Origin of the sequence: Elioraea thermophila (ex Habib et al. 2022), assembly GCF_003336755.1 — a bacterium.
Classification (GTDB): Bacteria; Pseudomonadota; Alphaproteobacteria; order Acetobacterales; family Acetobacteraceae; genus Elioraea; species Elioraea thermophila.
This window is the reverse complement of record NZ_QMDI01000002.1, coordinates 393,207-504,253: the sequence shown is the minus strand read 5'-3', so window position 1 is coordinate 504,253 and position 111,047 is coordinate 393,207. Positions and strand designations below refer to the sequence as shown.

At 70.6% G+C, this 111,047-nt stretch carries 105 protein-coding genes, 3 tRNA genes and 1 pseudogene (2 of these 109 cut by a window edge); 56 read left to right on the top strand and 53 right to left on the bottom strand.

Features of this window, described 5'->3' with window-relative positions; all coding sequences use genetic code 11:
• Both DWB05_RS04250 and DWB05_RS04245 read right to left on the bottom strand, forming a co-directional pair.
• On the bottom strand, positions 1-304 hold the 5' portion of the coding sequence (locus DWB05_RS04250) for a DoxX family protein (RefSeq protein ID WP_114375345.1). Its footprint begins 95 nt before the window's first position; only the first 304 of its 399 coding nucleotides appear in the window; the start codon lies at positions 302-304; its stop codon lies off the left edge, out of view.
• 45 nt (positions 305-349) lie between these two features.
• Positions 350-973: a glutathione S-transferase family protein gene (locus DWB05_RS04245; protein WP_114375343.1), complete on the bottom strand. Its 624-nt coding sequence runs from the start codon at positions 971-973 to the stop codon at positions 350-352.
• A gap of 80 nt (positions 974-1,053) precedes the next feature.
• Here DWB05_RS04245 and DWB05_RS04240 point away from each other — a divergent pair, with 80 nt between their 5' ends.
• On the top strand, positions 1,054-1,539 hold the full coding sequence (locus tag DWB05_RS04240) for a disulfide bond formation protein B (RefSeq protein WP_114375341.1): 486 nt from the start codon (positions 1,054-1,056) through the stop codon (positions 1,537-1,539).
• Positions 1,536-2,114 carry a demethoxyubiquinone hydroxylase family protein gene (locus DWB05_RS04235; protein WP_114375339.1) on the top strand — a complete coding sequence of 193 codons (579 nt, stop codon included), beginning with the start codon at positions 1,536-1,538 and terminating at the stop codon, positions 2,112-2,114. Before DWB05_RS04240 ends, DWB05_RS04235 begins: the two co-directional genes overlap by 4 nt.
• Positions 2,115-2,141: 27 nt before the next feature.
• Here DWB05_RS04235 and DWB05_RS04230 read toward each other — a convergent pair whose 3' ends face one another.
• From DWB05_RS04230 to DWB05_RS04210, 5 genes are all read right to left on the bottom strand, one after another.
• The gene (locus DWB05_RS04230; RefSeq protein WP_114375337.1) at positions 2,142-2,552 is read right to left on the bottom strand and encodes a VOC family protein; all 411 of its coding nucleotides are present in this window, start codon (positions 2,550-2,552) and stop codon (positions 2,142-2,144) included.
• Between the two features lie 112 nt (positions 2,553-2,664).
• On the bottom strand, positions 2,665-3,147 hold the full coding sequence (gene cynS, locus DWB05_RS04225) for a cyanase (RefSeq protein WP_114375335.1): 483 nt from the start codon (positions 3,145-3,147) through the stop codon (positions 2,665-2,667).
• 44 nt (positions 3,148-3,191) lie between these two features.
• The gene (locus DWB05_RS04220) at positions 3,192-4,049 is read right to left on the bottom strand and encodes an ABC transporter ATP-binding protein (protein WP_114375333.1); all 858 of its coding nucleotides are present in this window, start codon (positions 4,047-4,049) and stop codon (positions 3,192-3,194) included.
• Positions 4,050-4,057: 8 nt separating this feature from the next.
• Positions 4,058-4,903 carry a nitrate ABC transporter permease gene (gene ntrB / locus DWB05_RS04215; RefSeq protein ID WP_114375331.1) on the bottom strand — a complete coding sequence of 282 codons (846 nt, stop codon included), beginning with the start codon at positions 4,901-4,903 and terminating at the stop codon, positions 4,058-4,060.
• Positions 4,904-4,918: 15 nt separating this feature from the next.
• Entirely contained in the window at positions 4,919-6,316 is a 1,398-nt protein-coding gene (locus tag DWB05_RS04210) for a CmpA/NrtA family ABC transporter substrate-binding protein (protein ID WP_114375329.1), read from the bottom strand.
• A gap of 270 nt (positions 6,317-6,586) precedes the next feature.
• Here DWB05_RS04210 and DWB05_RS04205 point away from each other — a divergent pair, with 270 nt between their 5' ends.
• From DWB05_RS04205 to DWB05_RS04185, 5 genes are all read left to right on the top strand, one after another.
• The gene (locus DWB05_RS04205; RefSeq protein WP_114375327.1) at positions 6,587-7,870 is read left to right on the top strand and encodes a TAXI family TRAP transporter solute-binding subunit; all 1,284 of its coding nucleotides are present in this window, start codon (positions 6,587-6,589) and stop codon (positions 7,868-7,870) included.
• Positions 7,871-8,009: 139 nt separating this feature from the next.
• Positions 8,010-13,142 carry an alpha-2-macroglobulin family protein gene (locus tag DWB05_RS04200; protein ID WP_114375325.1) on the top strand — a complete coding sequence of 1,711 codons (5,133 nt, stop codon included), beginning with the start codon at positions 8,010-8,012 and terminating at the stop codon, positions 13,140-13,142.
• A gap of 1 nt (position 13,143) precedes the next feature.
• The gene (pbpC, locus tag DWB05_RS04195; protein ID WP_114375323.1) at positions 13,144-15,117 is read left to right on the top strand and encodes a penicillin-binding protein 1C; all 1,974 of its coding nucleotides are present in this window, start codon (positions 13,144-13,146) and stop codon (positions 15,115-15,117) included.
• Positions 15,118-15,120: 3 nt separating this feature from the next.
• A complete protein-coding gene (locus DWB05_RS04190) occupies positions 15,121-16,575 on the top strand; it encodes a TrkH family potassium uptake protein (RefSeq protein ID WP_114375321.1) in 1,455 nt (484 codons plus the stop codon).
• A 2-nt stretch (positions 16,576-16,577) separates the two neighbouring features.
• Complete coding sequence (locus tag DWB05_RS04185) at positions 16,578-17,237, top strand: potassium channel family protein (protein ID WP_114375319.1); 660 nt, start codon at positions 16,578-16,580, stop codon at positions 17,235-17,237.
• 15 nt (positions 17,238-17,252) lie between these two features.
• Here DWB05_RS04185 and DWB05_RS04180 read toward each other — a convergent pair whose 3' ends face one another.
• On the bottom strand, positions 17,253-21,632 hold the full coding sequence (locus tag DWB05_RS04180) for a DUF4011 domain-containing protein (RefSeq protein WP_114375317.1): 4,380 nt from the start codon (positions 21,630-21,632) through the stop codon (positions 17,253-17,255).
• A gap of 132 nt (positions 21,633-21,764) precedes the next feature.
• Here DWB05_RS04180 and DWB05_RS04175 point away from each other — a divergent pair, with 132 nt between their 5' ends.
• From DWB05_RS04175 to DWB05_RS04165, 3 genes are read left to right on the top strand one after another with little or no spacing between them, the layout of a single operon-like run.
• Positions 21,765-22,742 carry a tripartite tricarboxylate transporter substrate binding protein gene (locus tag DWB05_RS04175; RefSeq protein ID WP_114375315.1) on the top strand — a complete coding sequence of 326 codons (978 nt, stop codon included), beginning with the start codon at positions 21,765-21,767 and terminating at the stop codon, positions 22,740-22,742.
• 4 nt (positions 22,743-22,746) lie between these two features.
• Positions 22,747-23,220 carry a tripartite tricarboxylate transporter TctB family protein gene (locus DWB05_RS04170; protein ID WP_157967071.1) on the top strand — a complete coding sequence of 158 codons (474 nt, stop codon included), beginning with the start codon at positions 22,747-22,749 and terminating at the stop codon, positions 23,218-23,220.
• A gap of 1 nt (position 23,221) precedes the next feature.
• Complete coding sequence (locus tag DWB05_RS04165) at positions 23,222-24,718, top strand: tripartite tricarboxylate transporter permease (RefSeq protein WP_114375311.1); 1,497 nt, start codon at positions 23,222-23,224, stop codon at positions 24,716-24,718.
• Here DWB05_RS04165 and hisD read toward each other — a convergent pair.
• From hisD to DWB05_RS04120, 9 genes are read right to left on the bottom strand one after another with little or no spacing between them, the layout of a single operon-like run.
• Complete coding sequence (hisD, locus tag DWB05_RS04160) at positions 24,715-26,010, bottom strand: histidinol dehydrogenase (RefSeq protein WP_114375309.1); 1,296 nt, start codon at positions 26,008-26,010, stop codon at positions 24,715-24,717. The two genes, DWB05_RS04165 and hisD, sit on opposite strands and share 4 nt — an antisense overlap.
• A complete protein-coding gene (gene hisG, locus DWB05_RS04155; RefSeq protein WP_456298226.1) occupies positions 26,007-26,699 on the bottom strand; it encodes an ATP phosphoribosyltransferase in 693 nt (230 codons plus the stop codon). The genes hisD and hisG overlap by 4 nt, the downstream gene beginning before the upstream one ends.
• 49 nt (positions 26,700-26,748) lie before the next feature.
• Positions 26,749-27,489, bottom strand: coding sequence for an SGNH/GDSL hydrolase family protein (locus tag DWB05_RS04150; RefSeq protein WP_114375304.1), 741 nt, complete (start codon positions 27,487-27,489; stop codon positions 26,749-26,751).
• A complete protein-coding gene (locus DWB05_RS04145) occupies positions 27,486-28,655 on the bottom strand; it encodes an OpgC family protein (RefSeq protein ID WP_114375302.1) in 1,170 nt (389 codons plus the stop codon). Before DWB05_RS04145 ends, DWB05_RS04150 begins: the two co-directional genes overlap by 4 nt.
• Before the next feature lie 40 nt (positions 28,656-28,695).
• Positions 28,696-29,958 carry a UDP-N-acetylglucosamine 1-carboxyvinyltransferase gene (murA, locus tag DWB05_RS04140; protein ID WP_114375300.1) on the bottom strand — a complete coding sequence of 421 codons (1,263 nt, stop codon included), beginning with the start codon at positions 29,956-29,958 and terminating at the stop codon, positions 28,696-28,698.
• Between the two features lie 50 nt (positions 29,959-30,008).
• The gene (gene dcd / locus DWB05_RS04135; RefSeq protein WP_114375298.1) at positions 30,009-30,563 is read right to left on the bottom strand and encodes a dCTP deaminase; all 555 of its coding nucleotides are present in this window, start codon (positions 30,561-30,563) and stop codon (positions 30,009-30,011) included.
• A gap of 55 nt (positions 30,564-30,618) precedes the next feature.
• The gene (locus tag DWB05_RS04130; protein WP_114375296.1) at positions 30,619-30,807 is read right to left on the bottom strand and encodes a hypothetical protein; all 189 of its coding nucleotides are present in this window, start codon (positions 30,805-30,807) and stop codon (positions 30,619-30,621) included.
• Complete coding sequence (locus DWB05_RS04125) at positions 30,804-31,391, bottom strand: NAD(P)H-dependent oxidoreductase (RefSeq protein ID WP_114375294.1); 588 nt, start codon at positions 31,389-31,391, stop codon at positions 30,804-30,806. Before DWB05_RS04125 ends, DWB05_RS04130 begins: the two co-directional genes overlap by 4 nt.
• Positions 31,391-31,831: a cupin domain-containing protein gene (locus DWB05_RS04120; protein WP_232818377.1), complete on the bottom strand. Its 441-nt coding sequence runs from the start codon at positions 31,829-31,831 to the stop codon at positions 31,391-31,393. Before DWB05_RS04120 ends, DWB05_RS04125 begins: the two co-directional genes overlap by 1 nt.
• A 41-nt stretch (positions 31,832-31,872) precedes the next feature.
• Between DWB05_RS04120 and DWB05_RS04115 the strand changes: the two genes are divergently transcribed.
• On the top strand, positions 31,873-32,454 hold the full coding sequence (locus tag DWB05_RS04115; protein WP_114375292.1) for an NAD(P)H-dependent oxidoreductase: 582 nt from the start codon (positions 31,873-31,875) through the stop codon (positions 32,452-32,454).
• Here DWB05_RS04115 and DWB05_RS04110 read toward each other — a convergent pair.
• The 4 genes from DWB05_RS04110 to DWB05_RS04095 all read right to left on the bottom strand — a co-directional run bounded on the left by DWB05_RS04110 (position 32,441) and on the right by DWB05_RS04095 (position 36,443).
• A complete protein-coding gene (locus tag DWB05_RS04110; protein ID WP_114375290.1) occupies positions 32,441-33,745 on the bottom strand; it encodes a cytosine deaminase in 1,305 nt (434 codons plus the stop codon). The genes DWB05_RS04115 and DWB05_RS04110 overlap by 14 nt on opposite strands.
• A 6-nt stretch (positions 33,746-33,751) precedes the next feature.
• Complete coding sequence (locus tag DWB05_RS04105; protein WP_408608475.1) at positions 33,752-34,510, bottom strand: ABC transporter permease; 759 nt, start codon at positions 34,508-34,510, stop codon at positions 33,752-33,754.
• 104 nt (positions 34,511-34,614) lie between these two features.
• Positions 34,615-35,355 (bottom strand): ABC transporter ATP-binding protein, encoded by a 741-nt coding sequence (locus DWB05_RS04100; protein ID WP_232818376.1) that lies wholly within the window; start codon positions 35,353-35,355, stop codon positions 34,615-34,617.
• Positions 35,356-35,426: 71 nt separating this feature from the next.
• Positions 35,427-36,443: an ABC transporter substrate-binding protein gene (locus DWB05_RS04095; protein WP_232818375.1), complete on the bottom strand. Its 1,017-nt coding sequence runs from the start codon at positions 36,441-36,443 to the stop codon at positions 35,427-35,429.
• Positions 36,444-36,655: 212 nt separating this feature from the next.
• Here DWB05_RS04095 and DWB05_RS04090 point away from each other — a divergent pair, with 212 nt between their 5' ends.
• Together DWB05_RS04090 and galE are read left to right on the top strand one after the other, a co-directional pair.
• Positions 36,656-37,198 (top strand): peptidoglycan L,D-endopeptidase MepK, encoded by a 543-nt coding sequence (locus tag DWB05_RS04090; RefSeq protein WP_157967070.1) that lies wholly within the window; start codon positions 36,656-36,658, stop codon positions 37,196-37,198.
• Between the two features lie 30 nt (positions 37,199-37,228).
• On the top strand, positions 37,229-38,257 hold the full coding sequence (gene galE / locus DWB05_RS04085) for a UDP-glucose 4-epimerase GalE (RefSeq protein WP_114375284.1): 1,029 nt from the start codon (positions 37,229-37,231) through the stop codon (positions 38,255-38,257).
• Here galE and DWB05_RS04080 read toward each other — a convergent pair.
• Genes DWB05_RS04080 through DWB05_RS04070 form a run of 3 tightly spaced genes read right to left on the bottom strand, consistent with a single transcriptional unit; the run spans position 38,206 to position 40,473 of the window.
• Positions 38,206-39,189 carry a glycosyltransferase family 2 protein gene (locus DWB05_RS04080; protein ID WP_114375282.1) on the bottom strand — a complete coding sequence of 328 codons (984 nt, stop codon included), beginning with the start codon at positions 39,187-39,189 and terminating at the stop codon, positions 38,206-38,208. The two genes, galE and DWB05_RS04080, sit on opposite strands and share 52 nt — an antisense overlap.
• Entirely contained in the window at positions 39,186-39,641 is a 456-nt protein-coding gene (locus DWB05_RS04075) for a GtrA family protein (RefSeq protein ID WP_232818374.1), read from the bottom strand. The genes DWB05_RS04080 and DWB05_RS04075 overlap by 4 nt, the downstream gene beginning before the upstream one ends.
• A 7-nt stretch (positions 39,642-39,648) precedes the next feature.
• Positions 39,649-40,473, bottom strand: a complete 825-nt coding sequence (locus DWB05_RS04070; RefSeq protein ID WP_114375278.1) for a metallophosphoesterase family protein — start codon at positions 40,471-40,473, stop codon at positions 39,649-39,651.
• A 124-nt stretch (positions 40,474-40,597) separates the two neighbouring features.
• Between DWB05_RS04070 and DWB05_RS04065 the strand changes: the two genes are divergently transcribed.
• The 13 genes from DWB05_RS04065 to DWB05_RS04005 all read left to right on the top strand — a co-directional run bounded on the left by DWB05_RS04065 (position 40,598) and on the right by DWB05_RS04005 (position 56,601).
• Complete coding sequence (locus tag DWB05_RS04065) at positions 40,598-41,338, top strand: SDR family NAD(P)-dependent oxidoreductase (RefSeq protein WP_114375276.1); 741 nt, start codon at positions 40,598-40,600, stop codon at positions 41,336-41,338.
• A 7-nt stretch (positions 41,339-41,345) separates the two neighbouring features.
• Positions 41,346-42,203: an NAD(P)-dependent oxidoreductase gene (locus tag DWB05_RS04060; protein ID WP_114375274.1), complete on the top strand. Its 858-nt coding sequence runs from the start codon at positions 41,346-41,348 to the stop codon at positions 42,201-42,203.
• Complete coding sequence (locus DWB05_RS04055) at positions 42,196-43,737, top strand: aldehyde dehydrogenase family protein (protein ID WP_114375272.1); 1,542 nt, start codon at positions 42,196-42,198, stop codon at positions 43,735-43,737. The genes DWB05_RS04060 and DWB05_RS04055 overlap by 8 nt, the downstream gene beginning before the upstream one ends.
• Before the next feature lie 66 nt (positions 43,738-43,803).
• On the top strand, positions 43,804-45,387 hold the full coding sequence (locus tag DWB05_RS04050) for an ABC transporter substrate-binding protein (protein WP_114375270.1): 1,584 nt from the start codon (positions 43,804-43,806) through the stop codon (positions 45,385-45,387).
• A 166-nt stretch (positions 45,388-45,553) separates the two neighbouring features.
• Positions 45,554-47,149 (top strand): ABC transporter substrate-binding protein, encoded by a 1,596-nt coding sequence (locus DWB05_RS04045; RefSeq protein ID WP_114375267.1) that lies wholly within the window; start codon positions 45,554-45,556, stop codon positions 47,147-47,149.
• A gap of 13 nt (positions 47,150-47,162) precedes the next feature.
• Positions 47,163-48,752: an ABC transporter substrate-binding protein gene (locus DWB05_RS04040; RefSeq protein WP_114375265.1), complete on the top strand. Its 1,590-nt coding sequence runs from the start codon at positions 47,163-47,165 to the stop codon at positions 48,750-48,752.
• Between the two features lie 115 nt (positions 48,753-48,867).
• The gene (locus tag DWB05_RS04035; RefSeq protein ID WP_114375263.1) at positions 48,868-49,809 is read left to right on the top strand and encodes an ABC transporter permease; all 942 of its coding nucleotides are present in this window, start codon (positions 48,868-48,870) and stop codon (positions 49,807-49,809) included.
• The gene (locus DWB05_RS04030; RefSeq protein ID WP_114375261.1) at positions 49,806-50,705 is read left to right on the top strand and encodes an ABC transporter permease; all 900 of its coding nucleotides are present in this window, start codon (positions 49,806-49,808) and stop codon (positions 50,703-50,705) included. The genes DWB05_RS04035 and DWB05_RS04030 overlap by 4 nt, the downstream gene beginning before the upstream one ends.
• On the top strand, positions 50,702-51,712 hold the full coding sequence (locus DWB05_RS04025) for an ABC transporter ATP-binding protein (protein ID WP_408608464.1): 1,011 nt from the start codon (positions 50,702-50,704) through the stop codon (positions 51,710-51,712). Before DWB05_RS04030 ends, DWB05_RS04025 begins: the two co-directional genes overlap by 4 nt.
• A complete protein-coding gene (locus DWB05_RS04020; RefSeq protein WP_114375259.1) occupies positions 51,709-52,719 on the top strand; it encodes an ABC transporter ATP-binding protein in 1,011 nt (336 codons plus the stop codon). The genes DWB05_RS04025 and DWB05_RS04020 overlap by 4 nt, the downstream gene beginning before the upstream one ends.
• Positions 52,720-52,806: 87 nt before the next feature.
• Positions 52,807-53,310 carry a (2Fe-2S)-binding protein gene (locus DWB05_RS04015; RefSeq protein ID WP_114375257.1) on the top strand — a complete coding sequence of 168 codons (504 nt, stop codon included), beginning with the start codon at positions 52,807-52,809 and terminating at the stop codon, positions 53,308-53,310.
• 92 nt (positions 53,311-53,402) lie between these two features.
• A complete protein-coding gene (locus tag DWB05_RS04010; protein WP_114375255.1) occupies positions 53,403-55,784 on the top strand; it encodes a xanthine dehydrogenase family protein molybdopterin-binding subunit in 2,382 nt (793 codons plus the stop codon).
• Positions 55,785-55,803: 19 nt separating this feature from the next.
• Positions 55,804-56,601: an FAD binding domain-containing protein gene (locus DWB05_RS04005; protein WP_114375253.1), complete on the top strand. Its 798-nt coding sequence runs from the start codon at positions 55,804-55,806 to the stop codon at positions 56,599-56,601.
• Positions 56,602-56,698: 97 nt separating this feature from the next.
• Here DWB05_RS04005 and DWB05_RS04000 read toward each other — a convergent pair whose 3' ends face one another.
• Positions 56,699-57,793 carry an ATP-dependent 6-phosphofructokinase gene (locus DWB05_RS04000; protein WP_114375251.1) on the bottom strand — a complete coding sequence of 365 codons (1,095 nt, stop codon included), beginning with the start codon at positions 57,791-57,793 and terminating at the stop codon, positions 56,699-56,701.
• Positions 57,794-57,960: 167 nt separating this feature from the next.
• Between DWB05_RS04000 and rpmE the strand changes: the two are divergent.
• Together rpmE and DWB05_RS03990 are read left to right on the top strand one after the other, a co-directional pair.
• Positions 57,961-58,167: pseudogene (gene rpmE, locus DWB05_RS14975) on the top strand (50S ribosomal protein L31); the annotation flags it as partial.
• 302 nt (positions 58,168-58,469) lie between these two features.
• Positions 58,470-58,925 carry an Hsp20 family protein gene (locus tag DWB05_RS03990; RefSeq protein WP_114375246.1) on the top strand — a complete coding sequence of 152 codons (456 nt, stop codon included), beginning with the start codon at positions 58,470-58,472 and terminating at the stop codon, positions 58,923-58,925.
• Positions 58,926-58,941: 16 nt separating this feature from the next.
• Here the strand turns inward: DWB05_RS03990 and DWB05_RS03985 are convergent, their stop codons facing one another.
• A complete protein-coding gene (locus tag DWB05_RS03985) occupies positions 58,942-60,207 on the bottom strand; it encodes a cation:proton antiporter domain-containing protein (protein ID WP_114375244.1) in 1,266 nt (421 codons plus the stop codon).
• Positions 60,208-60,319: 112 nt separating this feature from the next.
• Between DWB05_RS03985 and gpt the strand changes: the two genes are divergently transcribed.
• From gpt to DWB05_RS03970, 3 genes are read left to right on the top strand one after another with little or no spacing between them, the layout of a single operon-like run.
• On the top strand, positions 60,320-60,799 hold the full coding sequence (gene gpt / locus DWB05_RS03980) for a xanthine phosphoribosyltransferase (RefSeq protein WP_114375242.1): 480 nt from the start codon (positions 60,320-60,322) through the stop codon (positions 60,797-60,799).
• Positions 60,799-61,266 carry a MaoC family dehydratase gene (locus DWB05_RS03975; protein ID WP_114375240.1) on the top strand — a complete coding sequence of 156 codons (468 nt, stop codon included), beginning with the start codon at positions 60,799-60,801 and terminating at the stop codon, positions 61,264-61,266. Before gpt ends, DWB05_RS03975 begins: the two co-directional genes overlap by 1 nt.
• Complete coding sequence (locus DWB05_RS03970) at positions 61,263-62,117, top strand: HpcH/HpaI aldolase/citrate lyase family protein (protein ID WP_114375238.1); 855 nt, start codon at positions 61,263-61,265, stop codon at positions 62,115-62,117. The genes DWB05_RS03975 and DWB05_RS03970 overlap by 4 nt, the downstream gene beginning before the upstream one ends.
• A gap of 21 nt (positions 62,118-62,138) precedes the next feature.
• Here the strand turns inward: DWB05_RS03970 and DWB05_RS15280 are convergent, their stop codons facing one another.
• Together DWB05_RS15280 and DWB05_RS03960 are read right to left on the bottom strand one after the other, a co-directional pair.
• Complete coding sequence (locus DWB05_RS15280; protein WP_157967069.1) at positions 62,139-62,345, bottom strand: tripartite tricarboxylate transporter substrate-binding protein; 207 nt, start codon at positions 62,343-62,345, stop codon at positions 62,139-62,141.
• Between the two features lie 12 nt (positions 62,346-62,357).
• The gene (locus tag DWB05_RS03960) at positions 62,358-63,125 is read right to left on the bottom strand and encodes a Bug family tripartite tricarboxylate transporter substrate binding protein (protein WP_114375234.1); all 768 of its coding nucleotides are present in this window, start codon (positions 63,123-63,125) and stop codon (positions 62,358-62,360) included.
• 69 nt (positions 63,126-63,194) lie between these two features.
• Here DWB05_RS03960 and DWB05_RS03955 point away from each other — a divergent pair, with 69 nt between their 5' ends.
• Entirely contained in the window at positions 63,195-63,944 is a 750-nt protein-coding gene (locus DWB05_RS03955) for an aspartate/glutamate racemase family protein (RefSeq protein WP_114375231.1), read from the top strand.
• Positions 63,945-63,952: 8 nt separating this feature from the next.
• Here DWB05_RS03955 and DWB05_RS03950 read toward each other — a convergent pair whose 3' ends face one another.
• The 4 genes from DWB05_RS03950 to DWB05_RS03935 all read right to left on the bottom strand — a co-directional run bounded on the left by DWB05_RS03950 (position 63,953) and on the right by DWB05_RS03935 (position 67,872).
• Positions 63,953-64,921 (bottom strand): radical SAM protein, encoded by a 969-nt coding sequence (locus DWB05_RS03950; RefSeq protein ID WP_114375229.1) that lies wholly within the window; start codon positions 64,919-64,921, stop codon positions 63,953-63,955.
• Positions 64,922-64,981: 60 nt separating this feature from the next.
• Positions 64,982-66,244, bottom strand: a complete 1,263-nt coding sequence (locus DWB05_RS03945; RefSeq protein WP_114375226.1) for an NAD(P)/FAD-dependent oxidoreductase — start codon at positions 66,242-66,244, stop codon at positions 64,982-64,984.
• A 9-nt stretch (positions 66,245-66,253) separates the two neighbouring features.
• Complete coding sequence (gene hpxZ / locus DWB05_RS03940) at positions 66,254-66,655, bottom strand: oxalurate catabolism protein HpxZ (protein WP_114375224.1); 402 nt, start codon at positions 66,653-66,655, stop codon at positions 66,254-66,256.
• Between the two features lie 98 nt (positions 66,656-66,753).
• On the bottom strand, positions 66,754-67,872 hold the full coding sequence (locus tag DWB05_RS03935) for a glycerol dehydrogenase (RefSeq protein ID WP_114375222.1): 1,119 nt from the start codon (positions 67,870-67,872) through the stop codon (positions 66,754-66,756).
• 492 nt (positions 67,873-68,364) lie between these two features.
• Between DWB05_RS03935 and recA the strand changes: the two genes are divergently transcribed.
• The 5 genes from recA (at position 68,365) to DWB05_RS03910 (ending at position 73,992) form a co-directional block, all read left to right on the top strand.
• Positions 68,365-69,399: a recombinase RecA gene (gene recA, locus DWB05_RS03930; RefSeq protein ID WP_114375220.1), complete on the top strand. Its 1,035-nt coding sequence runs from the start codon at positions 68,365-68,367 to the stop codon at positions 69,397-69,399.
• A gap of 31 nt (positions 69,400-69,430) precedes the next feature.
• The gene (locus tag DWB05_RS03925) at positions 69,431-69,853 is read left to right on the top strand and encodes a cytidine deaminase (protein ID WP_114375217.1); all 423 of its coding nucleotides are present in this window, start codon (positions 69,431-69,433) and stop codon (positions 69,851-69,853) included.
• Between the two features lie 66 nt (positions 69,854-69,919).
• The gene (alaS, locus tag DWB05_RS03920; protein ID WP_114375215.1) at positions 69,920-72,589 is read left to right on the top strand and encodes an alanine--tRNA ligase; all 2,670 of its coding nucleotides are present in this window, start codon (positions 69,920-69,922) and stop codon (positions 72,587-72,589) included.
• A 15-nt stretch (positions 72,590-72,604) separates the two neighbouring features.
• A complete protein-coding gene (gene cutA / locus DWB05_RS03915) occupies positions 72,605-72,940 on the top strand; it encodes a divalent-cation tolerance protein CutA (protein ID WP_114375213.1) in 336 nt (111 codons plus the stop codon).
• A gap of 83 nt (positions 72,941-73,023) precedes the next feature.
• Positions 73,024-73,992: a Bug family tripartite tricarboxylate transporter substrate binding protein gene (locus DWB05_RS03910; RefSeq protein WP_114375211.1), complete on the top strand. Its 969-nt coding sequence runs from the start codon at positions 73,024-73,026 to the stop codon at positions 73,990-73,992.
• 7 nt (positions 73,993-73,999) lie between these two features.
• On the opposite strand, the gene DWB05_RS03905 is transcribed toward DWB05_RS03910, so the two are convergent.
• From DWB05_RS03905 to speB, 5 genes are all read right to left on the bottom strand, one after another.
• Positions 74,000-74,797, bottom strand: coding sequence for an ABC transporter ATP-binding protein (locus tag DWB05_RS03905; protein ID WP_114375209.1), 798 nt, complete (start codon positions 74,795-74,797; stop codon positions 74,000-74,002).
• Positions 74,794-75,516, bottom strand: a complete 723-nt coding sequence (locus DWB05_RS03900) for an ABC transporter permease (protein WP_269815553.1) — start codon at positions 75,514-75,516, stop codon at positions 74,794-74,796. Before DWB05_RS03900 ends, DWB05_RS03905 begins: the two co-directional genes overlap by 4 nt.
• The gene (locus DWB05_RS03895; RefSeq protein WP_198669040.1) at positions 75,513-76,241 is read right to left on the bottom strand and encodes an ABC transporter permease; all 729 of its coding nucleotides are present in this window, start codon (positions 76,239-76,241) and stop codon (positions 75,513-75,515) included. The genes DWB05_RS03900 and DWB05_RS03895 overlap by 4 nt, the downstream gene beginning before the upstream one ends.
• A gap of 45 nt (positions 76,242-76,286) precedes the next feature.
• Positions 76,287-77,147: a transporter substrate-binding domain-containing protein gene (locus DWB05_RS03890; RefSeq protein WP_114375207.1), complete on the bottom strand. Its 861-nt coding sequence runs from the start codon at positions 77,145-77,147 to the stop codon at positions 76,287-76,289.
• Positions 77,148-77,243: 96 nt separating this feature from the next.
• Positions 77,244-78,266, bottom strand: coding sequence for an agmatinase (speB, locus tag DWB05_RS03885; RefSeq protein WP_114375205.1), 1,023 nt, complete (start codon positions 78,264-78,266; stop codon positions 77,244-77,246).
• Between the two features lie 197 nt (positions 78,267-78,463).
• Here speB and DWB05_RS03880 point away from each other — a divergent pair, with 197 nt between their 5' ends.
• The gene (locus DWB05_RS03880) at positions 78,464-79,537 is read left to right on the top strand and encodes a glycosyltransferase family 4 protein (protein WP_198669039.1); all 1,074 of its coding nucleotides are present in this window, start codon (positions 78,464-78,466) and stop codon (positions 79,535-79,537) included.
• A gap of 12 nt (positions 79,538-79,549) precedes the next feature.
• Here the strand turns inward: DWB05_RS03880 and DWB05_RS03875 are convergent, their stop codons facing one another.
• Genes DWB05_RS03875 through DWB05_RS03865 form a run of 3 tightly spaced genes read right to left on the bottom strand, consistent with a single transcriptional unit; the run spans position 79,550 to position 83,155 of the window.
• A complete protein-coding gene (locus DWB05_RS03875) occupies positions 79,550-81,007 on the bottom strand; it encodes a GntP family permease (RefSeq protein ID WP_114375199.1) in 1,458 nt (485 codons plus the stop codon).
• Positions 81,004-82,134: a patatin-like phospholipase family protein gene (locus tag DWB05_RS03870; RefSeq protein ID WP_114375197.1), complete on the bottom strand. Its 1,131-nt coding sequence runs from the start codon at positions 82,132-82,134 to the stop codon at positions 81,004-81,006. Before DWB05_RS03870 ends, DWB05_RS03875 begins: the two co-directional genes overlap by 4 nt.
• Before the next feature lie 52 nt (positions 82,135-82,186).
• Positions 82,187-83,155 (bottom strand): hydroxyacid dehydrogenase, encoded by a 969-nt coding sequence (locus DWB05_RS03865; protein WP_114375195.1) that lies wholly within the window; start codon positions 83,153-83,155, stop codon positions 82,187-82,189.
• A 293-nt stretch (positions 83,156-83,448) separates the two neighbouring features.
• On the opposite strand from DWB05_RS03865, the gene DWB05_RS03860 reads away from it, so the two are divergent.
• Positions 83,449-85,053: a 2-isopropylmalate synthase gene (locus DWB05_RS03860; protein WP_114375193.1), complete on the top strand. Its 1,605-nt coding sequence runs from the start codon at positions 83,449-83,451 to the stop codon at positions 85,051-85,053.
• A 38-nt stretch (positions 85,054-85,091) separates the two neighbouring features.
• Here DWB05_RS03860 and DWB05_RS03855 read toward each other — a convergent pair whose 3' ends face one another.
• Positions 85,092-85,337: a YMGG-like glycine zipper-containing protein gene (locus tag DWB05_RS03855; protein ID WP_114375191.1), complete on the bottom strand. Its 246-nt coding sequence runs from the start codon at positions 85,335-85,337 to the stop codon at positions 85,092-85,094.
• A 247-nt stretch (positions 85,338-85,584) separates the two neighbouring features.
• Between DWB05_RS03855 and DWB05_RS03850 the strand changes: the two genes are divergently transcribed.
• The 6 genes from DWB05_RS03850 to DWB05_RS03825 all read left to right on the top strand — a co-directional run bounded on the left by DWB05_RS03850 (position 85,585) and on the right by DWB05_RS03825 (position 91,360).
• The gene (locus DWB05_RS03850; RefSeq protein ID WP_114375189.1) at positions 85,585-86,628 is read left to right on the top strand and encodes a rod shape-determining protein; all 1,044 of its coding nucleotides are present in this window, start codon (positions 85,585-85,587) and stop codon (positions 86,626-86,628) included.
• 79 nt (positions 86,629-86,707) lie between these two features.
• Positions 86,708-87,574, top strand: coding sequence for a rod shape-determining protein MreC (mreC, locus tag DWB05_RS03845; protein WP_114375187.1), 867 nt, complete (start codon positions 86,708-86,710; stop codon positions 87,572-87,574).
• Positions 87,567-88,106, top strand: a complete 540-nt coding sequence (locus tag DWB05_RS03840; RefSeq protein WP_114375185.1) for a rod shape-determining protein MreD — start codon at positions 87,567-87,569, stop codon at positions 88,104-88,106. The genes mreC and DWB05_RS03840 overlap by 8 nt, the downstream gene beginning before the upstream one ends.
• A 7-nt stretch (positions 88,107-88,113) precedes the next feature.
• Positions 88,114-90,015 (top strand): penicillin-binding protein 2, encoded by a 1,902-nt coding sequence (mrdA, locus tag DWB05_RS03835; protein ID WP_114375183.1) that lies wholly within the window; start codon positions 88,114-88,116, stop codon positions 90,013-90,015.
• Complete coding sequence (rodA, locus tag DWB05_RS03830; RefSeq protein ID WP_114375181.1) at positions 90,012-91,154, top strand: rod shape-determining protein RodA; 1,143 nt, start codon at positions 90,012-90,014, stop codon at positions 91,152-91,154. The genes mrdA and rodA overlap by 4 nt, the downstream gene beginning before the upstream one ends.
• Positions 91,155-91,284: 130 nt before the next feature.
• A tRNA-Lys gene (locus DWB05_RS03825) sits at positions 91,285-91,360 on the top strand.
• A gap of 620 nt (positions 91,361-91,980) precedes the next feature.
• Here DWB05_RS03825 and DWB05_RS03820 read toward each other — a convergent pair.
• The 6 genes from DWB05_RS03820 to DWB05_RS03795 form a co-directional block, all read right to left on the bottom strand.
• Positions 91,981-92,054, bottom strand: a tRNA-Gln gene (locus DWB05_RS03820).
• Positions 92,055-92,114: 60 nt separating this feature from the next.
• Positions 92,115-92,190 (bottom strand) — tRNA-Glu (locus DWB05_RS03815).
• 70 nt (positions 92,191-92,260) lie between these two features.
• Positions 92,261-93,313, bottom strand: coding sequence for a threonine aldolase family protein (locus tag DWB05_RS03810; protein ID WP_114375179.1), 1,053 nt, complete (start codon positions 93,311-93,313; stop codon positions 92,261-92,263).
• A complete protein-coding gene (locus tag DWB05_RS03805; protein WP_114375177.1) occupies positions 93,237-93,461 on the bottom strand; it encodes a DUF2256 domain-containing protein in 225 nt (74 codons plus the stop codon). Before DWB05_RS03805 ends, DWB05_RS03810 begins: the two co-directional genes overlap by 77 nt.
• A 9-nt stretch (positions 93,462-93,470) precedes the next feature.
• Positions 93,471-93,869 carry a M67 family metallopeptidase gene (locus DWB05_RS03800; RefSeq protein WP_114375175.1) on the bottom strand — a complete coding sequence of 133 codons (399 nt, stop codon included), beginning with the start codon at positions 93,867-93,869 and terminating at the stop codon, positions 93,471-93,473.
• On the bottom strand, positions 93,866-94,144 hold the full coding sequence (locus tag DWB05_RS03795) for a DUF6476 family protein (protein WP_114375173.1): 279 nt from the start codon (positions 94,142-94,144) through the stop codon (positions 93,866-93,868). Before DWB05_RS03795 ends, DWB05_RS03800 begins: the two co-directional genes overlap by 4 nt.
• Before the next feature lie 52 nt (positions 94,145-94,196).
• Between DWB05_RS03795 and DWB05_RS03790 the strand changes: the two genes are divergently transcribed.
• Together DWB05_RS03790 and rpoH are read left to right on the top strand one after the other, a co-directional pair.
• Positions 94,197-95,147 (top strand): RluA family pseudouridine synthase, encoded by a 951-nt coding sequence (locus tag DWB05_RS03790; protein ID WP_114376536.1) that lies wholly within the window; start codon positions 94,197-94,199, stop codon positions 95,145-95,147.
• 233 nt (positions 95,148-95,380) lie between these two features.
• The gene (rpoH, locus tag DWB05_RS03785; RefSeq protein ID WP_198669038.1) at positions 95,381-96,289 is read left to right on the top strand and encodes an RNA polymerase sigma factor RpoH; all 909 of its coding nucleotides are present in this window, start codon (positions 95,381-95,383) and stop codon (positions 96,287-96,289) included.
• Positions 96,290-96,541: 252 nt separating this feature from the next.
• On the opposite strand, the gene DWB05_RS03780 is transcribed toward rpoH, so the two are convergent.
• From DWB05_RS03780 to DWB05_RS03760, 5 genes are all read right to left on the bottom strand, one after another.
• Positions 96,542-97,075: a hypothetical protein gene (locus tag DWB05_RS03780; protein ID WP_157967068.1), complete on the bottom strand. Its 534-nt coding sequence runs from the start codon at positions 97,073-97,075 to the stop codon at positions 96,542-96,544.
• Positions 97,076-97,078: 3 nt separating this feature from the next.
• Positions 97,079-99,049 (bottom strand): serine/threonine-protein kinase, encoded by a 1,971-nt coding sequence (locus DWB05_RS03775; RefSeq protein ID WP_114375169.1) that lies wholly within the window; start codon positions 99,047-99,049, stop codon positions 97,079-97,081.
• Between the two features lie 76 nt (positions 99,050-99,125).
• On the bottom strand, positions 99,126-100,415 hold the full coding sequence (locus tag DWB05_RS03770; protein WP_114375167.1) for an adenylosuccinate synthase: 1,290 nt from the start codon (positions 100,413-100,415) through the stop codon (positions 99,126-99,128).
• Positions 100,416-100,419: 4 nt separating this feature from the next.
• On the bottom strand, positions 100,420-101,556 hold the full coding sequence (locus DWB05_RS03765; protein WP_114375165.1) for an ATP phosphoribosyltransferase regulatory subunit: 1,137 nt from the start codon (positions 101,554-101,556) through the stop codon (positions 100,420-100,422).
• Positions 101,557-101,684: 128 nt separating this feature from the next.
• The gene (locus tag DWB05_RS03760; protein ID WP_157967067.1) at positions 101,685-102,509 is read right to left on the bottom strand and encodes an AlbA family DNA-binding domain-containing protein; all 825 of its coding nucleotides are present in this window, start codon (positions 102,507-102,509) and stop codon (positions 101,685-101,687) included.
• 211 nt (positions 102,510-102,720) lie between these two features.
• Here DWB05_RS03760 and DWB05_RS03755 point away from each other — a divergent pair, with 211 nt between their 5' ends.
• The 8 genes from DWB05_RS03755 (at position 102,721) to DWB05_RS03720 (ending at position 109,504) form a co-directional block, all read left to right on the top strand.
• Positions 102,721-103,167, top strand: coding sequence for an SUF system Fe-S cluster assembly regulator (locus DWB05_RS03755; protein WP_114376534.1), 447 nt, complete (start codon positions 102,721-102,723; stop codon positions 103,165-103,167).
• A gap of 41 nt (positions 103,168-103,208) precedes the next feature.
• Positions 103,209-104,663, top strand: a complete 1,455-nt coding sequence (gene sufB / locus DWB05_RS03750) for a Fe-S cluster assembly protein SufB (protein ID WP_114375161.1) — start codon at positions 103,209-103,211, stop codon at positions 104,661-104,663.
• A 73-nt stretch (positions 104,664-104,736) separates the two neighbouring features.
• The gene (gene sufC, locus DWB05_RS03745) at positions 104,737-105,483 is read left to right on the top strand and encodes a Fe-S cluster assembly ATPase SufC (protein ID WP_114376533.1); all 747 of its coding nucleotides are present in this window, start codon (positions 104,737-104,739) and stop codon (positions 105,481-105,483) included.
• Positions 105,484-105,490: 7 nt separating this feature from the next.
• Positions 105,491-106,831: a Fe-S cluster assembly protein SufD gene (gene sufD / locus DWB05_RS03740; protein ID WP_232818373.1), complete on the top strand. Its 1,341-nt coding sequence runs from the start codon at positions 105,491-105,493 to the stop codon at positions 106,829-106,831.
• Positions 106,832-106,883: 52 nt separating this feature from the next.
• On the top strand, positions 106,884-108,137 hold the full coding sequence (locus tag DWB05_RS03735) for an aminotransferase class V-fold PLP-dependent enzyme (protein ID WP_114375157.1): 1,254 nt from the start codon (positions 106,884-106,886) through the stop codon (positions 108,135-108,137).
• Complete coding sequence (gene sufU, locus DWB05_RS03730; protein WP_114375155.1) at positions 108,134-108,616, top strand: Fe-S cluster assembly sulfur transfer protein SufU; 483 nt, start codon at positions 108,134-108,136, stop codon at positions 108,614-108,616. Before DWB05_RS03735 ends, sufU begins: the two co-directional genes overlap by 4 nt.
• A gap of 31 nt (positions 108,617-108,647) precedes the next feature.
• Positions 108,648-109,091: an SUF system Fe-S cluster assembly protein gene (locus tag DWB05_RS03725; protein WP_408608473.1), complete on the top strand. Its 444-nt coding sequence runs from the start codon at positions 108,648-108,650 to the stop codon at positions 109,089-109,091.
• Between the two features lie 50 nt (positions 109,092-109,141).
• Positions 109,142-109,504, top strand: coding sequence for a HesB/IscA family protein (locus DWB05_RS03720; RefSeq protein WP_114375151.1), 363 nt, complete (start codon positions 109,142-109,144; stop codon positions 109,502-109,504).
• Between the two features lie 88 nt (positions 109,505-109,592).
• Here DWB05_RS03720 and DWB05_RS03715 read toward each other — a convergent pair whose 3' ends face one another.
• Positions 109,593-110,447 (bottom strand): amidohydrolase family protein, encoded by an 855-nt coding sequence (locus DWB05_RS03715; RefSeq protein ID WP_114375149.1) that lies wholly within the window; start codon positions 110,445-110,447, stop codon positions 109,593-109,595.
• Positions 110,448-110,611: 164 nt separating this feature from the next.
• Here DWB05_RS03715 and DWB05_RS03710 point away from each other — a divergent pair, with 164 nt between their 5' ends.
• Positions 110,612-111,047, top strand: partial view of an extracellular solute-binding protein gene (locus DWB05_RS03710; RefSeq protein WP_114375147.1) — the 5' end (the start) only. The gene runs 599 nt beyond the window's last position; only the first 436 of its 1,035 coding nucleotides appear in the window; it begins with the start codon at positions 110,612-110,614; its stop codon lies off the right edge, out of view.

Genomic DNA, 111,047 nt, shown 5'->3' with positions numbered 1-111,047 from the left:
GCAGGACCTGCTCGGCGGGCGGGAACGTCCACCACCGGTGGGCGATCCAGGTTGCCCACACGGTGAAGATGGCGAGCGCGCCGGCGGCCCAGCGCGTCAGCACGCCAAGCACGAGCAGCGCGGGGGCGACGAGTTCGAGCGCGACCGTTCCGGCGGCGAGAAGGGTGGGGTAGGGCAACTCCTCGCGCTCGAGGAGCCTGATCACCTGCTGCGGCGGCCAGCCGATCAGCTTGCGCCAGCCGGCGACCACGAACATGGGAGCGACGGCGAGGCGGGCGACGAGCAGGCCGAGATCGAGCAGCATGGACGCCTTCCTTCCCGGGCTCTCCGATCGATGGGCGCGCTCTTGTCAGCTTACACCAACCGCGACATGGCGCACGTAGGCGGGGCGGTCGAGCAGGCGGGCGTGGTAGGCGGCGAGGCTCGGCAGCTCCGGGCGCGCGATCGGCATGTGCAGGTAGCGGTAGACCGCGCAGCCGACGGGAATGTCGCCAAGCGTGAAGGTGTCGCCGGCGACATAGGGATGGCGGCGAAGGTGGGCGTCCAATACCGGAAAAACCTCCGCTGCCCGCTCGACGCTGCGCCGGATCACCGCTTCGTCGCGGCGGTCGGGGGGCGTGCGGAACATCTGCACGAAGGCGGGGCCGATCGCCGCCTGCGCCGTGGTCTGCTGCCAGTCCATCCACTGGTCGGCCAGCGCCCGCACCCGCGCCTCCTTCGGCCAAAGCCCGCTCTCCCCGCCATGGGCCTCGCCGAGATAGCGGACGATCGCATTGCTCTCCCAGAGAACGAAGCCATCCTCCTCGAGCACGGGGATCAGCCCGTTGGGGTTCATGGCCAGGAACTCGGGCTCCTTCACCCGGCCGAAGGGGCCGCCCGCGTCGATCCGCTGGTAGGCGAGACCGAGTTCCTCGCAGGCCCAGAGCACTTTCATCACGTTGATGGAGTTCGTTCGTCCCCAGATCCGGCGCATCGCGTCGTCCTCCCTCTCCGTCGAGCATGGATGGCCGTCGGTGATCCGTCCAGGGTGGTGGGCGTGCTAGGGAGGACGGCATGATGATCCGTCCGCTGCTCGTGCTGGCCGCCTCCGCCGCCGCGTTGGCGCTCGCCTTGGCCCATGCGGCCGAACACCTCGCGGGGCTGCGGCCGTGTCCGCTCTGTCTGCTGCAGCGCTGGCCCTATTGGGCCGCGATCGGGGTCGCCGCCGTCGGTCTGCTCCTTCCCGCCCGTTTCGGCGCCATCGCGCTGTTCCTCGTCGCGGCCCTCTTCCTCGGCAATGCGGCGCTTGCCGCCTTCCATGCCGGGGTCGAGTGGCGGTTTTGGCCCTCTCCCGTCGCCGCCTGCGCGCCGCCGGGGCTCGGCACGGCACGCACGGTGGAGGATCTCCTCCAGTCGCTCCCTCCCGTCGCCGCCGTGCCATGCGACGAACCGGCCGTGCGCGTGCTGGGGCTCTCGATGGCGGGGTGGAACGCCCTCTACGCGCTGGCGGTGGCGGGGATCCTCACCATCTCGCTCGTGCGCAGACGGAGCACGCCATGAACGACGCGACCTTCCTGGGCAGCGACGAGGCCCGGCCAGCCGGGCGGCTTCCGGGCGACCCCACGCCCGAGGAGCTAGTGCATCGCATCATCCGGGTCGATCACGCCGGCGAATACGGCGCGGTGCGCATCTATGCCGGGCAACTCGCCGTGCTCGGGCACACGGACAAGGCGCCCCTCCTCGAGCATATGGCGGAGCAGGAGAAGGGGCATCTCGACACCTTCTCCCGCCTCGTCGTCGAGCGCGGCGTGCGGCCGACCGTGATGCTGCCGCTCTGGCATGTCGCCGGCTACGTGCTCGGCGCGACCACGGCGCTGCTCGGGCCCCGCGCCGCCATGGCCTGCACGGTGGCGGTGGAGGAGGCGATCGACGAGCATTATCGTGACCAGGCAGCGGCGCTGGGCGAGGACGAGCGCGAGCTGCGCGAGACGATCGAGCGGTTCCGTGCCGAGGAGCTGGAGCACCGCGACATCGGGCTTGCGCACGAGGCGGAACTCGCCCCCGCCTATCGCCTGCTCTCCGCTGTCATCAAGGCCGGCTGCCGGCTCGCGATCCGGATCAGCGAGCGGGTCTGACCCGCCGCTTCACCTCGCGAGGGTGCTTCAGGGGGCAGGCCAGTCTGGGCGTTCGAAACGCTGCACCTCGAGCAGATACCCTGCCGGGTCGCGAAAGAAGAAGTGATAGACGCGGTAGGTCTCCGACAAGGACGGCGGGTCGGGGATCTCGACGCCGCGCGCGCGAAGCCTGGCGTACCACCCATCCACGTCGTCGGTGACGAAGGTGAACACCACGCCACCGACAACGCGCGGGTTGTCGGTCGCGCGCGGCGCCCGCGCCCGGCAGACGCCGAGGAAGGCGCGGGCCCCGGCCGCGGCTTCGTAGATGCGGCAGGTGCCCTGGTCCTGCACCAGCGGCAGGCCGATCACCTCCTCGTAGAAGCTCCAGCTCGCTTCCGCCGGATCGGCATAGAGGAAGGTGATCGCCTGGGCGAAAGAAGAGGGGTTGGCGGTCATCGGCGCTCCCGCTTCCGCTGGGGGTCATCGGCGGGTTGGCGGCGGCTGTCATCGCACGAGGCGACGAGCGCCTCGCCGCGGGGCCGAGCCGCGCCCCGCCGTGCCTCCTCTCTCATTCCTCCTTGTAGCCGTAAGCCGGCAGTCCCTGCTCTGCACCATAATACTTGTAGGGGAGGAATTTGCCCGACATGGTGATCTTCACCCGATCACCCTTCTCGTGCGGCAGGCGCTCGATCTCCATGTCGAAGTCGATCGCGCTCATGATGCCGTCGCCGAATTCCTCCTCGATCAGCGCTTTCCACGCCGGCCCGTTCACCATCACGAGCTCGTAGAAGCGGTAGATCAGCGGGTCGGTCGGCGGCATCGGCGTGCCGCGCATCGGCACCTCGTTCAGCATCCGCTCCTCGACCTCGGAGAGACCGAACAGCGCGGCCGCCTTCTTCGCCAGGGGTTTGACGAGCTTCATCTGGCCGAGAAGAGCGCCGACGATCAGCACCGGCGACACCCCGCCGATCTGTTCACAAATGTACTTCCACGTCCAGCCCTTCTCGCGCTTGATGTCGAGGATCTTCTCGGTCAGTTGCGCGCGCGTCATCGCGTTCTGTCTCCTCTCTCCCGGGACGGTTGGCGAGTGAATGATCAGGCGGGGACGGCCGGGCGCACCTCGGGGATGCTCCGCGGGTCCCAGCCGGACGGCATGGTTTCGGCGAGCCGCTTCGAGCGGTCGACCAGGAAATCGAGGATGTGGTTGCGCAGTTCGGCGTAGCCCGGCAGATGGTGCACGTCGTGGCGCGTGCGCGGGCGGGGCAGGGTGTTGACCACCACCTCCGCGATCTTCGCGTTCGGCCCGTTCGTCATCAGCAGGATGCGATCGGCGAGCAGGATCGCCTCGTCCACGTCGTGGGTGATCATGAAGGCGGTCAGCTTCGTCTCGGCGACGATCCGGTTCACCTCGTCCTGCAGCGTGCCGCGGGTGAGCGCATCCAGGGCCGAGAAGGGCTCGTCCATCAGCAGAATCTTCGGTCGCACGGAGAGCGCGCGCGCGATGCCGACCCGCTGCTTCATTCCGCCCGAGAGCTGGGCGGGCTTCTTCCCCGCTGCGGCCGAGAGCCCGACGAGGTCGATCCACCGCCGGCACTCCGCCGCCACCTGCGCGCGCGACCAGTCGGGGTGCCGGCTGCGCACGGCGAAGGCGATGTTCTCCTCCGCCGTCAGCCAAGGCAGGAGAGCGTGGCTCTGGAAGATCACCGCGCGATCGAGCGACGGCCCGTCGATCTCGCGCCCAGCCACCACCACCGCGCCTTCCGACGCCCGGTCAAGCCCGGCGAGGATGTTCAGGATCGTCGTCTTGCCGCAGCCCGAATGCCCGATCAGGCAGACGAACTCGCCTTCCTCGATGCCGAACCAGACATTCTCGAACACGGTCTGCGCGGGGCCGCCGCGCGGTCCGGGAAAACGCCGCGCGATCCCCTCGACGCTGACGAACGAACGCCGCATCGCCCCCCTCACTCCTGGTAGGACACCGCGCGCGTCGCCATCGCGAGGAGCTGGTCGAGCACCATGCCGACGAGGCCGATGACCAGGATCGCGGTGACGATGTCGGCGAGCGAGAGGTTGTTCCACTGGTTCCAGACGAAGTAGCCGATGCCCGTGCCGCCGACGAGCATCTCGGCGGCGACGATGACGAGCCAAGCGATGCCGATGGAGATGCGCATCCCGGTCATGATCGTCGGCGCAGCAGCCGGCAGGATGACGCGGAAGGCCGTGCGCAGCGTCGAGCATTCGAGGGTGCGCGCCACGTTCAGCCACTCGCGGCGCACCGAGGCCACGCCGAAGGCGGTGTTGATCAGCATCGGCCAGACCGAGCAGATGAAGATGACGAAAATCGAACTCACCGCGCTGTCCTTGATCGTGTAGAGCGCGAGCGGCATCCAGGCGAGCGGGCTGATCGGGCGCAGCACCTGGATGAAGGGATTGAGCGCGCCGTAGAGCAGGGGGCTCATGCCGATGACGAACCCGAGCGGAATCGCAACGAGGGCGGCGATGCCGTAGCCCGCGAGGACGCGCCCGAGCGAATAGGCGAGCTGCACGCCGATGCCCTGGTCGTTGGTGCCGCGCACATAGAACGGGTCGGCAAGATGCTCGAGGATGCGCGCACCGACCTCGAGCGGAGAGGGGAAGGGCGTCTGTCCGCCCGTCGCCGCCGCCGCGCCCACAAGCGCGGCATACTCGGGGTCGACCGTCGCCTCCCCGCCCCGCGGGGTGAGCGACGAGAGCTGCCATACGCCGACGAAAATGGCGAGCAGCAGAAAGGAGAGGGCGAGCGAAGCGAAAGGGCGCGCGGCGCGCATCGCGACCGTCGGGTTTCAGCTGCGTCGGATGGCGAAGGAGGCGAGGTAGCCCTCGGGGTCTGCGGGGTCGAAGGTCTTGCCCATGATCACGTGCGTGCGGGTGGTCCGCTCGGGCGGGCTGAGGCCGAGCTCGCGCATCGCCTGCGCCGCGTCGGTGGCGAGGAAGACCTGCTCCGCGATCTGGGCGTAGTTGATGTCGCCGCGGATCTGTCCCCAACGCTTCATCTGGGTCAGGATCCAGATCGCCATGGAATGCCAGGGGAACGGATCGAAATCGATCCGGTTCGGCACGCGCTGCACGCGCCCGAGCCCGTCCGCGAAGGTTCCGGTCAGCACCTGTTCCACCACTGTCACCGGCTGGTTCAGGTAGTTCTGGGCGGAGATGGCGGCCGCCACCTCGCGCCGGTTGGCGGGGTTCGAGGCATAGGCCGTCGCCTCGATGATCGCGCGCAGCAGCGCGTGATAGGTGCCGGGGTTCTCCGTGATGAAGGCGCGGCTCACCGCGAAGGCGCAGCACGGATGCCCGTCCCAGAGCTCGCGCGTCAGAATGTGGATGAAGCCCACGCCGTCGAACACGGCGCGTTGGTTGAAGGGATCGGGGCCGAGGAAGCCGTCGATGTTGTCGGCCCGGAGGTTGGCCACCATTTCGGGCGGCGGCACGGCGCGGATCTGGATGTCGCGATCGGGATCGAGCCCTGCTTCGGCGACGTAGTAGCGCAAAAGGTAGTTGTGGATCGAGAAGTCGAACGGCACGGCGAAGCGGAAGCCGCGCCAGTCCTTGGGGTCGCGCCGGTCGCGATGCTTGTTGGCGAGCGTGATCGCCTGGCCGTTGATGTTCTCCACCGCTGGCATCGTCCAGGGGATCGGGTTCGAGCCGACGCCGAGGGTGATGGCGAGCGGCATCGGCGAGAGCATGTGCGCGGCGTCGTACTCGCGATTGAGTGCGCGGTCGCGGATCACCGCCCAGCCGGCGGTGCGGATCACCTCCACGTTCAGCCCGTGCTTGGCGTAGAACCCCATCGGGTGCGCCATGATGATCGGGGTGGCGCAGGTGATCGGGATGAAGCCGATCCTGAGGTCGCGCTTCTCGATCGTGCGCGGCGCCTGGGCGAAGGCCTCCTTGGCGGCATCGAGGGGGAAGAAGGCGGCGAGCACGGAGGCGGCCGTCGCCTTGCCGACGAGGCTCAGGAACGCGCGGCGTCGCGCCTCGGTGCCGAACACCGCCTTGGCGACCGCGGTCTCGACGATGCGGGCGGAGAGGGCCTCCACGTCCGTCTCGGTCGCCTCCGTCCCGGTCTCGACGGGGTCGCAGGCCAGGGCGCGATCATGCTCGACCTGGGAGGCGTGACGGCCGCAGCTGCAGCGCCTGAGCGCCGTCTTCGGGTCGAAAGGATCGGCGAAGGGTCCCGACATGATGCCTCCTGTCCGCTGCGTCGCGCCAAGGTTGCCGGTCGTGAGCCATGCTCCGCCGCGTCCACGCCCCGCGCGCCTCGCCTCTTCAGCCGTCGGGAGGGCTAGCGAAGGGCGTGCCATGCGCGCCCCTCCCCGCTTTCCGCGGACCTGCCAGACCGGGCCCGTCACGGTGCGCCCGTTTCTTGGGCACGGTGACGCTGGAGCGGGCGGGAGGACCACGCCACGCCGACAGGGCGACGGCGGTCGGCGGACGGGCTAGCCTCCTGCCCGATGGGGACTGCGTTGCGCGCCTTCCTTCGTGCCTACGGCCTCGTCGCCCTGGTGATCGCGGCGACGATTGCGGTCGCCTGGCGCTTCGTCGCCCCGCCGCCGCCCCGCGAGGTTGTCGTCGCCACCGGCCCTGCCGATGGCGCCTATCAGGCCGCCGCCATCGCCTGGGCCGCCATCCTTGCCCGCGAAGGCATTCGCTTGCGTATCCGCACCACCGAGGGAACCGTCGAGAACCTGGCCCTCCTGACCGCCGATCCGCCCGCGGTGGACCTCGCGGTGATCCAGGGCGGGGTCGCGAATGCCGACACCGCCCCCGGGCCCGTCAGCCTGGGCGGCATCTTCTTCGAACCGCTTTGGCTGCTCGTGCGCGACCTGCCCGCCGAGACGAGGCTTGCCGATTTGCGCGGTCGCCCGATCGCCGTCGGCACCGAAGGCAGTGGGACGCGGGCACTCGCGCTACGGCTGCTCGCGGTGACCGGTCTCGATCCCGCCGCGCTCGACCTGCGCGCGATCGGCGGGCGCGAGGCGGCGAGGGCCTTGCGCGCGGGCGAGGTCGCCGCGGCCGCCTTCGTCGTCGCCGCCCCGACCGCGGCGATGGCCGAAGCGATGCGCGATCCGTCGATCCGCCTCGTCGATTTCGGCAGCCGCGCCGACGCCTATGTCGCCGCCCTGCCGTTCCTCACTCGGGTGCGGCTGCCGGCGGGAGGGCTCGATCTCGCCGCCGACCTGCCGGAGCGCGACACCACGCTCGTTGCCCCGATGGCCGAGGTGCTCGCCCGCCCCGATCTTCATCCCCGCATCGTTGCGCTGATGATGGACGCGCTGCACGAGACCCATCGCGGCCGCACCCTGTTCGCCCCGGCGGGCCGCTTCCCGACCTCCGACCCCGTCGGTTGGCCGCTGCATCCGGATGCGGATCGCTACCTCCGGCATGGGCCCGGGTTCCTGCAGCGCTACCTCCCGTTCTGGGTCGCGGTCTGGCTCGAGCGCGCCTGGGTCATCGTCATCCCGCTGATCGGCCTCGCCATTCCCCTGCTGCGTCTCGCCCCCGTGCTCTGGCGCTGGCAGATCGACCGCAAGGTGTATCGCTGGTACCGGCAGCTGCGCCTCCTCGAGGCCGAGCTTGCCGCCGCCGCGAGCGAGGAGGAACGACGTCGCGTGCATGCGGAGCTCGATCGCCTCGCAGACCGGGTCGGCCGTGTGCGTGTGCCGCTCAGTCATGCCAACCCTCTCTACGAATTGCGCAACCACATCGCGCTTGTCCGCTCCGGACAGCTGCGTTGAGGCGGCGATCGCGTCGGCTCACCGGCGACGAGGACGCCGCAACTTCCACGCCATGGCAGTCCGTTGCGAAGCCGTGGTGGACAGTTGGCCCGCCGATCTGCCAGCCTCCCCGCCACGGCTTGCAGAGCGGAGCGTTGCGATGCGGACCCTGTCGGCCCTGATCCTCGCCCTGACGCTCTGGCTGGTTTCGCCACCGGCTTCCGCCTTCGAAATCCCCGGTCTTGCCGCCGACGCGGCCGCCTATGCCCGCAGCCTCGCGCCGCGCGCGCCGGCCACCGCCGAGGCGCGCAACGCCGCCGATCGCCGCATCGACGCCGCGATCGCCCGCAACGACTGGGCCGAGGCCGTGCGCGCGCTCGAGGCGCGCATCGCGCTCGGCGAGGTGACGGATCGGCACTGGCTGAGGCTCTCCGAGGCCTGGACCCGGCGCAGCCCGCCCGACGCCAACCGTGCCCTGCAGTCGGCCTGGCAGGCCTTCATGATGGTGCCGGCCGGGACGCCGGAGATCCCCTCGCTGCTGCGCATCGCCGACATCCTCGCGGGCCCCGCCGGGCGGCCCGAGCTCGCCATCGAGGCGATGAACGCGGTGATCGAACGCGACCCTGCGAATGCGGCGCATCGCCAGCGCCTGGCCGAGCTCCGCCGCGCGGTCGGCATCGTGGTGCGCGGGGTGACGCCGGAGGCGGAAAGCGACCCGCCGCGCGCCTGCATCGCCTTCTCCGATGTGCTTTCGCCGCGCCGTGACGTCGCCTGGGCCGACTGGGTGAGGGTCGAACCTGCCGCCGCGGTCGCCGTCACGCGCGAAGACAATCGCCTGTGCGTCGCCGGTCTCGCGCACGGTCGCACCTGGCGGCTGACGCTGCGCGAAGGGCTGCCGGGGGCGGACGGAGCGAGCCTGCGTCGCGCCGCCACCCTCGAGGTGACGATCCCCGACCGGCAGCCGCGCGTCGTCCTGCAATCGGGTGCCTTCATCCTGCCGCGCGGCGAGGCGCCGCGTCTGACCGTCGGCACGGTCAACCTCTCCGCCGTCGCCCTGCGCCTCTACCGCGTGCCGGAGCGCGGCATCGCGGGACAAGTCGGCGAGGACGGCCCGGCTTTCCGTCCGCTCTCGTCCTGGATCGCGCGCGAACTCGCCTCCGAGCGCGCGCGTCTCGTCTGGGAAGGCACGCTGGAGATCCCGTCCTGGCGGCGCAACGAACTCGCTCGCACCGTGCTCGACCTCGCGCCCATGTTGGCCGGGCAGGGACCCGGGCTGTTCGCGCTGACCGCCGCCCCGGGCGACGGCACGCCGTTGCCGGCCTGGAGCGATCTCGCCACGCAATGGTTCATCGTCACCGACATCGGGCTCGCCGTGCTGCGAGGCACGGACGGGCTCACCGTGTTGGCCCGCGCCCTCTCCGATGCGCGTCCCCTCTCGGGGCTGAGGGTCGCGCTGATCGCCCGCGACAACGAGGAGCTCGCGATCGTCGAGACCGACGCCGAGGGGGTGGCGCGCTTTCCCGCCCCCTTGCTGCGCGGTCGCGGCGGGGCGGCACCGCGGCTGATCTCGGCCCGCAAGGCGGAGGGCGACTTCGCCGTCCTCGACCTCGACCGGGCTGCCTTCGACCTCTCCGACCGCGGCGTAGAGGGCAGGGCGCACCCCGGCCCGCTCGATGCCTGGCTGTGGACCGAGCGCGGCATCTACCGCCCGGGCGAGACGGTCCACGTGCTCGCTCTGCTGCGCGACGCCACCGGCCATGCGGCGGACGTTCCGCTCACGCTTCGCCTGCGCCGGCCCAACGGCACCGTCGCCGCCGAGGCCGTGCCGCGGCCTGATGCGGCGGGGGGGCGCGTCTGGTCGGTCCCGCTCTCGCCGGGAGCCACGCAGGGCACTTGGACCGTCGAGGCTTTCGCCGACCCCGCGGCGGCGCCGATCGGGCGCGCCACCGTCACCGTCGCCGACTTCGTGCCGGAGCGCCTCGCGGTGGAAATCGGCGCCGCTGCTGGCCCCCTCGTGCCGGGCACGCCGCTCGCCTTGCCGGTCACCGCCCGCTTCCTCTACGGCCCGCCCGCGTCCGGCCTGTCGGCCCGCGGCGAACTCGTCATCGCCCCAGACCCCGAGCCCTTCCCCCAGCTCGCGGAGTGGCGCTTCGGCTTGGTCGAGGACGCGCCCGACACGATCCGCGAGGATCTTGCGCTGCCCGACACCGACGCCCAGGGTCGAACCACGGCCACCCTGCTGCTGGCTCGCGCTCCGGACACCACCCGCCCACTGCGCGCGACGGTCTCGGTCGAGGTGAGCGAGCCCGGCGGCCGCCCGTCGCGGGCGCGGGTGAGCCTGCCCGTGCGCGCCCAAGGCGCGCTGATCGGCATCCGTCCTCGCTTCGCCGCCGGCGCGGTGCCGGAGGGCGAGGAGGCGGCCTTCGACATCGCCGTCTTCGACGCCGAGGGCCGTGCGGTGGGGCGGCAGGGCCTGCGCCTGCGTCTGGTGCGCGAACGGCCCGACTGGCGGGTGGTGATCCGCGATCGCCTCGCGCGCTACGAGACGGTCTGGCGCGACGAGCCGCTGGAGGCGACCACGCTCGCTGTCGGCGTTGACCAGCCGATGCGCTTCGCGCGCCGCCTCGAATGGGGGCGCTACCGCCTCGAGGTTGCCGACTCCGTAACGCTCGCCGCCACCTCGGTGCGCTTCCGGGTCGGCTTCGTCAGCGTCGCCGGCGGCGGCGACACGCCGGACCTCCTCGACGTCGCGGCCGATCGCGCCGCCTATGCCCACGGGGAGACGGCACGGCTGCGAATCGAGGCGCCCTTCGCCGGCACCGCGACCGTGCTGGTGCTGACCGACCGCGTGCATGCCGTGCGCACGCTCGCGGTGCCGCGCGGCGCGACCACGGTGGAGATTCCGGTCGATCGCGCCTGGGGCTCGGGCGCCTATGCGGCGGTGATGCTGGTGCGCGGCCGGACGGAGGCGGGTTCGGGTCCGGTGCGCGCCCTGGGGCTTGCCTGGCTCGGCATCGACCCCGCCCCGCGCACCCTGCCGGTCGCGATCGAGGCGCCGACCCTGCTCCGTCCGCGCGGCACAGTCGAGGTCGCGGTGCGCACCGCACCCGGCGCACAGGTGGCGCTGGCCGCCGTGGACGAGGGGATCCTTCGCCTCACCGGCCATGCCGCCCCCGACCCTGCCGGGTGGTTCACCGCCAAGCGGCGGCTCGGGCTTGACATCCGCGACGATTACGGACGGCTGGTCCTGCCCGCCGAGGGCGAAGCGGGGATCCTGCGCCAGGGTGGTGACGAGGACGATGCAGGCGCTGCCCTGCCCGCCCTGCCCTTCGTGATCGCCAGCCTGTTCGAGGGGCCCCGGACGGCGGGAGCGGACGGCGTGGCGCGCTTTCGGCTCGAGGTGCCGGACGTGAACACCGCGCTCCGCCTCGCCGCCGTCGCCTGGGAGCCCGCCCGGAGCGGAGCGGCCGCGCTGTCCGTTCCGGTGCGCGATCGTCTCGTCGCCGAACCGGCCTTGCCCCGCTTCCTCGCCCCCGGCGACGAGGCGCGCCTCGCCGTCTCCCTGCACAACGTCGAACTGCCCGCCGGCACGGTGCGCGTCTCGCTCTCGGCCGACGGGCCGCTCGCCGTCGATGGCGCGACGCAATCGGTCCAGCTCGCTCAGGACGCGCGGGCGCGTGCCCTGTTCGGTCTGCGCGGCACGGGGGTCGGCGTGGCGACGCTCCGGCTGGTGGCGGAGGGTCCTGACGGCTTCTCGGCCACCCGCGTGTTTCCGCTCACGGTACGGCCGGCCCGCCCCGTCGAGACGACGGTGAGCCGGCGCGAACTCGCTGCCGGCGCGAGTCTGGATCTCGCCGCCGATACGCTCGCCCGTTTCCTGCCGGGAACGGCGCGGGCGAGCGTGACGGTGAACACCGCCTCCCCGCTCGATCTCGCCGCTCTCGCCCGCGCGCTCGAGGTCTGGCCCTACGCCTGCCTCGAGCAGGTGGTCAGCCAGGGCCTGCCGCTTGTCTTCCTCGGCGAGGAAAGCCCGCTCGCCGCCGACCGCCGCGCCCGGCTGGAGGCGGTGGTGCGGAGCGTCCTCGACAAGCAACGGTTCGACGGCGCCTTCGGCCTCTGGAGTTCCGGCGACCAGGCCGAACCCTGGCTCACTGCCTATGCGGTCGAGTTCCTCGTCCGTGCCCGGGCCGCCGGCGTGACCGTGCCCGAGGCCGCGTTCGCCTCCGCCTTGCGTTGGCTGGCCGAGTTCACCGACGAACCGTCGAACGAGCCATGGTCCCGCGCCGCCCAGGCCTATGCCCTGGACAGTCTGGCGCTGGCCGGGCGCCCGCGGCCGGGAGCGGCGCGCGTGTTGGCCGACCAGGGGGCGGGGCGTCTGCCGACCCCGCTGTCCCGCGGCCTGCTCGGCGCCGCGCTGCTGCGCATGGGCGATGCGGGGCGCGGCGAGGCCCTGTTGCGCGAGGCGGTGACCGACCCGCGGCGAGAGCCTTTCGCGCAGGACTACGGCTCGACCGTGCGCGACGCCGCCATGCTGATCGTGCGCGTCCGCGAGGGGGGCGTGTTGGCCGACCGCGTGCCGCGGTTGCTGGACCAGCTGCCGGCGGATGCCGTCCAGCCCGCGCGCACCAGCACCCAGGAGCAGGCTTGGCTGGTGGCGGCGGCGGCCGTGCTGGGGCGCGACGGCACGCCCGTTCCCCTTGCCGTGGACGGGCGCGAGGTTGCCCCCGCCGTCCTCACCACCGTCCTGCGCGCGCCGTCGGAACTGCCGCTCAGCCTGCGCAATCTCGGGCAGCGGCCGATCTTCGCCTCCGTCGCGTTGAGCGGCATTCCCGCCCAGGCGCCCGGAGCGGCGCGCGACGGGATGGTGGTGCGGCGAAACTTCCTCAACCGCAACGGCACGCCGGTGAACCTCGATGCGCTGAGGCAGAACGACGTGTTCCTCCTGGTCATCGAAGGTCGGGCGGAAACGCGCCTCGCACATCAGGCCCTGCTCGTGCATGGGCTGCCGGCCGGCTGGGAGGCCGAACCGGCCCGCCTTGGACCTGGCGAGGTGCCGGCCTTCCCCTTCCTCGGCGAATTGTCGCGCGCCCGCTCCGTCGCCCTGCGCGACGACCGCCTGGTGGCGCAGATCGACCTCACGCCCGAGGAGCCGTCGTTCAAGCTCGGCTTCCTCGTTCGCGCGGTCACGCCCGGGCGGTTCGAACTGCCCGGCGCCCTGCTGTTCGACATGTACAAGCCGCGGTTCTTCGCGCGTCAGGCCACGGGACGGATCGCGGTCGCCCCGGCCGACTGAGATGCGCCGGACGGCGGCGCTCCTGGTCGCGCTCGGCTTGGTCGCGGGCGTCGCGTTCGCGCTCGATCGCGCCTTTCCGCCCGATCTCTCGCGCGCCCGATCCCTCTCGCTCGAACTTCTCGATCGCGACGGCGCCCTGCTCGCCGTCCGCCCGGCGGAGGGCGGAGTGTGGCGGATGCGCACGACGGTGGCGGACGTCCCGCCCCTCTTCCTCGAGATGCTGATCGCGCGCGAGGACCGCCGCTTTCGCCTTCATCCCGGGGTCGATCCACTCGCGCTCACCCGTGCGGCGCTGCAGGCGATCCGCCATGGCCGCGTCGTCTCCGGTGGCAGCACGCTCACGATGCAGGTGGCCCGCCTGCTCGAGCCGCGCCCGCGCACCTTGGGCGCGAAGGCGATCGAAATCTTCCGCGCCCTGCAGCTCGAGGCGCGGTTCACGAAGGACGAGATTCTCGCCCTGTGGCTCACTCTTGCCCCTTACGGCGGCAATTTGGAGGGAGTGCGCGCCGCCTCCCATGCCTTCTTCGGCCGCCCGCCCGCCGCACTGGACGCGGGCGAACTCGCCCTCCTCGTTGCCCTGCCACAACGCCCCTCCGCCCTTCGCCCCGACCGCCATCCCGATCGCGCGGGGCGGGCGCGGGCGCGGGTGCTGGCCATCGCCCAGGGCGCTGGCCTGCTGAGCGAGGCCGAAATCCGAGCCGTCGGTCCCCTTCCCGAGACGCGCCTTGCCATGCCAGCCCGCGCGCGGCATCTCGCCGCGCGCGTTGCCGACGGCAGCGGCGGGCGCATCGCGACCACCCTCGAGGCCCCGCTGCAAGCAGCGCTCGAACGCCTCGCCGCGGAGGCCGCGACCGAGTTCGATCCGCGCGCCAACCTCGCCGTCCTGGTCCTGCGCAACGCGGACCACAGCGTGGCCGCCGCCCTCTGCGGGCTGCCCGGGGAGAGCCGGGCCGGCGCCCTCGACCTCTGCCGCGCCGTGCGCTCGCCCGGCTCTGCGCTGAAGCCCCTCCTGTTCGCCCTTGCCTTCGATGGCGGCTTGCTTCGGCCCGACACGCGCATCGCCGACCTGCCGCATCGCTTCGGCGGTTACGCGCCGGAGAACTTCGCGCGCGGCTTTGCGGGCGACCTGACCGCGCGGGACGCGCTCCGCCTCTCCCTCAACGTGCCGGCGGTGGTGGTGGCGGACGCCTTCGGCCCGCTCGCCTTCGTCGCCGCCTTGAAGACGGCGGGGATCGCACCGCGGCTACCGGCGGCCGGCGCGCCGGGCCTGCCGGTGGCGTTGGGGGGGCTCGGCGTCACGCTCGAGGAGCTGGTGGCACTGACGGCGGCGCTCGCTGCCGACGGCCGGGTCGCGGCGCCGGTCTGGCGCGACGGCGAGCGGGCGTCGCTGCACCCCTTCGTTTCGCCGGCCGCGGCCGGCGCGGTGCGGGCCATCCTCGCCGCGAGTCCCGTTCCGCCCGGCCTCGCGCCGCAGGCGAGCCCACCGCGCTACGCCTGGAAGACCGGCACGTCCTGGGGTCATCGCGATGCCTGGGCGGTCGGCGTGTCCGCCACCCACACCATCGGCGTCTGGGTCGGACGTCCCGACGGCACGCCGCTGCCGGGCGAGACGGGGCGTCGGCTCGCGCTGCCGCTGCTGCTCCGCGCCTTCGCCCTGCTGCCGGATCCGGGCCCGTTGCCGCCGGCCCAGCCGCTGCCGCCCGCGCCTGCCCTGGCGAGGCTCGGGGCGGGCGAGGCCGACCGCCTCCGTCTCGTCTTTCCGCCCAGCGGGGCGCAGGTGGCGCGCGGGCAAGCCGTCACGCTGCGCGCTGCTGGCGGGCAGAGGCCGCTCACCTTCCTCGTCGACGGCGCGCCGTTGCCGAGCGAGCGGCATCGTCGCGATGCGCTCTGGCTTCCCGCCGGGCCAGGCGCCTATCGTGTGACGGTGATCGATTCATCGGGAGTGGCCGCCTCGGCCGAGATCCGGGTCCGCTGAACGGTGGCCAGCACCGCGTCTTTGGCCTTCGCCGTCCGTCCGCGCGTGCTCGGCCGGCTCATCGGTCGCGCCGCGCTGTTGTTGACCGGCATCAACGCGCCGCTCGTGCTCGTCTCCGCCGTCGATGGCGAGTGGATCGGCGCGGCGGCCCATGCTGCCATCGTCGCGATCCTGCTCGCGCTGTGGGTGGCACTGTCGCGCGGGCAGCCGGCCCCCGTGCCGCAGACCAACGAGGCGATGGCGCTCTCCGTCTGCGCCTTCCTGCTCGGCTCGCTCGCCCTTGCCCTGCCGTGGTGGGCCGAAGGCGTGCCGCTGATCGATGCCGTGTTCGAGGGCGTCTCCGCGGTGACCACAACCGGCCTCTCCACGCTCGATTCCGTCGAGAACAAGCCCTGGTCGTTCCTCTTTGCACGCGCCTGGGGACAGTGGTCCGGCGGGCTGATGATCGTGCTGCTTGCGCTGTTCCTCACGCTGGAGCGCGGGGCGGTCGCCGGGCGTTGGCTCTCCTATCAGCTCACCCCGGAGGAGGTGATGCTGGGGGCCCGCGCCTGGATGCGGACGATGGCGATCGTCTACGCCGGGCTGACGGTGCTCGCCGTCCTCGCCCTGTTGGCGGCCGGGCTCGATCCCGGCGAGGCGCTCCTGCACGGCTTGACGGCGGTGTGCGGCGGCGGCTTCGCGACCGACGACTCCTCGATCGGCGGCGTCGGCGGGCGGGCCGTGCAGACGGTGGCGATGGTCTTCGGCACACTCGGTGCGGTCTCCTTCCTGATCTGGCCGCAGCTGAGGCGCGGGAAGGTGCGGGCCGTGCTCGGCGCGCCGGAACTTCGCGCCTTCGTCGCCTTTTGCGTCGTCGGGTTCCTGCTCCTGTTCGCCACCATGACACGGCTGTCGGGCCTGCCCTGGCGCGAGGCGGCGTGGGATGCGTTCCTGATGTCGCTCTCCTGCCAAGCGACCACGGGGTTCTCGACGCTCGACCTCGGATCACTCGATGCGGTATCGAAATTGATCATGATCGTGCAGATGATCTTCGGCGGCGACACCGCCTCCACGGCGGGCGGCATCAAGATGTTCCGCGTGCTCGGCATGGGCAGGCTGGTGCGCGATGCGATCGCGCGCACCGCGCTTGCCCCGCACGCCGTGATCACCACGCGTTCCGGCGAGGCGGACCTGATCCGCGGCACCGCCACCGTGGTCACCCTGTTCACTTTGATGCTGATCATGCTTTGGGCGATCCTGCTCGCCGGCCATCACGCCCCGGTCGATGCCCTGTTCGACTGCGCCTCGGCGCTGTCCACCTGTGGCGCCTCGGTCGGGGTCGCCTCGCACGGTCTCGGGGCGCCGTTCAAGGCGGCGTTGATCGTCGGCATGCTGATGGGGCGGCTCGAAATCGTCGCCGTGCTCGTGCTTCTGTATCCCCGAACCTGGATCGGTCGGCGGCAAAGTGCGGGAGTGTGAGCATGCGGGTGGTGATCGTCGGCGCCTCCAATCTTGCGGTCGCGACCGCACAGGCGCTGATCCGCCGCGGCCATGAGGTGGTGATCGTCGAGCGCAACCGCGCGCGCATCGAGGAACTGGGTGAGAGGCTCGATGCCGCCTTCGTCGCTGGCGACGGCAACCGGCCCTCCATCCTGCGCGAGACGGCCCCAGAGGAGTGCGAGGCGCTGATCGCGCTGACGAGTGGGGATCAGGACAACATCCTCGCCGCCCTGGTCGGCCGGTCCGTCGGCTTCGCCCGCGTGCTGCCGAAGGTTTCGGATCCGGAACTCGAGAACGTCGCCCTCGAGGTCGGTCTGTCCGAGCTCCTGGTTCCCGACCGCACCATGGCGCAGGCGATCGTCGATCGCCTGGAGGGTGGGGCGGGGGCGGGGGCGGAGCAGATGATCCCGCCGGGGTTCCGGCTGTTCACCTTCGTCGCCACCCAGGAGGATGCCGACAGCAACTGCCTGAAGGATCTGCCGCGCGGCGTGAAGCCGCTCGCCATCTTCCGCGGCGAAAGCTGCGTTCTTCCCTCGGAGACGGATGCCGTGCATCCGGGCGATCGCATCCTGCTCCTTCTGCCGGCGGATCGTTACGACGACATGCTGGCCAAGCGCGCCAAGCGCAAGGCCAAGGTCTGAGGGCGGCGGATCCCGTCAGCCGGGCGCGGGGGCGGCAGCGAACACCAGCCCGCCGCGGGTGGCGATCCGCCCCTCGGCGGCAAGCAGGGCGCGCTGCGCCGAGACGGCGGGGCGTGCGTCCTCGCCCACGCCGAGCAGCCTCAGCGCCGCCGTATCGAGCGCTTCGGCCGCGACGCCGCCCTCCGTCGCCTCGAGCGCGGCGACCAGGGCGGCGCGGATCTCCTGTGGCGGCAGCCAAGCGGGACGCCGCCACTCGGGTGGGAGGGCGCTGCGGTCGCGCACCACCACCTCGCCGCCCTCCGCCCGCCAGAACGGGCCGTCGGCGACGAGCCCTTCCAGTTCGGCGCCGAGACGCAGCGCCTGTTCGAGTGCCGCGCGCGTCTTCGCGGTCGGGTTCGCCACCTCCCAGAGCGCGAGCGCCCGAGCGATCACCGCCTCGGTGTGGATCGGCCCTTCGGCGCGCACGATATCGGCGAGGATGCGCGCCAGCCGCGCGAAGGGCATCGCCTCGGGTGGCGTCTCCTTCGGCACCGCGATCGCCGCCGGTTCGTAGGCGCGTGAGAGGGTGGTCGGGAGGGGCGCTTTGCCGGCCGCATCGGCGGGGGCGGCGTCGTCGACCTCAGCCCCTGCGAGGGTGGCGAGACGCCGGGCTTCGGCCTCGGGCCGCACCAGCCAATCCGCCGCCCAGGAGCGCGTCAGCCGCCAGCCCATCATGCCGAGTGCCGCTTCCTGCAACCGGTCGCGGTCGCGCGCCGAGCGGGCGGAGGCGTAGAAGTCGCCATCCGTCAGGATGCCGAGACCATAGCCGTCGCCGGAACGATCGCGCACCGCAACGTCGACGAACAGCCCGGCAAGCCCCACCCGACGTTCGACCTCGAGCCCCGCCTTGGCGAGGGCGGTGGCGATCGCGTCCGACAGCGCAGCATCCCCGTCCTCGCGCCGTGCGGTCGCAGCCTGCACCGAACCGCCGGCGGCGAAGGCAAGGAACTCCTTCAGCACGGCCACCCCCCGCGCGGAGGAGCGCGAGAGGTCGATGTCATCGGCGGTCAGGCCGGAGAATACCACGCAGCGCTTCTTCGCGCGCGTGATCAGCACGTTGAGGCGTCGTTCCCCCCCTTCCACCGCGAGCGGGCCGAAGCGCATCGCCACCTTGCCATCGGGTCCGCGCGCGTAGCCGACCGAGATGAAGATGACGTCGCGCTCGTCGCCCTGCACGTTCTCCAGGTTCTTGACGAAGAACGGCTCGTGCGGGTGGGCGGAGAAGAAGGCCTCCGTCTCGGGGCTCTCGCGCCTGAGCGCCTCGAGCGCATCCAGGATCGCATCGCGCTGGCGCACGCTGAACGCGGCCACACCGAGCGTCTCCTGCGGCCGTTCGCGCGCATGCGCCATCACCGCCTCCGCCACCGCCCGCGCCTCGACCGCGTTCGTGCCGGAACCGCCGCTGTCGAAGGTGCCCTCGACTCGCACGAGCGAGAGCCCGAGATCGCCGGACCGCGGCTTCGGCGAGGGGATGACGAGCAGACGGTTCTCGTAGAACGCGCGATTGGACACCGCGATCAGGCTCTCGTGGCGGCTGCGGTAGTGCCAGCGCAGCATCTGGTTGGGGAAGCCGCGCGCGGTGCAGAGGGAGAGGATGCTCTCCACGTCGCTCGTGGCCACCATCTCCTCCTCCGCCGGGTCGCGTTCCTCCTCGTCGGAGGTCATGCGCGCGAAGAAGCGGGTGGGCGGCATCTGGCGATCGTCGCCGACCACGACGATCTGCCGCGCGCGCGCAATGGCGCCGATCGCATCCACCGGTTCGATCTGGCTCGCCTCGTCGATCACCAGCAGGTCGAAGTCGATCGCTGCCGGGTCGAGATAGGCGGCGACCGAGAGGGGGCTCATCATGAACACGGGCTTGATCTGCTGCACGAGCCGCCCTGCCCGCGCGAGGAGGGTGCGCACCGGCAGGTGGCCCCGCTTTTTCGCGATCTCGCCGCGCAGCACCGTCATTTCGCGGATGAAGTCGGGGCCCTCGGCGATGCGCAGTCGCGCGGCGTGGGCGGCGGCGGCCTCGGCGCGGGCGAGCTGGAGCCGGGCGATGTCGGCCGTTCGGAACTCTTCGACCAGGCGGGTGAAGGCCGGCCCGTCGAAGGCGGCGAGGGATGGGTTGGCGCGCATCGCCGCCGCGAGCAACGACTCGGCGAGAGCATAGCGGACGGCGAGGGGAGCATCCTCCGGCGCGAGCGATCCGTCGGCGAGACGATCCGCCACCGCAGCGAGTCCCGCCGCGCGCGCCTCGGCCGCGAGACGCGACCAGGCAAGCCACTCGGGCAGGGTGGCGACCGAGCCGGCCCAGAGCGCCAACCGCTCCGCGATCCTGCCGAGCGGCGGGTCCTCGCCCCCGAAGGCCAAGAGGGGATCGACCGCGAGATCGGCGAGCAGGGGATCGAGCGTGGTCCGCACGCCGTCCAGGGCGGCGGCGAGCGCGCTCTCCCGCGCCGGATCCGGCGTCGTCGCTACCGCCGCCGGGTGTTCGGCGACCAGCGCCTGGCCCTCGAGGACCGCATCGAGGACGGGCAGCGGATCGGGGGGAGGGGGGCCGGCGAAGAGCGCCGCCACCGCCGCGCGGGCGGCACGATACGACGCCGAAAGGGAACGCAGGAGCCCCCCACCTTTCGCCAGTTCCGCCCGGGCTTCGGCGAGGCCCGGCGTGGTCCAGGCAGTCTCGCACACGCCAGGAGCGCGCGCCTTGATGGCGGCGAAGCGTGCGGCGGCGCGCAGATCGGCCAAGCCGGCCTCCGCGTCGCGTCGCGTCGCTTCCGCACCGACGAGGCGGCCGAGCGCGCCGACGGCCTCGATCGCGGCGACGATCCGCGCGGGCAGGCGGTCGAGTTCCGTCGGCGGCAGGGCGTAAGCGGACACCCCGCGCCAGACGCTGTTGGCGGGCGATGCCGCCCGCGCCGCCTCGGCCAGTTCCCGCGCCAGGCGCGTTGCTTCGCGCACCTGCTGCGCCGTCCAGCCTGCCGCCTCCAGCTTGAAGGGCGGCGGGGCGACGCCAGCCTGTTTCAGCCGCGCCACCTCGCCGATGGCGCGGAACGCCGTCCAGCCGGTCTCCCGGATCGGCGCGTGCATGGCTGCGGCGTGGCGATTGAGACGCCCACGCAACGCGCCGAGGGGGCGGATCACCGCGTCCCGATCGGGCGGCTTCGCGCGCGGCGCTTTCAACGTCGCATCCAGCTCCGCCACCAGCGCACGACGGCCCACACCCTCGCTGTACAGGGCGAGACAAGCCGCCCCGAGCCCCACGCTGGCGAGGCGTCGCTGCACCACCTCGAGGGCGGCGAGCTTCTCAGCGACGAACAGCACCGTCTTCCCGTCCAGCACGGCCTGGGCGATCACGTTCGTGATCACCTGGCTCTTGCCCGTACCCGGCGGCCCCTGGATCACCAGCGAACCGCCGCGGCGAACCGCTTCCGCCGCCAGCGTCTGGCTGCCATCCGAATCGAGCACGAAATCGAGCCGCTCGACGGGGATCAGCGCGTCGATGTCGGCATCGTCCGGGAAGGTTTCGGCCGGCGGCGGCGGGGCGGCGCCGAGGAGGGCGCGCACGAGCGGGTGACGCGCGATCTCCTCCCGCCCCAGATCCTTGAACATCAGGAACTTGGCGAAGGAGAAGAGCCCGAGCGCGATCGCGTCGCGCGCGACGGTGAAGCCTCGCTCGGCGACCGATTTCGCCACCGCATCGAACCAGGCGGCGATCGCCGTCCAGCCATCGGCGCCGAAATCGGGCGCCTCGGGCAGGTTGAGCTTGAACTGGTCGGCGAGGAAGGCAGCGAGCGTCAGGTTGCCGACGATCTCGCCCCCGTCCCAGCTCAGGTGGAACGCATCGCGCGCATGCCGTCGCGCGAGCCGACACGGCACGAGCACCAGCGGCGCTCGTCTCGCCTTCCCGCCGTTGCCGTCGTCGCGCCACTCGAGCTGGCCCAGGGCGAGGAAGAGGATGTTGATACCCTGCTCGTCGATGAAGCTCCGCGAGTCGCGCTCGATCCTGGTCAGCGTGCGCGCGAGCAGGGTGGGCGAAAGCCCGGCGGAGAGGATCTGGTCTTCGGGGTCGGGCACGCTCGCCGCACCGGGGGCGGCGATGGCGCGGCGCCGGGTGCGAGAGGACGCCGCTTTCGCGCCGGACTTGCTCTCTGTCGTTGGCTCCTCGACGTCGTTCTCCGCCGCTGCGAGCCCCATCGCCTTCCCTTCCGCGACCAGCCGGCCGAACACGGTTTCGGCGCGTTCACCGACGATCGGCACCACGCCGGCGCTGCGACCGGGCTCCGGCAGCGACAGCAGGCGATTGCGCAAGGAGAAGTCGAGAAGCTCGCGCTGCGCGCGACGCAAGGCGGCCACAACCGGATCGTCCATGCCTCATCCCCTGAAACTCGGCGGCACGAGTTTAGCCGCTCCGCACGTCGGGTGCTTGACGGTGCTGCGGCGAGGGGCCTTCACTTCCGGCAACGGCGCCTGAGGCGTCGAACGAACAGGGAGACGTCCGTCATGCTCACACGCCGCTCGCTCGGTCGCGCCGCCGCCCTCGCCGGTGCTGCCGCTCTCGCCCGCCCCGCCTCCGCGCAGGCCTACCCGGTGCGCCCGATCCAGTTCATCGTGCCGTGGGGTGCCGGTGGCGGCACCGACTACCACTCGCGCACCATCGCTGCGCTGATGGAGCGGGAGCTCGGCCAGCCGGTGAACGTGGTCAACCGCACGGGCGGTTCCGGCGTGGTCGGGCACAGCGCGATCGCCGAGGCGGCGCCCGATGGCTACACGATCGGCGCCGTCACGGTGGAGATCGGCATGATGCACTGGCAGGGGCTCACCCGCCTCACCTGGCGCGACTACACGCCGATCGCGATGATGAACCTGGTGCCTGCCGGCGTTCAGGTGGCGGCCGACAGCCCGTGGCGGACGCTGAAGGACATGATCGATGCGATCCGCGCCAATCCGGGCCGCTACAAGTCTTCGGGCACCGGCCAGGGCGGCATCTGGCACCTTGCGATCGCGGGGCTGTTGCAGTCGGTCGGGCTGCCGCCCGACGCGGCGCCCTGGATCCCGTCCGACGGTGCGGCTTCGGGCCTGCGCGAACTCGTGGCTGGGGGCGTGCACATCGTGCCCTGCGGCATCGCCGAGGCGGCACCGCTGATCCGTGCCGGGCGCGTCCGTTCGCTGGCCGTGATGATGCCGCAGCGACTGCCGGCCTTTCCGGACGTGCCGACGGTGAAGGAGGCGATCGGCTCCGACTGGACTCTCGCCTCCTACCTCTCGGTGATGGGGCCGAAGGGGTTGCCGGCAGCGATCGCGCGTCGGCTCGAGGAGGCGGCGCTGAAGGCGATGGCGACCGAGCAGTGGAAGGCGGCGATGGAGGCGCGCGGCTTCGGCGTCAACCCGATGCCGGCCGCCGAGCTCGCGGCCTTCGTCGAGAAGTCCGATCGCGATCTCGGCGCGGTCATGCGCGCGCTCGGTCTGGCGAGGACCTGAGGCATTGCGGCTTTCCGACGCCGCGCTGGGTATCGTGCTCCTCGGCGCGGCGGCGGCGATCGCCTGGACGGCGCGAGGCTTTCCGCTCGTTCCCGGGCAGGCCTTCGGGCCTTCGCTGTTCCCTCTGCTGATCGCGGCCGGTTTCGCCGCCTGCGGAGCGGGCCTGATCGTGCGCGAGGCGCGGGCGGGCCTGCGCGGACCCTGGATCGCCGCGGGCCCGTTGCTCGGCGAGGCGCGCGCGCGCTTCGATGCGCTTCTCCTGCTCGGCGCCATCGGTTTCTACCTCGCGGCGGCGCCGCGGCTCGGCTTCGTGCCGACCGCGGCGGTGATGCTGCTCGCGCTGGTGCGACGCTTCGGCGCCTCCTGGTGGCTGGCGGTGGCCACCGCCGTGCTCGGCCCGCTCGCGCTGCACCTGCTGTTCGCCGAGTGGCTGCGCGTGCCGCTTCCGTTGGGGCTGATCGCTTCGATCCGCTACTGACATGATCGAGGCCTTGCCGCAGGCGCTCGCGCTGATCCTCACGCCGCAGACCGTCCTCGTCGGCATCGGGGCGGCGTTGTTCGGCCTGTTCGTCGGCGCGATGCCGGGGCTCTCCGCCACCATGGCGGTGGCTCTCTTGGTGCCGGTCAGTTTCTTCCTCGACCCCGTTTCCGCCCTCACCGCCGTGGTGATGACGACGGCGATGGCGATCTTCGCCGGCGACATTCCGGCCGCCTTGATGCGCATTCCCGGCACGCCGGCCTCCGCGGCGTATGTCGCCGACGCCTATGCGCTGACGAAGCAAGGGCGGGCGGAACTCGCGCTCGGGATCTGCCTCGTCGCCTCCGCCATCGGCGGCTTGTTCGGCACGGCGGTGCTCGTGCTGCTCGCGCCGTGGCTCGCCGAATTCGCCCTGCGCTTTTCGGGGGTGGAATATTTCTGGCTCGTCGCCTTGGGCCTCTCCTGCGCGGTGCTGGTGGCGGGGCCCGATCCGCTGAAGGGCGCGGTGGGGCTCCTCGTCGGGCTCTTCATTGCCACCATCGGGCAGGACGTCACCTCCGGCTACCCGCGCTTCACCGCCGGCATCCCCAACCTGCTGTCGGGCGTGTCGTTCATTCCGGCGATGGTGGGGATGTTCGCGATCGCCGAGATCCTGCGCAACCTGCCGACCATCCGCACCGCGGCGGAAGTGCAGACGCGGCGGCTCGGTTCGATCCTGCGCGGCACCGGTGCAGTGCTGCGGCGCCACCCGGTCAACCTCGTGCGCGGCAACGTCATCGGCACGGCGATCGGCATCCTGCCCGGTGCCGGGGCCGACATCGCGGCCTGGATCTCCTACGCCGTCGGCAAGCGCTTCTCGAAAGAACCCGAGAAGTTCGGGCGGGGGTCGGAGGAGGGGCTGGTCGATGCCGGGGCGGCGAACAACGCCGCGATCGCCGGCGCCTGGGTGCCGGCGCTGGTGTTCGGCATCCCGGGCGATTCCGTCACCGCGATCGTGATCGGGCTCTTGCTGATGAAGGGCATCCAGCCGGGCCCCGACATCTTCCTGATGAACCCCGGCCAGATCGGGGCGGTGTTCCTCGCCTTCGTGCTCGCCAACCTGGTGATGATCCCGATCGGCCTCGTCGCCATCCGGCTCTGCGCCAAGGTGCTGCTCGTGCCGCGCCCCGTGCTCACGCCGCTGATCCTGCTGTTCTGCATGGTGGGCAGTTTCGCGATCGACAACGATCCGTTCGCCCTCGTCATCATGGCGGTGATGGGCGTGCTCGCCTGGGCGATGGAGGAGAACGGCATTCCGATCGCGCCCGCCATCCTCGGCATCGTGCTCGGCGATCCGTTCGAGAAGCACTTCATGACGACGATGATGAAGGGCGACGGGAGCCTCGCCTACTTCGTCTCCCGCCCGATCGCCGCCGTGCTGGCCGCGATCACGGCCCTCGTGTGGCTCGCGATCCTGTGGGGGCTCGTGCGACGGAAGCCGCGGACGGTCACCGCCTAGCCGAGGCGCAGCGCGATCGAGCGCGCATGGGCATCGAGACCCTCCGCTTCGGCAAGCCTGATGGCGGCAGGGCCGATCGCGGCGAGGGCGGAACGATCCGCCGCGATCCAAGTCGTGCGCTTGAGGAAGTCGAACACCGAAAGCCCCGAAGCGAAGCGTGCGGTGCGCGCCGTGGGCAGCACGTGATTCGGTCCGGCGACGTAATCCCCGACCGCCTCGGGGGCGAAGGGGCCCAGGAAAGCGGCACCCGCGTGGCGGATCTTCGCGAACAGGGCAGGAGGGTCGGCGACGGCGAGTTCGAGGTGCTCCGGCGCGAGCCGGTTGGCGATCTCGGCCGCCTCGTCGAGGTCGCGCGTGACGATGATCGCGCCGTGACGCTCCCAGGAAGCCCGCGCGATCGCACTCCGCGGCAACTCGGCGAGCAGGCGTTCGACCGCGGCGGCGACGGCCTCGGCCAAGGCGCGGTCGGGTGTCACCAGCACGGCCTGGGCGGCCTCGTCGTGCTCGGCCTGGGCGAGGAGGTCGATCGCCACCCATTCGGGGCGTGCGGTCGCATCCGCGATCACCAGCACCTCGGAGGGGCCGGCGATGGCGTCGATGCCGACCGCGCCGAACACCTGCCGTTTCGCTTCCGCGACATAGGCATTGCCCGGACCGACGATGCGATCCACGGCGGCGATCGTCTCCGTCCCGTAAGCGAGGGCGGCGATCGCCTGCGCGCCCCCCACTCGGTAGATCTCGCGCACGCCGGCGCGCTGTGCGGCGGCGATGACGGCGGCGTTCACCACGCCGTCCGGGCACGGCACGCACATGGCGATGCGCGCCACCCCGGCCACCCGCGCCGGGATCGCGTTCATCAGCACCGAGGAGGGGTAGGCCGCCTTGCCGCCCGGCACGTAGAGCCCGACGGAGTCGAGCGGGCGCCAGCGCAGGCCGAGCTGCACGCCGGCGGCGTCGCGCGTGGCGAGATCGGACGGCATCTGGGCGCGGTGGAACGCCTCGATCCGGCTTGCGGCGAGGTCGATCGCGGCGGCGAGGTCGGCCGGCACGGTGGAGACAGCCTGCGCGATTTCGCCCTCGCTGAGGGCGAAGCGATCCGGCGAGAGCAAGACGCGGTCGAACCGTTCCGTGTAGCGGATGAGCGCCGCATCGCCCTCCGCGCGCACGGCGGCGATGATGCCGCGCACCGCCTCCGCGATACCCGGCACGGGCTCGTCGCGGTCGGCGAGCAGGGCGGCGAAGGCGGGCTCGAAGCCGGGATCCGCCGTGGTGAGACGACGCGGGCCGGTCATCCGGAAGCGAGTGCCGCGCGGAAGCGCGCGATCCAGGCGCCGATCACCTCGGGGCGCGTCTTCAGCGCGGTACGGTTGACGATGAGGCGGGCCGAGACGTCGGCGACATGCTCGATCTCGACGAGACCGTTCGCGCGCAGCGTGGAGCCGGTTTGCACCAGATCGAGGATCAGGCGCGAGAGGCCGAGCGAGGGGGCGAGCTCCATGGCACCCGAGAGTTCGATCACCTCGGCCTGCACGCCGCGGGCGGCGAAATGCCTCCGCGCGATGTTCGGATACTTGCTCGCGATCCGCACGTGGCTCCAGCGCGAGGGGTCGTCGATCACCCCGTCGCGCGGGGCGGCGATGGAGAGGCGACAGCGCGCGATGCCGAGGTCCAGCGGCGCGTAGAGTTCGGGATAGTCGAACTCCATCAGCACATCGGAACCCACCACACCGATCGCCGCCGCGCCGAAGGCGACGAAGGTGGCGACGTCGAAGGGCCGGACGCGGACGACGTCGAGGGCGGGGTCGTTGGTCGGGAAGCGCAGGCGGCGGCTTCCCTCGTCGGCATAGTCCGGGGCCGGTTCGATCCCTGCCCGCGCGAGAACGGGCGCAAGATCGGCGAGGATCCGCCCCTTCGGCAAGGCGAGCACCACGGTCTCGTCGCGGGGCGAGGGCCGAACCAGGGTTGCGGAGGACAGCGGCAGGTTCACGGCGCGTGGGTTAGCACCGGGGGCGGCACCGCGGCCAGCCCCGTCAGCGGGACAGCGCGATGCCCTCGGCGATGGTCTCGGCCAGCACCTCGGCCAAGCAGGCGTGCAGGCGGTCAGCCACCGCGGCCCACTCGGCCCGCGGCGCGCGTTCGACGTCGATGCGCCCCGCTTCCGCCCAATACCGCATCAGTTCGTAGCGCGGAAAGAAGGTGGTGTGGGCCGAGGTGGCGGCGATCGTCTTCATCGCGTCCCGATAGGGCCCGAGATTCATCGCCGCCCGCCCCGCACGGCTGAACTGCATGTCCATCAGCACGAGGTCGATCTTGGCGGCCTCCGTCTTCGCCACCCCGGCGGCGAGGACGGCGAGGAAGGTGTCGGGGTCGATGCCGCGCACGGCGTCGACCGTTCCCGTCTGCCACACGACGATGGTCGGCCTGAGGGTCGCCAGCGCCTCGTCGAGCTGGGCGAGCATGTCGGAGGCGAGCAGGCCCCTGCCCCCGCGCACGGTCACGGTGATGTCGGCCGAAGGCAGCCGGGCGCGCAGCTCCATCTGCAACCGCGCCGGATACAGGTTGGCGGGGGCGGACGTGCCGCCGACCGTGGAGGAGCCCGACCCGATGACGAGGATCAGCAGCGGCCTGCCGTCCTTCAGCGCTCGGGCGGCGTTGGGAAAGGTGTCGGAGGCGGCGGTGAGCTCGCTCGGCGCCTCACAGGCCGCCGTCCGGGCCTGCAACGGCCCCGCCGCGGCCACGAGAAAGGCGAGGAGGACGCCGAGCCACGTCACGCCCCTTGCCTATCAGCCGCGGCTGGCTTCGCCAAGGCCGAAGCGGCGGTTGCCGTCCGCGTCGCAGCCCGGCCGTCGTACCAGGCCTGAAGGGCCGAGAAAGCCACGAACAGGGCGAGGCCGCCGGCGGCGATGGCGAACTGGGTCGGCAGGCTCGCGTCGTACTCTTGCATGATCAGTCGGCCCAGGAAGGAGAGGAAGATTCCCATGCAGAACACGAGCAGTCCGTGCTGGCCGATCAGCGTGAACACGGACGCCGGCAGCCGCGTCAGCCAGGCCGCGCCGGGACGAACGACCTGCGACACCAGGTAGGCGACGGAGAGGAAATGCAGCAGCCGGGCCGGGTGCAGGCTGGACTTGTCGATGCGCGTGTAGATCGCGACTGCCACCGGCTCGGGCAGCAGCGCGAAGACGGCGGGGATGCGCCAGACCGCGCTGATGGCAAGCCCCACCGCGGCGCCGAGGATGGCGAGCGGCAGCAGGATGGGGCGAAGATGCGCGAGTTGCGCCCGCCCGGCCTCGCCGAGCCGACCGATCGCGGCCCCGAGCATGAACAGGAACTGCCAGGCGAGGGGGTTGAAGAACCAGGTGCCGGTGGTGGTGGTGAAGGTGAGGCCGGTGAGCCGGACGAGAAGGTAAAGGAGTGCCGAAGAGGCGATCAGCCAGAGCGGCCGCCGAAGCAGCGGCAGGAGAGGGACGAGGATGAGCAGGATGACGATGTAAAGCGGCAAGATGTCCATGAAGGCGGGTTGGAAGCGTAACGTCAGCGCCGCGATCACCGCCTCGTGCGGGGTTTCGAGGAAGGCGCCGATGTTCTGCTCGTCGACATAGGCCGGGTTGGCGAAGCGCGCCGCACTCCACGACACCTGGCCGACGAAGGCGAGAAACATGAAGATGTGCGTGACGTAGAGCTGCCACACGCGCAGCAGCACGCTGACCGCGGCGTAGGCATAGCCCTGCCGCTCAAGCGCGCGGCCGTAGGCGAAGGCGGCCGAATAGCCGGCGAGGAAGATGAAGGTCTCGGTCGCGTCCGAGGGCCCGAGCACCTGGATGGTGATCACCCACAGCACGTGCTCGGGGATGTGGCCGATGAAGATGCAGAACAGCGCGTAGCCGCGGAAGAAATCGACCCTGACGTCGCGGTTCTGCCGGATCAGCCGCTGCATTCCCGCGCGCCTCGGTGCTCCTCCCTCCGCGAGGCCGCGCTCAGCCGGGGATCCGTTCGATCGCTGCCCCGCAGGCGGCGAGTTTCTGCTCGATGCGCTCGTAGCCGCGGTCGAGATGGTAGACGCGGTTGACGATCGTCTCGCCCCGGGCGGCGAGGCCGGCGAGGACGAGGCTGACCGAGGCCCTGAGGTCGGTCGCCATCACCGGCGCCCCCGACATCGCCGGCACGCCGCGGATGATGGCGGAGGCGCCGTGCACGTTGATCCGCGCCCCCATCCGGTTCAGTTCGGGCACGTGCATGAAGCGGTTCTCGAAGATGGTCTCGGTCACCATCGCCGCGCCTTCGGCCACGCACATCAGTGCCATGAACTGGGCCTGCATGTCGGTGGGGAAGCCAGGGTAGGGCTCGGTCATCACGTCCACCCCGTGCAGGCCGTTCAGCCGCTTGACGGACAACCCGCCCTCGACCTCGCTGATCTCCACCCCCGCCTCGCGCAGGATGCGCACCACGGCGCCGAGATGATCGAGCCGCGCGTTGGCGAGCACCACCTCGCCCCCCGTGATGGCGGCCGCACAGGCATAGGTGCCGGTCTCGATCCGGTCCGGGATGATGGTGTGGCTGGCGCCGTGCAGGCGCGCCACACCTCGGATGGTGAGCCGATCCGTGCCGATGCCGTCGATGCGCGCTCCCATGGCAACGAGGGCGCGCGCGAGATCCTCGATCTCGGGTTCGCGCGCGGCGTTGGCGAGCACCGTCTCGCCCTCGGCGAGTGTCGCCGCCATCAGCAGGTTCTCGGTGGCACCCACCGAGACGAAGGGGAACACGATGCGCGCTCCCTTCAGGCCTTTCGGCGCGCGCGCGTGCACGTAGCCGCCCTCGAGCGTGATGGACGCCCCCATCTGCTCGAGGCCCTTGAGGTGCAGGTCGATGGGGCGTGTGCCGATGGCGCAGCCGCCGGGCAGGCTCACCCGCGCCTCGCCGCAGCGCGCGACCAAGGGGCCGAGCACGAGCACGGAGGCTCGCATCTTGCGCACGATGTCGTACGGCGCCTCGGTGCAGGTGATGGCGCCGCCGATGGCGAGGCGCCGGCCGTCGTTGTCGCGACGCTCCACGCTCACGCCGAGGGTGGTGAGCAGGTGCGCCATGGTGTCGATGTCGGCGAGCCGCGGCACGTTGTCGAGCACGAGGCGTTCGTCGGTGAGCAGGCCGGCGGCCATCAGCGGCAGGGCGGCGTTCTTCGCCCCCCCGATCGCGATCGTGCCGGAGAGCGGGGTGCCACCGCGGATCCTGATCCGGTCCATCGCGCCTTGCTCGCCTTCCTCGTTCTCGCCTTCTGCGTCCGCCGTGGGCCTCAGAGCCGTGGCAGGGCGACGCCGCGCTGGCGCATGTATTTCCCCGCCCGATCGGCGTAGGAGGTTTCGCACGGCGACTCGCCCTTGAGGAACAGGAACTGGCAGATGCCCTCGCCGGCGTAAATCCGGGCGGGGAGGGGGGTGGTGTTGCTGATCTCGATCGTCACCTGGCCCTCCCATTCCGGTTCCAGCGGGGTGACATTCACGATGATCCCGCACCTCGCGTAGGTCGACTTGCCGAGACAGATGACGAGGACTTCGCGCGGGATGCGGAAATACTCGATGGTGTGGGCAAGGGCGAAGGAATTGGGCGGGATGATGCAAACGTCCGTCGTGCGATCGACGAAGGAAGCCGGGTTGAAGGCCTTCGGGTCGACCACCGCGGCATCGACATTGGTGAAGATCTTGAACTCGTGGCCGACGCGCGCGTCGTAGCCGTAGGAAGAGAGCCCGTAGGAGATGACGCCGTCGCGCGCCTGCTTCTCGACGAAGGGCTCGATCATGCCGTGTTCGAGCGCCATGGTGCGGATCCAGGTGTCGGGCATCAGGGGCATGGACAGGGGCTCCCGCGCGGGCGGTGGCGGCACGGGCCACGCCCCGCCCCGCGAGTCAAGCCTCGCCGTGCGGGTCGCGCGGCGGTGGCTGCCCTGCGGCGGAGGAGGGGCCCGGCTTTTCTCTCGCCCGCGCCTGGGCCTTGCGCTTGCGCAGGTTCTCGCGCAGGGCCGCCGCCTCGCGGGCGCGGCGGGCTTCCGCCTCCGCCCGGCCCGCGTCGCTCAGCGTGGGCTTCTTGCCGCTCATGCGCCGAAACGCCGCATCGCCCGTTCGACGCGCGCGATGAAACGCGCCCGGGTCGCGTCCGTCGAGACGTTCATGTGGTAGTGGGCGAGATAGGTGATGGGGGCGCCGGGCCGAACGAACCAGCGCAGGTAGCGGGTGACGATGCGGCGCGGCGGGTCGCCGATCCACCACGCCATGTAGCGCGGCCGCCCGTAGGTGGCGATGCCGGCCACTGCGCGGATGTGGCGCAAGGTGGGCGTGACCTTGCCGCCTTCGAGCTCGAACGCGACGCCGGGCAGGATCAGCCGGTCGAACCAGCCCTTGAGGATGGCCGGCACGTTGAAGCACCAGACCGGGAAGCCGAGCACCAAGGCCTCGGCGGCCTGCAACCGCGCCACGTAGCCTTCCACCCCGGCCCGGTTGCGCGCGGGGTCGTGGTAGACGAGCCGGGCCTCGCGCGACAGCACCGGATCGAAGCCTTCCGCGTAGAGATCGCAGTGGTCGACCTCGTGGCCGGCCTCGCGCAAGGCGCGCAGGGCGGCCGCGTGCACCGCGGCGTTGAACGAGGTCTCGACCGGATGGGCGGTGATGAAAAGGACGCGCATCAGCCTCCTGCCGCGAGGCCCGTCACCACCGCCCGATCCTCCTCGTCCATCGGCCAGGGCGTACCGTTGCGGATGAGCGCGGCGAAGCCCTCGTCGGGAGCCATCACGGTGAGACAATAGAGACGATCGGGCCCCGGGTTCTCCACCACATGCTCCTCGCCCGCGCGCACGACGAAACAGGCACCCGGCGAGAGGGGGATGGCCTGGCCCGCGACGCGCGCCACGCCGCGCCCGCGCAAAACCATGAACGCCTCCTCCGCGGCCTCGTGCGTGTTGGGGGGCGTCGCGCCGCCCGGGGCGAACACCTCGACCACCCAGGTGAAGGAAACGCCATCCGCCACCGGGTCGAGCAGCGGGATGAACCAGTTCGTGTCCGCGGGCTTGATCTTGAACGCGCGATAGGTGTCGGGGCTCTTGGCAATCGCAGGGGCTGGCATCATGGCTGCATCTCCTCTGCAGGGTTGGTTCTCGGGAAGGAACGATGCGCGTCCTCGTCGTGTACTGTCATCCCCGCGCGGACAGCTTCTGTGCGGTGCTGCGCGATGCCGTGGTGACGAGCCTGCAGAGCCGGGGCCATGCGGTGGACCTGGTCGATCTCTACGCCGAGGGGTTCAACCCCGCGCTTTCCGCCGAGGAACGCAGGCGTTACCACACCGAGGGCGACAACCTCATCGGCATCGAGGACCATGTGGCGCGCCTGCGCGCGGCCGAAGCGCTGGTGCTCGTGCACCCGACGTGGTGGTACGGCATGCCGGCGATGCTGAAGGGCTGGTTCGACCGCGTCTGGGTCCCTGGCGTCGCCTTCTCGCTCGGCCCCGGCGCGATCAGACCGGGGTTGCCGAACATCCGCCGGCTCGCGGTGGTGACCACCTATGGCAGCCCGCGCTGGCTGCTCCTCGCCATCGGTAACCCCGACCGCAAGCTGATCGGGCGCGGCATCCGGCGCCTGTGCGCGCGGGGCTGCAGGCTCGAGTGGCTGTCGCTCACGCGCATGGACCGGCGCACACGCGCCGAATGCGAGGCGTTTCGCGATCGCGTGGCGGCCCATTTCAGCCGCTGGTGAGGCCGACCAGGGCATCGAGTTCGCGATAGTCCGGCAAGTTGGTATCGATCGCGCGTCCCGCCCGGATGACGATGCGGTCGGCCTGGCGGCGGGCGAGGAGTTCGTGCCAGAAGCGGGCGCGGAACAGCACGAAATCGGCCGGCGCACCGGGACGCAGCACGCCGCGCTCGGCCAGACCCATCACCGCGGCCGGCGTACGCGTCACCGCCTCGGGCCAGCGGCCGAGCGGGGCATCGAGCTGCGCGATGCGCACGGCGGACTGGAACACCTCCACCATGTCGTGATCGCCGTAGGCGTAGAACGGATCGCGACAGTTGTCGGAGGCGACGGAGACCGGCACGCCGGCGGCGGCGAGCTCGTGCAGGAGCGTCACCCCGCGCCAGCGCGGCGTGCGACCCGGGGCGCGGTCCTGCAGGTACATGTTGCACATCGGCAAGGACACCACCGCGATGCCGGCGTCGCGCACGAGGCGGATGGTCTCCGCGATCACCGCATCGGGCTGCAGGCTGAGCGAGCAGATGTGCCCGACCTGGATGGGTTGGCGGAAGCCGCGCCGGATGGCGGTGCGCGCGATGATCGGCAGGGTGGCGGCGGCCGTCTCCCCGCTCTCGTCCACGTGCAGGTCGAGCGCAAGACCGCGCTCTTCGGCGAGCTGGAAGGCGCGATCCAGCAGGTCCTGGAAGCCGGGGGGGATCGCGTCGTGGCCCTGGCCGGTGAAACGGGTGACGAAGCCGAGCACCCCGCCGTGTTCGGCGACGAGATCGGCGAGAGCGACCCCCTCATCGCCGGCGAGACGGTCGATCGGGCAGATGGAGGAGGCTTGCAGGTCGATCCTGCCGGCCCAGGCATCGCGCAACTCGGCGAACACCCGCCAGGTGGTGCGGCCGTGCGGCAGGTAGGTGTCGAGATGGGTGCGGATCGCCGCCGTGCCGTGCGCGTAGGCGCAGCGCAGGCCGAACTCGAAGCGTGCCCGCGTGTCCTCCGCCGACCAGTTGGCGCCGCGATCGTTCGACACTGCCGTGATCGCACCCATGAAGGTGCCGTCCGGGTTGGGGCAGCGCGGCCAGATGTGGCCCTTGTCGAGATGCGTGTGCACATCGACGAAGCAAGGAAGCACCATACCGCCATCGGCCGAGGGGCCCTCGGTCGCCGTCCCGAGCGGTTCGATCGCGACGATCCGCCCGGCCTCGATTCGCAGATCGGCGCGGTCGAGCTGCTCGGGCGGATCGCCCGGCAGGCGCACGTCGCGCAGCCAATAGGCCCCGGTTTCGGGCAAGGCACACCAGGTCATCGCAGGTCAGCCTTCGCGGCGAATGGCGCTCTCGTGCCAGTGGCGAAGAAGCAGGTGCTGGACGAGGCCGAGGACGAGGAAGATCACGATCCCCGTCACGCAGATGAGGAACAGGGCGGCGAACATGCGCGGGATCTGCAACTGGTAGCCGGCCTCGAGGATGCGGTAAGCGAGCCCCGACGCCCGCCCGCCGGTGCCGGCGACGAATTCGGCGACAATGGCGCCGATCAGCGCAAGCCCACCCGAGATGCGAAGCCCGGCGAGGAAGAGCGGCATCGCCGCCGGCAGGCGAAGATAGAAGAGCTCCTGCAGGCGAGAGGCGCGATAGAGACGGAACAGGTCGCGCAGGTTGTGATCGGCCGAATTCAGCCCGAGCGTGGTGTTGGAAAGGATGGGGAAGAAAGCGACGATCCAGGCGCAGATGAGGAGGGCAAGCCGGACATCGTCGACCCAGATGATGATCAAGGGCGCGATGGCGACGATCGGCGTGACCTGCAGCACCACCGCGTAAGGAAAGAGGCTGAGTTCGATCCACTTCGACTGCGCGAACAGGATGGCGAGAGCGAGGCCGAGGCCGGCAGCGACGGCGAGGGCGGCGAAGGTGATCTGCAGCGTGATCCAGAGCGAGACGGAAAGCGTGTGCCAATCGCGCAGAAGCGTGGCCCAAATGACGGAGGGCGCGGGTACGATCCAGGGCGGCACCTCGTTCACCCTCACCGCGATCTCCCAGGCCGCGAGCGAGGCGATGCCGATCAGGAGCGGCATCAGGATGCGCGGCCAGGCGTCACGCGGCAGGCCCAGCACCCGTCGTACCGCCGGGCGCGGCCGAGCCTCCTCCTCCTCGAGCCGAGGCAGCGCGATCGCCTCGCTCATGCCGCGATCGCCTCGCCGAGGCCGAGGCTGACCGTGCGGCAGAGTGCTGCGTACTCGGCCGAGGTGCGGAAAGCCTCATCGCGCGGGTAGGGTGCGGCGATCGCGATCTCGCGCACCACGCGGCCGGGACGCGCGGCCATGACGACCACGCGTTCGGAGAGATAGACGCTCTCGAACACGGAGTGGGTGACGAAGACCACGGTGAAGCGGGCCTCCTGCCAGATGGTGAGCAGGTCGTTGTTGAGGCGGAAGCGGGTGATCTCGTCCAGTGCCGCGAACGGTTCGTCCATCAGCAGGATGTCGGGGCTGGTGACGAGGGCGCGGGCGATGGAGACGCGCATCTTCATGCCGCCCGACAGCGCGCGCGGATAGGCCTTCTCGAACCCGGCAAGCCCGACCCGAGCAAGAGCGGAGGCGGCGCGATCCTCCCGCTCGGCGCGCGGCATGCCTTCGAGCCGCAACGGGAGCGCGACGTTGGCGAGCGCCGTCGCCCACGGCATCAGCGTCGGCTCCTGGAAGACGAAGCCGAGTTTCGGTTGCGCCGCCCCGCGCGCGTCGTAGGGCGCAGTCGGCCAATCCAGCGAGCCGGCCGAGGGCGCGATCAGCCCGGCGAGGATGCGGAGCAAGGTCGATTTGCCGCAGCCGGAAGGACCGAGGAGGGAGAGGAAATCGCCGCGTCCGATGTCGAGATCGACACCGCGGAGCGCGAGCGTGCCGTTGGCGAACCGTTTCTCCACCCCGCGCAGCCGGACGAGCGGGCGGCGTGTCGGCGCCGCCCACTCCGCCGCAGGCGCTGTCGTCGTCGTGCTCAGAGGCCGACCCGCTTGTTGACGAACTCGAGCGTGTAGGCGTTGCGGAACGGCATGCCTTGCGGATAGACGCCGGCGTTCGCCATCGTGGTGTAGAAGCGCTCCCAGCGCTCGTCCGTCATTGCCCCGATGCCGAGGCGTTCGGCGTCGCCGGAGAGGACGATGCCGTGGCGGTTCATCGCATCGATCGCGTAGTCGATCTTGTCCTGCGTCATTTCGGGATTGTCGCGCATGATGAGGCGGTTCGCCGCCTCGATGTCCTGGCGACGCATGTACTGCGACCAGCCCTCGATGGTGGCGTTGACGAAGCGCTGCACGAGATCCCGCTTCTCGGTGATCATGCGCCGGGAGACGTCGATCGTGGTCTGGTAGTTCTCGAAGCCGGCATCGGCGATCAGGAACACCTTCGGGTTGGCTCCCGCTTGGCGCGCGGCGTAGGGTTCGGAGGAGAGGAAGCCCTGCTGGATGGCCATCCTGTCCTGCAGGAACGGCGCGAGATTGAAGGTGTAGGGACGGATCTGGTCGTCGGTGAAGCCGAACTTGGTGCGCAGGAAGGGCCAGTAGGTCACGCGCCCTACGGCGCCGACCAGGATCGGCCGGCCGCGCATGTCCTCGAAACTGTTGATGCCGTTGCCCTCGTGCGTCATCAGGATCTGCGGATCCTTCTGCATGATGGCGGCGATGCACAGGAAGGGCAGGCCCTCGCGCACGTAGTTCAGCGCCGAGAAGCCGCCGGACATGATCATGTCGACGCGGCCGGCGACCAGGAGCTGGCCGGGGTTCTGCTGCGGCCCGCCCATGCGCAGGTCGCAGTCGATGCCGTAGCGGCGATAGATGCCGGCCGCGACCGCCTGGTAGTAGCCGCCATGCTCGGCCTGGGCGCGCCAGTTGGTCTGGAACGACACCTTGTCGAGCACCTGGGCGTTGACGCGCGCGCCGGGCACCGGAACCAAGGCGGCGCCGCCGATGAGGCCGAGGGCGCGCCGCCGATCGATTCGCCACTTCATCATCGTCATCGCTTCGTCTCCCGTTCCCGCTAAGATTCCGCGCCGCTCGTTCGCGCGCGCTTAACCATTCCGCAGCATGCAAATGGGATGCAACGGTCATGCGCGCGAGAGGTCACGCCAATCTGAACCGCGTCCTGCCGCCCTGCCCGCCGGAGAGGCAGGATGCCGCCCCTTTCGGCACTCTTGCCCCCGTCAGCGGCGCGTCGCAGGGTCGCGCCGCCATGTCCGAGGCCTGTCCCTGTTGCGCGCCTCTGCCACGCCGGCTGCTGCTGGTGGCACCCGTCGCCGCGTCTCTCGCGGCTCCCGCCTTCGCTGGCGGGGAGCCGAGGCGCCTTGCCCTCTTCAACCTCAACACCGGCGAACGCTTCGAAGGAGTCTATGCCTGGGGGGCAGAGCACGATCCGGCCGCCGCCGCCCGCCTCGCCTGGCTGCTGAGGGATCATCGCGCGGACCAGGCGCATCCGATCGACCCCGCCCTTCTCGACACGCTTTGGCTGCTCGATCGGCGCATCCCGGGCCGGGGCTTCGAGGTCATTTCCGCCTACCGTACGCCGGCCACCCAGGCCGAACTCGCCGCGCGTTGGGGGCGGGCGGCGGAAACGAGCCTGCATACGGAGGGTCGCGCGATCGATATCCGTCGTCCCGGCCTGCACCCGCTCGGCCTCGTCGGCGCCGCGCGGCAGCTCGGTCGCGGCGGGGTCGGTCTCTATCGCGGGGCGAGCCCGTTCGTGCATCTCGACACCGGCCCGAGGCGTCGGTGGTGATGCTTCCTCGCAACGAGAGCGAACCGAACCATGGCAGAAACGTTCCTCGTCACCGGCGGCGCCGGCTTCGTCGGCTCCCATTGCGTGCTGGCCCTGCTCGCGCGCGGGCATCGGGTCATCGTGCTCGACGACCTTTCGACCGGGCATGCCGCCGCGGTTCCCGAAGCCGCCGTGCTGGTGCGCGGCCGGGCGGACGATCCGGAGGCTCTGCGCCGTGTCTTCGCCCTCGGCCCGATCGATGGCGTGCTGCATTTCGCTGCCCTCTCCCTCGTCGGCGACTCGATGCGCGAGCCCTACCGCTACATGGCCGAGAACGCGCGCGTCGGGCTCGCGCTCATCGAGGCCGCGGTCGCGCACGGCGTGACTCGGTTCGTCCTCTCCTCGACCGCCGCACTGTTCGGCAACCCCAGACGAATCCCGATCGACGAGGACGAGCCGATCGACCCCGGCTCTCCCTACGGCGAGAGCAAGGCCTGGCTCGAGCGCGCCCTTCTGTGGGCCGAACGGATCCACGGGCTGAAATCGGCCTCGCTCCGCTACTTCAACGCCGCCGGCGCCGACCCCGAAGGCAGGCTTGGCGAGGATCATCGGCCGGAGACGCACCTCATTCCCCTCGTGCTCGACGCGGTGGCGGGGCGCCGCCCGCCGCTCACCGTGTTCGGCGACGATTACGACACGCCCGACGGCACCTGCATCCGCGACTACATCCACGTCGCCGATCTCGCAACCGCGCATCTGCTTGCGCTGGAGGCGATCCGGGAGCGCAGCGTGCGCTACAATCTCGGCAACGGGCAGGGGCATTCGGTGCGCGAGGTGATCGCGGCGGCGGAACGAGTGACGGGGCGGAAGGTGCCGCACGTGATCGGCCCTCGCCGGCCGGGGGATCCGCCCGCGCTCGTCGCCTCGTCGGACCGGATCAGGCGGGAACTCGGCTGGACACCGCGCTTCCCGGACCTCGACACCATCATCGCGCACGCCTGGGCCTGGCGGCAGGCGAACCCGGACGGCTACGGGTCGCGCGCCTCGGCCGCGGCGAGCGGGCCCGGGATGGCGAGATAGGCGATGCGCTTTGCTTCCTGCCGCCCGCGCGTCACGGTGTCGAGGATCAGCCCGCAGGCAAGCGAAAGGAAGGAGAGCAGCACGAGGCCGAGCGACAGGATGGCGGTGGGCAGCCGCGGCACCAGCCCCGTCTCGAGATAGGTCAGCAGCACGGGCCAGAACAGCGCAAGCCCGATGAGGAACAAGAGCGCGGCGGCGATCGAGAAGAAGGGCAGAGGTCGCTCCTCCTTCACGAGCTGGAGGATGGTGCGCAGGATGCGCACACCGTCGCGGATCGTGTTCAATTTGCTTGCCGTGCCGGCAGGGCGTTCGCGGTAGCGCACCGGCAGCTCGCCGATCGGCATCGCGAGTTCGAGCGCGTGCACCGTGAACTCCGTTTCGGTCTCGAAGCCGGACGCAAGTGCGGGAAAGCTCTTGACGAAGCGGCGCGAGAACACGCGGTAGCCCGACAGCATGTCGCTGACGCGATTGCCGAACACGAGAGACACGAGGCCCGTGAGCACGCGGTTGCCGAAGCGGTGGCCGCGCCGATAGGCGCCCCCTCCTTCCGCCACCCTCACGCCGGTGACCATGTCGAGCCCCTCCGTGCGCGCGAGTTCGAGCATCGCCGGGGCGGAAGCGGCGTCGTAGGTCGCATCGCCGTCGACCAGCACGTAGAAGTCCGCCTCGACGTCGGCGAACATGCGACGGATGACGTTGCCCTTGCCCTGCAGGGGCTCGCGGCGCACCACCGCGCCGGCGGCGCGGGCGACCTCCGCCGTGCCGTCGGTCGAGTTGTTGTCGTAGACGTAGACGGTTGCCCCCGGCAGCGCGGCGCGGAAATCCCGCACCACGGTGGCGATGGCCGCCGCCTCGTTGAAGCACGGGATGAGGACGGCAATGCGTGGGGGGCTCGTGACGTCGCTCGTGAGCAGCGCGCGGGGAGCCGTCATGCGCGCCCCGCGCGGAAGGCGATGGTGCGGGCGGTGATGAAGTTCAGCACCATGCCGGCGAGCGACCCGGCGGCGACCGCCAGCACGGGGTGTTCGCGCGCCAGGGCAACGAAGGCGATCAGCCCGGCATAGGTGCCGCGGTTGACCAGGAAGCCGAGCGTCTGCGTGGCGACGAAGCGCGCCCATTGCCGCCCGCGCGCCTGCCCTTCCGCCTCGGGAAAGGTGAAGCGCCGGTTCATCGCCCAGGTGAAGGTGGCGGCGACCAGGAAGCCGAGCACCCCGGCGACGTAGAGCCCGAGACCCAAGCCGAAATGCACCGCGTACACGGTCGCCGTATCGACCAGGAAGCCGAGGCTGCCGATGACGCCGAAGCGCAGCATCTGCGAAGCGAGCGGCAGCGGGGCGGGGACGCCCTCGGTCGGCGCGGCGGGTGAGGGCGGGCTCGGGGGCACGTTCGCCTCAGCCGCGCTCGGGCGGATAGACCTCGTCGACGAAGGAATCGATCTCGATCGGTTCCGCCTCGGGAATGGGAAGGATTTCTGTCTCGACCTCGTCGTCGCGGAACACGTGCCGCATCAGGCCGAGCTGGCGGGCCCCGCCCCGCGGATCGGGCAGGAGCTTCTCGCCGACCAGGAACCCGGTCGCCGGGCACCAGGCGAGGGTGGCAGGGCCGTGGGCAGCGAGCCGCGCGACGTGCAGATGTCCCGAGGCGACGAGGCGCAGCGCAGGATGGGTGAGCAAAAGAGCGAGCGGGCCGCGCGCCGCGGGCGGCACCGCCCAATAGCCGACCTCGCCCTCCTCCAACGCTTCGATCAGCGCCGGTTTGTGCAGGAACACCGCAAGCCGGCGGTCGCCGAGGCTCCGCAGGGCCTCCCCGACGGCCTCCGCGACCCCGCGATCGAGCCCGTCGCCTGCTCCCATCGCCTGGCTGTTCAGCCCGATCAGCCGCCATCCCGGCCGATCCTCCGTCCACAGTGCGGGGCCGAAATGGCGCTCGAATCGCGCCAAGCGGTCCTGTGTGGCCGGCTGGCAGCGCGAGCCTCCGTCGCCGACGTCATGGTTGCCGGGCACCACCCGCACGGGGGACGCGATCGCGGCGAGGCCACGGGCGGCGAAGGCGCAGTCCTCCTCCGAGTCGGCCCCGTCCAGCGTCGCGTCGCCCGTATGCACGACGAGATCGGGCGAAAGCCGGTTCACCGCCGCCACCGCCGCCTCCCAGTTCGCGTTGAAGCGCGGAATGCGTGGCGAAACGTGGCTGTCCGATACCTGCACGACGCTGAACATGGACCGGCCTCCAAGGTCGCCCGCGGTATAGCAGGGTGGGGGCGATGCGGAAGCGGGGGCGGCGATCACGCCGCCGCGCCTGCCCCGCTACCGCTGTCCCGCCTCCCGGCCTAGCCTCGGCGCGATGATCGAGCGCGCGATCGTGATCACCGGGGCGGCGAGCGGCATCGGGGCGGCGACCGCGCTCCGCATCGCCCGCCCGGGCGTGGCTCTCCTCCTGCACACCCGGGCCAGCGCGGAGCGGCTGCGCCGGGTGGCCGCTGCGGCCGAGACGGCCGGTGCCCGGGTCGAGACGATGCTCGGTGACCTCGCCGACCCGACCATCGCGCCGGCGCTGATCCGCGCCTGCCGCGACCGCTTCGGCCGTCTCGATGGGGTGGTCGCGAACGCAGGGTTCGCCGACCCGACCCCGTGGGGCGCGCTCGCGCCCGCCCGGCTCGACGCCTCCTTCTCGCCGATCGCGCGCGCCTTCGCCGCCCTGGCCGAGGCGGCGCTGCCGCTGCTCGGCGAGGGCGGGCGGGTGGTCGCGATCGGGTCCTTCGTCGCGCATGCGATGCGGCCGCGCCTGCCGCAATTCCCGGCCTCGGCCGCCGCCAAGGCGGCGCTCGAGGCGCTCGTCCGCTCGCTCGCCGTCGCCCTTGCCCCGCGCGGGGCAACCGCCAACGCGGTGGTGCCGGGCTTCATCCGCAAGGACCAGCGCGTTCCTTCCGCCCTGCCGCCCGGCCAGCCGGTGGAGATCGAGATCCCGATGGGCCGCAAGGGCGAGCCCGACGAGGTGGCGGCGGTGATCGCCTTCCTGCTGTCGCGCGAGGCGTCCTACGTCACCGGCCAGGTGATCGGCGTGGATGGTGGTTTGTGCCTGTGAGGGAACCATGGACGTCGCGGTGATCGGCCTCGGCCGGATGGGGCTTGCCATGGCACGCCGGCTCGCCGAGCGGGGGCATGCCGTGCGGGGCTGGGACACCGCGCTCGGTCGGCGCGACGAGGCTCAAGCCGCGGGGATCGCGGTGACGGAGGAGGCCGCGGCAGGGGCTGAGGTGGTCGTGCTCTCGCTGCCCGACGACGCGGCGGTGCGGGCGGTGGCGGAGCGGCTGCCGGCGGCAGGGCTGCGCGCGAACGGCGCGATTGTGGACACGTCAACTGTCTCGCCGGCGACACCGCGCGCGCTCGCCCCGCGCTTCGCCGCCCGGGGCCTCGGCTGGATCGACGCCCCGGTTTCTGGGGGCCCAACCGGCGCTGCGGAAGGCAGGCTCCTGGTGATGGCCGGCGGCGAGGCCGAGGCGCTCGCCGCCGCCCGGCCCGTGCTCGCGGATCTCGCCGCGCAGGTGGTGCATGTCGGCGGACCCGGCGCCGGCGCGGTCGCCAAACTCGCCAACAACCTGCTCTTGGGCGCGAACCTGATCGCGGCGGTGGAAGCGATCGGGCTTGCGCGTCGCGCCGGGGTCGATCCCGCGCGCGTGCTGGAGGCGATCAACGGCGCCTCGGGCCGGTCGGCGGCGACGGAGCTGAACCTGCCGCGCTGGATCCTCTCGGGTCGCTTCGATTCGGGGTTCACCGCCGGGCTGATGCGCAAGGATCTTCGGCTCGCCGCCGAACTCGCGGCGGCGGTCGGCCTGACCGACGGGCTGGTGCTGGAGGCGGTGCGGCGCTGGCTCGCGAGCCCGGTGCCGGATGTTGCCGACTTCAACCGCGTTCCTGCCGCCCTCATCGCGGAGCCTGAGGATGAGTGAGACCGGCCCGATGCGATCCTCGCGCGCCGTCGCGCTGGCGCGCTGGCGGGAGTTGATGGGCGAGGGGGCGGTCCCCGGAGCCTGGATCGCGGGCTCCCTCGTCGCCGGCGAGGAGGAGGAGATCGCGCTCGTCGACCCCGCCACCGGGGAGGAGATCCTGCGCTACCGTGACGCTGGGGCGCGTTTGGCCGCCGAGGCGGCGCGGGCGGCGGAAGCGGGGTTCCGCGCCTGGTGCCGACTGACGGCGGCAGCGCGCGGGCGTCTTCTCTGGGGCTGGGGCGAGGCGGTGGCGGCGCACGGGGAGGCGCTCGCCGAACTCGAGGCGGCGGCCTCCGGCAAGCCGATCCGCGATTGCCGGCGCGAGGTGGCGGCGGTCGCCGACATGCTGCGCTACTGGGCGGGTTGGACGGACAAGTTCGAGGGGCGCGTCGTGCCCGTCCCGACCTCGCATCGGGTTCTCGTCACCCACGAGCCGCAGGGCGTGGTGGTCGCGATCACGCCGTGGAACGCCCCGCTGTTCACCGCCGGCTGGAACGTCGCCCCCATCCTTGCCGCCGGCAACGCCTGCATCCTCAAGCCGTCGGAACTGTCGCCGCTCACCTCGGACGCCTTCGCCGCCCTGGCCGAACGGGCGGGGTTGCCGGAGGGCGTGCTGACGGTGGTGCCCGGTTACGGCGCGACCACCGCGCAGGCGCTGCTCACCGACGCGCGGGTGGCGATGGCGACCTATGTCGGTGGCGCCGAGGGCGGGGCCGCCGTCTCGCTCGCCTGCGCGCGGCGTGGCATCCCCGTCCTGCTCGAACTCGGCGGCAAGAGCGCGAACATCGTCTTCGCCGATTGCGATCGGGAGGCGGCGCTGCGCGGGGCGCAGGCGGCGATCTTCGCCGGTTGCGGCCAGTCCTGCGTCGCGGGCTCGCGCCTTCTCGTCGAGCGCACGATCCTCGAGCGCTTCCTTGCCGACCTCGCCGGCGGGGCCTCCCAGATCGTCGTCGGCCCTCCGCTCGACCCGGCGACCGAGATGGGCCCGATTGCCAATGCGCGCCAATTCGCCAAGGTGCGGGGGATGGTGGCGGAGGCCGTGGCAGAGGGCGGGCATCTGGTCTGCGGCGGGGAGGCACCGGTCGGGATGCCGAAGGGTGGGTTCTGGCTCGCGCCGACCATCCTCGCCCCGGCTTCGGCGCAGGCGGAGGTGGTGCAGGAGGAGGTGTTCGGCCCCGTGCTGGCGGTGCTTCCCTTCGCCGACGAGGCGGAAGCGATCGCGCTCGCCAACGGCACGCGCTTCGGCCTTGCCGCCGGAGTGTGGACGCGGGACGTTTCGCGCGCGCATCGGGTCGCCGCGGCGCTGCGGGCGGGAACGGTGTGGGTCAACGGCTACCGTACCATCCACGTCTCCGTCCCCTTCGGCGGCTTCGCCGCCTCCGGCCATGGCAGGTCGTCAGGACGCGAGGCGCTTGCGGCCTACACCCGCACCAAGGCGGTCTGGATCGAGACGGCCGATCCGCCCGCGATCCCGTTCGGTCACCTTCCGCCGTAGACGGGATGGCCAGGCCGCGTCATTCTCTGGCGTGGAGCGCAACCGCCCCGACTGGGAGACCGGACGATGAAGCGACGCACGTTTCTCGGTGCCGCGGCCGCAACCCTGGCTGCCCCCTCGCTGCCGCGCGCGCAGGCCGCCCGCACGCTGAAGTTCATTCCGCACGCCAACCTCACCGTCGTCGACCCCATCTGGACGACGGCCTATGTCAGCCGCAACCACGGTTTTCTCGTCTGGGACACGCTCTATGGCCTTGACGAGCAGTATCGGCCGCAGCCGCAAATGGTCGAGGGCCACACGGTCGAGAACGACGGCAAGCTCTGGACCTTCACGCTGCGCGAGGGGTTGCGCTTCCACGACGGGGAGCCGGTGCGGGCGCGCGACTGTGTCGCTTCCATCGCGCGCTGGGCGAAGCGGGATGCGATGGGCGCGCGGCTCGCCGCACTCACCGACGAGATGGTGGCGCTCGACGACCGGCGCTTCCGCATTCGCCTCAAGCGACCCTTCGGCCTGATGCTCGATGCGCTGGCGAAACCGCCCTCGAACGTGTGCTTCATCATGCCCGAACGGGTGGCGGAGACGGACGCCTTCACCCAGATCAGGCCGGAACAGATCATCGGCTCCGGCCCCTTCACCTTCAAGCGCGACGAGTTCGTCGCCGGTTCGCGCGTGGTGTACGAGCGCTTCGCCGGCTACCAGCCGCGGGCCGGCGGCACGGCCTCCGGCACGGCGGGGCCGAAAGTGGTGCATTTCGATCGCGTCGAATGGCACATCATCCCGGACTTCGCGACCGCCGCCGCCGCCATCCAGTCCGGCGAGGTCGACTGGTGGGAGAATCTCACCGCCGACCACATCCCGATCCTGTCGCGCAACCGCAACGTCAACATCTTCACCCCCGACCCGCTCGGCTCGATCTCCATCCTGCGGCCGAACTTCCTCACCGTGCCGACGAACAACAAGCTGTTCCGCCAGGCGCTGCTGCGCGCGGTGAACCAGGCCGACTACATGGCGGCGGTGATGGGGGCCGATCCCAAGTACTGGAAGACCGGGGTTGGCGTGTTCACGCCGGGCACGCCGCTTGCCACGGATGTCGGGCTCGACGCGATGAAGGGCGATCTGAACGAAGCCCGCCGGCTGATCCGCGAGAGCGGCTACAATGGCGAGCGCATCGTCCTGCTCGCCACCACCGACATCGCCTCCCTCGTCGCGCTGAGCCAGGTGACGGGCGACCTGTTGCGGCGCCTCGGTCTCAACGTCGACTACCAGGCGATGGACTGGGGCACGGTGGTGCAGAGGCGCGCCTCGCGCGAGCCGATCGACCGGGGCGGCTGGAACATCTTCTGCACGAACTGGGCCGGGCTCGACCACATCAATCCCGCCGGCCACCATGCGATGCGCGGCTCCGGCGCGCAGGCTTGGCCCGGCTGGCCGGACATCCCGCGCATCGAGGAGCTGCGCGAGGCATGGTTCGATGCGCCCGATCTCGAGGCGCAGAAGCGGATCGCCGCCGAAATCCAGAAGGTGGTGCTGGAGGAGGTGCCCTACATCCCGCTCGGCCAGTTCTTCCAGCCGCTCGCGCACCGGCGCAGCATCACGGGCGTGATGCAGCCGTTCGGCATTCCGGTGTTCTGGAACGTGCGTCGCGCCTGATCGTTCGCACACCTCCGATTGCCCCTTGGCGACGGCCGAAGCGGGGCGCTACTGTGTTTCGCAACGAATGCCACCCGGCGCATGTGCGAACGGGATGGTCACAGGGAGGCCTACGCGGTCGCGCAGGCCGGTTGCGTCACTGGGCAGGCGGGCAAGGGACCGAAACATGAATCGTCGCAGCGTTCTCAAGGGGGCGGCAGCGTTCGCGGCCGGGGCGGCGGCAGGGTTGCCGCGCCCGGCGATCGCGCAAGGAGCCACCCGCGTGCTCCGTTTCGTTCCGCAAGCGAACCTCGCCAATTTCGACCCGATCTGGGGCACCCAGTTCGTCGTCCGCAACGCCTCGATGCTGGTGTGGGACACCCTCTACGGCATCGACAACACCTTCACGCCGCGCCGGCAGATGGTGGAGTCCGAGGAGGTCTCGGCTGACGGCCTGACCTGGACTTTCCGGCTCCGACCCGGCCTGCGCTGGCACGACGGCGAGCCCGTGCTGGCGCGGGACTGTGTGGCGAGCCTCGAGCGCTGGATGGTGCGCGACGGGATGGGGCAGATGATCCGCGCCCTGCGCCAGGAACTGGTGGCGGTGGATGACCGAACCTTCCGCCTCAGGCTCTCCGCGCCCTACCCCAAGCTCCTGTTCGCGCTGGGCAAGAACAACACGCCGATCGCCTTCATGATGCCGGAGCGGATCGCCAAGACGGATCCGTTCCAGCAGATCACGGAGTTCGTCGGTTCGGGCCCGATGCGGTTCAACCGCGCCGAGTGGGTGCCGGGCGCGCGCGCGACCTGGAGCCGCTTCGAACAGTATGTGCCGCGCGAGGAGCCGCCGAACTGGCTTTCCGGCGGCAAGCGCATGCTGGTCGATCGCATCGAGTGGATCATCCAGCCCGACCCTGCCACGGCCGCGGCGGCGTTGCAGGCCGGCGAGGTCGATTGGTGGGAGACACCGCTCACCGACCTCATCCCGGTGCTGCGCCGCAACCGCAACATCCGCATCGACATCGCCGACCCGCTCGGCAATGTCGGCTGCCTGCGCTTCAACCATCTCCACCCGCCGTTCAACGACGTCCGCGCGCGCCAGGCCGTCGCTTGGGTGGTGAACCAGGCCGACTTCATGCGCGCGGTCGTCGGCGGCGATGACGGCCTGTGGCGGCCGATGTACAGCTACTTCACGCCGGAGACGCCGAACTACACCGAGGCCGGTGCCGAGATCCTGAAGAACCCGCGCGATCCGGCGACGGCGCGAAGGCTTCTGCAGGAGGCGGGCTACACCGGCGAGCCGGTGGTGATGCTGGTGGCGCAGGACCTCGCGCCACTCTCCGCCATGGGCCAGGTGGCGAATGCGCTCCTGCGCAGCATCGGCATGAATGTCGACTACGTCGCCACCGACTGGGGCACGGTGGGCGCGCGGCGGGCGAGCCGCGAACCGCGTGAGCGCGGCGGGTGGAACATCTTCTTCACCTGGTTCGCTGGTGCCGACTGCACCAACCCGGCGAGCTACTTGGGGCTTCGTGCGCACGGCGAAGGGGCGTGGTTTGGCTGGCCGAACGATCCGGCGATAGAACGGGGGCGCGACAAGTGGTTTGCCGCGCGCAACGCGGAGGAAGAGCGCGCCGCCTGCGAGGAGATCAGCCGCGCAGCGATGATCAGCCAGCCCTTCACGCCGACCGGCTTCTACCGCGCCTACCAGGCGTGGCGGACGAACGTCTCGGGCATCGTGCCAGGGCCCCTGCCCTGGTTCTGGGGGGTGTCGAAGTCCTGACGGGGAGGCTCTCATGAGGCGGCGAGACTTCCTCGGCGCGACGGTCGCGGGAGCGGCGGCACTCGCCGCGCCGGCGGTGCACGGTCAGGCGTCGGCGGCGCGCGTCCTGCGCATCGTGCCGCAGGCCAACCTCACCAGTCTCGATCCGATCTGGACCACGGCCACCATCACCCGGACTCATGCCTATCTAGTTTATGACACGCTGGTGGGCATGGATTCTTCGTTCCAGCCGCGGCCGCAAATGGCGGAAGGCTGGACGATCGAGGACGACGGCAAGGTCTACACCTTCACCCTGCGCGAAGGGCTGCGGTTCCACAACGGCGAGGCGGTGACCGCGCGCGATGTGGTCGCCTCCATCAAGCGATGGTGGGCCCGCGACGGCTTCGGCCAGGAGATCGCCAAGCGCCACGCGAGCCTCGTCGCGCTCGACGATCGACGCCTGCGGCTGACGCTGCAAAAGCCGTTCGCGCTCACCCTCAAGGCGCTCGGCAAGGCGAACGCGTCCCCTTGCTTCGTGATGCCGGAGAGCGTCGCCAACACAGACCCGCACACGCAGATCACCTCGGCGATCGGATCGGGACCGTATCGGTTCGTGCGCGAGGAGTGGAACCCGGGCTCGCGCGTCGTCTATGCGCGGTTCGAGGGTTACGTGCCACGGCAGGAGCCGACGGATTGGACGGCGGGCGCGAAGCTCGCCAACGCCGAGCGCATGGAATGGCACATCATTCCCGACCCGGCGACGGCGGGAGCGGCGCTGCAGTCCGGGGAGGTCGATTTCTGGGAGATCCCCCTCCACGACCTGCTGCCCGTACTCCGCCGCAACCGCAACATCGAGGTGGTGGTGCGCGATCCGATCGGGTCGGTCGGGATGCTGCGCTTCAACCACCTGGTGCCGCCCTTCGACAATCCTGCTCTCCGTCGTGCCCTGATGCTGGCGGTCGATCAGGAGAACTACCTGCGCGCCGTGGTGGGCGACGATCCCGGGATGTACGCCACATCGTACAGCTTTTGGTCGCGTGGCAGCCCCATGCATACCGAGGAAGGCTCCGAGCCCCTGCGGGTGAAGAGCCTGGAGCGCGCGCGGGCGGCCCTGCGCGAGGCGGGCTATGCTGGGCAGCGGGTCGTGCAACTTCATGCCTCGGACTTTCCGACCCTGGCCGCGCTCAGCCAAGTGACCGCCGACCTGCTGCGACGCCTCGAGATCAATCTCGAGTTCGTCGCCACCGACTGGGGAACGGTGGTGCAGCGGCGCGCCTCGCGCGAGCCGATCGAGCGCGGCGGTTGGAACATCTTTCACACCACCTGGTCGGGGCCGGATTGGTTCGACCCCGCCTCGACGCTTGCGATGCGTGCGAACGGCACCGGCGCGTGGTTCGGCTGGCCGACCAGCGAGCGCATGGAGGCCTTGCGCGAGCAATGGTTCGAAGCGCCGAACCAAGCCGAGCAGAAACGGATCGCGACGGAGATCCAACGCGAAGCGTTTCGCGTCGTGCCCCACATTCCGCTCGGGCACTTCCTCAGCCCCTCCGCCCACCGGCGCAACGTGACGGGCGTGATCAAGAGCCCGATCGTGCTCTTCTACAACATGGGCAAGAGTGCCTGAGAGACGGTGCGGCGCTGGTATTGGCCGGGGCTCGGGGGTCGAGGGGCCTTGCTTGCTTGCCACCTTGAGGCGACTTCGATGACGACACCGGCAATCTGAAGAGACACGCAGAGCCATGCTCGCCTATGTCGTCAGACGCGTCCTCGCCACCATCCCGGTGATGCTGGTGGTCGCGTTCGTCGTCTTTTCCATGCTCATGCTGGCACCGGGCGACCCTGCCGCGGTGATCGCCGGCGACCAGGCGACCCCCCAGGACGTCGAGCGCATCCGCCAGGCCCTCGGGCTCGATCGTCCGTTCTTCGTGCAATTCGCCGATTTCCTCTGGCGCCTCGTGCATCTCGACCTCGGCACCTCGATCTTCACCAACCTCCCCGTCACGCACATGATCGCGCAGCGGATCGAGCCCACGCTTGCGCTCATGGTGCTGACCATCGTGCTCGCCGTTTCGGTCGCCGTGCCGCTCGGTGTGGTGGCCGCCTGGAAGGCGGGCTCCTGGATCGACCGCGGCGTGATGCTGTTCGCCGTGTTCGGCTTCTCCGTCCCCGTCTTCGTCGTCGGCTATCTGCTCGCCTATTTCGTCGCGCTCGAATGGGAGCTCCTTCCCGTTCAGGGCTACACGCCGCTGAGCCAGGGTTTCCTGCCCTTCCTCGAGAACCTGATCCTGCCGGCGATCGCCCTCGGCACCGTGTACATCGCGCTGATCGCGCGCATCACGCGGGCGACCATGCTCGAGGTGCTCGCGCAGGACTACATCCGCACCGCGAGGGCGAAAGGGCTCGGCACGCGGCCGATCCTGTTCCTGCATGCGCTGAAGAACGCCGCGGTGCCCATCAGCACCGTCGTCGGCATCGGCATCGCGCTCCTCATCGGAGGCGCGGTGGTGACCGAAAGCGTGTTCGCGATCCCGGGGCTCGGGCGGCTGACGGTCGACGCCATCCTCCGCCGCGACTACCCCGTGATCCAGGGAGTCGTGCTGTTGTTCAGCTTCGTCTACGTGCTGATCAACCTGCTGATCGATCTGCTCTACACCCTGTTCGATCCGAGGATCCGCTATTGAGCCCCGATACGGCCGTCGCTGCCGCCCCCGCCGCGGTCGAGGTGTTCGCGGAGGAACCGCGGCGCGGGCGCGTGCGCACCTTCCTCCGCCGCCACCCGTCGATCGTGCTCGGCGGCGCGATCCTCGCGCTGATGGTCGCAATCGCCATCCTCGCTCCCTATCTCTGGACCACCGATCCGCAGGCACTCGCGCCACGGCTTCGCGTTCGCCCGCCGTCGGCCGAGTTTTGGTTCGGCACCGACATGCTGGGGCGCGACATCTACTCGCGCGTGCTCTACGGCACGCGGGTGTCTTTGATCGTCGGGTTTTCGGTAGCACTCCTCGCCTCCCTCGCGGGCCTCGCCATCGGCCTGATCTCGGGCTTCATCCGGCTCGCCGACGGCATCATCATGCGGGTGATGGACGGGCTGATGTCGATCCCGCCCATCCTGCTCGCGATCGCCCTGATGGCAGCGACGCGCGGTTCGGTCGAGAACGTCATCATCGCCATCACCATCGCCGAAATCCCGCGCGTCTCGCGCCTGGTTCGGGGGGTGGTCCTTTCGTTGCGCGAACAGCCCTATGTCGAGGCGGCGATCGCCGCCGGCACCACCACGCCGCGCATCATCATCCGGCACATCCTGCCGAACACGCTCGCGCCGCTCACCGTTCAAGCGACCTACATCTGCGCCTCGGCGATGATCACGGAGGCGATCCTTTCCTTCATCGGCGCCGGCACGCCGCCGATCATCCCGTCCTGGGGCAACATCATGGCCGAGGGAAGGGCGCTGTGGCAGGTCGCGCCCTACATCGTGTTCTTCCCGGCCGTGTTCCTCTCGCTCACCGTGCTGTCGGTGAACCTGCTCGGCGATGGGCTGCGGGATGCGCTCGATCCGCGGATGGCGAAGCGGGTATGACGACTTCGATGGCCGACCGTCTGCTCGAGGTGGAGGATCTGCGCACCCACTTCCGCACGCCCGATGGCGTGGTGCGGGCGGTCGACGGGGTGTCTTTCCACATCGCGGCCGGAGAGACGCTCGCCGTCGTCGGCGAATCGGGCTGCGGCAAGTCCGTCACCTCGATGTCGATCCTGCGCCTCATTCCGGAACCACCGGGCAAGGTGACGGGGCGGATCATGTTTCGCGGCCGTGATCTGCTGTCGCTTTCCGAGCGCGAGATGCGGCAGATCCGCGGCAACGAGATCAGCATGATCTTCCAGGAGCCGATGACGTCGCTCAACCCGGTGCTGACGGTGGGGCGGCAGATCCGCGAGACGCTGAAGCTGCATCAGGGGCTGGATGATCGGGCGGCGGAGGCGCGCGCCATCGAGATGCTCGACCTCGTACACATCCCGGAAGCCCGGCGGCGCGTGAAGGAGTACCCGCACCAGCTTTCGGGCGGCATGCGCCAGCGCGTGATGATCGCCATGGCGCTCGCCTGCAACCCGAAGCTCCTGATCGCCGACGAACCGACCACGGCGCTCGACGTCACCATCCAGGCCCAGATCCTCGACCTGATGCGCGAATTGAAGGCGAAGGTGGGCGCGGCGATCCTGCTCATCACGCACGATCTCGGCGTGGTGGCCGAGATGGCGAAGCGCATCGTCGTGATGTACGCCGGCCGCAAGGTCGAGGAGGCGCGCGCGAACGATCTGTTCCGCACGCCGCGCCACCCCTACACGCGGGGGCTCCTCGGCGCAGTGCCGAAGCTCGGCTCCTCGCTCGCCTCCGACGCGCCGTCGCGTCTTGCCGAAATTCCCGGCATCGTGCCGAACCTGAAGAAGCCGATCATCGGCTGCGCCTTCGCCTCGCGTTGTACGGAGGCGACCGAGCTCTGCCGCAAGGTGGCACCTCCCATCGAAGCGAAAGCGCCCGGACATTTCGTCGCCTGCCACCACGCCGCACGCGAGGCGGTCGCTGCATGAGCGCCACCACCGCCTCGCGACCGCTGCTCGAGGTCAACGACCTCAAGAAGCACTTCCCGATCCGGGCCGGCTTCTTCTCCGGCATCACCGGCTACGTCTACGCCGTCGACGGCGTGTCGTTCTCCATCGCGCGCGGCGAGACGCTCTCGCTCGTGGGTGAATCGGGGTGCGGCAAATCCACGGTGGGGCGCACCGTGCTGCGGCTCCTGGAACCGACGGCAGGCCAGGTGCTGCTCGACGGCGTGCGCATCGACGACCTCTCGCCGGGCCGGCTGAGGCCACTGCGGCGGCGGATGCAGGTCGTGTTCCAGGACCCGTTCTCCTCGCTCAACCCGAGGCTGAAGGTGCGCGACATCCTGGCCGAGCCGATCACCAATTTCGGCTTGGCGACATCACGCTCCGAACTCGACGACCGCATCGCCGACCTCTTGGACAAGGTGCGCCTGCCGCGCGATGCGATGAACCGCTTCCCCCACGAATTCTCCGGCGGTCAGCGGCAGCGGATCGGCATCGCCCGCGCGCTCGCCCCGGGGGCGGATTTGATCATCTGCGACGAGGCCGTCTCCGCCCTCGACGTCTCGGTGAAGGCGCAGATCGTGAACCTGCTGTCCGACCTTCAGCGCGAACTCGGCCTCTCGCTCCTGTTCATCAGCCACGACCTGGCGATCGTCGAGCATCTCACTCATCGGGTCGCGGTGATGTACTTGGGCAAGATCGTCGAGATCGCCGACAAGCGCACGCTGTTCTCCGCGCCGAAACACCCCTACACGGAGGCGCTGCTTTCGGCCGTTCCGGTGCCGGATCCGACCGCGAAGCGCAACCGCATCATCCTGTCGGGCGACGTGCCGAGCCCCATTCGCCCGCCCCCCGGCTGCCGTTTCCATACCCGTTGCCCGCGCGCCTTCGACCGCTGCCGGGTCGAGGAACCGCCCTTGCGCGCGGTCGGGCCGGGTCACGTGGCCGCCTGCCACCTGCACGACCCGCGTGGCCTCGCGCAGGCCGCTTGACGCCGCTCCCCCCCGCTGGCGACACTCGCGCCCAACGGAAGGCGGCCGAGGCGCGAGGGCCGCGACAGCGAAGAAGGGAGACGCCGCATGCCGAAGGTCTCGCTGACCGTCAACGGCAAGCCTGTCACCGTCGAGGTGGAGAACCGCACGCTGCTCGTCGAGATGCTGCGCGAGCAGCTCCGTCTCACCGGCACTCATGTCGGCTGCGACACGAGCCAGTGCGGGGCCTGCGTGGTTCATGTGAACGGGGCGTCCGTGAAGTCGTGCACCATCCTCGCGGTGCAGTGCGAGGGCGCCGAGGTGCTGACCATCGAGGGGCTCGCCTCACCGGACGGCACCCTGCATCCGATGCAGGAGGCGTTCCGCGAGTATCACGCCCTGCAATGCGGCTTCTGCACGCCCGGCATGGTGATGAGTGCGATCGATCTCGTGCAGCGCAACCCGCAAGGCCTGTCCGACCGCGAAATCCGCGAGGGGCTCGAGGGCAATCTCTGCCGCTGCACGGGCTACCACAACATCGTCCGCGCCATCGCCGCCGCCCAGGTGGTGATGCACGGCAAGGCGAAGGAACTTCCGCGCGCGGCCGAGTGAGGGGCCGCATGCCGCGCGCTCGCGGGGCGCGCCAACAACGACGGAAGGCGGCGCGATCGACGCTGTCATGAAAGAACCGAGGGAGACCGTCCATGGGCTTCGAGGGCATTGGCGCGAGTGTGCGGAGGCGTGAGGACCTCCGCTTCCTCTCCGGGCGCGGCACCTACACCGACGACATCAACCGACCCAATCAGACCTATGCGGTGATCCTGCGCAGCCCGCATGCGCATGCGCGGATCCGTGCCATCGACACGACCCGCGCACGCGCTGCCCCGGGCGTGCTGGCGGTCTTCACCGGGGCGGACATGGCCGCCGACAAGGTCGGTGGGCTGCCGTGCGGCTGGCAGGTGAAGAACAAGGACGGCAGCCCGATGGCGGAACCGCCGCACCCGGTGCTCGCGGTCGGCAAGGTGCGCCATGTCGGCGATCCGGTGGCGGTGGTCATTGCGGAGACGAAGGCTGAGGCGCGCGACGCGGCCGAACGGATCACCATCGAGTGGGAGGTGCTGCCGGCGGCGGCGACCATCGAGGCGGCGTTGCAGCCCGGTGCGCCGCTCGTCCACGACGATGTTCCGGGCAACGTCTGCTATGATTGGCACTTGGGCGACAAGGCCGCCGTGGAGGCGGGCTTCGCCAAGGCGCACAAGGTCGCGCGGCTCGAGCTCGTCAACAACCGCCTGATCCCGAACGCGATGGAGCCCCGCTGCGCGGTCGGCGAATACGATCCCGCGACCGGTGACTACACGCTGTGGACGACGAGCCAGAACCCGCACGTCATCCGGCTGTTGATGGGCGCCTTCGTGCTGAACATCCCGGAACACAAGCTGCGCGTCGTTGCGCCCGACGTCGGCGGCGGGTTCGGCTCGAAGATCTATCATTACGCCGAGGAGGCGATCGTCACCTGGGCGGCGGGCAAGCTGAAGCGGCCGGTGAAATGGACGGCCGACCGGACCGAATCCTTCATGTCGGATGCGCACGGGCGCGATCACGTGACGCACGCCGAACTCGCCCTCGATGAGCACGGGCGGTTCCTCGCGCTTCGCGTGCGCACGCTCGCCAACATGGGCGCCTATCTTTCGACCTTCGCGCCCTGCGTGCCGACCTACCTCTACGCCACGCTGCTTGCGGGTGTTTACACCACGCCCGCGATCTATGCCGAGGTGAAGGCCGTCTTCACCAACACCGTCCCCGTCGACGCCTATCGGGGTGCGGGGCGGCCTGAGGCGACCTTCCTGCTCGAGCGCCTGGTCGACATCGCTGCCCTCGAGATGGGCATGGACCGGGTGGAGATCCGCCGGCGCAACTTCATCCCGAAGGATGCGTTTCCGTATCAGACGCCGGTCGCGCTGCAGTACGACAGCGGAGACTATCACCGCACGCTGGACGAGGCGCTGCAGGCCTCCGGCTGGCATACCTTCGAACAGCGTCGGGCCGAGGCGGCACGACGCGGCAAGCTGCGCGGCATCGGCATCTCCACCTACATCGAGGCCTGCGGTATCGCGCCCTCGGCCGTCGTCGGCTCGCTCGGCGCACGCGCGGGTCTGTATGAGGTGGCGAACATCCGCGTGAACCCAACCGGCAGCATCACGGTGTTCACCGGCACGCACAGCCACGGCCAGGGGCACGAGACCACCTTCGCCCAGCTCATCGCCGACCGCTTCGGCGTGCCGATGAGCCAGGTGGAGATCGTGCACGGCGACACCGCCAAGGTTCCCTTCGGCATGGGCACCTATGGGTCGCGCTCGCTCGCGGTGGGCGGCTCCGCCATCGTCAAGGCCTCCGACAAGATCATCGCCAAGGCGAAACGGATCGCTGCCCATCTGCTCGAGGCCTCGGTGGACGACATCGAGTTCAAGGACGGCATGTTCCGTGTCGCCGGCACGGACCGAGCGAAATCCTTCGCCGAAGTCAGCCTCGCCGCCTACGTGCCGCACAACTATCCGATCGAGGAGCTCGAGCCGGGGCTCGAGGAGACCGCGTTCTACGATCCGAAGAACTTCACCTTCCCGGCCGGCTGCCACATCTGCGAGGTGGAGATCGACCCGGAGACGGGCGAGGTGGAGGTGGTGAACTTCACGGCGGTGGACGACGTCGGCCGCGTCATCAACCCGATGATCGTCGAGGGCCAGGTGCAGGGCGGGGTGGCGCAGGGCATCGGCCAAGCCCTGCTCGAGACCTGCGTCTATGACGACGCGGGCCAGCTCCTCTCGGGCAGCATGATGGACTACACCATGCCCCGCGCCGATGACCTGCCCGACATCCGCGTCGGCACGGCGGTGACGATGTGCACGCACAACCCGCTCGGTGTGAAGGGCTGCGGCGAGGTCGGCGCGATCGGCGCCCCACCGGCGGTGATCGGTGCGGTGGTCGATGCTTTGCGCGACTGGGGCGTTCGCCACATCGACATGCCGGCGACCCCGCAGAAGATCTGGCGCATCATCGAGGCCGGGCGGCAGCGCCGCGCGGCCGAGTGAGGGAAGGGGAGAGCACGCGATGTACGATTTCGCCTATCACCGTCCGGCCACGGTCGCGGAGGCCGTGAAGCTGCTCGCGGCCGATCCGGAGGCGAAGGTGATCTCCGGCGGCATGAGCCTGATCCCCGTGCTGAAGCAGCGGCTGGCGCGGCCTTCCGCGCTGATCGATCTCGGCGCGATCCCCGATCTCGTCGGCATCGCCGTCAGTGCCACCACGGTCACCATCAGGGGACGCACCACCCACGCCGCCGTCGCCGCCTCGGCCGAGGTGAAGCGCGCGATCCCGGCGCTTGCCGAGCTCGCCTCGCACATCGGCGACCCGCAGGTGCGCAACCGCGGCACCATCGGCGGCTCGATCGCGCATCACGACCCGACGGCCGACTATCCGGCGGCGGTGCTCGCGCTCGGTGCGACCGTGCACACCTCACGCCGCAGGATCGCGGCGGACGACTTCTTCACCGGCCTCTTCGCCACCGCCCTCGAGCCCGACGAGATCGTCACCGCGGTCGAGTTCCCCATCCCCGAGAAGGCGGCCTACGTGAAATTCCCCAACCCCGCCTCGCGCTACGCCATGGTGGGCGTGTTCGTCGCCAAGGGGCCGATGGGCGTTCGCGTGGCGGTGACCGGCGCAGGCGCGCACGGCGTGTTCCGCCACGCCGCGATGGAGGAGGCGCTGGCCAAGTCGTGGTCGCCGGAGGCGCTGGAGGGCATCACCACGCCGGCCGCGGACCTGAACAACGACATCCATGCGTCGCGAGAGTATCGCGCCCACTTGGTCGGCGTGATGGCGAAGCGGGCGGTGGCGAAGGCCGGCTGAACAGGCTTCCGTCGCGGCGGCCGTCCAGCGCCGGCCGGGATCGGGCACGAGGCGGAGAGCGGGCGACGGAGGGGAAGATCGGCGGGGCGGCGGCGCCTCAGGTGTCGCCGAAGCAGATCCCCAAGCCTCGGGCGACGCGAACGAGATCGCCCTGCGGGTCGACGGGGCGGGCCGGCTGGGCGGCGGTCTCCACCGGTGCATCCCCAACCCGGCCCTCGCGCCAGACCACGATCCGTCCGAACCGCCCGCTCATGGCGAGATCGACAGCATGCACGCCCATGGAGGAGGCAACCAGGCGGTCGAGCGTGCCGGGAGAGCCGCCGCGCTGCACGTGGCCAAGCACGGTGACGCGCGCCTCTGCTCCGGTGGCGCGCTCGAGGGCGGCGGCGATCCTCGCCCCCACGCCACCGAGGCGTGGCATCGCCCCCGCCGCCGAGGGCCCGGCGAGCACCGTCTCGCCCTCAGGCGACGGCACGGCCTCGGCGACCACGACGAGGGCGAAGTTCCGCCCGCGCGCGCGCAGATCGAGGATCGCGCGGGCGACCACCTCGACTCGCCAGGGGATCTCCGGGATCAGGATCACGTCCGCGCCCCCTGCCACACCGGCCGAGAGGGCGATGTGACCGGCGTCCCGGCCCATCACCTCCAGCACCATGATCCGATTGTGGCTCGCCGCCGTCGGCTGCAGGCGATCGAGCGCCTCCATCGCCACCTCCACCGCCGTGTGGTGGCCGATCGCGTATTCGGTGGCGGCGAGGTCGTTGTCGATCGTCTTCGGGATGCCGACGAAGGGAAAGCGGCCGACCTGCATCAGCCGATGCATGATGCGCATCGAGCCGTCGCCGCCGATGCCGATGATGGCATCCAGCCCCAGCCGCTCGACCCCGCGCAGCACGAGGGCGGAACGGTCCTCCTCGCCGCCACCCTCCACCGGGAAGCGGAACGGGTTGCCGCGATTCACGCTGCCCAGGATGGTGCCGCCGGCGCGCAACAGGGCGGTGTCGTTGGTCTGCCCATCGAGGGGGATGGCGCGCGGCGGATCCTCCATCAGGCCGAGCGTGCCCTGCAGGATGCCGAGCACCTCGGCCCCGTAGCCGCGGGTGGCGCGGATGGTGACGGCCCGGATGGCCGCATTGAGGCCGGCGCAATCGCCGCCGGTGGTGAGGACGCCGAGTCGCTTGATGGTGGTCATCGCCTGAACATGCCGTTGTCGGGGCCCCTCCATGCAACCCTGGCGCCGGCCGCCGCCGCCCCACGCCGACGGTCCCCGCTGTTGCGCCGTCCGCCCGCTTCGGCTATGGGGCCCGCCTCGCGCGGCGGTCGGCATCGCCGCGGCGTATCCTTGAGAGGGCGCGGCCGATGAAGAAGGACATCCATCCCGACTACCACGAGATCACCGTCGTGATGACGGACGGCTCCTCCTTCGTCACCCGCTCGACCTGGGGCAAGCCCGGCGACACGCTGCGCCTCGACATCGACCCGAAGTCGCACCCGGCCTGGACCGGGCAGCAGCGCGTGGTGATCGAGACGGCCGGTCAGGTCTCGAAGTTCAACAAGCGCTTCGCCGTCGACCTGTCCAAGATGAACATCAAGGCCGCCGCCACGGTGAACAAGGGTGGCAAGGCGCCGGCCGCCGCGGCCGCCCCCGCCAAGGGCCAGCCCGCGAAGAAGAAGAAGTGAAGCGGGCCCTGGCGGAGCTCGCCGCCGGGGGTTGAAACCGTCGCATCGCTTGCCTATTTCGGAGGCAGTCGGGGTGCCTTCGGGGCCCCGGCGGTCTGGTCAGGCTTCGGCTGACCACGGCGCTCGCAGCGCACGGGCCGAGCGGAGCCTGACCGGGCGGACCTTGCTTCGAAGAAGGAGGACCGACGATGAACACCCTCGATCTCACCCCCCTGTTCCGCGCCACCATCGGCTTCGATCGCCTCACCCGGCTGATGGAAAGCGCGCTCGCCGCCGATGCCGGCTACCCGCCCTACAACATCGAGAAGCTCGGCGAGGACCAGTATCGGCTGACCATGGCGGTCGCGGGCTTCAGCGAGAACGATCTCGAGGTGACGGTGAAGGACAACGCCCTGGTCGTCACCGGCCGGGCGCCGAAGGACGCCGAACCGCGGCAGTTCCTGCATCGCGGCATCGCCCGCCGTGCCTTCGAGCGCCGCTTCGAGCTCGCCGACCACATCGTGGTGGAGGGCGCGACCCTGGAGAACGGACTCCTGCACATCGCGCTGAAGCGCGTGGTGCCGGAGAGCCTGCGGCCGCGGCAGATCCCGATCGGCCGTGCCGCGCCCCAGGTGATCGAGACCGAGGCCAAGGCGGCCGCCTGACGGGGGACCGTTCGGCTCAGTCCGACGAGGTGACGGAGCCTGCGGCAGCCGCTGCAGGCTCCTTCGTTTCTTTGCGTGCCGCCGCACCACGCCGGGCCAGCCGACCCGCCAGCAGGAAGGCGAGCGGGTTGAGCGCGATCGAGATCAGCACGGCGGCGACGGCGAGGTCGCGCCCCGTTGCGGGCAGTAGCCCCAGTTTCAGCGCCTGATCCGCCATCACCAGCGTCAGTTCCCCGACCTGCGCGAGGGCGGCGGCGACCGTCCAGATCACCGGCCGAGGCTGGCGGAACACGACCAGGATGGCGATCGCCGCCGCCGACTTGCCGAGCACGACGATCGCGACCGTCGCTGCCACCACCAGCGGGTCGTCGATGAGGATCGCGGGGTCGAACATCATCCCGACCGCGACGAAGAACAGCACGGCGAAGGCATCGCGGAACGGCAACGACTGTTCGGCCGCGCGCGTCGCCATCCCCGAGCCGTGCATCACCATGCCGGCGAAAAAGGCGCCGAGGGCGAAACTGACGCCGAACACCTTGGCCGAGAGGAAGGCGATGCCGATCGCCATGCTCAGCACGGCGAGGGTGAAAAGCTCGCGCGACTTGAGGTGCGCCACCATCACGAGCAGCCACGGCACGGCGCGCCGGCCGAACGGGATCATCAGCGCGACGAAGAGGGCGAACTTCCCCACCGTCAGGCCGAGCGCCCAGGCGAGGTCCTCCGTCTTCGCCGCCGCGAGGCCGCCCGGCGTGCCGCCGAGGAAGCCCGCCACGCCGGGGAGCAGGACGAGGGCGACGACGACGACGATGTCCTCGACGACCAGCCAACCCACCGCGATGCGGCCCTGCGGGGAGGCGAGCGCGCCGCGCTCGGTGAGCGCGCGCAGCAGAACGACCGTGGAGGCGACGGAGAGGCTGAGGCCGAACACCACCGCGGCGGGCCAAGACCAGTCCCACTGGCGCGCCACCACGGCGCCGAGCGCGGTCGCGGTCGCCATCTGGGCGATCGCGCCCGGCAGGGCGACGCGGCGGACGGCGAGAAGCTCGGCCGGGGAGAAGTGCAGCCCCACCCCGAACATCAGCAGGATCACGCCGAGCTCGGCGAGTTCGAGCGCGGTCGCCTGGTCGCCGACGAAGCCCGGCGTGTGCGGGCCCAGCATGATGCCGGCGGCGAGATAGCCGACGATCGGCGGCAGCCGCACCAGCGCGGCGAGCGTGCCGCCGACCAGCGCATAGACGAGCCCGAGGCCGATCGTTGCGATGAGCGGATGGGCGGCGTCCATGCGGAGCGTATGCCGGAGCGGGGGGCGGGGCGCAACGCCGATGCCGCCCCCACACCTCTCCCGCCGCCGCGGCCTGCGTGCTAGAGGCCCGCCTCTGCCGCGGAGGGAGCCCGTGAGCCGCAAGTTCTACACCGTCACCTGGGACCAGTTGCATCGCGACGGCAAGGCGCTCGCCTGGAAGCTCCTCCCGCTCGGCCCCTGGCGGGGCATCGTCGCCATCACCCGTGGCGGGCTGATCCCCGCCGCCATCGTCGCGCGCGAACTCGACTGTCGGCTGATCGAGTCCGTCAGCGTCGTCACCTACGAGGAGATGGATCGCGGCGAGCCGCGCGTCACGAAACCCCCGGCGGCGGCGGGCGACGGCGCCGGCTGGCTGATCGTCGATGATCTGGTCGACACCGGCACCACCGCGCGCGCCGTGCGCGAGCTGCTGCCGAAGGCGCATCTCGCCACCGTCTACGCCAAGCCCGCCGGCAAGCCGATGGTCGACACCTACGTCACCGAAGTGAGCCAGGACACCTGGATCCTGTTTCCCTGGGACACCGAACCGCAGTTCGTGCAGCCGATCGCCAAGGCGAACGGGGTGCGCTGATGCCGGGGCTGTGGTTCGAGGAGTTCCGCGAGGGGATGGTGATCGACCATCCGATCCGCCGCACGGTGACGGATGCCGACAACGTGCTGTTCTGCGCGTTGACCATGAATCCGGCCGCGCTGCATCTCGATGCCGAGGCGATGAAGGCCTCGCCGTTCGGCCGGCCGATCGTGAACTCGCTCTACACGCTCGGGCTGATGGTGGGGATTTCCGTGCACGACACCACGCTCGGCACGGCGGTGGCCAATCTCGGCTTCGAGGAGGTGGCGTTTCCCGCGCCTCTGTTCCCGGGCGACACGATCGGCGTGCGCACCACCGTCGTCGGCGTGCGCGAGAGCCGCTCCCGCCCGGGCGAGGGCATCGTCACCTTCCTGCACGAGGCGATGAAGCAGGACGGCACGGTGGTGGCGCGCTGCCGGCGTGCCGCGCTGATGCGCAAGCGCCCCGCCGAGACGGCCTCGGCATGATCGCGCGCTCCTGGCTCTTCGTCCCCGCCGATTCCGAACGCAAACTGGCGCGTGCGGGGGAGAGCGGGGCGGGGGCGGTGATCCTCGACCTGGAGGACTCGGTCGGCCCCGACCGCAAGCCGGACGCGCGCGAGATGGCGGCGGCCTGGCTACGCGCGCGCGCCCCTCGGCCTTCCGCCTGGGTGCGGGTCAACGCGCTCGACACCGGGCTCGCCATGGCCGATCTCGCCGCCGTCGTCGCTGCGCGGCCCGACGGCATCGTGCTGCCGAAATGTTCCGGCCGCGAGGATCTCGTGCGGCTCGATGCCGCGCTCTCCGCCCTCGAGGCGCGCGAGGGGCTGGCCGAGGGGGCGATCGCGGTGCTGCCGATCGTGACCGAAACGCCTGCCGCCATGTTCGCGCTGCGCGACTACGCCGGCGCCCCGCGCCTCGCTGCCCTCACCTGGGGGGGCGAGGACCTCGCCGCCGCCTTGGGCGCGAAGGCGAACCGGCGGGAGGACGGCAGCTGGGACGAGCCCTATCGGCTCGCGCGTTCTCTCACCCTCATCGCCGCCGCCGCCGCCGGCGTGGCCGCACTCGACACCGTGTACGCCGATGCCCGCAACCTCGAGGGCTTTCGGCGCGACTGCGCGGAGGCGCGGCGGCTCGGCTTCGCCGGCCGGCTCGCCATCCACCCGGCGCAGGTTCCCATCATCGAGGAGGCCTTCGCCCCGACGGCGGAGGAGAGGGCCTGGGCGGAGGCCGTTGTCGCCGCGTTCAAGGCCGATCCCGGCGCCGGTGTCGTGTCGCTGGAGGGGCGGATGATCGACCGCCCGCACCTCGTGCAGGCGCGGCGGATCCTCGGACTCTGAGAGGTTCCCGAGCGCCGCGCGTCAGTCGACCCGCGCCCCCGCGCGCCGCACGACCTCGGCCCACGTCACGAGGTCCTTGGCCAGCATCGCGCGCGCCTCCGCCGGCCCCTGGCCCATCGGTGTGAGGCCGAGCTCCTCCACCCAGGCGACGAAATCCGGGGCCGAGATCACGTCGCGCACCGTGCGTTTCAGGCGCGCGATGATCGCCTCCGGCGTGCGCGCCGGCACGGCGAGCAGGTATCAAGTGGTGGAGACGAAGCCCGGCAGGCCGCAGGCCTCCGCCATGGTCGGCACGCCGGGAAAGGCCTTGAGGGGCGCGCGGCTGGTCACGCCGAGCAGTCGCACCTGGCCCTGGCGGAAGGGTCCGACCAGGGCCGGAGTCTGGTGCAGGAAGATGTCGACGTCGCCCGCCAGCAGCGCCTGCATGGCGAAGGGGCCGCCGCGATAGGGCACGTGCACCATCTCGACCCCGGCGGCGGCGGCGAACTGCGCCCCCGCGAGGTGGGTCGAGGTTCCGTTGCCGGTGGAGGCATAGTTCAGCGCCCCCGGCCGCGCCTTGGCTGCCGCGATCACCGCCTTGCAGTCGGTGAACTGCGGGCGCTTCTCGGGCGCGACGGTGAGCGCGTTCGGCACCTCGGCGAGCGCGATGACGGGCGCGAGGTCGCGCACCGTATCGATCGGCATCCGGGCATAGAGGGCCGGGTTGATCGCCAGCATGGCCGAGGTGGCGAAGAGGATGGTGTGGCCGTCCGCCTCCCCCTTCGCCACATGGTCCATGGCGATGTTGCCGCCGGCACCGACGCGATTGTCGACGATCACGCTCACCCCCAAGGCGCGGCCCAGCGGGTCGGCGAGGCGTCGCGAATAGATGTCGGTGCCCGAGCCGTTCGGGAAGCCGCCAACGATGGTGATGGGCTTGCCCGGCTGCGGGAACGTTTGTGCCGCGGCCGGTTGGATGAGCAACGCCGCCAGGGCGATCAGGACGAGGGCACAACGAACAGGGCGCATCGGCACCTCCCGCCTCAAGGCTTCGGCGCGTATTGTGCCCGTGATGGCGACGCACGCAACGAGCCACCGATGACCCTCTGGAACACCCCTGCCGGCCCGGTCGCGCGCGGCGGCAAGAGCGTATACGGCTGCCCGGTCGGCATCCTGATGCTGGAGGCGCGCTTTCCGCGCATCCCCGGCGACATGGGCAACGGCCTGACATGGCCGTTCCCGGTGCTGTTCCGGGTCGTGCGTGGCGCGAGCCCCGAGCGCGTGGTGCTGGAGGGGGCGCGCGGCCTGTTCGAGGACTTCGCCCGTGCCGCCGAGGAGCTCGTCTCGCTCGGCTGCGAGGGGATCACCACCAATTGCGGCTTCCTCAGCCTGTTCCAGGCTGAGCTCGCGGCCCGGGTGAGGGTTCCCGTCGCCGCCTCCAGCCTGATGCAGGTGCCGCTCGTGCAGGCGCTGCTGCCGCCGGGCCGACGGGTCGGCGTGATCACCATCTGTGCGACGACCTTGAGCGAGGCGCATCTTCGCGCCGCCGGCTGCCCGCCGGATACGCCGGTGGTCGGAGTCGAGAACGGGCGCGAACTGTTTCGTGTGCTTATCAAGGGCGAAGCCCAGGAGCTCGACCTCGGGCTCGCCCGCGAGGACATCCTGGAGGCGGGCCGGACCCTGCTGCGCAGGCACCCCGAGGTGGGCGCGGTGGTGCTGGAATGCACCAACATGCCGCCCTACGCGGCCGACTTGCAGGAGGTGCTCGGCCTACCGGTGTTCGACATCGTGAGCTTCGTCACTTGGTTCCAGGCGGGGCTTCGCCCCCGCCGCTTCCCGCCGCCGTAACGGGGGAGTCAGCGGCTACAGGCGGCGCCACCGAGCACGCAAAACTTGGCGCAGTGCGGGTGGTTCAGCGACACGGGCCCTGAGGCGCCGGCGAGGGTGTCGGCGAGCTCGAAGCGCGGGTCGTAAGCGAGGAGGGTGCAGGCGAGCACCGCGGGGCGCTCCGCTCCCTTGCGTCTCACCACCATGCGCGAGGTGGCGCACATCACGCTCGCCGGGCTCTTGCCGAGGATGCTCCAGCAGGCCTCGGTGATCTCGGGCACATCGACGGTCGGGTCCATTTCCGGGAACAGCGTCAGCGCGACGGGATCGCGCGCATCGATCGGGATCGCGTGATCCGCGAACAGGCGGGCGAAGCCGTCGCGTAGTTCGTCCTCGGTTTCTTCGGTGAAGCCGGCCCGACCGGCGACGTGCACGGTGAAGCCCTCGCGCGCGAGCCAGACGAGACCTTCGAGCGACTTGGCGAAGCTGCCGGGGCCCCGTTCGCGGTCGTGGCGTTCGGCGGCGTAGTGGTCGAGCGAGACGCGCAGGATCAACCGTTCTGGGCCGAAACGATCGCGCAGGGCGAGGAGGGCGGCGCGCTTCTGCTTGAGCGGCGCCATGGCGTTGGTGAGCACGATGGCCGTGAGGTTCTGCGGGCGGGCGAGCACGTCGGCGAGCATCGCGGGAAGCGCGCGGTTCATGAACGGCTCGCCGCCGGTGAAGCCGACCGTCTCGAGCGGCGCGCCGAGCGACACCGCCTCATCGAGGAAGGCCGCGACCTCTTCGGCGGTGAGGTAGGCGAGGCGATCGTTGCGCGGGCTCGATTCGATGTAGCAATGCTTGCAGGTGATGTTGCACAGCGTGCCCGTGTTGAACCAGAGCGTGCGCAAAGCCGCGAGCGGCACGTGCGCGCGAGGTTCGCCCTTCGCCGTGCGCAGCGGGTCGCGGAACTTCGCGGGGTCGAGCGGCTTCGGCGCGGGGCGCGAGCGGACTGACATCGGGAACACCTCGACGCGGAGTGTGGCCGCGGGCTCGCCCGCCGCGAAGTGACGGCTGCGTCAGCGGAAGCGTAGCGGGCTGTAGGGTGTGGGGTCGATCGTGGGTGAGCGCCCGGCGATCAGGTCGGCGATCAGCACGGCGGTCTTTGGCGCAGCGGCGAGCCCGACATGGCCGTGCCCGAAAGCGTAGAAAATGTCGGGCGAGACGCGAGAAGCGCCGATCACCGGCAGGCCGTCGGCGACCGAGGGGCGATGTCCCATCCAGACCGTGATGCGCTCGCGCGGCAGCGGCTGCGGCAAGCCTGGAAGGAGTTTGAGCGCCGCCCGCTCCAGGATGGCGGCGCGACGCCAGTCCGGCGGATCGTCGATCCTCGCGAGCTCGACCTGGCCGGCGACCCGCAGCCCGGCCTGCATCGGTGTGAGCGGCGCCTTCAGCTCTGCCGCCATGACCGGCATGCGCACGGTCACCTCGGGGTCGCGGATCATGACGTGGTAGCCGCGCTCCGAGGCGAGCGGGATACGCTCGCCGGCGGCGCGCGCGAGGGCGGCCGAGCGGATCCCGGCAGCGATCACGGCGGCGTCGGCGTCGATCAGGCCACGCTCCGTCTCCACCGCGCGCAGGCGCCCGCGCTCGAGCCGAAAGCCGGTGGCCCGCGTGCAGAGATGCTCAGCGCCCAGACTCTCGGCCGCCTGGGCATAGGCTTGCACCAGCGCGCCCGGGTCGCGCACCTGCCCGCCCGCCTCGACCAGCACGCCGAAGCGCCAGTCGCGGGAGAGAGCGGGCTCGCGCTGCGCCAGTTCCTCGGCCGAGAGTTCAAGCCACGCCACGCCAGCTGAGCGGCGCAGCGCCCACGCGAAGCCATCGGCCGCGAAGCCGGCGCGATCGCGCCAGATGTAGAGGTGCCCCGAGCGCGCCACGAGCTCCGGTCGGCCCGCGGCGGCGGCGAGGGCCTGGTGGCGATCGACCGCGTCGTGCAGCAGGGCGGCGAGCGCGCGTGAGGTGCGGCTCGCGCGGGGCGCGGTCGCGTTGGCGGTCATGAACCGCCAGAGCCAGGGCATCAGGCCGGGCAGGGCGGCGGGGCGGATGGTCAGAGGGCCTTCGGGGTCGAGCAGCAGGGCGGGGATCTTCCGCCACAGGCCCGGCGTGGCGACGGGCACCACGCTCTCGGGGCTGATCCACCCCGCGTTGCCGTAGGAGGCCGCCTGTTCACCGCCCGCCGGACCGGGTTCGACCAGTATGACGCGGTGGCCTTCGCGGGCGAGGAGGAGGGCGCAGGCGGCACCGACCGCGCCCGCGCCAATGACGACGACGCGACGGGACATGCGCGCGGCTCAGCGCTCGATGGCGGTGCCCGGCGGCGCGAGGGAGACGTGGGCGGAGACAATACGCCAGCCAATACCGGGCAGGCGGGCGAGGATCTTGGTTTCGCGCCCGATCGTGCCGTCGCCGAGGCGGCGGAAGACGATGTTGGTGACGGCGATGTCGCGCCCGAAGGTCGTGATCAGCGTTTCCAGTCTCTCGCGCCGTGGATACCCGCTCCCGGCGCGCGAGCGGCGGAAGCGGCGGATGGCGTCGGCGCCGAGCAGGATCTCGCCCACGCCGAAGCGGACGGTGCGCGGATCGTCCCAGAAGAGTTCGTCGAGCACGGCGACGTCGTTCGCCATCAGCGCCGCCTCGTAGCGGTCCAGCACGGCGCGGGCTTCGGCGAGCGTGTCGGCGTGATCGACGTCCATGGGCGGCACCTCCGGTTGGCAGCTTCGGAGTGCGCCCGGACGATGCGCCGCGCAAGGGGGCGGAGCGCGGTCTGGCGCGCGCTCCGCCGCGTTGGGCGCTATTCCGCTGCGGCCGGCAGTTGCACCGCCTTGGCGCGCCGGCGCCCCTCCTCGTCCACCGCGCGCAGGGCGGCAACGACGCGACGGGGGCTCACCTCGTGCGGCATGTTCCAGATCGTCTCGCCTTCGGCGCAGGCGCGCTCGGCGACGCGCAGGAGCGCCGTCTCGTCGGCGTCGGCAAGGCCGATCTGGGCGAGCGTGGTGGGCAGCCCGACCGACTCGCAGAAGCCGAACACCTCGTCGATCAGCGCGGGCGGACGATCGGCGAGCATCAGCAGCGCGAGCGTGCCGATCGCGACCTTCTCGCCGTGCCAATAGGCGTGCGTCTCGTGCAGCACGGTGAGGCCGTTGTGGATGGCATGCGCGGCCGACAGCCCGCCCGATTCGAAGCCGAGGCCCGAGAGCAGGGTGTTCGCTTCGACGATGTGCTCGAGAGCGGGGGTGACCACCTTGCGCGCGCAGGCGGCCTTGGCCAGCACTCCGTATTTCAGCAGCGTGTCGTAGCAGAGCCGCGCCAGCGCGTAGGCCGTCATCGGCCCGAGCCGGCCCGTCATGTTCGCCCCCCTCTTCACCCGGCAGTCCTCAGCCTCGAACCAGGTGGAGAGGGCGTCACCCATGCCGGCGACCAGGAAGCGCACTGGAGCGCGGGCGATCACGCCGGTGTCGACCAGCACCAGATCCGGGTTGCGGGGCAGGATGAGGTAACGCTTGAACGCGCCATCGGGGGTGTAGATGACGGAGAGGGCCGAGCAGGGGGCATCCGTCGAGGCGATGGTCGGCACGATGGCGACCGGCCGGCGCAGCGTGTGCGCGACCGCCTTCGCGGTATCCAGCGTCTTGCCACCGCCGATGCCGACGACGACGTCCGGGGTGACGGCCTGAGCCTCATCGGCGAGGCGGCCGATCTCCTCGTCGCTGCACTCGCCCGCGAAGCGTTCGGCCGAGAGGCGAACCCGCGTGCCGATGCCGGCCTCGATCTCGTCGCGCAGCGAGGCCATGGCGAAGGGGTCCATGATGGCGAAGGCGCGCTCCCCGAAGCGGGCAAGCTCCTCGCCGAGCACCGACAGTGCGCCGTCGCCCTGCACGTAGCGACCGGGGAAGATGGCGGTCGTGAGCATGTGTGCCTCCTCGTTGTCGGTGGTGTTCTCTTGTCAGCTGTCAGCAACCGCCTCCGGCACGTGGGGTTTCCGGCGCGGCGTCGCAAGCGAAGCGCCGACGCCGGGGCGGCGTTGAACAAGCAAAAAAAGGGGCGCGACCGAGATCGCGCCCGAGTGGCAGCCCGATTGCGACTGCCGCGCCGATCGCGGTGGGGAGAAACCGGATCGTGCGCCGTGGACCGAGTGGGTCCGTCGCATTCCCTTATTGTGAAGAAGGGTTTCCGAAGCGTTGCTCTGGATCAAGATCGCCGCAGCGCAGCACAAACTTGCCGCGCCCCTCACGCACCTGTGATCACCGCTGATGGCTCGCGCCCGGCCAAGGCCACCGCGGAGGCGGCCCGCGGCGCAGGCAAGGCGACGCGGGCCCCCGCTCATGCTATGAGATGGCGCACGAGGCGGGCGATTCCGCGACCGGGGGTTGCGACCCCGAGATCAGAGGCAACAGAGGCCGGCATGGACAAGAACAGGGCGCTGGATCAGGCGCTGGCCCAGATCGAGCGGGCCTTCGGCAAGGGCTCGGTCATGCGCATGGGCGCGCGCGACGCGGCCGAGGCGATCGAGACCATCCCGACGGGCTCCTTGGGGCTCGATCTCGCGCTCGGCATCGGCGGGCTGCCGCGCGGGCGCATCATCGAGATCTACGGGCCAGAGAGCTCGGGCAAAACCACGCTTGCCCTCCATTGCATCGCGGAAGCGCAGAAGCGCGGCGGCACCTGCGCCTTCATCGACGCCGAACACGCGCTCGATCCGGTCTATGCCCGCAAGCTCGGGGTCGATGTCGACAACCTGATCATCAGCCAGCCCGACTCGGGCGAGCAGGCGCTGGAGATCGCGGATACGCTCGTGCGTTCGGGCGCGATCGACGTGCTGGTGGTCGACAGTGTGGCGGCCCTCGTTCCCCGCGCCGAACTCGAGGGCGAGATGGGCGACTCCCATGTCGGCCTGCACGCGCGGCTGATGAGCCAGGCCCTGCGCAAGCTCACGGGCTCGGTGTCGCGCTCGCGCACGATCCTGATCTTCCTCAACCAAATCCGCCTGAAGATCGGCGTCATGTTCGGCAACCCGGAGACGACCACGGGCGGCAACGCGCTGAAGTTCTATGCCTCGATCCGGCTCGAGATCCGCCGCATCGGCGCGATCAAGGACCGCGACGAGGTGGTCGGCAACCAGACGCGGGTGAAGGTGGTGAAGAACAAGCTCGCCCCACCGTTCCGCCAGGTCGAGTTCGACATCACCTACGGCGAGGGCATCTCCAAGGTCGGCGAGCTGATCGATCTCGGCGTCAAGGCCGGTGTGGTCGAGAAGTCGGGGGCGTGGTTCAGTTTCGACAGTCAGCGCATCGGCCAGGGGCGGGAGAACGCCAAGGCTTTCTTGCGCGAACACCCCGAGGTGGCGGCCAAGATCGAGGAGCGGATTCGGGCCCAGGCCGGGCAGGTGGCCGGTGCGCTGATGAGCGCGGGCGGCGAGGAGGCAGACGCCGCCGACTGAACCGGCCGGGTTCCGCTCGGGTGCCGCGGCCTTGGCGGCCGAAGGCGCGCTCGCGCATCTCCTCTCGGCAGCAGACCGCGCGCTGGTCGAGGCGGCGGTCGAAGCCGTGCGAAGCCGCTACCGCTACGGGCGACACACCGTGGGGGCGGCGGTGCGCGGGGCCACGGGGCGCATCTACGCCGCGGTCAATCTCGACGCCACGGTGGGCCGGGCGGCGGTCTGCGCCGAGGCGGTCGCGCTGGGAGCGGCGATCATGGCCGGCGAAAGCACCATCGAGGCGGTGGTCGCCGTCCGCCACCCGAGGCCCGACGAGCAGGGGCCGATCGCCGTCGTCTCCCCCTGCGGGCTCTGCCGCGAGCTCCTCTTCGACCACGCGCCGGGCTGCCAAGTGATCCTGCCCGGGCGCGGACGGGTGCCGATCGGATCGCTGCTTCCGGCGCCGTATCGCCGCTGACGCGGCCAGGCAACGCCCGGGGGGCGGGGCCTTTCGGGCGAAAAGATGCGGGGCTATCTAGCCCGCATGCCCTCCTCGAACGACATCCGCGCCGCCTTCCTCGACTTCTTCCGCCGCCACGACCACACGGTGGTGGAGAGCTCGCCGCTCGTGCCCCGCAACGACCCCACCCTGATGTTCACCAATGCGGGGATGGTGCAGTTCAAGAACGTCTTCACTGGGCTCGAGCACCGCCCGTACAAGCGGGCGGTGACGGCGCAAAAATGCGTGCGCGCGGGCGGCAAGCACAACGACCTCGACAACGTCGGCTACACGGCCCGGCACCACACCTTCTTCGAGATGCTGGGCAATTTCAGCTTCGGCGACTACTTCAAGGACGTGGCGATCGAGCTCGCCTGGACTCTCGTCACCCGCGAGTTCGGCCTGCCGAAGGAGCGGCTCCTCGTCACCGTCTACCACGACGACGACGAGGCGGCGGCAGCCTGGCGCAAGATCGCGGGGCTGCCGGAGGAGCGCATCATCCGCATCGCCACCTCCGACAACTTCTGGGCGATGGGCGACAGTGGCCCCTGCGGCCCCTGTTCCGAGATCTTCTACGACCATGGGCCCGAAATCCCGGGCGGGCCTCCGGGCAGCGCGGACGCCGACGGCGATCGGTTCATCGAGATTTGGAACCTCGTCTTCATGCAGTACGAGCAGCTGCCCGACGGGCGGCGCGTGCCCTTGCCCAGGCCCTCGATCGACACCGGCATGGGGCTCGAGCGGACGGCGGCGATCCTGCAAGGCAAGCACGACAATTACGACACCGACACGCTCCGCGCCCTCATCCTCGCCTCCGCCGAGGCCTCGGGCACCGACCCGGACGGGCCGCACCGCATCAGCCATCGTGTGGTGGCGGACCATCTGCGCGCCTCCTGCTTCCTGATTGCCGACGGCGTGCTGCCCTCGAACGAGGGGCGCGGCTACGTGCTGCGCCGGATCATGCGGCGCGCGATGCGGCACGCGCATCTGATGGGCGTGCGCGAGCCGCTGATGTGGCGCCTCGTTCCCACCCTGATCCGCCAGATGGGGGTGGCCTATCCGGAACTCGGCCGCGCCGAGGCGCTGATCACCGAGACGCTGCGCACGGAGGAGACGCGCTTCCGGGCGATGCTGGAGCGTGGCCTGCACCTGCTCGTCGAAGAGGCGGCGAAACTGCCGCGCGGCGTGCCGTTGCCCGGCGAGGTCGCCTTCCGCCTCTACGACACCTACGGCTTCCCGCTCGACCTCACGCAGGACGCGTTGAAGGCGGAAGGGCGCGGTGTGGATGTCGAGGGCTTCGAACGGGCGATGGCGGAGCAGCGCGCGCGGGCCCGCGCGGCCTGGGCCGGCTCCGGCGAGGCGGCGACCGAAGCGGTGTGGTTCGACCTGAAGGAGAAGCTCGGCGCCACCGAATTCCTCGGCTACACGGCGGAGACGGCGGAAGCCGAGATTCGCGCCATCGTGGTCAACGGTCAGCCGGTGAACGAGGCCCGCGGCGGCGACGAGGTCGCGATCATCCTCAACCAGACGCCGTTCTACGGCGAATCCGGCGGCCAGGTCGGCGATAGCGGAACGATCCGCGCGCAGGACGGTCTGATCATCGACATCACCGATACGCAGAAGAAACTCGGCGACCTGTTCGTGCATGTCGGCCGCGTGAGGCAAGGCATCGCCCGCGTCGGCCAGGCGGTGGTGGCGGAGATCGACCATGCGCGGCGGGCGGCGATCCGCGCCCACCATTCCGCCACGCACTTGTTGCACGAGGCGCTGCGACGCCGCCTGGGGCTTCACGTGGCGCAGAAGGGCTCGCTCGTCGCGCCCGACCGCTTGCGCTTCGACATCAGCCACCCCAAGCCGATCACGCCCGAGGAGCTCGCCTGGGTGGAGGCGGAGGTGAACGCGCGGGTGCGCGAGAACGCGCCCGTCGTCACCCGGCTGATGGCGCCGGACGAGGCGGTGAAGCAAGGCGCGATCGCGCTGTTCGGCGAGAAGTACGGCGAGGAGGTGCGTGTCGTCTCCATGGGCTCCGATCCGGAGGCGACGGCGCGCGGCGGGCTCTATTCGGTCGAGCTCTGCGGCGGGACGCATGTGCGCGCCACCGGCGACATCGGGCTGTTCAAGATCGTCTCCGAGGGCGCGGTGTCGGCCGGCGTGCGTCGCATCGAGGCGGTGGCGGGCGAAGCGGCACTCGCGCATGTCGCCGAAACGGAACGCGCGCTGTTCTCCATCGCCGCCGCCCTGCGCGCCCCCCCGCCCGAGGCGCCGGCACGCGTGGAGGCGCTGATCGAGGAGAAGCGCCGGCTCGAGCGCGAGATCGCCGAGCTGCGCCGCAAGCTCGCGACGGGAGCGGCGGGTGCGGCGGCGGGGCCGGAACGGATCGGCGACGTGTCGTTCCTCGGCCGTGTCGTCGAGGTGGCGGCGAAGGATCTGAAGGGCCTGGCCGAGGAGATGCGCAAGGGCCTGGGCTCGGGGGTGGTCGCGCTCGTCTCGCCGATGGACGGCAAGGCGTCGATCGTGGTTGCGGTGTCGCCTGATTTGACGGCGCGCTTCTCCGCCGTCGACCTCGTGCGCGCGGCAGCCGCCGCCGTCGGCGGCAAAGGCGGTGGCGGTCGTCCCGACATGGCGCAGGCCGGCGGGCCGGAGGGCGACAAGGCGGAGGCGGCGCTGGATGCCGTGCGCGCGGCCCTCGCGGCGGCACCGGCTCTCGCCGGCTGAGGAGAGGCGCGCGCGATGGGCGAGGACGAGGTCCTGCTCGTCTACGTCACGGCGGCGACGGCCGACGAAGCCAAACGCATCGGCCGCACGCTGGTCGAGGAGCGGCTTGCGGCTTGCGTGAATGTGCTGGCCCCGCACACCGCGATCTACCGCTGGCAGGGTAGGCTGGAGGAGAGCGCGGAGAGCGCCTTCCTTGCCAAGACGACCCGCGCCCGCCTTGCCGCCCTGGCTGCGCGCGTGCGCGCCCTGTCGTCCTACACCTTGCCCGCCATCCTCGCCCTGCCGGCGGTGGGCGGTGATGCCGAGTTCCTGGCCTGGGTGAAGGTGGAGACAGCCGACCCCGTCGCCTGACGGATCCCTCCCCGCCGTCGCTTGGCGGTCGCGTGCGTGCTGTGGTCTCATCGGGGAAACGAATGATCGTGGGGAGACCGTCCATGAAGCGCCGCACGCTGCTCACCGCCGCCGCTGCCGCCGCCGTGCCGTTCGCCCGGCCGCGTGCGCAAGCCTGGCCGGCCCGCCCGTTGCGGATCATCGTGCCGTGGCCGCCAGGCGGATCGACCGACGTGCTGGTGCGGCTTTATGCGGAACGGATCGCACCGATCCTCAACCAGACCATCGTGGTCGAGAACCGTCCCGGCGCGGGCGGCAACATCGGGGTCGATGCGGTGGCGAAATCCCCTCCCGACGGCCACGTCATTGGCATCGCCGCGGTGGGGCACCTCGCCATCAACCCCTTCCTCTACGCACGGCTGCCCTACGACCCGGCGAGCCTCGTGCTGGTCGGTGTCGCCTGGGAACTGCCGAACTGCGCGGTGATCCCGGCCGAGCACAACCCCTCGCGCACGCTTGCCGAGTTCATCGCCTGGGCGAAACGGAAGCCGGGTGGCATCACCTACGGCTCGCCCGGTGTCGGCACCACGCCGCACCTGTCGGGCGCCCTGTTCGCCAAGCGGGTCGGCATCGAAGCCACCCACGTGCCGTTCCGCGGGGCCGCGCAGACCATTCCGGCCATGCTGTCGGGTCAGCTCGACTTCGCGCTCGACAACCTCACGAGCTACGCTTCGGTGCTCAAGGCCGGCCAGGTGAGGGGGCTTGCCGTCACCTCGGCCGAGCGCGTGCCGGGCTTCCCCGACATCCCGACCATGGCCGAAGCCGGCGTTTCGGGCTTCGTCGTCACCTCCTGGCAGACGTTCTTCTTTCCGCAGGGCACGCCGGAGGCGATCGTCGCGCGCTTCGCCGAGGCCCTGCGCGAGGCGAGCCGCGACGAGGCTTTGCGCAAGCGCTTCCTCGAGATCGGCGCGTTCCTGACCTGGACCACGCCGGAGGAGGCGCGGCGTCGGGCCGACGCCGAGACCCCGATGTGGCGCGAGGCGGTGGCGATCTCGGGCACTCGGCTCGAGTAACCGAAGCTCAGAGCACGCCGCGCAGCCGCTCCTCCTCGCGGAAGCGGGCGACGAAGGCGCGGAACCGTTCCGTTGGCGGATCGGCGAAGAGAGGGGCTGGAGGCCCCTCGCACTCCACGCGTCCCTGGTGCAGGAACACGATGCGGTCCGCCACCTCGCGCGCGAAGCCCATCTCATGCGTCACCAGCAGCATCGTCCGCCCTTCCTCGGCGAGCGCACGGATGACGCGCAGCACTTCGCCAACGAGTTCGGGGTCGAGGGCGGAGGTCGGTTCGTCGAACAGCAGCACGCGCGGGCGCATGGCGAGCGCGCGGGCGATCGCCGCGCGCTGCTGCTGTCCGCCCGAGAGATGCGCGGGGTAGTGGTTGCGCTTCTCCGCGATGCCGACCTTGGCGAGCAGCGCCTCGGCCTCGGCGATCGCGTCCGCCCGCTTCCTTCCCTGCACGTGCACGGGGGCTTCGATCACGTTCTCCAGCACGGTCAGGTGGCTCCAGAGGTTGAAACTCTGGAAGACGAAGCCGAGCGAAGCCCGGATCCGGTCGAGCTGGCGTCGGTCGGCCGGCGCACGCCCGCGCCGCGTGGTCTTGAAGCGGATGGCTTCGCCGCCGACCAGGACCTCGCCCTCGTCCGGCACCTCGAGCCCATTGATGCAGCGAAGCAAGGTGGACTTGCCCGACCCCGAGGCGCCGAGGATCGCGATCACCTCGCCCTCCTGGGCGGCGAGCGACACCCCTTTCAGCACCTCGAGCGCGCCGAAGCGCTTGACGAGGCGGCGCAGCTCCACGGCGGGGACGGGCGGGCTCAATGCACGAGCCTCATGTCCGGCGCGGCGTCGAGCTCCGGACGGTGGTCGGGCGACAGGCGCCGTTCGACCACCCAGACGAGGCCGGCGAGGGTGAAGTTGATGGCGAGATAGATCACGGCGGCCACCGCGAAGGCCTCGAACACCCGATACGTCGTCGAGATGATGCGCGCGGCAAGCCCCGTGACCTCGACCAGAGTGACCATGGAGGCGAGCGAGGTCGCCTTCACCATGAGGATGATCTCGTTGCCGTAGGCCGGAAGGGCGTTGCGCAGCGCGATCGGGCCGACAATGCGACGGAACAGTAACAGGCCCGACATGCCGGCCGCCCGTGCCGCCTCGACCTGCCCGTGCGGGACGGAGAGGAGACCACCGCGCACGATCTCGCTGCCGTAGGCTGCCGTGTTCAGCATCAGTGCGAGGAAGGCGCACCAGAAGGGCTCGCGCAGGTAGGGCCAGAGGATCGAGGCGCGAATCCACGGGAACTGCGCGAGGCCGAAATAGATGAGGAACATTTGGATGGCGAGCGGCGTGCCGCGGAAGACGAAGACATAGGCGCGCGCGACCAGATCGAGCGGGGGGATGGCGGAGAGCCGGGCGAGAGCGAGCAGCACCGCGAATACGAAACCGACCGAGACCGAGAGCGCCATCAGGCCGAGCGTGGTCGGCACACCGGGCAGGATCGTGCGGAAGCACTCGAGCAGGAAGGCGGCGTCGATCATGCGCGCTTGAGGCCTCGCAGCGCGCGGCGCTCGGCGGCGGCGAACAGGGCCGAGGAGACGGTGGTGATGACGAGGTAGAGGGCGGCCCCGGTGAGCAGGAAGGAGAAGAAGTCGCGCGTCGATCGCCCACCGATGAAGGACTGGCGCAAGAGCTCGACCAGCCCGGTGACGGAGATCAGCGCGGACTCCTTCAGGCAGAGCTGCCAGCAGTTGCCCAAGCCCGGCAGGGCGAAGCGGAGCACCTGGGGGGCGACGATGCGGCGGAAGGCGAGGGCGCGCGGCATGCCGAAGGCGGCCGCCGCCTCGATCTCGCCGCGCGCGACGGTGCGGAAGGCGCCGCGGAACACCTCCGCCTGATAGGCGCCGTTGCAGATGCCGACGGCGATGAAGCCGGCGACGAAGGCCGGCAGCGAGACGAAGCCTTCGCCGTCCCAGAACGTTCGCCAGATCCAACCCAGCACCACGGCACCGCCGAAGAAGACGAGATAGATGACCAGGAGCTCCGGAATGCCGCGGATCACCGTCGTGTAGGTGGCGGAGATCACCGCCGCGATGCGGCTGCCGGAAAGCCTGCCCCAGGCGGCGAGCGCGCCGAGCACGCTGCCCAAGGCGAAGCCGGCCGAAGAGACGGCGATGGTCATGCCGGCGGCGCGCAGCATGGAGAGGCCCCAGCCCGTGGGGCCGAAGCCCATCAGCGCCCAGTAGTCGATCAGCCACTGCGGCATCGCGCGCGGGCGGGCACGGCGCGGCCTGCCCCGGGCGGGCTGGCCTCAGGACCGCGGCGAGATGTCGGTCTTGAACCAGCGTTCGGAAAGCCGCCGGATCGTTCCGTCGGCAAGGGCGGCCTCGATCGCGGCATCGAAGGCGGCCTTGAGGTCGGTGTCCGCCTTGCGCAGCCCCACCGCCACGCCGCGGCCGAGAATGCCGCCCGAGAGCAGAGGGCCGGACGGTGCGAGGCCGCGGAACTCGGGCTTCTCGGCGGTCGCCGTCATCGCGGTGACGGCGGCGAAGATGGCATCGAGACGCCCGGCGGCGAGGTCGAGGTCGTGCTCCTCGGTGGTGCGGTATTCGCGGATGGTGGCCCCGGCGTTGGCGAAGAACTGGGCAAGGAAGGCGGAGTTCGTCGTCGCCGTCTGCACGCCGATGGTGCGGCCGCGCAACAAGGGCCGGATCTGATCCAGGAGGGCGCGGATCTCGGCCTCCTCGGTCGCGAAGCTCAGCGTGCGGCCCGCCCCGGGCAGGTTGCGCAGCGGCGAATTTGGCATGGTGCCGAAGGCGTGCGGCCCGGCGGCATAGACGCGGGAGAAGTTGATCACCTCGAGCCGGCGGTCGGTGATGTTCATCCCGGCCATGATGGCGTCATAGCGGCCGGCGGTGAGGCCGGGGATGATGCCGTCCCAGTCCTGCGCGACGATGGTGCAGCGCGCGTTCATCCGCCGGCAAAGGTCGTTGGCGAGGTCGATCTCGAAGCCGAGGAGCTGCCCGCCGGGCCCGGTGAAGTTCCACGGCGCGTAGGCGCCTTCGGTGGCGATGCGGATGGTGCGCTGCTGCGCCCGGGCAGGTTGGCTGCCGGACGCGACGACGGCCGCTCCCGCCGCGGCCAGGCGCACGAACGAACGACGAAACAGCATACCCGATCTCCCTGACGAACCGTTCGCGCCGCAGGCCGGCCGTCTTCTCCCTGACCCTTCCAGCCTAGCGAGTCGCTTCAGCCGCGCAAGCGCGCCTCAGGTGCGGGGGCGAAACGAGGGCGCCCGCACCATCAGGCAGAGGATCTGGAACAAAATCTGCGCCGCGGCCTGCGCGGTGACGGTGGTCGGGTCGTATTGCGGTGCGACCTCGACCACATCGCCCGCCACGATGTCGAGCCCCGCCAGGCCCCGCAGGAGCGCGATCGCCTCGCGCGTGGTGAACCCCCCGACCTCCGGCGTGCCGGTGCCGGGAGCGAAGGCCGGGTCGAGGGCGTCGATGTCGAAGGAGAGGTAGCAGGGACCATCGCCGATCACGGCGCGGGCTCGCGCGATCACGCCGGCGATGCCGAGCGTCTCGACCTCATGCATCGGCACGATGGTCATGCCCGACTCGCGCGAGTATTCCCATAGCCAGGTGACGCCGCCGCGGATGCCGATCTGGATCGTGCGCTTCGGATCGAGCACGCCGGCGAGTGCGGCTTCGCGGAAGGGCGCGCCGTGGTGGCCGCCCGTGCCCTCGTAGGGCCCCGCGGTATCGGCATGGGCGTCGATCTGGATCAGCCCCAAGGGGCGTCCACGGCCGAGCGCCTTCAGGATCGGCCCGGTGATGGAATGGTCGCCGCCGACGACGAGCGGGCGGATGCCGGCTCTGGCGAGACGGCCGATGAAGGCCTCGATCGCCTCGTGACAGCGCTCGAGCGAATAGCGCGACGGGAGGGGAATGTCGCCGATGTCGGCGACGCGCGCAAGCGCGAGGGGAACGAGATCGAGCACCGGCTCGTGCGGACCGATCCGCTCGATCGCGCGCACCGCGCGCGGCCCAAGCCGGGCGCCGGCGCGATTGGTGACGCCGAGATCGAACGGCACACCGAGCAGGGCGATGTCGAGCGAGGAGGAGGCGGGATCCTTCGCTGCCGCCTCGTCGAGCGGAGCATCGAGCAGGGTGGCGACCCCCTCGAACGGCCAGCGCCGACGCCCATCCTCGGTGTAGTGCACGCGGGCGATCTGTTCCGCGCGCGTCTCGGCCTTGGGTGTTGCGGCGGGGGGCGTGTCGGTCATGGGCTGAGGCGGATCCTTCCGATGGTCGTTCGGATCAGGCGCGGCAGCGGATCCTGACGGTGGCGCGGGCCCCCGACAAGGCGGGAGGCGGCCAGGACATCGGGCGCGTCCCGCCGCGCCTGGACAACGGTGGTCCCGTCGGCTTGTGTGCCCGCGAGGAAATTGGCGGTCCCATGCAAAGCGATCAGGCGCCCTTGATGTTGTCGGTGTTTCCGACCTTCGCGGTCGGCGGCGCGCAAGTGCGCTTCGTGCGTCTCGCCGCCGCGTTCGGGTCTGCTTGGCGGCATGCCGTCATCGCCATGGACGGGGTGCGGGAGTGTGCGGAGCGTCTGCCGCGCGACCTCGCCGTCACCTTCCCCGAGGTTTCGGTGGCGAAGGGCGACGTGATCGGCAACGTCCGTCGCTTTCGCGCGCTTCTGCGTGCGTTGCAGCCTGATCTTCTCGTCACCCACAACTGGGGCTCGATCGAGTGGGCGATGGCGAACCTGCTGCCGGTCGCCCGCCATGTGCACATCGAGGACGGTTTCGGGCCCGAGGAGCGAGCGCGGCAACTGCCCAGGCGGGTGTGGACGCGCCGTGTCGTGCTGCGTCGCGCCACCGTCGTGCTGCCGTCGCGCACCCTGGAACGACTCGCGCGGAAGGTTTGGCGCTTGCCAGGAGAGCGCGTGCTCTATCTGCCGAACGGCATCGATCTCGCGCGCTTCACTCCTCGCGCTCCCTCGCCCTTGCCGGCGGAGCCGGTGATCGGCACGGTGGCGGTGCTGCGGGCGGAGAAGAACCTGGGGCGGCTGCTGCGCGCGGTGGCGATCGCGCGGGCGAGGCGCCCGGTGCGGCTCGAGATCGTCGGCGACGGGCCGGAGCGGGCCGAACTCGAACGGCTGGCAGGGGAGCTCGGCATCGCCGAGGCGGTGACCTTCCACGGTCGCCAGGCCCACCCTGCACCGTTCTACGCCCGGTTCGACCTCGTCGCCCTCTCCTCCGACACCGAACAAATGCCGATGTGCGTTCTCGAGGGCATGGCCTCGGGGCTGCCGGTGGTCTCGACCGATGTCGGCGATGTGCGCGCCATGGTGGCGGCGGAGAACGCGGCCCTGATCGTGCCGAAGGACGAGGCCGCCCTGGCCGAGGCGATCCTGCGCGTGCTCGACGACGACGCGCTGCGGCGGCGCATCAGCACGGCCAACCGCGCCAAGGCGGAAGCGGAGTTCGACGAACGGGTGATGATCGAACGCTACCGGCGTCTGTTCGCGGGCGAGATCGGCCACTGGTGAGCCGACCCGGCTTCAGAACGACCCGAACAGGCTGCCGAGGCCGATCAGCACCGCGAGCGACAGCAGAGGGCCGACCATCCCCGTCATCGCGATGTCGCCGTAAGCCTCGCCGTGCTTCAGGCGACAGATGGCGAGCAGGGTGATGACGGCGCCGTTGTGTGGCAGGGTGTCGAGCACACCCGTCGCCACCACCGTCACGCGATGCAACAGGTCGGGCGCGATGCCGGCCGCACGGCCCATCTCGAGATAGGTCGCGCCCAGCGATTGCAGGGCGATGGTCATGCCGCCCGAGGCGGAGCCTGTCATGCCGGCGAGCACCGAGGCGGCGAAGGCGAGGCTGATCAGCACGCTGCCGCCGCCGACGCCGAGCACGAGGTCGCGGATGGCGGCGAAGGCGCCGAGTGAGGCGACCACCGCACCGAAGCCGACCAGCGAGGCGGTGTTGAAGATCGGCAGGGCGGAAGCGTTGGCGCCGTCGTCCAGCGTGCGGGCGAGCGAAGCGAGGCGCGAACGATTGGCGACGACCATGACGACGATCGCCACCAGAAGCCCGGTGATGATCGCCCAGATGCCGCGCACGGCGGAAATGTCGGTGGCACCGAACCGCGCTTCGGCGAGATAGGCGGTATCGAGGCGCGGAATGACGAAGGCGGTGACGATCAGGTTGACCGCGACCACCAGCACCACCGGCAGGGCGGCGAGCCAGACGGGCGGGAAGGGCGTGCCGGGAGGGGCCGGATGGTCGCCGATCTCCATCAGGTCGAATCCCTCATCCTGCGCGGCTTCGCGCAGGCGCTTGTCCGGCTTCACCCGCTCGCCGTCGGCCGCGCCATAGCCTTCGCCCTTCGCCTTCAGGCTGCGCTCGCGCCAGGTCAGCCAGGCGAGGCCGAAGCCGAGCATCACCAGCGCCGCGATGATGCCGAGGCCCGGTGCGGCGAAGGCGGTGGTGCCGAAGAACGGCATCGGGATCGCGTTCGGAATGGCCGGCGTGCCGGGGAGCGCCGACATGGTGAAGGTGAAGGAGCCGAGCGCGATGGTGGCGGGAATGAGCCGCTTCGGGATGTCGGCCTGGCGGAACAGGGCGGCGGCCACGGGGTAGACGGCGAAGGCGACGACGAAGAGCGACACGCCGCCATAGGTGAGCACCGCACAAGCCAGCACCACGGCGAGGATGGAGCGCTCCGCGCCCAGTTTCGCCACCATCCCCCGCGCCAGGGCCTCGGCGCTGCCGGTGTCCTCCATCAGCTTGCCGAACACGGCCCCGAGCAGGAACAGCGGGAAGAATTGCGCGATGAAGTTGGCCGCCGCGCGCATGAAGATCTGCGTGTAGGTGGCAAGCAGCGGCATGCCGCCATCGAAGGCGGCAGCGAGCACCGCCATGGCCGGCGCGAGCAGCAGGACGGTGACGCCACGGAAGGCGAGGACGATCAGAAGCCCGAGCGCGAGCGCGACCCCGAGGATGCCGATCATGACGCGTCCGTCCGGACGTCCGTCTCCTCTTCCCCGCTGCAGGCGGCCTCGGCGGCGGCGCGCATGACGCGATCGACACCCCACAGCACGTGCTCGAGCGGATAGGTCGAGCGCACGCCGAGATCGTCGCGGTGATCGGCGAGGAAGCGGTCGGCGGCACGCCAGCCGACATCGTGCAGGTGCTGGAGGAAAGCCCACTCGGCGTTCATCTTCGACGACACGCCGAGCTCCGCCATCTCCTCCTCGGCATGGATGCGGTGGAGCATCAGGTGGGAGAGACGCTCATCGGCGAACCCTGCTTCGCCGGCCAGTTCCTTCAAGAGCAGGATGGTGCGGATGCCGTTCAGCAGCGCCGAGTTGAAGCTGATCTCGTTGACGCGATTGAGGATGTCGCGTGCGGTCTTCGGCGTGCCGGGGCGCACGAGGGGGTTGATCTGCACGACGACGAGGTCGCGCGCATCGGTGCGCTCCACCAGAGGATGGAGCACCGGGTTGCCCATGAAGCCGCCATCCCAATAGGGCTCGCCGTCGATCTCGACGGCGTGGAAGAGGAAGGGAAGGCAGGCCGAGGCCATCACCGCATCGAGCGTGATCTCAGGCCCCGCGAAGGTGCGCGGCCGTCCCGTCGGCACGTGCGTGGCGGTGACGAAGATCTGCACCGCCTCGCACGCATGCACGCGGTCGAAATCCACCACCTCGGCGACGATCTCGCGCAGGGGATTGAAGTCGAACGGATTGAACTCGTAGGGCGACACGAGCCGGGTCATCAGGTCGAGGGCTAGGAAGCCCGGCGAGAAGTCGAGGGTCCAACGGCCGAGCAGCTGATCGAGCGGCGTGCGTTGGACGGGGGAGAAGCGGGCGGCGTCGCTCACGCGCTTCCAGAACAGGGCGAGGCGCTCGCGCGCGCCCTCGCGCCCGCCGCGTGCCAGCCCATCCGCCAGCACCACGGCGTTCATCGCGCCGGCCGAGGTGCCGCTGATGCCGTCGATCTCGATGCCGTCGTCGGCAAGCAGCCTGTCAAGCACGCCCCAGGTGAAGGCGCCGTGTGCGCCTCCGCCCTGCAGGCCGAGATCGATCAGCTTGCGCTCGGACGAAAGGGGACGGGCGCGGCGGGGTTGGCGGGCCATGGCGCCCGCGCTCTAGCCTCGCCGCATGCTGCAACGCAACAACAAAACCGAGTTACCGCCCGCGCCGAAGGACCTCGGCATTGACCACGAACCCGGGATCGATCCGCCCCGCCAGGGCATCGAGGATGTTGTGCGCGGCGCGCACCGCCATCTTGGCCAGCGTCTCCTGCGCCGAGGCGGCCGAGTGCGGCGTCAGGATGACATTGTTCATGGCAAGCAGCGGGTTGTCGGGCAGGGCGGGCTCGACGCTCAGCACATCGAGCCCGGCGGCGGCGACCTTGCCGGAGCGCAGGGCTGCGACGAGTGCCGCCTCGTCGATGATCGGGCCGCGCGCGGTGTTGATCAGCCACACCCCGGGCTTCATGCGGGCAAGCGCGTCGGCGTCGATCAGGTGGCGCGTGGTGTCGTTCAGCGGGCAGTGCAGCGTGACGACGTCGGCCTCGGCCAGCGCCGCCCGCCAGTCCGGGACGGGGATGTGGCCGTCGGCGGCGATTCGGGGGGTCGGGAAGGCCGGGTCGTGCACCATCACCCGCATGCCGAAGGCCGAACAAAGCCGAGCGACACGGGTGCCGATCCGGCCGTAGCCGATGACGAGCACGGTGCGGCCGGCGAGCTCACCGATGACGGGGCCGTCGACCGAGCGCCACTCCCCGCGCCGCACCATGGCGTCGTACTCGGTGAGCCGGCGGGCGACGCCGAGCAGGAGCGCCATCGTGTGTTCGGCCACACCGAGATCGTTGGCGCCGTTGGTCACCGCGACAGGCAGCCCGCGCTCGGTGCAGGCGGCGATGTCCACCGTGTCGAAGCCGACCCCGTAGCGGGCGACCACCTTCAGCTTCGGGCAGGCGTCGAGAAAGGCGCGATCGACCCGGGTCAGCCAGAGCAGGATCGCCTCCGCCTCGCGTGCACGGGCGGCGAAATCGGCCGGGTCGGTGGCGACCGCGACCGTCACGCCGGGGGCGGCGTCGAGAACGGACCGTCCGGCCGGATGCAACGGCCGTTCGAGCACGATCAGGGTCATCGGGGCGTTTCCTCCGCGGAGTCGGGGTCGGGTGATGGTTCCGCCTGTCGACGCGCGCGGCAAGACGACGTCCTGGACGACGGCAGGCGATTTCGCTATCGGTTCAGGGCCATGTCCTGTCGCCGTGCCCAGGCCCCCTCGCTGTCGCGCCGCCCCGGCGCGGGCCTCGGCGCGCTTCCGCTGCGACTTAGCCGCCCCTGGGCGTGACCGGGCCGGGCGAGGTTTCGCCCGCCCTACCGCTCAGGGGGCCTCGGCAAGACAGTCGCAACCGCGGAACGGAACGGAATCGAACCATGTCCAGCATCAACCACCCGTCTTTCGGTACCATCGCGCCCGATCGCGTCATCGTGTTCGACACCACGCTGCGCGACGGCGAACAATCCCCCGGCTTCTCGATGAACCTCGAGGAGAAGCTGCGCATGGCGGAGGCGCTGGAGGACCTCGGCGTCGACGTGATCGAGGCCGGATTCGCCATCGCCTCGCCGGGCGACTTCGAGGCCGTGCGCGCGATCGCGGAGAAGATCCAGGGCGCGGTCGTCTGCTCGCTGGCCCGCGCCGCGAGGAACGACATCCTCGCCGCCGCCGAGGCGCTGAAGCCCGCCAAGCGCAAGCGCATCCACACCTTTATCAGCACCTCGCCGCTGCACATGAAGTACAAGCTGCAGCTCGAGCCCCACCAGGTGCTGGAGCGGGTGACGGAGAGCGTCACGCTCGCTCGCAACCACGCCGACGACGTCGAATGGTCGGCCGAGGACGGCAGCCGCACCGAGCCCGATTTCCTCTGCCGCTGCGTGGAGGCGGCGATCAAGGCCGGCGCCACGACGATCAACATCCCCGACACGGTGGGCTACGCCGTGCCGGAGGAATTCGGCGCTATCTTCACCATGCTGCGCGAGCGCGTGCCGGGGGCCGATCGCGTCATCTTCTCCGCCCATTGTCATAACGATCTCGGGCTTGCGGTCGCCAACACGCTGGCTGCGATCCGCGCGGGCGTGCGTCAGGTCGAATGCACCATCAACGGCATCGGCGAACGCGCGGGCAACGCGGCGCTGGAGGAGATCGTGATGGCGCTGAAGACGCGCCCGCAGGTGTTCGGCGTCGATACCGGCGTGGTGACGCGCAACATCGTGCGCACCTCCAAGCTCCTCTCAACCATCACCGGCTTCGACGTGCAGCCGAACAAGGCGATCGTCGGCCGCAACGCCTTCGCCCACGAATCGGGGATCCACCAGGACGGCATGCTGAAGCACGCCGGCACCTACGAGATCATGACGCCCGAAAGCGTGGGCTGGGCGAAATCGAGCCTCGTGCTGGGCAAGCACTCGGGCCGCGCCGCCTTCCGCGACAAGCTCAGGCAATTGGGCTACGGCGACATCGGCGAGAACGCGCTGAACGACGCCTTCCAGCGCTTCAAGAAGCTCGCGGATGCGAAGAAGGTGGTGTTCGACGAGGACATCATCGCCCTCGTCGACGACGAGGTGGTGCGCGCGCACGATCACATCCGCTTCGTCTCGCTCGAGGTGTGGGCGGGGTCGAAGGGGCCGCAGCGCGCGGTGCTGGAGCTCGACATCGACGGCGAGACGAAGCGGGCGGAAGCGACCGGTGACGGGCCGGTGGATGCGACCTTCAAGGCGATCCGCGCCCTGTTTCCGCACGAAGCCGAATTGAAGCTCTTTCAGGTGCACGCGGTGACGGAAGGCACCGACGCCCAGGCGAAGGTGACGGTGCGGCTGGAGGAGAAGGGCAAGCTCGTCGACGGCCAGGGGGCGGACACCGACACGCTGGTGGCCTCTGCGCGGGCCTACATCCATGCGCTGAACAAGCTGATGGTGAAGCGGCTGCGCACCGCGCCCGAGCCAGAGGTGACGGACGCGGCCGCGCGCGTCGTGGTGGTGTGAAGGGGGGAGGGGCGGCCAAGCCGCCCCTCGCTCGAGGGTCAGCGCCGCCAGACCGGGCGGCCGAGGTTCACGTCCTTCTCGGAGGTGAGGGCGCCAGCCGCAGCCCCGACGGCGCCGCCGACCACCGCGCCGCCGAGGACGCTGCCGCCCGTCGCCGCCGCCACACCCGCGCCGGCCGCGCCGCCGAGCGCCGCCCCCGACAGGGCGCGATCGGTGGTCGAGCTGCCGCACCCGCCGAGAGCGAGCGCCAAGGGGGCCACGAGGAGCAGTGTCGATGTGCGCATGGTGCCGTCTCCTTTCGCGCGAATCGTGACTTGAAACCCGATCGAATCCGAGAATCACGGCGATGCCAAGGCATCATTCTGGCTTCACCGCAGCGTGATCGCGCCCCGAGGCTGCGCTTCAGGCGGGCGCGCTCCGATGCAAACCCGGTTGAGCAGGCGGGGCTTGCGCCGTAAACCCCCGACCCGGCCGCGCGCGTGACGCGCCGATGAACGGTGCCCGCCGGCCCCGCGGAAAGGTCGATCACCCATGATGTCGCGACTGCTCGGGATCCTGTCGGCCGACATGGCCATCGATCTCGGCACGGCCAACACCCTGGTCTACGTCAAGGGACGGGGGATCGTGCTCGATGAGCCCTCCGTCGTCGCCATCGCCGATGTGCGCGGCAAGAAACAGGTGCTGGCGGTGGGCGAGGAAGCGAAGCAGATGCTCGGCCGCACGCCGGGCAACATCCAGGCCATCCGTCCCTTGCGCGACGGCGTGATCGCCGACTTCGAAGTCGCCGAGGAGATGATCAAGCACTTCATCCGCAAGGTGCACAACCGGCGCAGCTTCGCCTCGCCGATGATCATCGTCTGCGTGCCCTCGGGCTCGACCGCGGTGGAACGGCGCGCCATCCAGGAGAGCGCGGAATCGGCCGGGGCCCGCAAGGTCTACCTGATCGAGGAGCCCATGGCGGCGGCGATCGGGGCGGGGCTTCCGGTCACCGAACCCTCGGGCTCGATGGTGGTCGACATCGGCGGCGGCACCACCGAGGTCGCCGTCATCTCCCTCGGCGGCATCGTCTACTCGCGCTCCGTCCGCGTCGGCGGCGACAAGATGGACGAGGCGATCATCTCCTACATCCGCCGCAACCATAATCTGCTGATCGGCGAGGCCTCGGCCGAGCGGATCAAGATCGAGATCGGCGCCGCCTGCCCCCCCGACGACATGGAGGACGGGCCGGTGAAGGAGGTGAAGGGGCGCGACCTGATGAACGGCGTGCCGCGCGAAGTCATCGTCTCGCAGCGTCAGATCAGCGAGAGCCTGGCTGAACCGGTCTCCGCCATCGTCGAGGCAGTGAAGGTGGCGCTCGAGAACACGCCGCCCGAACTCGCCGCCGACATCGTCGACAAGGGCATCGTGCTGACGGGCGGGGGCGCGCTCCTGCATCGCCTCGACCACGTGATCCGCATGGCGACGGGCCTGCCCGTGCTGGTCGCCGAGGATCCGCTCTCCTGTGTCGCCCTCGGTACGGGGCGGGCGCTCGAGGAGATGAAGAAGCTGCGCAACGTGCTCTCCACGATGTACTGATCGCGCGAGGCCGGCGGCACGGTTGCGGCGGCGCTGAGGCGAGGCGGCAGAGGGAGCGGAGCGCGATGCGGGCGGCGGCATGATCCGGCTCAGCGTGCCGTTGCGGCAGGCGCTGGCCCGGCTCATGCTGCCGGTGCTGATCGCCGCCTCCTTCGGGCTGATGCTGATCGGCAAGGCGGACACGGTGTTGATCGAACGCGCGCGCACGCAGCTCGCGGACCTCGTGGTGCCGCTCTACGCCGCGCTGGCGCGCCCGATCGGCACCCTGCGGGAGGCGATCGCGGAGGTGCGGGGGCTGATCCTGCTGCGGTCCGAAAACGCCAGGCTGCGCGAGGAGAACGAGCGGCTGCGGCGCTGGTACGACCGTGCGTTGGCGTTGGAGGCAGAGAACCTGGCGCTCAGGCGCGTGCTGAACGCGCCGGCCGACCCCACGCCGATCTTCACCACCGCGCGCGTGGTCGCCGATGTCGGCGGGGCCTATGCCCGCTCCGCTCTGCTCGCCCTCGAACCCAACCACAGCGTGCGCAAGGGTCAGGTCGCGGTCGATGCCGCCGGCTTGGTCGGGCGGATCAGCGAGGTCGGCGACCGTTCGGCGCGCCTGTTGCTGATGACCGACATCAACTCGCGCATCCCGGTCCAGGTCGAACGCACGGGCACGCGCGCCATTCTCGCCGGCACCAACGGGCCGCGACCGCGAATCCAGCATTGGACGGGGCCGGAGCAGCCGCAGCCCGGCGACCGCATCGTCACGTCCTCCGAAGCGGGCGCCATGCCGGCGGGGTTGCCGGTGGGCATCGTGCGCGAGGGCCGCACCGGGCTCGAGGTCGAACCCTTCGCCGATCTCGACCGCCTTGCCTTCGTCCGTCTGCACGATTTCGGTCTCGGCGGCATCCTTCCGCCCGACCAGGTGGTGCGGCCGCCGCGGCCGCGGGGCCGCGGTGGCTAGCCCGGTCGCCCGCCCGCCGCGCCCCCGCGGGTTCTGGGCACGGCTCGATCGGCTCGCCCGCGATTCGGCTCCGGGCGCCGTCGCCGTCCTGCTCCTGCTCGCCACCGGCCTGCCGCTCGGCTCGGTCGCCCATCACGGCGGCATGCCGCTCACCACCCTCGCCTCGGTCTACTTCTGGACCCTCTATCGGCCGGGCCTGATGCCGCCCTGGCTGGTGTTCGGCCTCGGCGTCATGGCCGACCTGCTCAGCGCCGCCCCGCTCGGGGTGAACCCGCTCACTCTGCTGCTGCTGCACGGTGCCGTGTTGACGCAGCGGCGTGTCCTGGCGCGGCAGTCCTTCCTTCTCGTCTGGGTCGGCTTCGCCCTGTTCGCCACCGCCATCCTCGCCTTGCACTGGACGCTGCGGGTCCTGCTCGCGCTCAGCCTGCAGCCGCTCGGCCCGGCCTTGCTCGAATGCGGGGTGACGATCGCCGTCTACCCGCTGCTTTCCTGGTTGTTCGTCCGCGTCGAGCGGTCGCTCGAGCCTGTGTGAGGGTGCAATGAAGCGGGAGAGCGCGCGCCGTGCCCTGTTCACCCGCCGCGTGTTGCTGCTCGGCGCCGGCAAGCTCGCGCTCACCGCCGCCCTCGGCGCGCGGCTCTATCAGCTGCAGGTGGTGGAGAGCGAACGCTACACGCTGCTCGCGGAGGAGAACCGCATCAGCGTGCGCCTGATCCCGCCGCCGCGCGGGCGCATCCTCGATCGTTTCGGCGAGCCGATCGCGGCGAACCGGCAGAATTGGCGGGCGATGCTGGTCGCCGAGCGCACCGACGACGTCGCCGCCACGCTCGCCAACGTGGCGCAGATCGTGCCGATCTCGGAGGCCGAACGGGCGCGCATCGAACGGGAGATCCGCCGCCGCCGCCGCTTTGTTCCCGTCATGGTGCGCGATTTCCTCTCCTGGGAGGAGATGGTGCGGCTCGAGGTGAACGCGCCTGACCTGCCGGGCATCCTGACCGATGTCGGCACCCATCGCGTCTACCCGGGTGGCGAGGCGTTCGCGCACGTGGTCGGCTATGTCGCGCCGCCGGCGCAGGCCGATCTCGACGGCGATCCGATGCTGGAACTGCCGGGGATCAGGATCGGGCGTGCGGGGCTCGAGCGCGCGCATGACCGCGTGCTGCGTGGCCGCGCCGGTACGGTGCAGCTCGAGGTCAACGTGGTGGGGCGCGTCATCCGCGAAGTCGGCCGAGAGGAGGGGGCGCCCGGTCAGGATGTCACCACGACGCTGGACGCCGGCCTGCAGCGCAAGGTGGCGGAGCGCATCGCAAATGACTCGGGGGCGGCCGTGATCCTCGACGTGCGCAACGGCGAGGTGCTGGCGATGGCCTCGTCGCCCTCCTTCGATCCGTCCCTCTTCGAGTCCGGGGTGTCCGCAGCGCAGTGGCGGGAATGGACCACCAATCGTCGCGCGCCGCTGATCAACAAGGCGATCGCCGGGCTCTATGCCCCGGGCTCGACCTTCAAGATGGTGGTGGCCCTTGCCGCGCTTGAGGCGCGCACCGTCACCCCCGGCGAGCGCATCGTCTGCACGGGGGTGACGGAACTGGGCGATGCCAAGTTCCACTGCTGGCGCAAGGGCGGGCACGGCGCGCTCGACATGCGCGAGGCGATCAAGCAGTCCTGCGACTGCTACTTCTACGAGGTGGCGCGGCGGACGGGGATCGACCGCATCGCGGCGATGGCGAACCGGTTCGGGCTCGGCGTTCCGCTGGCGATCGAACTGCCCGGAGCCCGGTCGGGCCTGGTCCCGACCCGTGCCTGGAAACAGGCCACCCTCGGCAAGCCTTGGGCGCTCGGCGAGACGCTCGTGCACGGCATCGGCCAGGGCTACATCCAGACCACGCCACTGTCGCTCGCCGTGATGACGGCGCGAATGGTGAATGGCGGGCGTGCCGTCGAGCCGCATCTGACACGCGCCATCGGCGGCCAACTCGTGCGCGGTCATCGCGCCGAGGACTGGCCGGCCATGGGCATTCCGGAGGCGCATCTGCGCATCATGCGCGAGGCGATGGACGGGGTGGTGAACGAGCGGCAGGGGACGGCCTGGGCCTCCCGCCTGCCGCCGGAGGCCGGCGCGCGCATGGGGGGCAAGACCGGCACCACCCAGGTGCGTCGCATCACGCTGGCCGAACGCGAGCGGGGACTGAGGCGCCAGCAGGACCTGCCCTACGAGTGGCGGCACCACGCGCTGTTCGTCGGCTACGCGCCCACCGATCAGCCGGTCTATGCCTGCGCGGTGGTGATCGAGCACGGGGGAGGGGGAGCGGCCTCCGCGGCGCCGGTCGCGCGCGACATCCTCACCGAGGCGCTGGCCCGGGATCCCGCCCGCCGCCGCACGCCGCCGGCACCGTCCCTGCAAATGGCGGAGGTCAGTCGCCCCGCGGAGGAGGGGCGGCGATGATGGAGCGGCGGCTCGCGCGCGAACGCGGCATGAGTCTCACCGAGAAGCTCGCTGCCGTGTCGTGGCCATTCGTCGCCCTGCTTTGCGCGCTCGCGGCGGTGGGCTACGCGATGCTCTACTCCGCCGCGGGCGGCGCGGCGGAGCCCTGGGCGTTTCGCCACGGGCTTCGCTTCGGGTTCGGGCTTCTCTTGCTGATCGGAATCGCCCTGATCGACATCCGCCTCATCCTCCGCTTGGCGTGGGTTCTCTATGCGGTTGGGGTCGGGCTCCTCGTGCTGGTGGCGTTGCACGGCGAGGTCGGCAAGGGGGCGCAGCGCTGGCTCGATCTCGGCGGCTTCCAGCTTCAACCCTCGGAGCTGATGAAGATCCTGCTGGTGATCGCGCTGGCGGCCTGGTTCCACCGGGCGAGCCTGGAGCGGGTGGGCAACCCGCTGTTCTTGATCCCGCCCCTGGTTGCGACCGCGATTCCGGTGGTGCTGGTGCTGCGGCAACCGAACCTCGGCACCGCCCTGATCACGCTGATGGTGGCGGGATCGGTGTTCTTCGCCGCCGGGGTGCGGTGGTGGAAATTCGCCCTCGTGCTGGCGGCGGTGGCGATCGCCGCTCCGGTCGCCTACGAGAGCCTGCACGACTATCAGCGCCAGCGCATTCTCACCTTCCTTGACCCGTGGAGCGACCCGCTCGGCTCCGGCTACCACATCATCCAGTCGAAGATCGCGCTCGGTTCGGGGGGGCTCTTCGGTCGCGGCTGGTTGCAGGGCACGCAAGGCCAACTGAACTTCCTGCCCGAAAAGCAGACCGACTTCATCTTCACCATGCTGGCCGAGGAGTGGGGCTTCGTCGGCGCTGTCTCGGTGATGCTGCTCAATCTCACCGTCGTGCTCTATGGGCTCGCCATTGCGCTCGGCTGCCGCCACCAGTTCGGCCGTCTCGTCGCCACCGGGATCTCGGTCAATTTCTTCCTCTACATGTTCGTCAACATCGCGATGGTGATGGGGATGATCCCGGTCGGGGGGGTGCCGCTGCCGCTGATCAGCCACGGGGGGTCGGCGATGCTGACGGTGCTGATCGGGTTCGGCGTGCTGATGAGCGTGCACGTGCACCGGGCGGTGGAAATCGAGGCCGGCGAGGACGCCTGACCGGGTGACGACGAAGGGGGACAGAGCGGCGTGCGGGCGTTTGATGGGGCTGCGGGCCGGCTTTGCGCCTGCTGCACCGGGCGCGCTATCGACACTGCGGCGTGGCTTTGCTATCCGCGCGGACCTGGTGGGGCGCATAGCTCAGTTGGTAGAGCAGCTGACTCTTAATCAGCGGGTCCTAGGTTCGAATCCTAGTGCGCCCACCATGCCGTGGCCTGCCCATGGGTGACGTGTCGCCTCCGCAGGCGCTCGCTGTCGGAGGGGTCCACCGCGCCGTAACTGGGGCGCGGGTTGGATGGATCGGCGGGCGTGCAAGCCGGCGCAGGTAAGCCTAGGCCCACGTTTCATCGTGTTGGTTGCCAGCCAAGGGGCCGCCCGCCGGATGTTTGGTCGGCGGAAGATGGTGTCGGCTTGGCACGCGGAAACCGAATGGATCATGCCTCAGCTATCGGCGTTTCGCGGAGCCGAACCTTCAACGCGTCATTCGCGCCGCGCCGGCGCGACCACCCCTCGCCATATGTCACTCGAAGCGTGAGAGCGGCCGACAACCGCCCGGCTCGCCACCCTACCCCGGGCGCAACCCCGCGGTCTTGGCGCGCTGCGATGGACATGCGCATCCGACGCTCCCCTGGCAAGGCGGCCGCCCTCAGCCGGCGCCGCCATCGGGTCATGCAGCGGGCGGAAAGCCGGTGAGCCGGCGCGTTCATTGCGCTGAGAGGGCTTGGCCTAAATTTCGGGCCGCGTGATCCAGCCGTGACCCGCCAGGCTGCCCCGCGCTGGTGCTCGGGAGCAACGACCATCAGGGAATGCGCGGAAATGCTCGGGGTGGCTGGGGGACCTGGATTCGAACCAGGGCTGCCCGGTTCAGAGCCGGGAGTTCTACCGCTAAACTATCCCCCAAGCGCCGGCGTCAGCCCCCGAGCATTCTCTCGCCTCGGAGCCCGGCGCCTGCGGGAAGCGTGGCGTCCCGTAGGGGATTCGAACCCCTGTTGCCGCCGTGAGAGGGCGGTGTCCTAGGCCTCTAGACGAACGGGACGTCGTCGACGCGCACATAGCCGCGCCCGCGCTCGCGATCAAGCGCCTCCGCCGAGGGGGCAGCACCGCGTTCAGGCAGCAGCGCGGACACCGGCCGCGGCGGCGAGAAAGCGGCTGACATCCTCCTCCCGCGTGTTCCACGCCGTGACCAGCCGAACGAGCGAGGGATCCTCCGGTCGCGGTCGCACCGCGAAGCCGGCGGCGGCGAGGCGTTCGCGCACCGCGTCCGGCAGGACGACGAACACCTCGTTGATCTCCGTCGGATGGACGACCCGCACCCCGGGGAGTGCGGCGAGTCCGGCCGACAGCCGCGCTGCCATCGCGTTGGCGTGGGCGGCGTTGCGCGCGGCCGTACCGTTCTCCACCATCGCCAGAAGTTGCGCCGACAAGTATCGCATCTTGCTGAAAACCTGTCCCGCGCGCAGCCGCCTCTGCCCCATGAAGCGGTTCAGCAGCTCGGCATGCGGCGAGGCACGGAAGATCACCACCGCATCGGCGCACATCGCCCCATTCTTGGTCGCCCCATAACTGAGGATGTCCACGCCGACCCGCCACGACGCCTCCGCCGGCGACACCGCGAGCGAGGCACGGGCGTTCTCGAACCGCGCCCCGTCCATGTGCAGCACGAGGCCGCGGCTGCGGCAGACCGCGGAAATCGCGGCGATCTCCTCCAGCCGATAGACCGTCCCGGCTTCCGTTCCTTGCGTGATCGAGACCACCGTCGGCGGGGCGGACTGCAGCCGATCGGGCGGCAGCGCGGTGAGCCGACGGGCGATCGCCTCTGCCGAGAGCTTGCCGTGTTCGCCGGGCAGGGTGATCAGCTTGCCGCCGCCGGAGAAGAATTCAGGCGCACCCGACTCGCTCGTGTTCACGTGCGCGTTCTCATGGCAGACGGCCGCACCGGGGGGCGGCATGGCGGCGGCGAGGGCGAGCGCGTTGGCGGCAATCCCCGTCGCCACCGGATGGACGAACACCTCGGTGTCAAAATAGGTGCCGAAGGCGGGGTCGAGGCGGGCGGTGACCTCGTCCGCGCCGTAGGGGGCGGCATCACCCTCGTTCACGGCCAAGATGGCCGCGATCACCTCCGGGCAGACGGCGGTCACGTTGTCGGACCGGAACAGCATCACCCCCCTCCCGCTTCGGCCGGCGTCCCCGGCAGGACTCGGAACAGTACTTCACCTCATCCCAGACCTTGGCCCATTTGCGCCGCCAAGCGAACGGGCGACCGCAGACGGCGCAGATCTTGGTCGGCAGGTCGCTCTTGCGGCGCATGCGTCGCCATCAGGCCATGACGAGCCGGGCGGGGACGAAGCCGCCCCCGCGCGCAACCCAGGCGGTGGTCTCGGCTCCGGCGGTGATCAGCCAGATCAGCCCGTCCTGCCAGGCGCCCGCCGCATCGCGGGCGGAGGGCAGCGCCGCGCCGGAGGGATGGCTGTGCCACACCCCGACCACGGCCTCACCCCGCGCACGCAGACGACGCTGCAGGACAAGATGAAGGGACGTGTCGATTTCGAAGGCATCAGGGGCGGCAGCCAGGTTGCGCGAGGGCGCGAAGCCGGTGATGCGCACGCTTTCCTCGTCCGTCCGACCGACCAGCAGCCCGCATGCCTCGCGCGGCAAGGCGAGGTCGGCCAAGCGGGGGAGGGCTGCGGCAACTTCGCCCGGCAGCACGACGATCACGGCTCGACCGGAAAGATCCGCCCGACCACGCGGTGGGTGGCAGGGTCGACCAGCAGGATGCGATCGGGCCGCCCCCCGCCTGCGACGTGCACGGCGAGCCGATCCCCGGCCCCGGCGATGGTGACGATGCGCGAGCCTTCCGGTTCGGCGAGGGTGGCGACGGCGGGGGGAGCGGCGCGGCCGCCCAGACGGTTGGCAATCGCCACCGCCAGCGCCACCGTGCCGACGACGATCAGCACCCCCATCACGATCACGGCCGCCTGCAGCGCCCGCATGTCGCACTCCTCCGTCCTGTCGACCCCGCACGCCACCCCCTCGTGCCGCGAGATGGTGGCCGACGCGACCGCCGCCCACCAGCGCCTCGATCGCTGGCTCGCCTCCACCTGGCCGGACCTGTCGCGCTCGCGGCTCAAGGCACTCATCGAACAGGGACAGCTCACGCGCGACGGCGAGGTGGTGCGCGATCCGGCCGAATCGGTGCGTCCCGGCGCACGCTACGTTCTGACCCTACCACCGCCCGCCCCGGCCGCGCCGGCGGCGGAGGCAATTCCGCTCGCCATCCTGTTCGAGGACGAACATCTGATCGTGCTCGACAAGCCGCCCGGGCTGGTCGTGCACCCCGCCCCCGGCAACGAGACGGGAACGCTGGTCAACGCCCTCCTTGCCCATTGCGGCGACGCCTTGCCCGGCATCGGCGGCGAGGCGCGGCCGGGGATCGTGCACCGGCTCGACAAGGACACCTCCGGGGTGATGGTGGTGGCGAAGACGGAGGCCGCGCACCGCGCCCTTTCCGAGGCCTTCGCCCGGCGGGACCTCGAGCGGACCTATCTCGCCCTCGTCTGGGGCGTGCCGGCCAAGGCGGAGGGGCGGGTCGAGGCGCCGATCGGAAGGCACCCGGTGGATCGCAAGCGCATGGCCGTGGTGGCGAAAGGCAAGCCGGCAGCCACCCGGTATCGTTTGCTGCGCGCCTTCGGCACGGCTTGCGCCCTGCTCGAGTGCCGGCTCGAGACCGGGCGCACCCACCAGGTACGGGTGCATCTCGCGCATCTTGGCCATCCGCTGGTCGGCGACCCGGCCTATCTGCGTCGCCTTCCCGCGGCCGCCGCTCGCCTGCCGGCAGAGCTGCGCGCCGCCCTCACGGGCTTCCCGCGCCAAGCGTTACACGCCGCCTCGCTCGCCTTCCGCCATCCCGTGACCGGCGAGCGACTGGCCTTCGCCGCGCCCCCTCCCGCCGATCTGGCGGCGTTGCTGGCGGCGCTCGGGCGCACGCAGATGTGAAAAGATGAACATCTCGTAATCAGGACCGATCTTGTCCGATTTTGATTGCAGGGCAGTCTGCCGAACGCCAGAATGCGCGCGTTGGCAGTCGCCGGGTCCGCACACCATCGCGCCGCCGTCAGCCGCCGTCGCCAGGACGTGATCCGACGACCGGCGCGGACGTGCGACAGTGGATGCGCGGACCCCGCGGCTCGCACGCCCGCCACGGCGTTTTCAGGCTGGGAGAGAGGTCGATGAGCGTGTCCTATGCGATCCCGGTGGCCCCCGAGGGCAACCTCACGCGCTACCTGCAGGAGATTCGCAAATTCCCGATGCTCACGGCCGAGGAGGAGACGGCGCTCGCTCGGCGCTGGCGCGACCACGGCGACCTCGAGGCCGCGCACAAGCTGGTGACCAGCCATCTTCGGCTGGTGGCGAAGATCGCCATGGGCTATCGCGGTTACGGCTTGCCGCTCGGTGAGCTGATCTCCGAGGGCAATGTCGGCATGATGCAGGCGGTCAAGCGTTTCGACCCCGACCGCGGCTTCCGCCTCGCCACCTACGCCATGTGGTGGATCCGCGCCGCGATCCAGGAATACATCCTGCACTCGTGGTCTCTGGTGAAGATGGGCACCACGGCGGCGCAAAAGAAGTTGTTCTTCAACCTCCGCCGGCTGAAGGGGCAGATGCAGGCGATCGAGGACGGCGACCTGAAGCCGGAGCAGGTGGCGAAGATCGCCCGTGCGCTCGATGTGCCGGAACAGGACGTCATCCAAATGAACCGCCGCCTCTCTGCGCCCGACCATTCGCTGAACGCGCCGTTGCGCGCCGACAGCGAGGGCGAGTGGCAAGACTGGCTGGTCGACGAGAGCGGCAACCACGAGGAGCGCTTTGCCGAGGACGAGGACCTCGGCCAGCGCCGGGCGCTGCTGGACAAGGCGCTGGCGACGCTGAACGAGCGCGAGCGGCACATCTTCATCGAGCGCCGGCTGAAGGATGAGCCCACCACGCTCGAGGACCTTTCGCAGCAATACGGCATCAGCCGCGAGCGTGTGCGCCAGATCGAGGTCCGTGCCTTCGAAAAGGTGCAGAAGGCGATGAAGGCGCAGATGGAGGAGTTGCGGGCCAAGACGGCCGAGCGTCGCGCCGAAGCGGCCGCCTGACCGCGCGCGGCGCGCGGTCGACGCCGGCGGACGGAGCGGGGGACTAGGCGCGGCCCGGTTCTCAGCTCACGGCCTCCGGCCGAAAGTACGGCGATGAGACGCTGCTGGCGTCGCCGAACGGGCGTCAGTCCTCGCCCGCCTTCCCGATCCGCCCCACCGTATTGGGGGCGAGAGACTCGCGCGCGTTGCCGTCAGATGCCGTGACCGCCGGTCGAGCGAGCAACGCTGCGGTCAAGCGCCGGCGCGACCTCGTCAAGGTGCCTTGGGAGCGATCGCCTTCGCCAACGGTTGCACCGGCAGCCGCTCGACCTCCTCCCCCCAGGCCTCACGCAAGGCGGCCCGCTTCTGTTCCAGCCGCGCGATGTCGATCGCGGCGCGCGCCTCCAGCACCGCCAAGATCGCCCACGACGCGACCACGGGCAGCACGGCACCGATCGCCGCTGCGCCATAGGCAAGCGCCAGCCCGTCGAGGCGTGCCAGCACGACGACGAGCGTTCCCAGCGTGTGGCCCTCGAGCCAAAGCGCTCGCAAGGACGGCACCAGCCCCGCGAGGTTGAACACGAGCACGGAGCGCGCGGTCCAACGGCCCGCGGAGCGGTCGGCCAGCGCGGCCAGCGCCGCCGGAGCGAGCCCGATTGCGAGCAGAAGCCCCGTCGGCAGCGCGAGACCGAGCAGCGCCCCGGTGACGACGCCGAGCGCCCAGAAGCCGAGCGGCGCGCGCCCGCCCCCCCGTCCCTTGCGCGCCGTCGTCGCGTCGCCGCTCATCTTCGCAGACGACTTGCCCATCGCTCACACCCCCGACAGCGACAGCAAGGTCAGCGCGAGCACGACGAGCCCCGTCGCGTGCGAGAGGCGCGCACCGAGGCGGCGGGCTTCCGCCTCGCGCGCCGCCCGATCGTGGCGGAGGCGGGCGATCGCCTGTGCCGCCTCCTGTGCCTCTCGCCGCGCCTGGGCGAAAGCGATCGAGTCGCGCGCCCGAGCCTGCGGGTCGGCGAACAGGGCGTGCAGCCGCGCCAAGTCGCCGCTGGCGGCAACCGCAGCGGCCTCTGCCGTGGCCCGCTCGCGCCGCGCTCGCTCCCGCCACTGCGCCAGGGCTGGCATGGCGAGGTCGGCGAGCAGACCGGCCAGAGCCGGCATCGGCGCGGAACGGTGTGTGGTCTGCAACTGGGCGAACACGGCCATGGCGGCGACCGCCGCCTCCGCGGGCGTGGTGGCGGCGCCGACGGCGGCCAGCGCGTCGTCGAGCCGCCCGTCCATGTGCACGGCGATGAAGGCGGCGAGGTGACGGTCGATCGGCAGAGTGCCGCGCGCCAAGCCGCCGGCACGCCGCTCGAGGGCGGCAAGTGCGGCCGGCACCGTCCCGGCGGCCTCGCCGGCGATCAGCGGCGACAGGCAGGGCAGAGCGGGATTGAGGGCGTAGAGCAGGCGTTCCGGACCCGACCCCAAGTTGGCGTTGCGCCAGACCAGGCGGTAGCGCCGCGCCGCCCGATCGAGCGCCATAGCGTCGTGCGGACGCTCGCCCGGCACGGAGGCCCAGCGCGCGATCACCATGTCACCGATCAAGGCGTCGAGCGCGGCGAGCGGCAGGCCGGACGGCGAAGGAGCGAGCAGCGTTTCGGCCAGCACGGCACCGATGCCATCCGGCATCAGGGCCTTGCCCTGCCAGAACAGCGGTGCGTGCGGGTCGAGCGCCGCGATCGCCCGACACATCGTACCGTCGAACGGCTCGTCACCACGAGGCAGCGGACCCGTCAGCTCGCGCAGCCTGGCGGCCAGCACAGGCTGGCCCAACCCGCGCTCGACCCAGACCGCGACGGCGCCGGAGCGCAGCGCTTCCGCCCCCTCGGACCAGTTTCGGCCGAGGGCGAAGGCGAGGCTGCGGAGATCGCGCACCTCAACCTTGCCGATGCGCAAGCCGCGCGAAGCGCGCGGCAGAGGGCGGGCGGATACGGGACGGACCTTCGCCGTGCCAGGCCAGCCGGCGAGCTCCGCCGGCTGCGGCCGCCGCGCCGGATCCTCGGCGAGCAAGCCCCGCACCAGGGTGGCGATCCCGCCCGGCAAACGGTTCTCGCCGACGACGGCGACCAGATTGCCGTGCTCGAGTTTGGCGCGGATCACGGCGGCGTCGTCCCGCCCGGCAAGCGGCCACTCCCCCATGGCCAGGGCGACCAGGGTGACGCCGAGGGCGTAGAGGTCGTCGGCGATCGTCCCCTCACCCCGCCCGGCGGGCAGACAGACGGCGGTGGCCGGGTCCTCGAAGGCGGCCGGCTGGGCCAGGGCAGGCGGGGTGCAGAAGCCGTCGCCCAGCAAGACGGGGCCGTTGCCGGCCCGAAACAGGTTGTCCGGCCGGATGCCACGATGGGTGAGGCCGAGATCACCGAGCGTGAGCAGGGCGCGGCCGATCGGTCTGACCACGTTCTGGATCAGGTCGCCTTCCCGCATCGGCTCAGCCCGCTGGCCCGGGCGCAGCAGGGCAGGTCCCGGCGGTGCCTCATAGACCACGGCGCGCAGCGCCGACCCGCTCCAGACCACGACATCCTGCGCAAGCGGCCGCAGCAGCCCCGGGAGGTCGGGCTCGTCGATCAGACGCAGGATGGCGCGCAGCCGCGCCGGATGCTCGTTGCGGCACAGCACGGCGACGACTTGGGTTCCGTCCGCGCCCAAAGCACGGAAGCATGGCAACCCCGCCGGGGCGAAGCCGGCGACCGGCGCTTGGGGATCGGCCGTGAAACCTCCGATCTCGAGCCGCTCGTTCGCCACGCGCCCTCCGCTCCCTTTCCCCCGCATGCTCGCGCATGGAGGGTTGCGGTGCGGTTAACGGCGGCCGGAGCTGGGATCAGTCGGCGAAGGGGTCGCGCATGACGATGGTGTCGTCGCGCTCGGGGCTGGTGGAGAGCACCATCACCGGCGCCTCGACCAGTTCCTCGATGCGGCGGATGTACTTGATCGCGGCGGCCGGCAGGTCGGCCCAGGAGCGGGCGCCCCGGGTCGAGCCCTGCCAGCCCTCGATGGTTTCGTAGATCGGCTGGGCGGCGGCCTGCGCCCCCGGCGCGGCCGGAAGATGGTCGAACCGCCGCCCGGCGATCTCGTAGCCTACGCCGATTTTCAGCTCCGGGAGCCCATCCAGCACGTCGAGCTTGGTCAGCACCAGCGCCTCGATCCCGCCCACCTTCACCGCTTGGCGCACCAGGGCGGCGTCGAACCAGCCGCAGCGGCGCGGCCGGCCGGTGACGGTGCCGAACTCCCGGCCCCGCTCGCCGATCAGCCGGCCCGTCTCGTCGTGCAGTTCGGTCGGGAAGGGGCCGGCGCCGACCCGCGTGGTGTAGGCCTTGGCGATGCCGAGCACCCGCCCGATCGCGGAGGGGGCGATGCCGGAGCCGGCAGCGGCGTTGCCCGCAACCGTGCTGGAGGAGGTGACGAAGGGGTAGGTGCCGTGGTCGATGTCGAGCATCACGGCCTGCGCCCCCTCGAACAGGATCCGGGCACCTTCGCGCCGCGCCCGATCGAGCCGCTGCCAGACGGGCTCGGCGTAAGCCAGCAGCCGCGGGGCGAGGTCGAGCAGTTCGGCAAGCAATGTCTCCTTGGAAAAAGGTTCAGCGCCAAGGCCTTGCAGAAGTGTGTTGTGGTGGCGCAGGAGCTCGTCGAGCTTCGCCGACAGCGTCTCGGGCTCGGCGAGGTCGCAGAGGCGAATCGCGCGGCGCGCCACCTTGTCCTCATAGGCAGGGCCGATCCCCCGCCCCGTGGTGCCGATTTTCGCCGCCCCCCGGGCCGCCTCGCGCGCGCGATCGAGGGCGGGATGCAGCGGCAGGATCAGCGGCACGTTCTCGGCGATCCGCAGGTTCCGGGGCGTCACCGCCACCCCTTGCGCGCCGAGCCGGGCGATCTCGTCGAGGAGGGCCTGGGGGTCGAGCACCACGCCGTTGCCGATGATGCCGAGCTTGCCGCGCACCACGCCTGACGGCAGCAGGCTCAGCTTGTAGGTCTGATTGCCGACAACCAGGGTGTGGCCGGCGTTGTGCCCGCCCTGGAAGCGCACGACGATGTCGGCGCGCGAGGCGAGCCAATCGACCACCTTGCCCTTGCCCTCGTCTCCCCACTGCGCGCCGATGACGGCGACGTTGGCCATGTTGTCACTCCTCGATCGGGCGGGCAGAGGCGCCCACGGCGACATGGCTGCAGCCGAGGCGCCGGGCCTCGGCGACCGCGTCGGCCACCGGGTCGAGCCCCAGCACGGTGGCGAAGCCTTGCTGGCGCAGAGCGGCGGCCTCGGCCGGCGGCGTGCCGGCAGGCACGAAGACGCGGGGGCGCGGCGGGCGCGGCGCGGCGGCGGCAAGCGCGGCGTCCGGATAGAGCGAGACCCCCGTGGCCGGCTCCTCGCCCGCGCGGTAGGCCCCGCCGCGGCCCAACTCGTCCGCCACCGCGGCGGAGAAGATCGTGAACGCCACCCCGCGGTGATAGCGGAAGCCACGGAATTCGAGCGGATCGGCGGTGAGACGGATGGCGGGGTCGCGGGCGCGCACGGCGGCGACGGTGGCGGCGAGGCGGTCGGCCAGAGCCCGCGCTGCCGGGGGCAGGTTGGCCGCGGCCAGCGCCTCGAGGGCGCGATCAGCGGGGCCCGCGGCGTGCAGGAGCTCATCGAGCGTATCGGCGAGCGGGCCGGCCAGCGCCGCCACTTCGGCCGCGTCCTTGCGGTCGATCGCGTGCCGCAGCGCCTGCTCGCGCGCGGGGGCAAGCGCGAGCGGGGCGAGAAGCTCGTCCACCAGCGTGGGCAGGGTGAGGTCGAAGCTGACGGCCGGCACGCCGAGGGCGGCGAGTGCTTCGGCGGCGACGGCGATCACCTCGGCGTCGGCCTCCGCGCAGTCGCTGCCGATCAGCTCGATGCCGGCCTGGGACATCTGGCGGGCGCCGCGCAGGTCGGTTCCCCGCACGCGCAGCACCTGGCCGGAGTAGCAGAGACGAAGGGGGCGGGGCGCGCGGGCGAGACGGACGGCGGCGATGCGGGCGACTTGGGGCGTGATGTCGGCGCGCAACGCCAGCATGCGGTGGCTGACAGGATCCATCAGCCGGAAGGCGACCTCGGCGGTGGAGGCGCCGGCGCCACCCAAGAGGCTCTCCTCGAATTCGAGCAAGGGCGGCTTCACCCGCTCGTAGCCGTGGGCGGCGAACACCGCTGCCATGGCCTCGATGGCGGCGGCCTCGATCTCGGCCTCCGGGGGCAGGAGGTCGCGCAGGCCAGGGGGGAGGAGGGCAAGGGCGCGGTCGTTCATGGCGGAGCGCGCGGGTGTAGCAAGGAAGGGGGCGCGCGCGGAGGGGGAGCATGGACCGACAGGATTGGGTCAGGCATGGGACGAAGGATTTTCCGAATTTACGAATTATGTAGCCATGGCAGCGGAGCCTAAGCCGCTTCTTCTGAAGCCAGATTACGTAAAAAGTCTAACACATGCTCCGAATATTTAAAAATAGTTGTCTTACCATACTCGATCTTTATTGAAAATTGTCGTTTTTCTTTGATCCTATATTTGTCAAAAATTTTGCGAAGTGACTTGCCTTTAATTCTCGTTTTTTCCTCTAGCTGCTTATAGGTGTAAGGATACAGCGGCGAGAGATCAGGAATTCCCAGAGGAATAGCAGAATTGTCGTCGACGAGCTGAACCGGTAGGCCTTCTGACGAGTCCTTCAGTTTCTGTGCAAATAAAACTAACTGGTCACCAATACCTTTTATCTTAGCGATAAGCTTTTCTTCAAAAATCTTTTGGAGGTCGTTTGCATCGGCAGGCTCTGTCTTCGAAGAATGTCGGACTACGATTTGTCCAGGGTAAAAGTAATTCTTTTGTTTACCATCAAACAGAAAATTTCCAGCGGTCTTGAACACATGCGGTCGCAATGGGGATTTAGGAATTGAAATTAAGATCCCTTTTTTTCCATCAGATTGACTCTGAATATTTGGCAGCGGCGGCGCGACATACCTGCGGCATAAGTCATCGATTCGTGCAGAATCGAGATCTTTTAGGTTACATCCCTCAAGTATCTCGAAGTGTATAGTGCCTCCTGCGGTGTTTGCGAAAGCTGTAAGCGTCTTGACGGGCTCTAGGTCAGACTCATTATTGCTTTGTGATCGAAAAAATTTTGACTTGCGCTCAAAATTTTCTCCCTCAGGCCGAATAGGATCTCCCTCAGGCCCAATAGGATTTGCCAACCCACTTCGCTTGCTTTCAATCATTCTTAACCTGCTCCAGCGGCAATCGGCTGCGCCTCGGTGCCGGCGACCCACCATTGCCCTCCATTTAACTTGACATCGCCGATTCGCGGACGCATCTCGCATTCAGGACCGCTGAGGTCCGGATTGCGTCTCGCCCGCCGAACCAGCAGGAAGGAAGGAGGCGGGGCGCAGCATGGGGAATGGTGGGCAGCATGGGGAATGGTGGTTGGCCGTGCTTCGGCTGTCGAAATTGAGCGACTACGCGGTGGTTCTGTTGAGCGAACTCGGCACGGCACCGGACGGTGCCGTGCGCAACGCTTCGGCGCTCGCGGTCGCCACCGGCATCGCGGAACCCACGGTGGCGAAGGTGCTCAAGCTGCTCGCCGCGGGTGGCCTCGTCGTCAGCCAGCGTGGCCCGCATGGTGGCTATCGCCTCGCCCGCCCGCTCGCCGAGACCGCGATCAGCGACGTGATCGACGCCGTGGAGGGCCCGATCGCGCTCGCCGCCTGCGTGGAGCACGCAGGGGGCTGTGAACACGAATGCACCTGCCGGGTGCGCGGGCGCTGGGACCCGGTGAACGCGGCGATCCGGCGCGCGCTCTCCGAGATCACGCTGGCCGACATGGCCTGCCCGGCCTGGGCTCCGCCACCGCCCGCCGTGGCGGCAAGCGTGGGCTGACCGCGCGAGGGGAACCGAAAGAAACGGGAACGGATCACGACATGCCCGCAGCGACCGACACGCTCGAGACCGTCCGCGACGTCACCGAAGGTGGCTACCGGTGGGGCTTCGAAACCCCGATCGAGCAGGAGCTGATCCCCAAGGGGCTGAATGAGGACATCATCCGCCTGATCAGCGCCAAGAAGGAGGAGCCCGCGTGGCTGCTCGAATGGCGGCTGAAGGCCTTCCGTGCGTGGTGCGCGATGGAGGAGCCGCGCTGGGCGGCCGTGCGTTACCCGCCGATCGACTACCAGGATCTGCACTACTACGCCGCACCGAAACGGAAGGCCCAGCCGAAGTCGCTCGACGAGGTCGACCCCGAGCTCCTGCGCACCTACGAGAAGCTCGGCATCCCGCTGCGCGAGCAGGAGCGGCTCGCCGGTGTCGCGGTGGACGCCGTGTTCGACAGCGTCAGTGTCGCCACCACCTTCAAGGAGAAGCTCGCCGAAGCCGGCGTGATCTTCTGCTCCTTCTCCGAAGCGGTGCGCGAGCACCCCGATCTCGTCCGCCGCTTCCTCGGCACCGTGGTGCCGCCCTCGGACAACTTCTTCGCCGCGCTCAATTCGGCGGTGTTCTCGGACGGCTCCTTCGTCTACGTGCCGAAGGGCGTGCGCTGCCCGATGGAGCTCTCCACCTATTTCCGCATCAACGCGCGCAACACCGGCCAGTTCGAGCGCACGCTGATCGTCGCCGAGGAGGGCGCTTACGTCTCCTACCTCGAGGGCTGCACGGCACCGCAGCGCGACGAGAACCAGCTGCATGCCGCGGTGGTCGAACTCGTCGCGCTGGATGAGGCGACCATCAAGTACTCAACGGTGCAGAACTGGTACCCGGGCGACGCCGAGGGCCGCGGCGGCATCTACAACTTCGTCACCAAGCGCGGCGCCTGCCGCGGGGCGAAGAGCAAGATCTCCTGGACGCAGGTGGAGACCGGTTCGGCGATCACCTGGAAATACCCCTCCTGCATCCTGCAGGGCGAAGGTTCGGTCGGCGAGTTCTACTCGGTCGCGATCACCAACAACCGCCAGCAGGCGGATACGGGCACCAAGATGATCCACATCGGGCCCCGCACCCGCTCGACCATCGTCTCCAAGGGGATCTCGGCGGGCGAGGGGCAGAACACCTATCGCGGCCTGGTGCGCATCCTGCCCAAGGCGCAGCACGCGCGGAACTTCACCCAGTGCGATTCCTTGCTGATCGGCGATCGCTGCGGGGCGCACACCGTGCCCTACATCGAGTCCCGCAACCCCACCGCCCGCGTCGAGCACGAGGCGACGACGAGCCGCATCGCCGAGGATCAGCTCTTCTATTGCCGCCAGCGCGGCATGACCGAAGAGGAGGCGGTTGGGCTGATCGTCAACGGCTTCGCCCGCGAGGTGCTGAAGGAGCTGCCGATGGAGTTCGCCGTCGAGGCGCAGAAGCTGCTCGCGATCAGCCTCGAGGGCAGCGTGGGCTGACGCTTCGGGAGCGATGGCGGCGGGCGAAAGCGGAACGGTGGCGGATCGCTGCGACAAGGCAATGGAAGGCGCGATGTTGAAGATCGAAGGGCTGAAGGCCTCCGTCGAAGGCAAGGAGGTGCTGCGCGGCATCGACCTCGAGGTTCCGGCGGGCGAGGTGCACGCCATCATGGGCCCGAACGGGTCGGGCAAGTCGACCCTCGGCTACGTGCTCGCCGGCCGCGAGGGCTACGAGGTGACGGCGGGAAGCGTCACCTTCCGCGGCCAGGACCTGCTCGCGATGGAGCCGGAGGAGCGCGCCGCGGCGGGGCTGTTCCTCGCCTTCCAATACCCGGTGGAACTGCCGGGCGTGGGCAACGCCAACTTCCTCCGCCAGGCGCTGAACGCGGTGCGCCGGGCGCGCGGCGAACCGGAACTGGACGCCATGCAGTTCCTCAAGCTCGTGCGCGGCAAGGTGAAGGCGCTCGGCATGACCGAGGAGATGCTGAAGCGCGCGGTCAATGTCGGTTTCTCGGGGGGCGAGAAGAAGCGCAACGAGATCCTGCAGATGGCGATCCTCGAGCCCGCCTTCTGCATCCTCGACGAGACGGACTCGGGGCTCGACATCGACGCGCTGAAGATCGTCGCCGAAGGCGTGAATGCGTTGCGCAGCCCGGAACGCGGCATGCTGGTGATCACGCACTACCAGCGCCTGCTCGACCACATCGTGCCCGATCGCGTGCACGTCCTGGTGGGGGGGCGCATCGTGCAGTCGGGCGGGCCCGAGCTCGCGCGCGAGCTGGAGGCCAAGGGCTATGGCGAGCTCCAGGCGGCGGCCTGAGGCGGGCATGGTCGAGGTGCTGGACGCCCCCGCCGCGGCCGGGTCCGACGCGGTCGCGCATCTGCTCGATCGCGCGCGCGGTCTTGCCGAACGCCTACCCGGCGCGCGCCACCCCGTCGTCGCCGCCTGGCGCGCGCGCGGGGCGGAGACCTTCGCGTCCCAGGGCTTTCCCACGCGCCGTGTCGAGGCCTGGAAGTACACCGACCTCGCCCTGCTGCGCGAAACGCGGTTCGAGGAGCCGATCCTCGCCGCCGACATCCGTCCCCCCCTCGACCTCGAGGAGGAGGAGGGCCCGCTTCTCGTCCTGATCGACGGGCGGGTGCGGCGCGACCTCTCGGCGGTCAGCCATCTCGCGCCGGGTGTCGCGATCGCAAGCCTCGCCGACCTGCTGCGAGCGCGCGACGAGGAGACCGTCGCAGGCCTCGGCGGGCTTGCGCCCGAAACGCTGCCGCTGCCCGCGCTCAACGCGGCACTCGCCGAGGACGGGGCGGTGGTCCGAATTGCCGATGGTGTGGACGGCGGAACGATCCGCATCCTCTCCTACGCCACCGCCCGCGCTGGCCACCCGGTCGCCTTCCATCCCCGCCACCTGATCCGGCTCGGCCGCGGCGCACGGCTCGTGCTGGTCGAGGAGGCGCGCGGCGAGCCGGAGGCCTTCGCCTGGCAGAACGTGGTGAGCGAGATCCAGCTCGGTCCGGGCGCGCGCCTGATCCACATCCGCCTGCAGGACGAACCGCTCTCGGCCGTTCACACCGCCACCCTCGCCGTGCGCGTCGAGCAAGGCGCGGAGTACGACAGCTTCACGCTGATCAAGGGGGCGCGGCTCACGCGCAACGAGGTGCACGCGGTGCTGGCCGGGCCGCATGCCGCGCTCCATCTCAACGGCGCCCAGCTCGTCGACGGCGTCCGCCACGCCGACACCACGACGGTGATCGAGCACGCCGCTCCCGACTGCGCCTCGCGCCAGACGGTGAAGACCGTGCTCGCGGGGCGCGCGCGGGGGGTGTTCCAGGGCAAGATCCACGTCCATCGCGCCGCGCAGAAGACCGACGGCTATCAGATGAACCAGGCGCTGCTGTTGAGCCCCGAAGCCGAGATCGACGCCAAGCCGCAGCTCGAGATCTACGCCGACGACGTGAAGTGCAGCCACGGCGCGACGGTCGGCGAGCTCGACCTCGAGGCGCTCTTCTACCTGCGCAGCCGCGGCATCCCCGAGGCCGAAGCGAAGTCGATCCTCGTCCAGGCCTTCCTCGACGATGCGGTGAGCCTCGTGGCCGACGAGGGCTTGCGCGAACGGCTGCACGCGGAGACCCTGGCCTGGTGGCAGCGGGTGGAGCACGGCGGATGAGCATGGGCGGGCAGCGGGACATCGCGGCTCGGATGCGGAAGGAGGCCAGCGCATGAGCCGGGCGGCCACCGCGGCGCGGGCGCCGGGCTTCGACGTGCTCGCCATCCGCCGCGAGTTCCCGATCCTCGACGAATCGGTGCGCGGCAAGCCCCTCATCTACCTCGACAGCGCGGCTTCGGCGCAGAAGCCGCGCGCGGTGATCGAGGCGATGGTGCACGCGATGGAGCACCAGTACGCCAACGTGCATCGCGGCCTGCACTGGATGAGCGAACGCACGACCGAGGCGTTCGAATCCGCGCGCGATGCGGTGGCCCGCTTCCTCAACGCGCCTTCGCGCGACGAGATCGTGTTCACCAAGAACGCCACCGAGGCGATCAATCTCGTTGCCCATGCCTACGGTCGCGGGGTGATGGATCCCGCGAAGGCGGTGCTGATCAGCGCGATGGAGCACCACGCCAACATCGTCCCTTGGCAGCTCTTGCGCGACGCACGGGGCGTTGAGCTCCGCGTCTGCCCGATCACGGCGGAGGGCGAACTCGATTGGGAGGCGTTCGAACGCCTGCTTGCCGATGGCCGGGTTGGGCTCGTCGCCATCACCCACATGTCGAACGTGCTCGGCACCGTCACCCCGGCCGAGCGGATCGCGCGCGCCGCCCACGATGCCGGCGCCCTCGTGCTGTTCGATGGCAGCCAGGCGGCGGTGCACCGGCGGGTCGACGTGCAGGCGATCGGGGCCGATTTCTACGTCTTCACCGGCCACAAGCTCTACGGCCCGACGGGGATCGGCGTGCTGTGGGCGCGGGCGGAGCTGCTCGAGCGCATGCCGCCTTTCCTCGGCGGTGGCGACATGATCGCCTCCGTCTCCTTCGAGAGGGCCGAGTGGGCGCGCATCCCGCACAAGTTCGAGGCCGGCACGCCGCCGATCCTGGAGGGGATCGGGCTCGCCGCCGCCATCGCCTGGGTGGAGCGGGTCGGCATCGATGCCATCGAGGCGCACGAGCGGGCGCTGACCGACCATGCGCTGGCTCGTCTCGCCGCCATCGAGGGCGTGCGCGTGTTCGGCCGCGCGCAGGATCGCGGCGGGGTCGTCGCCTTCGCGCTGGATCGTGCGCATGCGCACGACGTCGCCACCCTGCTCGACCGCCAAGGGATCGCCGTGCGCGCCGGCCATCACTGCGCGGAGCCCCTGATGCGTGTGCTCGGCGTCGACTCCACCGCTCGCGCCTCCTTCGCCGCCTACACGACGCGGGCGGAGATCGACGCGCTCGCCGAGGCGCTCGAGCGGGTGCGGAGGTTCTTCGCGTGACCGACGCGTCTGCCGACTTCGCCGACCTGCGCGACCTCTACCAGGAGGTGATCCTCGATCACGGGCGGCATCCGCGGAACTTCCGCCGCCTTGCCCCACCCGCGCGCCACGCCAGGGGCGACAATCCGATGTGCGGCGATCGGGTCGAGGTCTGGGTGCGGCTCGACGAGCAGGACCGCATCGCCGACGCCGCCTTCGAAGGCCGGGGCTGCGCCATCTCCGTCGCCTCCGCCTCGCTGATGACCGAGACCGTGCGCGGCAAGTCGGCTGCTGAGGCCCGGGCGCTGGCGGACGCCTTCCGCAGCCTCGTTCGCACCGGACGCTGCCCCGTTTGCGGCGCGGTGCACGCGGAGGATCTCGAGCGTCTTCGCCCGCTGTCGGGCGTGGCCGAGTATCCCTCGCGGGTGAAGTGCGCCACCCTCGCCTGGCACGCGCTGGAAGCCGCACTCGCCGGCGAGGCGTCGGCGACGACCGAGTGAGCGGGGGAGAAGGGGAGGGGCCATGGCGATGATGGCACCGGACGGACATGGCGGTCAGGACATGCGGGGCGAGGCGGGGCAGGGCGACCGTTCCGTGGCGACCGTCTGGACCCCCGAGGGCGAGATGCCTGCCGCGCCGCCGTCGTCCGCCGCCGGCCCGACGGGCGGCGGGGCGATCGGCGAACAGGCGCTGATCGACGCCATCGCCACCGTCTACGACCCGGAGATCCCGGTGAACATCTACGAGCTCGGGCTGATCTACGCGATCGAGATCGGCGAGGACGGGGCGGTGAAGGTGGAGATGACGCTCACCGCCCCCGGCTGCCCCTCGGCGCAGGAGCTGCCGGCGCAGGTGCAGAAGGCGGTGCTCGGCGTGCCCGGTGTGACCCGCTGCGATGTCGAGGTGGTGTGGGATCCGCCTTGGGACCCGTCTCGGATGAGCGAGGAGGCCCGGCTCGCCGTCAACATGTTTTGATCCGGGTCAAGCGCTGTTGCTCGATCCGTGCTATCCTCGGCGACATGAGAATGAGTGTCACTGACGCCAAGCCCGGCCGCACCCTCCCGCCCCTCCTGCGTCTGACCGACGCGGCGGCGGAGCGTCTGCGCGCCCTCTATGCCCGGCCCGGCGCCAAGCGCTACCTGCGCATCGGCGTGCGCACCCGCGGCTGTTCGGGGCTCTCCTACGACCTCTCCTACACCGACGAGATCGGGCCGAACGACGAGGTGGTGGTGGACCACGACCTCACGCTGCTGGTGGATCGCCGCGCCGCCCTGTTCCTCATCGGCACGGTGATGGACTGGCGGGCCGACGCCCTCTCCTCGGGCTTCACCTTCGTCAACCCGAACGAGAAGGGCCGCTGCGGCTGCGGCGAGAGCTTCCACGTCTGATCGGTCCGTCCCTTCCACTGCCGAGACGGGGAAAGGGACCGCGCGGCACGTCCTGCGAGGGGGCAAGCCCTGCGGTCTCGAGCGGGCGTCAGTCGGTAAAGTAGAGCCGGGCGGGATTGTCGACCAGAATGGCCTGCCGCACCTTCGGGTCCGGCACGAAGTCGAAGAAGAGCTCGAGCTCCTTTGCATCGTCCGGCTTCGGGTCCCGCCGCGGGTGCGGCCAGTTCTGCCCGTAGATGAGACGGTCGGGCCGTTCCTCGACGAGCGCGCGCACGCGCTGTTCCACATCCGGATAAGGCCAAGGGAAAGCCGAGGAGTAGTAAAGCCCCGACAGCTTGACCCAGACATTGCCGCCTTCGACGGCGCGCAGGAGCGCCTGGAAGGCGGGGTGGGTGGCGGTGGCGAGCCGCCCGGGCCCGGGCGGCACGCGGCCGAGATGGTCGATCACCACCGGGCAGGGCAGGGCGGCAAGGGTGTCGACGAGATCGGGCAGGACGGACCCATCGCGGATCTGCAGCGCGAGGTGCCAGCCGAGTTCGGCGCAGAGCGGCGCGAGTCGCGGGGCGTCGTCGAGCGACAGCCGGCCTGGCTGGCTTGCGCGCGTGGTCAGCCGCAAGCCCCGCGCGCCCTGGCGGTGCAGGTCGCGCAAGGCATCGAGCGTCACGTCCGGGGCGGTGGTGACCACGGCGCGTGCCCGTTCGAGCCCGATCCGCGCCACCGCATCGAGGGTGCAGCGATTGTCCGCCCCGTAGGCGCCCGGCTGGACGACGACGATTCGCGAGAAACCCAAGCCCTCCATCAGCACCGCGCGGTAGGTCTCGAGCGGATGGGGCGCTTCGCCGAGTTCGGAGTCGAGGAAGGGAAAGCGGTCCGGGTCGTAGACGTGGGAGTGGCACTCGGTCGCCCCCTCGGGCAGCACCACGGACGGGCGCGGCAGGTCCATCGGCTCGGGTTCCCTCTCTTCGGCGCGCCGACTGTAGAGGGGCGGGGGCGCGGCCGGAACCGGCGGCGGCGAGAAAGGAGTTGCGAATGACTTGCAACTGGGCTACGCATGCAAATGCGAACCACTCGCAATTGGATCTCGGCCAACGACGCAGGAACAGACCGATGCCCACACTCTCCCGCCGCCACCTCCTCGCCGGCACCGCCGGCCTGCTCGCCGCCCCCGCCGTCCTGCGCGCGCAGGAGCGGGTGGTGAACGTCTACTCCTCCCGCCATTACGACACCGACCGCGCGCTCTATGACGGCTTCACCGCCGTCTCCGGCGTGCGCATCCGGCTGATCGAGGGCGAGGCCGATGCGCTGATCGAGCGCATCCGCAACGAGGGGGCGAATTCCCCAGCTGATGTGCTGGTGACGGTGGATGCCGCCCGTCTCGTGCGCGCGGCGGAGATGAACCTGCTGCAGCCGGTGCGCAGCCCTGTTCTCGAAGCCCGCGTGCCCGCGCATCTGCGCGACCCGGACGGGCTGTGGTTCGGGCTTTCGGTGCGGGCGCGCATCCTGATGGTGGCAGCGGACTGGACGCCGCCGAAGCCGATCGAGC

What these genes read in the sequence shown, in the direction of transcription:
- DWB05_RS04245 (WP_114375343.1), bottom strand. Translation starts at nt 973, where the DNA reads ATGCGCCGGATCTGGGGACGAACGAACTCCATCAACGTGATGAAAGTG.
- DWB05_RS04240 (WP_114375341.1), top strand. Translation starts at nt 1,054, where the DNA reads ATGATGATCCGTCCGCTGCTCGTGCTGGCCGCCTCCGCCGCCGCGTTG.
- DWB05_RS04235 (WP_114375339.1), top strand. Translation starts at nt 1,536, where the DNA reads ATGAACGACGCGACCTTCCTGGGCAGCGACGAGGCCCGGCCAGCCGGG.
- DWB05_RS04230 (WP_114375337.1), bottom strand. Translation starts at nt 2,552, where the DNA reads ATGACCGCCAACCCCTCTTCTTTCGCCCAGGCGATCACCTTCCTCTAT.
- cynS (WP_114375335.1), bottom strand. Translation starts at nt 3,147, where the DNA reads ATGACGCGCGCGCAACTGACCGAGAAGATCCTCGACATCAAGCGCGAG.
- DWB05_RS04220 (WP_114375333.1), bottom strand. Translation starts at nt 4,049, where the DNA reads ATGCGGCGTTCGTTCGTCAGCGTCGAGGGGATCGCGCGGCGTTTTCCC.
- ntrB (WP_114375331.1), bottom strand. Translation starts at nt 4,903, where the DNA reads ATGCGCGCCGCGCGCCCTTTCGCTTCGCTCGCCCTCTCCTTTCTGCTG.
- DWB05_RS04210 (WP_114375329.1), bottom strand. Translation starts at nt 6,316, where the DNA reads ATGTCGGGACCCTTCGCCGATCCTTTCGACCCGAAGACGGCGCTCAGG.
- DWB05_RS04205 (WP_114375327.1), top strand. Translation starts at nt 6,587, where the DNA reads ATGGGGACTGCGTTGCGCGCCTTCCTTCGTGCCTACGGCCTCGTCGCC.
- DWB05_RS04200 (WP_114375325.1), top strand. Translation starts at nt 8,010, where the DNA reads ATGCGGACCCTGTCGGCCCTGATCCTCGCCCTGACGCTCTGGCTGGTT.
- pbpC (WP_114375323.1), top strand. Translation starts at nt 13,144, where the DNA reads ATGCGCCGGACGGCGGCGCTCCTGGTCGCGCTCGGCTTGGTCGCGGGC.
- DWB05_RS04185 (WP_114375319.1), top strand. Translation starts at nt 16,578, where the DNA reads ATGCGGGTGGTGATCGTCGGCGCCTCCAATCTTGCGGTCGCGACCGCA.
- DWB05_RS04180 (WP_114375317.1), bottom strand. Translation starts at nt 21,632, where the DNA reads ATGGACGATCCGGTTGTGGCCGCCTTGCGTCGCGCGCAGCGCGAGCTT.
- DWB05_RS04175 (WP_114375315.1), top strand. Translation starts at nt 21,765, where the DNA reads ATGCTCACACGCCGCTCGCTCGGTCGCGCCGCCGCCCTCGCCGGTGCT.
- DWB05_RS04165 (WP_114375311.1), top strand. Translation starts at nt 23,222, where the DNA reads ATGATCGAGGCCTTGCCGCAGGCGCTCGCGCTGATCCTCACGCCGCAG.
- hisD (WP_114375309.1), bottom strand. Translation starts at nt 26,010, where the DNA reads ATGACCGGCCCGCGTCGTCTCACCACGGCGGATCCCGGCTTCGAGCCC.
- DWB05_RS04145 (WP_114375302.1), bottom strand. Translation starts at nt 28,655, where the DNA reads ATGCAGCGGCTGATCCGGCAGAACCGCGACGTCAGGGTCGATTTCTTC.
- murA (WP_114375300.1), bottom strand. Translation starts at nt 29,958, where the DNA reads ATGGACCGGATCAGGATCCGCGGTGGCACCCCGCTCTCCGGCACGATC.
- dcd (WP_114375298.1), bottom strand. Translation starts at nt 30,563, where the DNA reads ATGCCCCTGATGCCCGACACCTGGATCCGCACCATGGCGCTCGAACAC.
- DWB05_RS04130 (WP_114375296.1), bottom strand. Translation starts at nt 30,807, where the DNA reads ATGAGCGGCAAGAAGCCCACGCTGAGCGACGCGGGCCGGGCGGAGGCG.
- DWB05_RS04125 (WP_114375294.1), bottom strand. Translation starts at nt 31,391, where the DNA reads ATGCGCGTCCTTTTCATCACCGCCCATCCGGTCGAGACCTCGTTCAAC.
- DWB05_RS04120 (WP_232818377.1), bottom strand. Translation starts at nt 31,831, where the DNA reads ATGATGCCAGCCCCTGCGATTGCCAAGAGCCCCGACACCTATCGCGCG.
- DWB05_RS04115 (WP_114375292.1), top strand. Translation starts at nt 31,873, where the DNA reads ATGCGCGTCCTCGTCGTGTACTGTCATCCCCGCGCGGACAGCTTCTGT.
- DWB05_RS04110 (WP_114375290.1), bottom strand. Translation starts at nt 33,745, where the DNA reads ATGACCTGGTGTGCCTTGCCCGAAACCGGGGCCTATTGGCTGCGCGAC.
- DWB05_RS04105 (WP_408608475.1), bottom strand. Translation starts at nt 34,510, where the DNA reads ATGCCGCTCCTGATCGGCATCGCCTCGCTCGCGGCCTGGGAGATCGCG.
- DWB05_RS04095 (WP_232818375.1), bottom strand. Translation starts at nt 36,443, where the DNA reads ATGACGATGATGAAGTGGCGAATCGATCGGCGGCGCGCCCTCGGCCTC.
- DWB05_RS04090 (WP_157967070.1), top strand. Translation starts at nt 36,656, where the DNA reads ATGTCCGAGGCCTGTCCCTGTTGCGCGCCTCTGCCACGCCGGCTGCTG.
- galE (WP_114375284.1), top strand. Translation starts at nt 37,229, where the DNA reads ATGGCAGAAACGTTCCTCGTCACCGGCGGCGCCGGCTTCGTCGGCTCC.
- DWB05_RS04080 (WP_114375282.1), bottom strand. Translation starts at nt 39,189, where the DNA reads ATGACGGCTCCCCGCGCGCTGCTCACGAGCGACGTCACGAGCCCCCCA.
- DWB05_RS04070 (WP_114375278.1), bottom strand. Translation starts at nt 40,473, where the DNA reads ATGTTCAGCGTCGTGCAGGTATCGGACAGCCACGTTTCGCCACGCATT.
- DWB05_RS04065 (WP_114375276.1), top strand. Translation starts at nt 40,598, where the DNA reads ATGATCGAGCGCGCGATCGTGATCACCGGGGCGGCGAGCGGCATCGGG.
- DWB05_RS04060 (WP_114375274.1), top strand. Translation starts at nt 41,346, where the DNA reads ATGGACGTCGCGGTGATCGGCCTCGGCCGGATGGGGCTTGCCATGGCA.
- DWB05_RS04055 (WP_114375272.1), top strand. Translation starts at nt 42,196, where the DNA reads ATGAGTGAGACCGGCCCGATGCGATCCTCGCGCGCCGTCGCGCTGGCG.
- DWB05_RS04050 (WP_114375270.1), top strand. Translation starts at nt 43,804, where the DNA reads ATGAAGCGACGCACGTTTCTCGGTGCCGCGGCCGCAACCCTGGCTGCC.
- DWB05_RS04045 (WP_114375267.1), top strand. Translation starts at nt 45,554, where the DNA reads ATGAATCGTCGCAGCGTTCTCAAGGGGGCGGCAGCGTTCGCGGCCGGG.
- DWB05_RS04040 (WP_114375265.1), top strand. Translation starts at nt 47,163, where the DNA reads ATGAGGCGGCGAGACTTCCTCGGCGCGACGGTCGCGGGAGCGGCGGCA.
- DWB05_RS04035 (WP_114375263.1), top strand. Translation starts at nt 48,868, where the DNA reads ATGCTCGCCTATGTCGTCAGACGCGTCCTCGCCACCATCCCGGTGATG.
- DWB05_RS04025 (WP_408608464.1), top strand. Translation starts at nt 50,702, where the DNA reads ATGACGACTTCGATGGCCGACCGTCTGCTCGAGGTGGAGGATCTGCGC.
- DWB05_RS04020 (WP_114375259.1), top strand. Translation starts at nt 51,709, where the DNA reads ATGAGCGCCACCACCGCCTCGCGACCGCTGCTCGAGGTCAACGACCTC.
- DWB05_RS04015 (WP_114375257.1), top strand. Translation starts at nt 52,807, where the DNA reads ATGCCGAAGGTCTCGCTGACCGTCAACGGCAAGCCTGTCACCGTCGAG.
- DWB05_RS04010 (WP_114375255.1), top strand. Translation starts at nt 53,403, where the DNA reads ATGGGCTTCGAGGGCATTGGCGCGAGTGTGCGGAGGCGTGAGGACCTC.
- DWB05_RS04005 (WP_114375253.1), top strand. Translation starts at nt 55,804, where the DNA reads ATGTACGATTTCGCCTATCACCGTCCGGCCACGGTCGCGGAGGCCGTG.
- DWB05_RS04000 (WP_114375251.1), bottom strand. Translation starts at nt 57,793, where the DNA reads ATGACCACCATCAAGCGACTCGGCGTCCTCACCACCGGCGGCGATTGC.
- DWB05_RS03990 (WP_114375246.1), top strand. Translation starts at nt 58,470, where the DNA reads ATGAACACCCTCGATCTCACCCCCCTGTTCCGCGCCACCATCGGCTTC.
- DWB05_RS03985 (WP_114375244.1), bottom strand. Translation starts at nt 60,207, where the DNA reads ATGGACGCCGCCCATCCGCTCATCGCAACGATCGGCCTCGGGCTCGTC.
- DWB05_RS03975 (WP_114375240.1), top strand. Translation starts at nt 60,799, where the DNA reads ATGCCGGGGCTGTGGTTCGAGGAGTTCCGCGAGGGGATGGTGATCGAC.
- DWB05_RS03970 (WP_114375238.1), top strand. Translation starts at nt 61,263, where the DNA reads ATGATCGCGCGCTCCTGGCTCTTCGTCCCCGCCGATTCCGAACGCAAA.
- DWB05_RS03960 (WP_114375234.1), bottom strand. Translation starts at nt 63,125, where the DNA reads ATGCGCCCTGTTCGTTGTGCCCTCGTCCTGATCGCCCTGGCGGCGTTG.
- DWB05_RS03955 (WP_114375231.1), top strand. Translation starts at nt 63,195, where the DNA reads ATGACCCTCTGGAACACCCCTGCCGGCCCGGTCGCGCGCGGCGGCAAG.
- DWB05_RS03950 (WP_114375229.1), bottom strand. Translation starts at nt 64,921, where the DNA reads ATGTCAGTCCGCTCGCGCCCCGCGCCGAAGCCGCTCGACCCCGCGAAG.
- DWB05_RS03945 (WP_114375226.1), bottom strand. Translation starts at nt 66,244, where the DNA reads ATGTCCCGTCGCGTCGTCGTCATTGGCGCGGGCGCGGTCGGTGCCGCC.
- hpxZ (WP_114375224.1), bottom strand. Translation starts at nt 66,655, where the DNA reads ATGGACGTCGATCACGCCGACACGCTCGCCGAAGCCCGCGCCGTGCTG.
- DWB05_RS03935 (WP_114375222.1), bottom strand. Translation starts at nt 67,872, where the DNA reads ATGCTCACGACCGCCATCTTCCCCGGTCGCTACGTGCAGGGCGACGGC.
- recA (WP_114375220.1), top strand. Translation starts at nt 68,365, where the DNA reads ATGGACAAGAACAGGGCGCTGGATCAGGCGCTGGCCCAGATCGAGCGG.
- alaS (WP_114375215.1), top strand. Translation starts at nt 69,920, where the DNA reads ATGCCCTCCTCGAACGACATCCGCGCCGCCTTCCTCGACTTCTTCCGC.
- cutA (WP_114375213.1), top strand. Translation starts at nt 72,605, where the DNA reads ATGGGCGAGGACGAGGTCCTGCTCGTCTACGTCACGGCGGCGACGGCC.
- DWB05_RS03910 (WP_114375211.1), top strand. Translation starts at nt 73,024, where the DNA reads ATGAAGCGCCGCACGCTGCTCACCGCCGCCGCTGCCGCCGCCGTGCCG.
- DWB05_RS03900 (WP_269815553.1), bottom strand. Translation starts at nt 75,516, where the DNA reads ATGATCGACGCCGCCTTCCTGCTCGAGTGCTTCCGCACGATCCTGCCC.
- DWB05_RS03895 (WP_198669040.1), bottom strand. Translation starts at nt 76,241, where the DNA reads ATGCCGCAGTGGCTGATCGACTACTGGGCGCTGATGGGCTTCGGCCCC.
- DWB05_RS03890 (WP_114375207.1), bottom strand. Translation starts at nt 77,147, where the DNA reads ATGCTGTTTCGTCGTTCGTTCGTGCGCCTGGCCGCGGCGGGAGCGGCC.
- speB (WP_114375205.1), bottom strand. Translation starts at nt 78,266, where the DNA reads ATGACCGACACGCCCCCCGCCGCAACACCCAAGGCCGAGACGCGCGCG.
- DWB05_RS03880 (WP_198669039.1), top strand. Translation starts at nt 78,464, where the DNA reads ATGTTGTCGGTGTTTCCGACCTTCGCGGTCGGCGGCGCGCAAGTGCGC.
- DWB05_RS03875 (WP_114375199.1), bottom strand. Translation starts at nt 81,007, where the DNA reads ATGATCGGCATCCTCGGGGTCGCGCTCGCGCTCGGGCTTCTGATCGTC.
- DWB05_RS03870 (WP_114375197.1), bottom strand. Translation starts at nt 82,134, where the DNA reads ATGGCCCGCCAACCCCGCCGCGCCCGTCCCCTTTCGTCCGAGCGCAAG.
- DWB05_RS03865 (WP_114375195.1), bottom strand. Translation starts at nt 83,155, where the DNA reads ATGACCCTGATCGTGCTCGAACGGCCGTTGCATCCGGCCGGACGGTCC.
- DWB05_RS03860 (WP_114375193.1), top strand. Translation starts at nt 83,449, where the DNA reads ATGTCCAGCATCAACCACCCGTCTTTCGGTACCATCGCGCCCGATCGC.
- DWB05_RS03855 (WP_114375191.1), bottom strand. Translation starts at nt 85,337, where the DNA reads ATGCGCACATCGACACTGCTCCTCGTGGCCCCCTTGGCGCTCGCTCTC.
- DWB05_RS03850 (WP_114375189.1), top strand. Translation starts at nt 85,585, where the DNA reads ATGATGTCGCGACTGCTCGGGATCCTGTCGGCCGACATGGCCATCGAT.
- mreC (WP_114375187.1), top strand. Translation starts at nt 86,708, where the DNA reads ATGATCCGGCTCAGCGTGCCGTTGCGGCAGGCGCTGGCCCGGCTCATG.
- mrdA (WP_114375183.1), top strand. Translation starts at nt 88,114, where the DNA reads ATGAAGCGGGAGAGCGCGCGCCGTGCCCTGTTCACCCGCCGCGTGTTG.
- rodA (WP_114375181.1), top strand. Translation starts at nt 90,012, where the DNA reads ATGATGGAGCGGCGGCTCGCGCGCGAACGCGGCATGAGTCTCACCGAG.
- DWB05_RS03810 (WP_114375179.1), bottom strand. Translation starts at nt 93,313, where the DNA reads ATGCTGTTCCGGTCCGACAACGTGACCGCCGTCTGCCCGGAGGTGATC.
- DWB05_RS03805 (WP_114375177.1), bottom strand. Translation starts at nt 93,461, where the DNA reads ATGCGCCGCAAGAGCGACCTGCCGACCAAGATCTGCGCCGTCTGCGGT.
- DWB05_RS03795 (WP_114375173.1), bottom strand. Translation starts at nt 94,144, where the DNA reads ATGCGGGCGCTGCAGGCGGCCGTGATCGTGATGGGGGTGCTGATCGTC.
- DWB05_RS03790 (WP_114376536.1), top strand. Translation starts at nt 94,197, where the DNA reads ATGGTGGCCGACGCGACCGCCGCCCACCAGCGCCTCGATCGCTGGCTC.
- rpoH (WP_198669038.1), top strand. Translation starts at nt 95,381, where the DNA reads ATGAGCGTGTCCTATGCGATCCCGGTGGCCCCCGAGGGCAACCTCACG.
- DWB05_RS03780 (WP_157967068.1), bottom strand. Translation starts at nt 97,075, where the DNA reads ATGGGCAAGTCGTCTGCGAAGATGAGCGGCGACGCGACGACGGCGCGC.
- DWB05_RS03770 (WP_114375167.1), bottom strand. Translation starts at nt 100,415, where the DNA reads ATGGCCAACGTCGCCGTCATCGGCGCGCAGTGGGGAGACGAGGGCAAG.
- DWB05_RS03765 (WP_114375165.1), bottom strand. Translation starts at nt 101,556, where the DNA reads ATGAACGACCGCGCCCTTGCCCTCCTCCCCCCTGGCCTGCGCGACCTC.
- DWB05_RS03760 (WP_157967067.1), bottom strand. Translation starts at nt 102,509, where the DNA reads ATGATTGAAAGCAAGCGAAGTGGGTTGGCAAATCCTATTGGGCCTGAG.
- sufB (WP_114375161.1), top strand. Translation starts at nt 103,209, where the DNA reads ATGCCCGCAGCGACCGACACGCTCGAGACCGTCCGCGACGTCACCGAA.
- sufC (WP_114376533.1), top strand. Translation starts at nt 104,737, where the DNA reads ATGTTGAAGATCGAAGGGCTGAAGGCCTCCGTCGAAGGCAAGGAGGTG.
- sufD (WP_232818373.1), top strand. Translation starts at nt 105,491, where the DNA reads ATGGTCGAGGTGCTGGACGCCCCCGCCGCGGCCGGGTCCGACGCGGTC.
- DWB05_RS03735 (WP_114375157.1), top strand. Translation starts at nt 106,884, where the DNA reads ATGAGCCGGGCGGCCACCGCGGCGCGGGCGCCGGGCTTCGACGTGCTC.
- DWB05_RS03725 (WP_408608473.1), top strand. Translation starts at nt 108,648, where the DNA reads ATGGCACCGGACGGACATGGCGGTCAGGACATGCGGGGCGAGGCGGGG.
- DWB05_RS03720 (WP_114375151.1), top strand. Translation starts at nt 109,142, where the DNA reads ATGAGTGTCACTGACGCCAAGCCCGGCCGCACCCTCCCGCCCCTCCTG.
- DWB05_RS03715 (WP_114375149.1), bottom strand. Translation starts at nt 110,447, where the DNA reads ATGGACCTGCCGCGCCCGTCCGTGGTGCTGCCCGAGGGGGCGACCGAG.